111 protein-coding genes and 2 tRNA genes (1 of these 113 cut by a window edge) are annotated in these 111505 nt (G+C 69.6%); 66 read left to right on the plus strand and 47 right to left on the minus strand.

The window, feature by feature from the left end; all coding sequences use genetic code 11:
* A partial coding sequence (locus C475_RS03965) for a DEAD/DEAH box helicase (RefSeq protein ID WP_006882479.1) occupies window positions 1-675 on the minus strand: 675 nt, incomplete at its 3' end.
* Window positions 676-741: 66 nt separating this feature from the next.
* Window positions 742-1704, minus strand: a complete 963-nt coding sequence (locus C475_RS03970; protein WP_006882480.1) for a cation diffusion facilitator family transporter — start codon at window positions 1702-1704, stop codon at window positions 742-744.
* 96 nt (window positions 1705-1800) lie between these two features.
* On the opposite strand from C475_RS03970, the gene C475_RS03975 reads away from it, so the two are divergent.
* Window positions 1801-2346 (plus strand): metallophosphoesterase, encoded by a 546-nt coding sequence (locus C475_RS03975; protein ID WP_006882481.1) that lies wholly within the window; start codon window positions 1801-1803, stop codon window positions 2344-2346.
* 119 nt (window positions 2347-2465) lie between these two features.
* On the opposite strand, the gene C475_RS03980 is transcribed toward C475_RS03975, so the two are convergent.
* Window positions 2466-3098: an ArsR/SmtB family transcription factor gene (locus C475_RS03980; protein WP_006882482.1), complete on the minus strand. Its 633-nt coding sequence runs from the start codon at window positions 3096-3098 to the stop codon at window positions 2466-2468.
* Between the two features lie 137 nt (window positions 3099-3235).
* Here C475_RS03980 and C475_RS24210 point away from each other — a divergent pair, with 137 nt between their 5' ends.
* Window positions 3236-3388, plus strand: a complete 153-nt coding sequence (locus C475_RS24210; protein ID WP_193366292.1) for a DUF7859 family protein — start codon at window positions 3236-3238, stop codon at window positions 3386-3388.
* A 13-nt stretch (window positions 3389-3401) separates the two neighbouring features.
* Here the strand turns inward: C475_RS24210 and C475_RS03985 are convergent, their stop codons facing one another.
* Together C475_RS03985 and C475_RS03990 are read right to left on the minus strand one after the other, a co-directional pair.
* Entirely contained in the window at window positions 3402-4412 is a 1011-nt protein-coding gene (locus tag C475_RS03985) for a threonine aldolase family protein (protein ID WP_006882483.1), read from the minus strand.
* Window positions 4413-4473: 61 nt separating this feature from the next.
* Entirely contained in the window at window positions 4474-5721 is a 1248-nt protein-coding gene (locus tag C475_RS03990; protein ID WP_006882484.1) for a hypothetical protein, read from the minus strand.
* Between the two features lie 179 nt (window positions 5722-5900).
* Between C475_RS03990 and C475_RS03995 the strand changes: the two genes are divergently transcribed.
* Window positions 5901-6974 carry a nucleotidyl transferase family protein gene (locus C475_RS03995; RefSeq protein WP_006882485.1) on the plus strand — a complete coding sequence of 358 codons (1074 nt, stop codon included), beginning with the start codon at window positions 5901-5903 and terminating at the stop codon, window positions 6972-6974.
* A gap of 10 nt (window positions 6975-6984) precedes the next feature.
* On the opposite strand, the gene C475_RS04000 is transcribed toward C475_RS03995, so the two are convergent.
* Window positions 6985-7950 carry a hypothetical protein gene (locus tag C475_RS04000; protein ID WP_006882486.1) on the minus strand — a complete coding sequence of 322 codons (966 nt, stop codon included), beginning with the start codon at window positions 7948-7950 and terminating at the stop codon, window positions 6985-6987.
* An 89-nt stretch (window positions 7951-8039) separates the two neighbouring features.
* On the opposite strand from C475_RS04000, the gene C475_RS04005 reads away from it, so the two are divergent.
* Window positions 8040-9134, plus strand: coding sequence for an aminopeptidase (locus C475_RS04005; RefSeq protein ID WP_006882487.1), 1095 nt, complete (start codon window positions 8040-8042; stop codon window positions 9132-9134).
* 11 nt (window positions 9135-9145) lie between these two features.
* Here the strand turns inward: C475_RS04005 and C475_RS04010 are convergent, their stop codons facing one another.
* Window positions 9146-9805, minus strand: a complete 660-nt coding sequence (locus C475_RS04010) for a helix-turn-helix domain-containing protein (RefSeq protein WP_006882488.1) — start codon at window positions 9803-9805, stop codon at window positions 9146-9148.
* Window positions 9806-9878: 73 nt separating this feature from the next.
* Window positions 9879-10088 carry a hypothetical protein gene (locus C475_RS04015; RefSeq protein WP_006882489.1) on the minus strand — a complete coding sequence of 70 codons (210 nt, stop codon included), beginning with the start codon at window positions 10086-10088 and terminating at the stop codon, window positions 9879-9881.
* Between the two features lie 86 nt (window positions 10089-10174).
* Between C475_RS04015 and C475_RS04020 the strand changes: the two genes are divergently transcribed.
* The 3 genes from C475_RS04020 to serA all read left to right on the plus strand — a co-directional run bounded on the left by C475_RS04020 (window position 10175) and on the right by serA (window position 13032).
* Window positions 10175-10852 (plus strand): MBL fold metallo-hydrolase, encoded by a 678-nt coding sequence (locus C475_RS04020; protein ID WP_006882490.1) that lies wholly within the window; start codon window positions 10175-10177, stop codon window positions 10850-10852.
* A gap of 178 nt (window positions 10853-11030) precedes the next feature.
* Complete coding sequence (locus C475_RS24215; protein ID WP_193366293.1) at window positions 11031-11198, plus strand: DUF7556 family protein; 168 nt, start codon at window positions 11031-11033, stop codon at window positions 11196-11198.
* Window positions 11199-11442: 244 nt separating this feature from the next.
* Window positions 11443-13032, plus strand: coding sequence for a phosphoglycerate dehydrogenase (gene serA, locus C475_RS04025; protein ID WP_006882492.1), 1590 nt, complete (start codon window positions 11443-11445; stop codon window positions 13030-13032).
* A gap of 75 nt (window positions 13033-13107) precedes the next feature.
* On the opposite strand, the gene C475_RS04030 is transcribed toward serA, so the two are convergent.
* Window positions 13108-13578 carry a hypothetical protein gene (locus C475_RS04030; protein WP_006882493.1) on the minus strand — a complete coding sequence of 157 codons (471 nt, stop codon included), beginning with the start codon at window positions 13576-13578 and terminating at the stop codon, window positions 13108-13110.
* A 247-nt stretch (window positions 13579-13825) separates the two neighbouring features.
* Here C475_RS04030 and C475_RS04035 point away from each other — a divergent pair, with 247 nt between their 5' ends.
* Both C475_RS04035 and C475_RS04040 read left to right on the plus strand, forming a co-directional pair.
* Entirely contained in the window at window positions 13826-15145 is a 1320-nt protein-coding gene (locus tag C475_RS04035; protein WP_006882494.1) for a phosphoribosylglycinamide synthetase C domain-containing protein, read from the plus strand.
* 114 nt (window positions 15146-15259) lie between these two features.
* On the plus strand, window positions 15260-16537 hold the full coding sequence (locus C475_RS04040) for an adenosylhomocysteinase (RefSeq protein WP_006882495.1): 1278 nt from the start codon (window positions 15260-15262) through the stop codon (window positions 16535-16537).
* Window positions 16538-16805: 268 nt separating this feature from the next.
* Here the strand turns inward: C475_RS04040 and C475_RS04045 are convergent, their stop codons facing one another.
* The 3 genes from C475_RS04045 to C475_RS04050 form a co-directional block, all read right to left on the minus strand.
* Window positions 16806-17576, minus strand: coding sequence for a response regulator (locus C475_RS04045; RefSeq protein ID WP_161625163.1), 771 nt, complete (start codon window positions 17574-17576; stop codon window positions 16806-16808).
* 109 nt (window positions 17577-17685) lie between these two features.
* A complete protein-coding gene (locus C475_RS24220) occupies window positions 17686-17841 on the minus strand; it encodes a hypothetical protein (RefSeq protein ID WP_006882497.1) in 156 nt (51 codons plus the stop codon).
* A gap of 1 nt (window position 17842) precedes the next feature.
* Window positions 17843-18082 carry a HalOD1 output domain-containing protein gene (locus C475_RS04050; RefSeq protein WP_204366142.1) on the minus strand — a complete coding sequence of 80 codons (240 nt, stop codon included), beginning with the start codon at window positions 18080-18082 and terminating at the stop codon, window positions 17843-17845.
* 321 nt (window positions 18083-18403) lie between these two features.
* Here C475_RS04050 and C475_RS04055 point away from each other — a divergent pair, with 321 nt between their 5' ends.
* The 5 genes from C475_RS04055 to C475_RS04075 all read left to right on the plus strand — a co-directional run bounded on the left by C475_RS04055 (window position 18404) and on the right by C475_RS04075 (window position 27602).
* A complete protein-coding gene (locus C475_RS04055; RefSeq protein WP_152436323.1) occupies window positions 18404-23905 on the plus strand; it encodes a PAS domain S-box protein in 5502 nt (1833 codons plus the stop codon).
* Between the two features lie 132 nt (window positions 23906-24037).
* Window positions 24038-24835, plus strand: a complete 798-nt coding sequence (locus tag C475_RS04060) for a class I SAM-dependent methyltransferase (protein WP_006882500.1) — start codon at window positions 24038-24040, stop codon at window positions 24833-24835.
* Window positions 24836-25021: 186 nt separating this feature from the next.
* Complete coding sequence (locus tag C475_RS04065) at window positions 25022-25408, plus strand: VOC family protein (RefSeq protein ID WP_006882501.1); 387 nt, start codon at window positions 25022-25024, stop codon at window positions 25406-25408.
* A 58-nt stretch (window positions 25409-25466) separates the two neighbouring features.
* Window positions 25467-26030 (plus strand): type IV pilin, encoded by a 564-nt coding sequence (locus C475_RS04070; protein ID WP_006882502.1) that lies wholly within the window; start codon window positions 25467-25469, stop codon window positions 26028-26030.
* Between the two features lie 147 nt (window positions 26031-26177).
* Entirely contained in the window at window positions 26178-27602 is a 1425-nt protein-coding gene (locus C475_RS04075; RefSeq protein ID WP_394295276.1) for a hemolysin family protein, read from the plus strand.
* 195 nt (window positions 27603-27797) lie between these two features.
* Here the strand turns inward: C475_RS04075 and C475_RS04080 are convergent, their stop codons facing one another.
* The 5 genes from C475_RS04080 to C475_RS04100 form a co-directional block, all read right to left on the minus strand.
* Window positions 27798-28403 carry an IMPACT family protein gene (locus C475_RS04080; RefSeq protein WP_006882504.1) on the minus strand — a complete coding sequence of 202 codons (606 nt, stop codon included), beginning with the start codon at window positions 28401-28403 and terminating at the stop codon, window positions 27798-27800.
* A gap of 37 nt (window positions 28404-28440) precedes the next feature.
* Window positions 28441-28830, minus strand: a complete 390-nt coding sequence (locus tag C475_RS04085; protein ID WP_006882505.1) for a 2Fe-2S iron-sulfur cluster-binding protein — start codon at window positions 28828-28830, stop codon at window positions 28441-28443.
* Complete coding sequence (locus C475_RS04090) at window positions 28827-29315, minus strand: amino acid-binding protein (RefSeq protein ID WP_049930076.1); 489 nt, start codon at window positions 29313-29315, stop codon at window positions 28827-28829. Before C475_RS04090 ends, C475_RS04085 begins: the two co-directional genes overlap by 4 nt.
* 81 nt (window positions 29316-29396) lie before the next feature.
* On the minus strand, window positions 29397-29984 hold the full coding sequence (gene hisB, locus C475_RS04095; protein WP_006882507.1) for an imidazoleglycerol-phosphate dehydratase HisB: 588 nt from the start codon (window positions 29982-29984) through the stop codon (window positions 29397-29399).
* Window positions 29985-30085: 101 nt separating this feature from the next.
* Entirely contained in the window at window positions 30086-30403 is a 318-nt protein-coding gene (locus C475_RS04100; RefSeq protein WP_006882508.1) for a hypothetical protein, read from the minus strand.
* A gap of 172 nt (window positions 30404-30575) precedes the next feature.
* Here C475_RS04100 and C475_RS23740 point away from each other — a divergent pair, with 172 nt between their 5' ends.
* Window positions 30576-30746 (plus strand): hypothetical protein, encoded by a 171-nt coding sequence (locus tag C475_RS23740; protein WP_161625164.1) that lies wholly within the window; start codon window positions 30576-30578, stop codon window positions 30744-30746.
* Between the two features lie 7 nt (window positions 30747-30753).
* Here C475_RS23740 and C475_RS04105 read toward each other — a convergent pair whose 3' ends face one another.
* Complete coding sequence (locus tag C475_RS04105; RefSeq protein ID WP_006882509.1) at window positions 30754-31992, minus strand: MFS transporter; 1239 nt, start codon at window positions 31990-31992, stop codon at window positions 30754-30756.
* Window positions 31993-32118: 126 nt separating this feature from the next.
* On the opposite strand from C475_RS04105, the gene C475_RS04110 reads away from it, so the two are divergent.
* Window positions 32119-33192, plus strand: coding sequence for a TrmB family transcriptional regulator (locus C475_RS04110; protein ID WP_006882510.1), 1074 nt, complete (start codon window positions 32119-32121; stop codon window positions 33190-33192).
* On the opposite strand, the gene C475_RS04115 is transcribed toward C475_RS04110, so the two are convergent.
* Window positions 33173-33502 (minus strand): hypothetical protein, encoded by a 330-nt coding sequence (locus C475_RS04115; protein ID WP_006882511.1) that lies wholly within the window; start codon window positions 33500-33502, stop codon window positions 33173-33175. The genes C475_RS04110 and C475_RS04115 overlap by 20 nt on opposite strands.
* 180 nt (window positions 33503-33682) lie before the next feature.
* Window positions 33683-34402: a 1-(5-phosphoribosyl)-5-[(5-phosphoribosylamino)methylideneamino]imidazole-4-carboxamide isomerase gene (gene hisA / locus C475_RS04120; protein WP_006882512.1), complete on the minus strand. Its 720-nt coding sequence runs from the start codon at window positions 34400-34402 to the stop codon at window positions 33683-33685.
* A gap of 179 nt (window positions 34403-34581) precedes the next feature.
* Between hisA and C475_RS04125 the strand changes: the two genes are divergently transcribed.
* From C475_RS04125 to fer, 4 genes are all read left to right on the plus strand, one after another.
* A complete protein-coding gene (locus C475_RS04125; protein ID WP_006882513.1) occupies window positions 34582-36240 on the plus strand; it encodes a globin-coupled sensor protein in 1659 nt (552 codons plus the stop codon).
* Window positions 36241-36316: 76 nt separating this feature from the next.
* Entirely contained in the window at window positions 36317-37480 is a 1164-nt protein-coding gene (locus C475_RS04130; RefSeq protein WP_006882514.1) for an inorganic phosphate transporter, read from the plus strand.
* 90 nt (window positions 37481-37570) lie between these two features.
* The gene (locus tag C475_RS04135; protein WP_006882515.1) at window positions 37571-38770 is read left to right on the plus strand and encodes an inorganic phosphate transporter; all 1200 of its coding nucleotides are present in this window, start codon (window positions 37571-37573) and stop codon (window positions 38768-38770) included.
* 126 nt (window positions 38771-38896) lie between these two features.
* Window positions 38897-39283 (plus strand): ferredoxin Fer, encoded by a 387-nt coding sequence (gene fer / locus C475_RS04140; protein WP_006882516.1) that lies wholly within the window; start codon window positions 38897-38899, stop codon window positions 39281-39283.
* A 475-nt stretch (window positions 39284-39758) separates the two neighbouring features.
* Here fer and C475_RS04145 read toward each other — a convergent pair whose 3' ends face one another.
* Window positions 39759-42107 carry an urea ABC transporter substrate-binding protein gene (locus tag C475_RS04145; RefSeq protein ID WP_006882517.1) on the minus strand — a complete coding sequence of 783 codons (2349 nt, stop codon included), beginning with the start codon at window positions 42105-42107 and terminating at the stop codon, window positions 39759-39761.
* A 322-nt stretch (window positions 42108-42429) separates the two neighbouring features.
* Here C475_RS04145 and C475_RS04150 point away from each other — a divergent pair, with 322 nt between their 5' ends.
* On the plus strand, window positions 42430-43509 hold the full coding sequence (locus tag C475_RS04150; protein ID WP_006882518.1) for an A24 family peptidase: 1080 nt from the start codon (window positions 42430-42432) through the stop codon (window positions 43507-43509).
* Between the two features lie 51 nt (window positions 43510-43560).
* On the opposite strand, the gene C475_RS04155 is transcribed toward C475_RS04150, so the two are convergent.
* Window positions 43561-43818, minus strand: a complete 258-nt coding sequence (locus C475_RS04155) for a hypothetical protein (RefSeq protein WP_006882519.1) — start codon at window positions 43816-43818, stop codon at window positions 43561-43563.
* Between the two features lie 158 nt (window positions 43819-43976).
* Here C475_RS04155 and hisI point away from each other — a divergent pair, with 158 nt between their 5' ends.
* Complete coding sequence (hisI, locus tag C475_RS04160; protein ID WP_006882520.1) at window positions 43977-44342, plus strand: phosphoribosyl-AMP cyclohydrolase; 366 nt, start codon at window positions 43977-43979, stop codon at window positions 44340-44342.
* Window positions 44343-44346: 4 nt separating this feature from the next.
* Window positions 44347-45522 (plus strand): DUF7118 family protein, encoded by a 1176-nt coding sequence (locus C475_RS04165; RefSeq protein WP_006882521.1) that lies wholly within the window; start codon window positions 44347-44349, stop codon window positions 45520-45522.
* Window positions 45523-45910: 388 nt separating this feature from the next.
* On the opposite strand, the gene C475_RS04170 is transcribed toward C475_RS04165, so the two are convergent.
* Window positions 45911-46156, minus strand: a complete 246-nt coding sequence (locus tag C475_RS04170; RefSeq protein ID WP_006882522.1) for a BolA family protein — start codon at window positions 46154-46156, stop codon at window positions 45911-45913.
* Between the two features lie 228 nt (window positions 46157-46384).
* Complete coding sequence (gene ilvA, locus C475_RS04175) at window positions 46385-47596, minus strand: threonine ammonia-lyase (RefSeq protein ID WP_006882523.1); 1212 nt, start codon at window positions 47594-47596, stop codon at window positions 46385-46387.
* Between the two features lie 249 nt (window positions 47597-47845).
* Between ilvA and C475_RS04180 the strand changes: the two genes are divergently transcribed.
* Both C475_RS04180 and C475_RS04185 read left to right on the plus strand, forming a co-directional pair.
* Complete coding sequence (locus tag C475_RS04180; RefSeq protein WP_006882524.1) at window positions 47846-49258, plus strand: MATE family efflux transporter; 1413 nt, start codon at window positions 47846-47848, stop codon at window positions 49256-49258.
* A 24-nt stretch (window positions 49259-49282) separates the two neighbouring features.
* The gene (locus C475_RS04185) at window positions 49283-49771 is read left to right on the plus strand and encodes a dihydrofolate reductase (RefSeq protein WP_006882525.1); all 489 of its coding nucleotides are present in this window, start codon (window positions 49283-49285) and stop codon (window positions 49769-49771) included.
* A gap of 406 nt (window positions 49772-50177) precedes the next feature.
* Here the strand turns inward: C475_RS04185 and C475_RS24830 are convergent, their stop codons facing one another.
* Window positions 50178-50669, minus strand: coding sequence for a M48 family metalloprotease (locus C475_RS24830; protein WP_006882527.1), 492 nt, complete (start codon window positions 50667-50669; stop codon window positions 50178-50180).
* Window positions 50670-50697: 28 nt separating this feature from the next.
* Between C475_RS24830 and C475_RS04200 the strand changes: the two genes are divergently transcribed.
* Together C475_RS04200 and C475_RS04205 are read left to right on the plus strand one after the other, a co-directional pair.
* Window positions 50698-51051, plus strand: coding sequence for an AbrB/MazE/SpoVT family DNA-binding domain-containing protein (locus tag C475_RS04200; protein WP_235728433.1), 354 nt, complete (start codon window positions 50698-50700; stop codon window positions 51049-51051).
* 82 nt (window positions 51052-51133) lie between these two features.
* Window positions 51134-51478 (plus strand): PIN domain-containing protein, encoded by a 345-nt coding sequence (locus tag C475_RS04205; RefSeq protein WP_006882529.1) that lies wholly within the window; start codon window positions 51134-51136, stop codon window positions 51476-51478.
* Between the two features lie 15 nt (window positions 51479-51493).
* Here the strand turns inward: C475_RS04205 and C475_RS04210 are convergent, their stop codons facing one another.
* A complete protein-coding gene (locus C475_RS04210) occupies window positions 51494-52450 on the minus strand; it encodes a succinylglutamate desuccinylase/aspartoacylase family protein (protein ID WP_006882530.1) in 957 nt (318 codons plus the stop codon).
* Between the two features lie 135 nt (window positions 52451-52585).
* Here C475_RS04210 and C475_RS24835 point away from each other — a divergent pair, with 135 nt between their 5' ends.
* The 6 genes from C475_RS24835 (at window position 52586) to C475_RS04240 (ending at window position 57368) form a co-directional block, all read left to right on the plus strand.
* Complete coding sequence (locus C475_RS24835) at window positions 52586-52879, plus strand: DUF7536 family protein (protein WP_006882531.1); 294 nt, start codon at window positions 52586-52588, stop codon at window positions 52877-52879.
* A 365-nt stretch (window positions 52880-53244) separates the two neighbouring features.
* Entirely contained in the window at window positions 53245-54381 is a 1137-nt protein-coding gene (citZ, locus tag C475_RS04220) for a citrate synthase (protein ID WP_006882532.1), read from the plus strand.
* Between the two features lie 577 nt (window positions 54382-54958).
* Window positions 54959-56038, plus strand: coding sequence for a threonine synthase (locus C475_RS04225; protein ID WP_006882533.1), 1080 nt, complete (start codon window positions 54959-54961; stop codon window positions 56036-56038).
* Between the two features lie 42 nt (window positions 56039-56080).
* Window positions 56081-56377: an antitoxin VapB family protein gene (locus tag C475_RS04230; RefSeq protein ID WP_006882534.1), complete on the plus strand. Its 297-nt coding sequence runs from the start codon at window positions 56081-56083 to the stop codon at window positions 56375-56377.
* Complete coding sequence (locus C475_RS04235; protein WP_006882535.1) at window positions 56374-56775, plus strand: type II toxin-antitoxin system VapC family toxin; 402 nt, start codon at window positions 56374-56376, stop codon at window positions 56773-56775. Before C475_RS04230 ends, C475_RS04235 begins: the two co-directional genes overlap by 4 nt.
* Window positions 56775-57368, plus strand: a complete 594-nt coding sequence (locus C475_RS04240) for an NUDIX hydrolase (protein WP_006882536.1) — start codon at window positions 56775-56777, stop codon at window positions 57366-57368. Before C475_RS04235 ends, C475_RS04240 begins: the two co-directional genes overlap by 1 nt.
* A 1-nt stretch (window position 57369) precedes the next feature.
* Here the strand turns inward: C475_RS04240 and C475_RS04245 are convergent, their stop codons facing one another.
* A complete protein-coding gene (locus tag C475_RS04245; protein WP_006882537.1) occupies window positions 57370-57594 on the minus strand; it encodes a hypothetical protein in 225 nt (74 codons plus the stop codon).
* A gap of 181 nt (window positions 57595-57775) precedes the next feature.
* On the opposite strand from C475_RS04245, the gene C475_RS04250 reads away from it, so the two are divergent.
* From C475_RS04250 to C475_RS04270, 5 genes are all read left to right on the plus strand, one after another.
* Window positions 57776-58192 carry a VOC family protein gene (locus tag C475_RS04250; RefSeq protein WP_006882538.1) on the plus strand — a complete coding sequence of 139 codons (417 nt, stop codon included), beginning with the start codon at window positions 57776-57778 and terminating at the stop codon, window positions 58190-58192.
* Window positions 58193-58275: 83 nt separating this feature from the next.
* On the plus strand, window positions 58276-58617 hold the full coding sequence (locus C475_RS04255; protein WP_006882539.1) for a glutaredoxin family protein: 342 nt from the start codon (window positions 58276-58278) through the stop codon (window positions 58615-58617).
* A gap of 63 nt (window positions 58618-58680) precedes the next feature.
* Window positions 58681-59058 (plus strand): Rid family detoxifying hydrolase, encoded by a 378-nt coding sequence (locus tag C475_RS04260; RefSeq protein ID WP_006882540.1) that lies wholly within the window; start codon window positions 58681-58683, stop codon window positions 59056-59058.
* Window positions 59058-59348 (plus strand): hypothetical protein, encoded by a 291-nt coding sequence (locus C475_RS04265; protein WP_006882541.1) that lies wholly within the window; start codon window positions 59058-59060, stop codon window positions 59346-59348. Before C475_RS04260 ends, C475_RS04265 begins: the two co-directional genes overlap by 1 nt.
* A gap of 27 nt (window positions 59349-59375) precedes the next feature.
* Window positions 59376-59456: transfer RNA gene (locus C475_RS04270), tRNA-Ser, on the plus strand.
* 219 nt (window positions 59457-59675) lie between these two features.
* On the opposite strand, the gene C475_RS04275 is transcribed toward C475_RS04270, so the two are convergent.
* The 3 genes from C475_RS04275 to C475_RS04285 form a co-directional block, all read right to left on the minus strand.
* On the minus strand, window positions 59676-60866 hold the full coding sequence (locus C475_RS04275) for an MFS transporter (protein WP_006882542.1): 1191 nt from the start codon (window positions 60864-60866) through the stop codon (window positions 59676-59678).
* 89 nt (window positions 60867-60955) lie between these two features.
* A complete protein-coding gene (locus C475_RS04280) occupies window positions 60956-61606 on the minus strand; it encodes a hypothetical protein (RefSeq protein ID WP_006882543.1) in 651 nt (216 codons plus the stop codon).
* 75 nt (window positions 61607-61681) lie between these two features.
* Window positions 61682-61921 (minus strand): DUF2249 domain-containing protein, encoded by a 240-nt coding sequence (locus tag C475_RS04285; RefSeq protein WP_006882544.1) that lies wholly within the window; start codon window positions 61919-61921, stop codon window positions 61682-61684.
* 189 nt (window positions 61922-62110) lie between these two features.
* Between C475_RS04285 and C475_RS04290 the strand changes: the two genes are divergently transcribed.
* Window positions 62111-62521 carry an SRPBCC family protein gene (locus C475_RS04290; RefSeq protein WP_049930085.1) on the plus strand — a complete coding sequence of 137 codons (411 nt, stop codon included), beginning with the start codon at window positions 62111-62113 and terminating at the stop codon, window positions 62519-62521.
* 26 nt (window positions 62522-62547) lie between these two features.
* On the opposite strand, the gene C475_RS04295 is transcribed toward C475_RS04290, so the two are convergent.
* A complete protein-coding gene (locus C475_RS04295) occupies window positions 62548-63819 on the minus strand; it encodes a tRNA(Ile)(2)-agmatinylcytidine synthase (RefSeq protein WP_006882546.1) in 1272 nt (423 codons plus the stop codon).
* A 142-nt stretch (window positions 63820-63961) separates the two neighbouring features.
* Between C475_RS04295 and C475_RS04300 the strand changes: the two genes are divergently transcribed.
* The 16 genes from C475_RS04300 to C475_RS04375 all read left to right on the plus strand — a co-directional run bounded on the left by C475_RS04300 (window position 63962) and on the right by C475_RS04375 (window position 80219).
* Window positions 63962-64930, plus strand: a complete 969-nt coding sequence (locus C475_RS04300) for a transcriptional regulator (protein WP_006882547.1) — start codon at window positions 63962-63964, stop codon at window positions 64928-64930.
* 102 nt (window positions 64931-65032) lie between these two features.
* Window positions 65033-65857, plus strand: a complete 825-nt coding sequence (locus C475_RS04305) for an MBL fold metallo-hydrolase (protein ID WP_006882548.1) — start codon at window positions 65033-65035, stop codon at window positions 65855-65857.
* A gap of 79 nt (window positions 65858-65936) precedes the next feature.
* A complete protein-coding gene (locus C475_RS04310) occupies window positions 65937-66287 on the plus strand; it encodes a hypothetical protein (RefSeq protein ID WP_006882549.1) in 351 nt (116 codons plus the stop codon).
* A gap of 91 nt (window positions 66288-66378) precedes the next feature.
* Window positions 66379-68430 carry a DEAD/DEAH box helicase gene (locus C475_RS04315; RefSeq protein WP_006882550.1) on the plus strand — a complete coding sequence of 684 codons (2052 nt, stop codon included), beginning with the start codon at window positions 66379-66381 and terminating at the stop codon, window positions 68428-68430.
* Between the two features lie 110 nt (window positions 68431-68540).
* Window positions 68541-69410: a CehA/McbA family metallohydrolase gene (locus tag C475_RS04320; protein WP_006882551.1), complete on the plus strand. Its 870-nt coding sequence runs from the start codon at window positions 68541-68543 to the stop codon at window positions 69408-69410.
* Window positions 69411-69485: 75 nt separating this feature from the next.
* Window positions 69486-71360, plus strand: coding sequence for an SLC13 family permease (locus C475_RS04325; protein ID WP_006882552.1), 1875 nt, complete (start codon window positions 69486-69488; stop codon window positions 71358-71360).
* Window positions 71361-71436: 76 nt separating this feature from the next.
* Window positions 71437-71507: transfer RNA gene (locus C475_RS04330), tRNA-Pro, on the plus strand.
* Window positions 71508-71792: 285 nt separating this feature from the next.
* Window positions 71793-73073 (plus strand): RNA-guided endonuclease InsQ/TnpB family protein, encoded by a 1281-nt coding sequence (locus C475_RS04335; protein WP_082223241.1) that lies wholly within the window; start codon window positions 71793-71795, stop codon window positions 73071-73073.
* Between the two features lie 483 nt (window positions 73074-73556).
* The gene (locus tag C475_RS04340) at window positions 73557-74102 is read left to right on the plus strand and encodes a hypothetical protein (protein ID WP_006882555.1); all 546 of its coding nucleotides are present in this window, start codon (window positions 73557-73559) and stop codon (window positions 74100-74102) included.
* A 174-nt stretch (window positions 74103-74276) separates the two neighbouring features.
* A complete protein-coding gene (locus C475_RS04345; protein WP_006882556.1) occupies window positions 74277-76373 on the plus strand; it encodes a minichromosome maintenance protein MCM in 2097 nt (698 codons plus the stop codon).
* 5 nt (window positions 76374-76378) lie between these two features.
* Entirely contained in the window at window positions 76379-76684 is a 306-nt protein-coding gene (locus C475_RS04350; RefSeq protein ID WP_006882557.1) for a DUF7854 family protein, read from the plus strand.
* Window positions 76685-76772: 88 nt separating this feature from the next.
* Window positions 76773-77354 carry a DUF7504 family protein gene (locus C475_RS04355; protein WP_006882558.1) on the plus strand — a complete coding sequence of 194 codons (582 nt, stop codon included), beginning with the start codon at window positions 76773-76775 and terminating at the stop codon, window positions 77352-77354.
* Between the two features lie 67 nt (window positions 77355-77421).
* The gene (locus C475_RS04360) at window positions 77422-77760 is read left to right on the plus strand and encodes a DUF7855 family protein (RefSeq protein ID WP_049930050.1); all 339 of its coding nucleotides are present in this window, start codon (window positions 77422-77424) and stop codon (window positions 77758-77760) included.
* Window positions 77757-78632: a DUF7856 family protein gene (locus tag C475_RS04365; RefSeq protein ID WP_006882560.1), complete on the plus strand. Its 876-nt coding sequence runs from the start codon at window positions 77757-77759 to the stop codon at window positions 78630-78632. Before C475_RS04360 ends, C475_RS04365 begins: the two co-directional genes overlap by 4 nt.
* Window positions 78633-78723: 91 nt before the next feature.
* A complete protein-coding gene (locus tag C475_RS04370; protein ID WP_006882561.1) occupies window positions 78724-79542 on the plus strand; it encodes a DUF7857 domain-containing protein in 819 nt (272 codons plus the stop codon).
* The gene (locus C475_RS04375) at window positions 79539-80219 is read left to right on the plus strand and encodes a nucleotide-binding protein (protein ID WP_006882562.1); all 681 of its coding nucleotides are present in this window, start codon (window positions 79539-79541) and stop codon (window positions 80217-80219) included. Before C475_RS04370 ends, C475_RS04375 begins: the two co-directional genes overlap by 4 nt.
* Before the next feature lie 140 nt (window positions 80220-80359).
* On the opposite strand, the gene C475_RS04380 is transcribed toward C475_RS04375, so the two are convergent.
* The 3 genes from C475_RS04380 to C475_RS04390 form a co-directional block, all read right to left on the minus strand.
* On the minus strand, window positions 80360-81226 hold the full coding sequence (locus tag C475_RS04380) for a transcription initiation factor IIB (protein ID WP_006882563.1): 867 nt from the start codon (window positions 81224-81226) through the stop codon (window positions 80360-80362).
* Between the two features lie 141 nt (window positions 81227-81367).
* On the minus strand, window positions 81368-81769 hold the full coding sequence (locus tag C475_RS04385) for a hypothetical protein (protein WP_006882564.1): 402 nt from the start codon (window positions 81767-81769) through the stop codon (window positions 81368-81370).
* A gap of 156 nt (window positions 81770-81925) precedes the next feature.
* Window positions 81926-82966 carry a Gfo/Idh/MocA family protein gene (locus tag C475_RS04390; RefSeq protein WP_006882565.1) on the minus strand — a complete coding sequence of 347 codons (1041 nt, stop codon included), beginning with the start codon at window positions 82964-82966 and terminating at the stop codon, window positions 81926-81928.
* Window positions 82967-83100: 134 nt separating this feature from the next.
* Between C475_RS04390 and C475_RS04395 the strand changes: the two genes are divergently transcribed.
* On the plus strand, window positions 83101-83607 hold the full coding sequence (locus C475_RS04395) for a DUF7858 family protein (RefSeq protein WP_006882566.1): 507 nt from the start codon (window positions 83101-83103) through the stop codon (window positions 83605-83607).
* A 112-nt stretch (window positions 83608-83719) separates the two neighbouring features.
* Here the strand turns inward: C475_RS04395 and glmM are convergent, their stop codons facing one another.
* Entirely contained in the window at window positions 83720-85096 is a 1377-nt protein-coding gene (gene glmM, locus C475_RS04400; RefSeq protein WP_006882567.1) for a phosphoglucosamine mutase, read from the minus strand.
* A gap of 171 nt (window positions 85097-85267) precedes the next feature.
* On the opposite strand from glmM, the gene pyrE reads away from it, so the two are divergent.
* The gene (pyrE, locus tag C475_RS04405; protein ID WP_006882568.1) at window positions 85268-85825 is read left to right on the plus strand and encodes an orotate phosphoribosyltransferase; all 558 of its coding nucleotides are present in this window, start codon (window positions 85268-85270) and stop codon (window positions 85823-85825) included.
* Window positions 85826-85837: 12 nt separating this feature from the next.
* Here the strand turns inward: pyrE and C475_RS04410 are convergent, their stop codons facing one another.
* Both C475_RS04410 and C475_RS04415 read right to left on the minus strand, forming a co-directional pair.
* Entirely contained in the window at window positions 85838-86878 is a 1041-nt protein-coding gene (locus C475_RS04410; RefSeq protein WP_006882569.1) for a phosphotransferase family protein, read from the minus strand.
* Window positions 86875-87540, minus strand: coding sequence for an HAD family hydrolase (locus C475_RS04415; protein ID WP_006882570.1), 666 nt, complete (start codon window positions 87538-87540; stop codon window positions 86875-86877). Before C475_RS04415 ends, C475_RS04410 begins: the two co-directional genes overlap by 4 nt.
* Before the next feature lie 79 nt (window positions 87541-87619).
* Here C475_RS04415 and C475_RS04420 point away from each other — a divergent pair, with 79 nt between their 5' ends.
* The 4 genes from C475_RS04420 (at window position 87620) to C475_RS04435 (ending at window position 92522) form a co-directional block, all read left to right on the plus strand.
* Entirely contained in the window at window positions 87620-88057 is a 438-nt protein-coding gene (locus C475_RS04420) for a hypothetical protein (RefSeq protein WP_006882571.1), read from the plus strand.
* Between the two features lie 66 nt (window positions 88058-88123).
* On the plus strand, window positions 88124-88741 hold the full coding sequence (locus C475_RS04425) for a methyltransferase domain-containing protein (protein ID WP_006882572.1): 618 nt from the start codon (window positions 88124-88126) through the stop codon (window positions 88739-88741).
* A gap of 303 nt (window positions 88742-89044) precedes the next feature.
* A complete protein-coding gene (gene thrS / locus C475_RS04430; RefSeq protein WP_049930058.1) occupies window positions 89045-91036 on the plus strand; it encodes a threonine--tRNA ligase in 1992 nt (663 codons plus the stop codon).
* A 205-nt stretch (window positions 91037-91241) separates the two neighbouring features.
* Complete coding sequence (locus C475_RS04435) at window positions 91242-92522, plus strand: S8 family serine peptidase (RefSeq protein WP_006882574.1); 1281 nt, start codon at window positions 91242-91244, stop codon at window positions 92520-92522.
* Window positions 92523-92541: 19 nt separating this feature from the next.
* On the opposite strand, the gene C475_RS04440 is transcribed toward C475_RS04435, so the two are convergent.
* A complete protein-coding gene (locus C475_RS04440) occupies window positions 92542-93210 on the minus strand; it encodes a DUF7344 domain-containing protein (protein WP_006882575.1) in 669 nt (222 codons plus the stop codon).
* A gap of 135 nt (window positions 93211-93345) precedes the next feature.
* Window positions 93346-94686, minus strand: coding sequence for a glutamate-1-semialdehyde 2,1-aminomutase (hemL, locus tag C475_RS04445; protein ID WP_006882576.1), 1341 nt, complete (start codon window positions 94684-94686; stop codon window positions 93346-93348).
* Between the two features lie 173 nt (window positions 94687-94859).
* On the opposite strand from hemL, the gene C475_RS04450 reads away from it, so the two are divergent.
* Entirely contained in the window at window positions 94860-95891 is a 1032-nt protein-coding gene (locus C475_RS04450; protein WP_006882577.1) for a Gfo/Idh/MocA family protein, read from the plus strand.
* A gap of 630 nt (window positions 95892-96521) precedes the next feature.
* On the opposite strand, the gene C475_RS04455 is transcribed toward C475_RS04450, so the two are convergent.
* Window positions 96522-97904, minus strand: a complete 1383-nt coding sequence (locus C475_RS04455) for a hypothetical protein (protein WP_049930094.1) — start codon at window positions 97902-97904, stop codon at window positions 96522-96524.
* Between the two features lie 161 nt (window positions 97905-98065).
* Here C475_RS04455 and C475_RS04460 point away from each other — a divergent pair, with 161 nt between their 5' ends.
* Window positions 98066-98455, plus strand: a complete 390-nt coding sequence (locus tag C475_RS04460; RefSeq protein WP_006882580.1) for a DUF7383 domain-containing protein — start codon at window positions 98066-98068, stop codon at window positions 98453-98455.
* 241 nt (window positions 98456-98696) lie between these two features.
* Complete coding sequence (gene thsB, locus C475_RS04465; RefSeq protein ID WP_049930060.1) at window positions 98697-100352, plus strand: thermosome subunit beta; 1656 nt, start codon at window positions 98697-98699, stop codon at window positions 100350-100352.
* A 308-nt stretch (window positions 100353-100660) separates the two neighbouring features.
* Here thsB and C475_RS04470 read toward each other — a convergent pair whose 3' ends face one another.
* A complete protein-coding gene (locus C475_RS04470; RefSeq protein ID WP_006882582.1) occupies window positions 100661-101209 on the minus strand; it encodes a universal stress protein in 549 nt (182 codons plus the stop codon).
* A gap of 783 nt (window positions 101210-101992) precedes the next feature.
* Between C475_RS04470 and C475_RS04475 the strand changes: the two genes are divergently transcribed.
* Window positions 101993-102982: an alanine dehydrogenase gene (locus C475_RS04475; RefSeq protein WP_006882583.1), complete on the plus strand. Its 990-nt coding sequence runs from the start codon at window positions 101993-101995 to the stop codon at window positions 102980-102982.
* A gap of 34 nt (window positions 102983-103016) precedes the next feature.
* On the opposite strand, the gene C475_RS04480 is transcribed toward C475_RS04475, so the two are convergent.
* The 3 genes from C475_RS04480 to gatD form a co-directional block, all read right to left on the minus strand.
* Window positions 103017-103607 (minus strand): nucleotidyltransferase family protein, encoded by a 591-nt coding sequence (locus C475_RS04480; protein WP_006882584.1) that lies wholly within the window; start codon window positions 103605-103607, stop codon window positions 103017-103019.
* 112 nt (window positions 103608-103719) lie between these two features.
* Window positions 103720-104667, minus strand: coding sequence for a GNAT family N-acetyltransferase (locus tag C475_RS04485; protein WP_006882585.1), 948 nt, complete (start codon window positions 104665-104667; stop codon window positions 103720-103722).
* A 13-nt stretch (window positions 104668-104680) separates the two neighbouring features.
* Window positions 104681-105934 (minus strand): Glu-tRNA(Gln) amidotransferase subunit GatD, encoded by a 1254-nt coding sequence (gene gatD / locus C475_RS04490; protein ID WP_006882586.1) that lies wholly within the window; start codon window positions 105932-105934, stop codon window positions 104681-104683.
* A gap of 168 nt (window positions 105935-106102) precedes the next feature.
* Here gatD and C475_RS04495 point away from each other — a divergent pair, with 168 nt between their 5' ends.
* The gene (locus C475_RS04495) at window positions 106103-107968 is read left to right on the plus strand and encodes an ATP-binding protein (protein ID WP_006882587.1); all 1866 of its coding nucleotides are present in this window, start codon (window positions 106103-106105) and stop codon (window positions 107966-107968) included.
* Window positions 107969-107999: 31 nt separating this feature from the next.
* Here C475_RS04495 and C475_RS04500 read toward each other — a convergent pair whose 3' ends face one another.
* The 3 genes from C475_RS04500 to C475_RS04510 all read right to left on the minus strand — a co-directional run.
* Complete coding sequence (locus C475_RS04500) at window positions 108000-109946, minus strand: ATP-binding protein (protein ID WP_006882588.1); 1947 nt, start codon at window positions 109944-109946, stop codon at window positions 108000-108002.
* Entirely contained in the window at window positions 109943-111007 is a 1065-nt protein-coding gene (locus tag C475_RS04505; protein WP_006882589.1) for a metallophosphoesterase family protein, read from the minus strand. Before C475_RS04505 ends, C475_RS04500 begins: the two co-directional genes overlap by 4 nt.
* A gap of 91 nt (window positions 111008-111098) precedes the next feature.
* On the minus strand, window positions 111099-111505 hold the 3' portion of the coding sequence (locus tag C475_RS04510; RefSeq protein ID WP_006882590.1) for a TrmB family transcriptional regulator. It continues 397 nt past the right edge of the window; 407 of the gene's 804 nt are visible here — the last part of the coding sequence; the start codon falls outside the window, past its right edge; it ends in the stop codon at window positions 111099-111101.

Below are 111505 nucleotides of genomic sequence, written 5' to 3' on the forward strand. Positions count from 1 at the left end.
CTTGAGGAGTTCGTAGCCGCACATGCCCTCCCGTTCGGCGTAGCCGTACACGTCCTCGGGCGTGCGCACGTCGTCGTAGAGCCACCCGTAGAAGGCGTCGGTGTCGGCCGTGAGGTTCCGGTAGTAGTGGTCGCAGACGGTGCGGTCTTCGCGGAGCTGTTCGATCTCGTCCTCGACGGCGTCGAGTTCGTCCATCACGGCGCCGCGGGCGTCCGCGGCCTCGGCGCTGCCGTCGCGGCTCTCCTCCAGCAGCGCGCGCTGCTGGTCCTCCAGCTCCGCACGGTTCTCTTCTGCGTCGACGAGCTCCCGGGTCGTGTCCCGTAGCGCCTGACACTCCTCGTAGCCCACGTCGATGTGACACATCGAGGCCTTGCCCTGGAAGACGACGGCGCGGATCGGCTCCTGGTCGGTGATCGCCGCGGCCTCGCGGACGAACTGGCGCATCTGCTGGTGGACGTTCGTCGTGATGACGACGGTCTTGCCCGTCTCGCGGGCGTACTCCAGGGCGGGCGCGAGCGCCGAGAGGGTCTTGCCGGTCCCCGTCGCCCCCTCGAAGAGGACGTTCCGCCGCTCGTCGAGCGCGTCGTAGATAGTGCCCATCGCCTCGGTCTGGTGGTCGTAGGGCTCCTCGTACGGGAAAAAGCGTAGATAGTCGGGGTCTGACGCGCTCGCCACTATGGCCATCTGTTTGCGCGCCCGGGTAAAAGCCCTAGCCCAACCGCGGCGGAAGTGGTCCGCCGCTCACACCTCGGGTTCGAGGTAGACGGTGCGAACGCTCGCGTTCGCCGACTTCATCTCCTCTTCGATCTCGGTGATGATCGCGTCGAGGTCGCCCCCCTGGAAGCCGGGCGCGAACTCCACGTCCGCCGAGACGACGATGCGCTCGGGACCGAAGTAGACGGTGCGGAAGTCGACGATGCGGTCGACTTCCTCGCGCCCCTCGACGATGGTTCGGAGCGTCTGCTCCTCGTCGGCCGGGAGGCTCTCGCCGAGGATGAGCCGCTTGTTCTCCCAGGCGAGCGCGAGCGCGAAGCCCATCAGCATGATCCCGATGAGCAGCGCGGCGACGGCGTCGTAGACGGCGTTGCCGGTCTGCTGTTCGAGGAAGATCCCCGCCAGCGCGAGCACGAGTCCGACCAGCGCGATGGTGTCCTCGGTCAGCGCTGTGAGGGTGGTCACGTCGCTGGTCTTGCGGAACGCCTCGCGCATGCCCGACCAGTCGTTCTCCTCGATCTGGGTCTTCATGCCGGCGTAGGCCTTCTTGAACGCCCAGCCCTCGAAGACGATGGCGGCCAGCAGGACTCCGTAGTTGACGAGGATCGGGTCGAACCCGGGCGGCTGGAAGGAGAAGAAGAGGAACTCGACGGTCTCGCCGGTGCTGTGACCGCCGCCGTGGCCCATCAGGGCGTTGAAGCCGTGCTTGGCGGACTCCCAGCCGGCGATGCCGAACAGGAACACGGAGACGAGGAAGGCGTAGAAGAACTGCGCCTTGCCGTAGCCGAAGGGGTGGCGGCGGTCGGCCTCGCGGCCGCCGTAGCGGAGGCCGATGAGGAGAAACACCTGGTTGCCGGTGTCGGAGATGGAGTGGTAGGTCTCCGAGAGCATCGCGGCGCTCCCCGTCAGCAGGAACCCGACGAACTTCAGTATCGCGATGGCGCCGTTGGCGATCAGCGCCGCCATCACGACCGACTTGCTCTCTGCCATTGTCCGAGCCACTCCCGGACCCGTCAAAATCCTTGGGTCTTCGCGACCGCGGCCGGAGCCGAGCAGGCCTTTGCCCGTGGGGGCGAACTCGACGCCATGATAACGGTCGTCTCGGACACGCACGGCACCGACGGGCATCGACTGGCGGGACGAACGCTGGCGGCGGTTCGCGAGGCCGACCTCGTGATCCACGCCGGCGACTTCACGACTGCGGCGGTGCTGGACGCGTTCGAGGCGGAAGCGGGTGCGGAACGCGACGGCGGGGACGGCGAGTTCGTCGCGGTGTACGGAAACAACGACGACCCGGCGGTCCGGGGGCGGCTGACGGCGGAGCGAACCGTCGAGCACGACGGACTCCGGTTCGTCGTTGTTCACGGCCACGAACACGACGACACGTCGCTGTCGCTGCTGGGGCGCCAGGAGCGGGCGGACGTCGTCGTGGTCGGGCACTCCCACGAGCCAGGACGGCGACGGGTAGGGGCGGTCACGGTCCTGAACCCGGGGAGTCACGCCGACCCGCGGTGGCACCGTCCGGGCCACGCTGAACTGGACGCGACCGGGGAGGGGGCGACCGGCCGGCTGGTGGCGCCCGACGGGGAGGTCTTCGACGAGTTCGACCTCGCCGCCACGGGGCGGGAGTGACGGCGGGCCGAAGCGGGGTCGAAGCGGGGCAGGGCGGGGCGGCGTGCATCCGCTACTTCGAGGGGGGCGGAAACGTAGCTGGCGGAAACTCAAACGACTGTTTCACCGTCCGACGGCGCTCAGCCCCGGACGTACCAGACGGCGAAGGCGCCGACGAGCACGGCGGCCCCGCCGAGGAAGAAGAAGGCGCCCGGGCCCAACCCTTCGACGACGCCGGTCGAGGCGGCGGGGACGCCGGCGGGCGTCGGGGTGTGGGCGGCGGCAGCGGCGCCTTCGCCGGCCGCGTCGGACCCGGCGCCCAGCGAGGGCAGGGCGTCGCCGCCGGAAAGCGCCGAGACGACGAGGCTGACGACGGCGAGCAGGCCGACGGCGCCGAGCAGCCGCGAGAGGGCCGTCCTGATGCTGGTCGACTCCTCCTGGTCGCCCGCGAAGATGACCAGCGGCTGGTCTGCCGGGGCGTAGACGTCCATCTCGCGCCCCTTCTGGGAGTAGGCCGTGTCGACGACTTCGACGGCGCCGGCCTCTTCGAGGTTCTCCAGGTGGTACTGTGCGTTCTGCAGCGAGGTGTCGACGCGTTCGGCGAGCTCCGCCGGGGGTGCGGGGGCCTCGTGGAGCTCGCCGAGGAGGCGACGGGCGGTCTCCGAGGAGAGAGCAGAGAGGAGGTCGTCGGCGTCGTCGCTCTCGACGCCGACTACCCGCGGCTCCGCGTCCTCGGCCGCGGTTGTGTCGGGTTTGGAGGGCAGCAGCGACATCTCACGTCGCGATTTGTACCCCTGCAGTATCAGTCTTATCACCTGACAGACGAGCAAGGCGTCGATCGTCGGGAATCGCGGTGAGTGGCTGGCGCGGTGCCGAAACCTCTTTGCCCGGTGGCGCGGTAGGCCGGCACATGCAGATCGGTGATCTGGTCTCGTGGTTCTTCGAGGACCCCGTCCTCCTGGCCATCGTCGCGATCCTCCTCGGGTTCGTCTTCTTGCTCTACCTGTTCCTCCGCCGGACTGCGAAAGGATTCAAGGAAGGCATGAACCAGGGCAGACAGTGACCGCGGCGCCGTTCTAACTCAGCGCCCGCTCGACGCCCGACAGCGCCGCGTCGATATCCTCGTCGTCGATATCCCAGTGGGTACAGAAGCGCACGCGATACTCCCCGAAGGCCACGCAGCCGACGCCCTCGCGCTCGCAGGCCGCCACTACCTCGTCGGCGGGGTCGTCGGTCTCGGCGACGACGATGTTCGTCTCGGGTTCGGGCGCCGAGAGGCCGGGAGCGGCGTCGAGGCCCGCAGCGAGCCGGCGAGCGCGCTCGTGGTCCGCGGCGAGGCGGTCGCGGTTCTCCAGCGCTCGGAGGCCCGGCGCGGCGAGGATACCCGCCTGGCGCATCCCGCCGCCCATGAGCTTGCGGTGGCGGCGGGCGCGCTCGACGAACCCCTCCGAGCCGGCCAGCACGGAGCCGACGGGCGCGCCCAGCCCCTTCGAGAGACAGACCATCGCCGAGTCGGCCTCTCGGGCGAGTCGCTCGGCCGGGGTGTCCAGCGCCGCGGCGGCGTTGAACAGCCGCGCACCGTCGAGGTGGACCGGCACGTCTCGCTCGTGGGCGACTCCGGCCGCGGCGTCGATAGCGTCGGGCGCGATGGCGGTGCCGCCCTTGCTGTTGTGGGTGTTTTCCAGCGCGAGGAGGCCGGTCCCAGCCCGGTGACCGTCCGCTTCGACGAACGCCTCGCGGACTCGTCCGGGAGCGACGACGCCGCGGTCGTCACCGTCGACGGGCCGGGCCTGGACGCCCGAGTGCTGGGCGACGCCGCCGAGTTCCCACTTGTAGACGTGGCTCTCGCGTTCGACGATCGCCTCCTGGCCCCGGTCGGTGTGCGTGCGGACGGCGACCTGATTGCCCATCGTCCCCGAGGGGACCAGCAGGGCGTCGTCGAAGCCCAGCACGTCCGCGACGCGGGTCTCCAGCTCGTTGACGGTCGGGTCCTCGCCGTACACGTCGTCGCCGACCTCGGCGTCGCGGGCGGCCGTCCGCATCGCCTCGTCCGGTTTCGTGACGGTGTCGCTGCGAAGGTCGATCATGGTGGCAGGTACGGAGTCGGCAGGGAAATAGCTGGTCGAGCGCCACGGGCCGAACGGCCCGTCAGTGTCTTGAAACCAGTTCCTCGGGCGTGCGTTCGTGGCCGTTGTAGTCGATACGGACGGCCGCGTCGCCGCCGGTCCGGGTGAAGTCGGTCACGTCGCCGGTGACGGCGTAGGTGTCGCCGTAGCCGGCGTTGCCGGTGAAGCCGCTGACGGTGACGGTGGCGTCGCCGTTGTCGGTGACTTCGTCGTTGCCGGCGGCCGACCGCTTCGGCCCGACGTTGCCGATCGGGCGGACGGTCCCGTCGACGGTGAACTCGTAGGCGACCTCGCCCTGCTCGGTCGCGACGACCGCGAGCAGATCGGTCGCGGGCGCGGTGTCCTCGACGACCCGCCACTCGGCCTCCCGGCGGACGTAGTCGCCGTCCCCGCCGGTCTGGGCGAAGTCGGTGATCGGGCCGCCGACGGCGTACACGTCGCTGTAGCCCGGATTCCCGGTCGAGCCGGAGACGGTCGTCGCGTCGCCGCTCGTCGAGACGGCGTCGTTGCCGCCGGGCGAGGCGCCGCGGCCGTCCGAGAGGGTCACGGCGCGGACCGGGCCCTCGACGGTGAACTCGTAGTCGACGGCGCCCTCCGTCGCGCCCATCACCTCGATGAGTCGCTCCTGGCAGGTGTCTTTCCCGAGCAGGTACTGCTCGGCGGCCGGGTTTCGGACGTAGTGGGTCACGTAGTCGAGGTCGTGGAAGATCTCGATGGCCTCGACGACCTTCCCCGCGTACTCGCCCGTCCCTCGGTAGACGCCGGTGATCCCGTCGGGCGACTGTGGGCCGTCGAGGTGGACTTTCTCCTGGCTCGTCCCGTCGACGAAGTGCAGGTCGACCTGCGAGATCAGTTTCCCGGGATAGCCGTCCATCTCCTGGAACTGCCCCGGCCGGACGGTCGCCCGCGAGTCGGTGAACGTGACCGACTTCTCGCCGGGGTCGCAGTCGGTCGCGTCGTTCGTCGTCGTCCACTCGGTGCCGTCGAAGTCCGCGAACGTGACCGACTCGATCACGCGCCCGGACGCGCCGAAGGTCTCGGGCGTTCCGTCTCCGACGTCGACGAAACTCCCGTCTTCGAACACCGCCCGCGCGCTGCGGGCGCTCCCCCAGTCGTCGACGCTGACGGTCGAACAGTCGACCGTCGCCGTCGGCGCGACAGTTTCGTCCGTTGCGGCCGCCGTTGCGCCAGTTGTAGCCGCCGAGAGCGCCTCCAGCGCGCTCGATGCGAGGAACGTCCGCCTCGTGTTCCGCAGTGGTCGATCGGACATAGCTCGCTCCCCGGTAGGGGGAACCCCCTATTTCGTTATACCCCTCCAACTGCCGGTAAGCGCGGGTTATCGACCAGCGTCCCGTGACCGAGTCGCCGGTGGCGGGTCGTCGACGCCGAGCATGTTATTCGGTACCCCGTCACAAATTAACACTTTAGTGTCGCGGTCGATCTCCGACCGTGACGAAACTCCATGCCCACTACGGGACCGTCCGCGGGCGCAACGGCTACGAACCGGTCGACGGGGCCGTCGGTCCGATACCGGCCGCCGAGCGACGGCGGTTCGTCGCCGTCGACGACCGGGGCGTCCTCACTCGGTCCGGCGAGCGCCGGACGCTGGTCGCGACCGGCGTCGGGATGACCGGTCCACCCCCCCTCGGCACGGTCGGCCAGTTCTCGACCGCGGTCGCGCTGCAGGAGACGGGCCTGGACGTACAGCTCGTGATCGCAGACCTGGAGCCGTACCACGGCGGCGCGCCGCTGGATCGCGTGCGGTCGCTCGCCGAGCGCTACCGCGCGTTCGCGCTCGACCTGGGATTCGACCCCGAGCGCGGCCGACTCCGCACCCAGAGCGAAGCGACCGACGTGATGCGGACGGCGCAGTTGCTGGCGCCGTACTACGACCCCGACACGTGGGAGAGCGACGACGGCGAGGGGGCGACCGACGAGCGTCCACCGACCGAGTGGGAGCGGGCCGTGCGCGAGGCGTACGAAGCCGGCGAGGGCGACCGCGGACCGGGGACCGCCGCTGTCGCCCACTCGGGACCGACTTCCGAGGCGGCGGATATCCACAGTGCCGTCCTCCACGGCGTCGATTTCCTCCACCCGCTGTACGCTGGCGACTACGAACAGGTGGTCCTCCAGTTCGGGATCGACGAGCGCCACCTGACCCGGATGGCGCGGCGATTCCGCGACGCCGCGCCCGTCGAGGGCGGCGTGGCGGGGCTGTACACCCGGATGCTCCCCGGGTTCGACGGGGCGCCGAAGATGGCCAAGTCGATCCCGGGGTCGGGCGTCTCGCTCGCGATGGACGAAGCGACGATCCGCGAGCGGATCGCCGGCGACCCGGGCGGCGACCCCGCCCGGTCGCCGGTCTTTCAGGCGATGTGTCTGGCTTCGCGGTACGGCGCCGAGCGGCTGGACCGGCTGGAATCGGCCTGCGAGGCGGGCGCGGAGGACTGGGAGCGAGCGAGGGCGGAGTACGCCGACTTCGTCGTCGACCTGGCCGAGCGGTGGCGGGCGACCGGTGACTGAGCCGGGCCGGTCAGCCCACGAAGATAGCGTGGAATGCGGCCGACTGGACGACGAGGCTCACAAGCGCGTAGGAGCCGTACACCATCGCCGGGGCGAGCAGTGACTCGGTGTCGGCGTAGACGCACGCGGCGACACCGACGAGGGCGATCCGGGTGGCCGCCGTCAGGGCTTCCCACGGCAGGTCGACCCCCTGCCAGAACGAGACGGTCGCGAGCGCGACCGCCGCCACGACGGGGACGGTCGCCGCCGCGCGGACGCGCCGGTCGTCGACGCGCTCGGCGGCGTAGACGGCGACGGCCAGCGTGAGGACGACCAGCACCGCGAGGCCGGCCCGGGTGGCGGACACGTCCAGCCACGGGCCGCCGCGGACGGCGCCGGCCGACGGGCCGAACCGCGGCGTCGCGAAGTACGCGCTCAGCAGCGTCGTCGCCGCGACCGCCCGCTCGGTCCCGACGGCTCGTCGGAGCAGTCCCTGGACGACCCCGTGATACAGCACGGCCATCCCGGCGACGAACACCGCGAGGAAGACCAGCGTCCGGCCGGTCAGTTGTCCGGGGAGTCCCGCGACCGCCGCCGTGATGTCCCCGACCGCGAGCCCGCCGGTGACGAGGACCGGGAGGAGCTGGAGTCCCGCGAGGACGGCCGCCCCCGACATCGCGACCCCGACCAGGCCTGCGGCGTCCCGTTCGGGGAGCGACAGCGGAAACCGGAGGTCGCGCTCGGACACGGCGACGGCGGCGAGGACACCTAGTCCGCCCAGCACGAGCAGGCTTTGGACGACCGCGCGGGCCAGGTGTGGGTCGATACCGGTCGACGCGCCGACGGCGTCCTCGACCGGCCTGACCACGGCGTCGGTCAGGTTCACGTACGCTTCGAGCGCGACGAGCGTCGCGACGACGACGGCCAACTCGACGACGAGCGAACGCGGGTCGGCGGCGCGGAGGGTGCGAACGGCGGGCGTCCGACTGCGACTCATGGACAGAAATGTAACCCAGACTGTGATAAAACGCACCCCGGCCGCCGGACGACGAAACCGGTTTCACGCCACCGCCCGACGACACTCGCATGGACGCGCGCGTTCGCGAACACGCCGAGATCATCTGTGACCACTCCGTCGACCTGCAGGCGGGCGACCAGGTCGTCATCGACGCCCACCCCGAGGCCGAAGACCTCGTGGCCGCGCTACACGAGATCGTCGCCGACCGCGGCGCTCACCCGCTCGTGATCCAGGACCGCATGGGCAAGCGCTTCCGGCGGGCGTTCCTGCGCAACCACGACGGGGACTTCGAGCTGCCCGACCACCAGATGGCGCTGTACGAGGAGATGGACGTGTACATCGTCATTCGGGGGAGCGACAACGTCACCCAGACCAGCGACGTGGACCCGGAGGTCTCGACCGCCTACGAGGCTGCCGTCCAGCCGCTGCTGGCCGAGCGCCTGTCGAAGCGCTGGTGTCTCACCCAGTACCCCGCCCCTGCCAACGCCCAGCTCGCCCAGAAGAGCACGGAGGGCTTCGAGAACTTCGTCTGGGACGCCATCCTCCGCGACTGGGACGAACAGCGGGAGTTCCAGTCCCAGATGGTCGAGATCATGGACGACGCCGAGGAGGTGCGCATCGTCTCCGGCGACTCGACGGACGTGACGATGAGCGTCGCCGGCAACCCCACGCTCAACGACTACGGCGAGCGCAACCTCCCCGGCGGCGAGGTGTTCACCGCGCCCGTCCCCGACTCCGTCGAGGGCGAGGTCTACTTCGACAAGCCGCTGTATCACCAGGGCCGCGAGGTCACGGACGTGTACTGCAAGTTCGAAAACGGCGAGGTCGTCGAGCACTCCGCCGGGAAGAACGAGGACGTGCTGACGAACGTGCTGGAGACCGACGAGGGGTCGAATCGCCTCGGCGAACTCGGCATCGGGATGAACCGCGCCATCGACGAGTTCACCTACAACATGCTGTTCGACGAGAAGATGGGCGACACCGTCCACATGGCGGTCGGCCGCGCCTACGACGACACCGTCGGCGAGGGCAACGAGCAGAACGATTCGGCCGTCCACGTCGACATGATCGTCGACATGAGCGAGGACTCCTACATCGAGGTCGACGGCGAGGTCGTCCAGCGCAACGGCACCTTCCGATTCGAGAACGGGTTCGACGGCTGATCGGGGCCGCGCTATCCGACCAGCGCGCCGAAGACGGCCCGCTCGACCTTCTGGAGGTGTTCGCCGGCGGTGGCGGGCGAGCAGCCGACGGCTTCGGCCACGTCCTCGTGGGTCGCCTCGCGGGGCGCCTCGTAGTAGCCGACGGCGACCGCCGCTTCGAGCACTTCGCGCTGGCGGCTCGTCAGCGCGTCGAGCAGGCGACCGCCCTCGGGGTGGTACTCGCCGGTCTTCTCGACCGTGATCTCGTAGCCCGGCGGCTCGTCGAACTCGGCGGCGCGGGCGAACGCCGCGTCGGTGCCGATCAGCGTCACCCGCTGGCCGCCCCGGTCGGTGAGTTCGATCGGCATGTCCCGGACGAGCTCCAGCTCGCGGCCCCGTGCGAGCATGTACTCGACCAGATCGTTCGTCTCGATGCGGGAGTAGGCCCACCCGTGGCCCTCGTCGTCGACGGCGACGGTGAACTCGCGGACCTCGGGCGTGTCGGTCATGATCGCCCGGTAACGGTCGACGTCGCCCGATAGCTCGGTCAGCAGCGTCACCGTCCCGTCGCCCAGGTCGTTCATCCGGTGGATCGCCTCGCCCGTCACGTCGGGGTCGCGGGCGATCCGCCCGCCGACGGGGTGAAAGCCCTGCCCCTCGCTCGGACTCACCAGCAGCGTTACGTACCGCATGGGCAGTCGTACGGGTGGCTCGGCAAAGATTCGTCGGTCGTAACCGGGGCGCCGCTGAGAGCGGGAGCCGGCGTCACGTTCCGACCGCGTCACGTCGCCGTCTGCGACTGACGACGACGTACGCGACGCCGAGGAGCGCGAGCGCGGTCGCGACAACGGTCGTGATCCAGTACCCGAACAGCTCGGCGGCGGCGACGAGATACAGCACGACCACTAACGCGAGGAGGAGGTTCTGTCGGCGCTCGATACCGCGGAGCCGCGCCTGGAGGGCGTCGTCGTCCATGCGGAGTCGATATGATGTCGAACCATCAAAATTCCACCGGCTACCGCGGCCCGACGTACTTTGTGACTCGCTCCCGAGATCCGAGTATGGAGGAACTTACCGACGGTGTCTACGCGTTCACCGAGACGATCGAGACCGAAGAGGGCGAGCGAGCCTTCCACCCGGCGGCCGTCGAGACCGAGCGCGGCCTGCTGTTGCTGGACGCGGGGCTCCCGGGACAGGCCGAAGCGCTCGGCGCGGAGATCGAGGCGGCAGGCTTCGGATGGGGCGACGTGTGGGCGGTGCTGATAACGCACCAGGACGGTGACCACGCGGGCGCGCTCGCGACCGTGCGTGAGAAGACCGATGCGGTCGTGTTCGCCCACGAGGCCTGTGCGCCGTACGTCGACGGCCGGGACGAGCCGATCAAGGGCGACGGCGAGCGCTATCCCCCGACTCCGGTCGACGTGGAACTCGTCGGCGAGGAGACCTTCGGGACGACCGCGGGACCGATGCGGGTGGTCTACACGCCGGGGCACGCGCCGGGTCATGTCTCGCTGTACCTGCCCGAGGAGCGACTACTGCTGGCCGCGGACGCGCTGACGGCCGCCGACGGGGAGCTGCAGGGTCCCAGCGAACAGTTCTCCCTGGACATGGCCGAAGCGGGTCAGTCGGTCGCGCGGCTCGCGAGCCTGGCCGTCGAGGGCGTCCTCTGCTACCACGGCGGGTTCTCCCGGGCGGACGACGACCGGATCGCCGCGATCGGCGAGTCGATCGAGAGCTGATCCGCCGGCGCCGTCCGCCGACCCACGCGGCCTGCTCACGCTCGCTCAAAAACTGCGGCAGTTTCTGCGAACCCGATACCGCCCTCGTTCGACCGTCTGACGGGCGTCTGACACCGGGTTTTCAATGCGTGAGAATCGTTCCGACAGGTATATAGGTGGTTGCTACATGTTGTCATGCATGGCGCCGGATATGGTCGCTGAAGCCGAGGTGGAAACGAACGCCGAAGTCATGGCCTCCGTCGAGGAGGGTCCCACCGAGACGCTCGTAATCGCCGATATCAACTGTGACGACGCCTACCTTACAGCGCCGCTCGCCGACGCCGCCCCCCTCCCGGAGTGGCGGTGACGACCACCTAGTTCCGATCCGTCTCCACGTGCCCACTGCCGAGTCTGGACGACTCGTGCCGTCGACCGGTCCGATTCTCAGTATCCGTGACTGCGGTCGCTCGTCTCGCCGCCGTGACTGCGGCCGTTCTCCCCCAGCGAGGCGCCCGTCCCGGTCGCTCCGACTGTGTCGACAGTGTCGATAGTGTCCTCGTCGCTGTCCGGAGAAAACAAGCGTTATACCCCGGCGAGCGGATCCCACCCGCATGAAGGTACTCGTCACGGACCCGATCGCCGACGCGGGTCTGGACCGGCTGCGCGAGGCGGGCCACGAAGTCGAGACAGCCTACGACGTGGAAGGAGACGCTCTCCTGAACGCCGTCGCGGACGCCGACGCCATGGTCGTCCGCTCGGGCACGGAGGTCTCCGCCGAGGTGTTCGCCGCCGCGCCCGACCTCCAGATCGTCGGCCGCGCCGGTATCGGCGTCGACAACATCGACATCGAGGCCGCCACCGACCACGGCGTCATCGTCGCCAACGCGCCCCAGGGCAACGTCCGCGCCGCCGCCGAACACTCCGTCGCGATGGCCTTTGCCACCGCCCGTTCCATCCCGCAGGCCCACAACCGCCTCCGGGACGGCGAGTGGGCCAAAGGCGAGTTCCTCGGCACGGAACTCAACGAGAAGACGCTGGGCGTCGTCGGCTTCGGCCGCGTGGGTCAGGAGGTCGCCAAGCGCCTCGACGCGCTGGGCATGGATCTCGTCACCTACGACCCTTACATCAGCCAGGAGCGCGCCGAGCGCTTCGGCGCCGAACTCGTCGACTCCCTCGACGAGTGTCTCGCCCGCGCGGACTTCATCACCATCCACACGCCGCTGACCGACGAGACCGAGAACATGATCGGCGAGGAACAACTCGCCCAGCTCGAAGGCGGCTACGTCGTCAACTGCGCCCGCGGCGGCATCATCGACGAGCCGGCTCTCGCCGAAGCCGTCGAGGACGGCCTGCTCAAGGGCGCCGCCATCGACGTCTTCGCCGACGAGCCGATCAGCCCGGACAACCCGCTGCTCGACGTGGACGACGTGGTCGTCACGCCCCACCTCGGCGCCTCAACCGAGGCCGCCCAGGAGCACGTCGCCACTTCGACGGCCGACCAGATCGTCGCCGCGTTCAACGGCGAGCCCGTCCTCAACGCGCTGAACGCCCCCTCGATGGATGAGAGCGCGTTCCCCGCCGTCGAGCCGTACCTCGAACTCGCCGACACCGCCGGGACGATCGCCGTCCAGCTGTTCGACGGCGGCGTCTCCGACGTGGAGGTCACCTACGCCGGCGACATCGCCGAACACGACACGGAAATCGTGACCGCTACCGCGCTGAAGGGCGTCTTCGAGGACGTCGTCGAGACGCAGGTCAACGCGGTCAACGCCGAGCGCATCGCGGAGGAGCGCGGCATCGACGTGACCGAGTCCAAGACCAGCTCCGCCGAGGACTTCCAGAGCCTCATCACCGTCACCGTCTCCGACGGTGAGGAGTCCATCAGCGTCTCCGGGACGCAGTTCGCCGGCGACGACGCTCGTATCGTCCGCATCGACGGCTACCGCGTCGACGCCGTCCCCCACGGCCACATGCTCGTCGCCCGCAACGAGGACCTCCCAGGGGTCATCGGCTTCATCGGCACCGTCCTCGGCGAGGCCGACGTGAACATCGCCGGCATGTTCAACGGCCGCGAGACCATCGGCGGCGAGGCCCTGACCGTCTACAACCTCGACGACCCCGTCCCCGACGACACCGTCGCGAAGCTGCTCGACGACGAGCGCGTCATCGACATCACGCAGATCTCCCTGAACGGGCAGTAACGCGGCGTTCGCGCCGCTTTCGGTCGTTTCCCGGCGGTTCTGAAAACGAAGTTCCTCCCCACGCGACGGCCGCGACTAGCCCAGCAGTCCCCGGAGCCGGTCGAGCGGGCCGGTCGAGCGGTCGCCGTCGCGCTCGGCGGTGCGGTCGTCTCCGGTCGTCCGGTCGTCTCCGGCGGTGCGGTCGGCGTCCGCGGGACCGCTGGCTTCGATGTCGAACTCGTCTGTGACGAGTGGTTCGTCGCGGCAGGCGTCGCGTCCCTGGAGGACGCGTTCGTAGCGGTCGACGACGTGCTGGCGGTCGGCCTCGCTCGATTCGAGGCGTCGTTCGAGCGTCGAGACTCGCGCTTCCAGCAGCGCGATCTTCGTCAGGTAGAGCGTCTCGGCCGTGTGGTCTACCGTGAGGCCGGCCCGGCCGGCGACTCCGCCGTCGGGCCCGCCGGTCGCTCCGGCATCGGTCGTCGAGTGGCCGCACGACTCGCCCGCCGACTGGCGGTCGGTGCATGGGTGGAGTTCCCCCTGTTCTGGTGGGTCGGCGTTCGCGGCCATGCCTCCGGACCGAGGTGTCGCTCGTGCAAAAAGACGGGGCAGACGCACACCCGACGCGCGTCTGACGAAACCGGTCGGTGCGTCTCGACGCGAACGTCGGCTCGCCGAAACGCGTCGATACCGTCCGTCAGATCCGGCAGTTCGAACCGGACCATCGGATCGCGGCGAACACTCCCGGGGTCTATTTTACGACTCACCGGGATGTACTGACACGCAAACCGCAACTACCGCTGCGTACACCACACCGATGGAATCCAAACACTTCCTGTTCGTCTCCGCCGACGCCGCACTGATCACCGACCTCGCGTGGCAGGTCCACCGGGAAGGACACGACGTGAAATACTACATCGAAGCCGAGAGCGACCGGGAGATCGGCGACGGCTTCGTCCCGAAAACGGACGACTGGCGCGCGGAGGTCGACTGGGCCGACGTCGTCGTCTTCGACGACATCTGGGTCGGCTCGGACGTCGGGACGGGCGAACTCGCGCAGGAACTCCGCGAGCGAGGGACGGCCGTCGTCGGTGGCACGCCCAACACCGACCGCCTCGAAGAAGACCGCGGCTACGCGATGGAGATCCTCGAAGATCACGGTGTCGACACCATCGACCACCACGTCTTCGAGGACTTCGACGCTGGTATTCGACACGTTCGGGAGAACCCTGCCCCGTACGTCGTCAAACCGCTCGGTGAAGTTCAGAACGTCAAACGCCTCCTCTACGTCGGCAACGAAGACGACGGGAGTGACGTGGTGGACGTGTTGGGGGCGTACAAGAAGGCGTGGGGCCACCGGATGAAGGGCTTCCAGCTCCAGCGGAAAGTCGAGGGCGTGGAGATCGCCATCTGCGGGTTCTTCAACGGCGAGCGGTTCGTCGACCAAGTCAACTTCAATTTCGAGCACAAGAAGCTGTTCCCGGGAAACATCGGGCCATCGACGGGTGAGATGGGCACGTCGATGTTCTGGGGCGGGCGGAACGAGCTATTCGAGGAGACGTTCGGCAAACTCGAAGGTTGGCTCGGCGAGGAGGGCTACGTGGGGAGTATCGACATCAACTGCATCGTCAACGAGAACGGGATCTATCCGCTGGAGTTTACCCCGCGGTTCGGATACCCGACGATCGCCTTACAGGAGGAGTCGATCGAGTCCTCGACGGGCGAGTTCTTCTACGACCTCGCTCACGGCAACGACCCCGAACTGGCGGTACACGGCGGATACCAGGTCGGGGTCCGGGTCGTCCTCCCGCCCTTCCCCTTCGACGACGAGAAGACGTACGACGAGAACTCACGGAACGGCGCCGTCGTGTTCCAGACCGAGAGTCGGGCCGGGATCCACCTCGAAGACACCAAAAACGTCGACGGACAGTGGCGCGTCGCCGGAGAGAGCGGGATGCCCGTCGTCGTGACCGGGAAAGGCGAGACGATGCGAGCGGCGCGCGAGCAAGCGTACGACCGGATCGACGACATCGCGATGCCGAACATGTACTACCGTGACGACATCGGGGAGCGCTGGATCGACGGCGACGGCGACCGATTGCTCGCCTGGGGATACCTCGGGCCGGGCGGCGAGTAGAGACCGCGCCGGCGACCGGTCCGCCACAGCGACTCTCGGCGGGAGACGTTCGAGTTCGATAGCCCTAGCCAGCGATCCGGTGGGGTTTTCCCGGCGCTGGCCGTGTCTCCGGGCATGACCGATCCGATCACCGAGCGCGTCGACGAGCCGGAAGCGGCCCGCGAGTCCGGCCGCCGGAAGATGGAGTGGGCGCGCCAGCACATGCCGATCTGCGAGTCGCTACGCGAAGAGTTCGAGGCCGACCAGCCCTTCGCGGGCGAAGTCGTCGGCATGGCGATGCACGTCGAGGCCAAGACCGCGATCCTCGCCGAACTGCTGGCCGTCGGCGGCGCGGAGGTCGCCATCACCGGCTGTAATCCGCTGTCGACCCACGACGACGTGAGCGTCGCGCTCGACGCCGTCGAGGGGGTCACCTCCTACGCCGAGCGCGGGGTCGACGACGAGGAGTACTACGCCGCCATCGAGGCGGTCATCGAGCACGAACCCACCATCACTGTCGACGACGGGATGGACTTGGTGGCGGCGATCCACGAGGACTACCCCGAGCTCATCGACACCATCGTCGGCGGCTGCGAGGAGACGACGACCGGGGTCCACCGCCTGCGCGCGATGGACGACGACGGCGAACTCGCCTACCCGATGTTCGCGGTCAACGACACGCCGATGAAGCGCCTGTTCGACAACGTCCACGGCACCGGCGAGTCCTCGCTGGCGTCGATCGCGATGACCACTAACCTCTCGTGGGCCGGCAAGACGGTCGTGGTCGCGGGTTACGGCCACTGCGGCAAGGGCGTCGCGAAGAAGGCCAGCGGCCAGAACGCCGACGTGGTCGTCACCGAGGTCGAACCTCGCCGCGCGCTGGAGGCCCACATGGAGGGCTACGACGTGTTGCCCATGGACGAGGCCGCCGCGGAGGGCGACGTGTTCATCACGACCACCGGCAACCGCGACGTGATCGTCTCCGAGCACTTCGAGGCGATGGACGACGGCGTCCTGCTGGCCAACGCGGGGCACTTCGACGTCGAGATCGACCTCGACGCGCTCTCGGAGATGGCCGTCGACAGCTACGAGGCCCGCGACGGCGTGCAGGCCTACGAGATGGAAGACGGGCGTCGGCTGAACGTGCTGGCGGAGGGGCGACTCGTCAACCTCGCGACGCCGATCGCGCTGGGCCACCCCGTCGAGGTGATGGACCAGAGCTTCGGCGTCCAGGCCGTCTGCGTGCGCGAACTGGTCGAGTCGGGCGAGGAGTACGAGGCCGGCGTCCACGACGTGCCCGACCGGCTGGACAGGGAGGTCGCGGAGATCAAGCTGGCGGCGGAGGGCGTCGAGTTCGACGCGCTGACCGAGACCCAGTCGGAGTATATGGGCTCCTGGCAGCACGGGACGTAGCGAGACCGACCGTAGGGAGGCCTCGAACCGGAGCGGCGAACGGCAGTGCGCGGCGGAGGACGGAGGGCGGTCGCTCACTTCGTTCGCGACCGCGGAAATACGAACGGCGAGCAACGCGAGCCGTGAGCGAAGCGACCCGGGGAGGAGTAGGGAGATCCGAGCGAGCGGAGCGGGCGAGGATCTCCGAAGTGCGAGCGGCGAACGTCAGTGAGCAACGAGAAACAGCGAGGTGCGACCCGAGAGCGTCTCGGCCGGTCGAGCGGAACGACTACTCCTCGCCGGGGCCCGTGAGGCAGAAGACGAGCGAGCCGTCGTCGAGGCCGGCGACGCGGGTCTGCGTGGTGAAGGTGTCGCCGCCGTCGGTCTCGCAGACGGTGCCGCCGGTCCACTGCCAGTCGTCGCGGACGGTCTCCAGCGCGGTGGATTCGAGGCGCTCGACTTCCTCGTCGGGGAAACACTCGCGCCAGGGGCTCCCGATCAGGTCGTTTGGTTCGGCGCCGAACCGGCTGGCGAACACGTGGTTGACGAAGGAGAACGTCCCGTCGGGGGCGACGACGGCGATGGCGTCGGCGGTGGCCTCGATGGCGGTCAGGCCCCGCTCGGCGGTCCGCATCGTGCGGTGGTGGTGGACGAGTCGTCGGATCCGCCCGGCGAGGATCGACATGGTCACCGTGGGGCTGTTCTTCCGGAGAAACTCGGTCCACGTCGACTCGGGGAACCCCTCGGCGATGTCGGCGCGTTCGGACCCGGTGAAGAGGACGAACGGCAGCGTGGGCGCCCGTTCGCGCACGTCCGAGAGGAACTCGAGGCCGTTCGTGCCGGGCATGTCGTAGTCGCTGACGACGCAGTCGACGGCGTCGACGTGGTCGAGCGCGTCGGCGGGCGCGGTCTCCGTCCGGACCGACAGGTCGTCGTGTTCGGAGAGGTGCGCCGCTATCAGGTCGAGGTAGTCGCGGTCGTCGTCGACGCAGATCACGTCGATGGACTCGTCGCTGCTCGCAGGTGCGTTCGCGGTCGCCGCAGCGATGTCTTCTATCACGGCTGTCATCCTCGGTCGTCTCGGTGCGCCGCCGTCGCGTCCCGCGGCGCGTCGGTCGTCCGTTCGGTCCGTTCGGTCGTCGCTCCGTTACCCGCACCCCCCGAACCCCTCATTGCTCGATCTGCTCGGTCACGTCCGACTGGATCCAGGCGTGTTCGTTCTCCGGGTCGGCGATCATCGCCAGGCGAGTGTCACCCACGTCGTACTCCTCGTAGGTCTCGCGGATCGCGCCCTCCGCGTCCTCGGTCGAGCCCGTCGACGACATCTCAGGCCCCTCCCGCGCCGTCCACGGTGACCGTCCCGTCGCCGTCGACGACGACGCTGTGGCCGTTGTACTCGAATTCCACGGTCGCGGTCGCCCCGCTCTCGTAGAGCGCGTCCAGCGCGTCCGTGTCCACGACCTCGTACAGCGGCGGCTCCATCGTCAGCGGGTCGGTCCCCGTCGCGTCGGCTATCGTCTCGATCACGTCGATGCTTATCTGCTCGCTGGGCTCTTGTACTGCCATACCGTCCATTCTATCTTCTCATAGGGCGACAACTGGTATCGAACTGTCCGCTACGTGCATACCGCGACCGCCGAAGCGGGGGCAATATGTATAGCGTCGCTCGCGAGCGACGGAGCGTTCGAGCGTCGCCAGGCGGTCGAGTATCCCCGAGAGCGAACCCGCCGTCCGCGATCGTGGACCGCCGTCCGGCCCAGCGGAACGAGCGTCTCGGATCGCGGGTCGGCGTCCCGAACCCGGAGTCGGGCGCCAGCGGGTCCGGCCCGTGGACCTGTCGGCAGACGGAAACCAACCGTTAATTGCGCGCCCTATCAATACCCACTAATGGACGCTGGCTCGCTCCGCGACGCCCCAGCTTGCGACGGGGTCGCGGACAGGGGGAGTACCACCGCCCGGCGAGGGCCCGGACGCGTTCCGGGTCGGCCGTCGGGCGTCGGTGCCGTGCTCGTCGTGGTCGCAGTCGTCACACTCGCGGCGGTCACGGGACTCATTGCCGTCGACGAACTCCCGTCGGTGCGGTCGATCGATTCGCTCGCGGGCCTCCTGGGGACGGGTCTGCTCGGGCTCGCGGTGTCGGGCGACCGCGACGACGGGGTCGCCGAACTGGTCGCGGACGTCGAGCGGGCCCGCGAGGGCGAGGACGTGACCTTCGAGACCGACCGGGAGGACGGGCTGGGTGAACTCGCCGAAGCCGTCGAGGGGCTCGTCGAAGACCTCCGAGAGTGCGAGCGCGAGCGGTCGCTGCAGGAGCGAGTCATCGAGTCTGCGCCGGTCGGAATCACGGTCGCCGACGTGACCGAACCGGACGAGCCGCTCGTCTCCGTCAACGACCGCTTCGAGGCGTTGACCGGCTACGAGGAGTCGGAGTGTCTGGGTCGCAACTGTCGGTTCCTCCAGGGCGAGGACACCGACGAGGAAGCGGTCGCGCGACTGCGGCGGGCCGTCGACGACGAGGCCGAGACGACGGTCGAACTGCGCAACTACCGGGCCGACGGGACGGAGTTCTGGAACCGCGTCCGGGTGGCCCCGGTGGAGAACGACGAGGGCGAGGTGACCCACTACGTCGGCTTTCAGGAGGACGTGACCGAGCGGGTCGAGCGCCAGGCGGAACTCGACCGCGAGCGGTCGCTACTGGACTCGATCTTCGAGCAGGTGCCGATCCACCTCTACGTCAAGGACCGCGAGGGACGCTACGAGCGGGTCAGCAGCGCCTACCTCGAGGAGGCCTACGGCTGGGACGCCGAGCGAGTCGTCGGCGCGACCGACCCCGAACTGTTCGACGACGAGCTGGCTGAAGCGAGTCACGCGGACGACCTGCGGGTCGTCGAGACGGGCGAGCCGATCGTCGGCAAGGAGGAGTACGTGCCGGACGTCGGCGAGTGGAACCTCACGACGAAGGTGCCCTGGCGCGGTCCCGACGGAGCGGTCCGGGGGCTGTTCGGCGTCTCCCAGAAGATCACCGAGCGCAAGAAACGCGAGCAGGAGCTCGCGGCTTACCGCGAGTTCACCGACGGGGTCATCGACGCGATCGACGACGTGTTCTACGTTCTCGACGCGGACGGCGAGGTGTTGCGGTGGAACGAGACGCTCGCCGAGGTGAGCGGCTACGACGACGACGAGATCGAGACGATGGAGGCGACCGACTTCTTCGCCGAGGGTGACAGGGAGGCGGTCCGCGACGGGATCGAGAACATCGAGGCCGCGGCCGGGGTCCCGCTGGAGGCGCGGTTCGAGACGAAAGACGGCGATCGAATCCCCTACGAGATCGTTGCCAGTCCGCTCGAATCGCCCGACGGCGAGCGTGTTATTGCGGGAATCGCGCGGGACATCTCCGAGCGCAGGGAGCGCGAGCGCCAGCTCGAGGCCATCGTCGAGAACACCGATGACCCGATCTACATCAAGGACCCCGACGGGCGCTACCGGTTCGTCAACGAGGCGGCCGCCGCGAACCTCGGTGAACCGCCGGAAGCGATCGTCGGCAAGACCGACGACGAGTTCTTCGACGAGGAGACGGTCGCCGACATCGTGTCGGACGACAGTCGGGTCGTCGAGACGGGCGAACCGCTCTCGCGGGAGGTGTCCCGACCGATCGACGGCGACGAGCGGATCTATCTCGACTACAAATACCCCTACCGGGACGAGGACGGCGAGATACTCGGGGTGATGGGTATCAGTCGCAACATCACCGAGCGCAAGGCCGCCGAAGAGAAGCTCCGAGAGCGCGAGCGACATCTCCAGGAGTACCGCGAGTACACCGAGGACGTCCTCGACGCGATCGACGACGTGTTCTACGTGTTCGACGAGACCGGTGCGATCCAGCGCTGGAACGACACCGTCACCGAGGTGACCGGCTACGACGACGCGGAGATCGCCGAGATGCACGGGACGGACTTCTTCCCGGAACACGCTCACGGACGGGTCGTCGAGGCGATCGCGACTGTCTTCGACGGCGGCGAGGAGCGCGTCGACGCGCCGGTCCTGACCAGCGACGGCGAGGAGATCCCCTACGAGTTCGTCGCCTCGCGACTGGAGACCCCGGACGGCGACGCCGTCCTCGTCGGCGTCGGCCGGGACATCTCCGTACGCAAGGCCCGCGAGCGGGAGTTGCGCGAGACGAACGAGCGGCTCAACGCGATCATCGAGGCGTCGCCGGCGGCGCTGATCGCGCTGGACCTCGAGGGGAGGGTGACGCTGTGGAACGCCGCGGCCGAGCGGATCTTCGGGTGGGAGGAGGCGGAGGTGCTCGGCGAGCGGTACCCGGCCGTCCCGGCCGACTGCGAGGACGAACACGAGCGGATAAACGAGCAGGTCCAGTCGGGGGAGACGGTCACCGCGGTGGAGACGAAGCGCCTCCGGAATGACGGGTCGCCCGTGGACGTGTCGCTGTCGGTCGCGCCGCTGCGCGACGAGGGCGGCGAGAGAGTCGGCCAGATGGGTGCGCTCGCCGACATCACCGACCGCAAGGCGGCCGAGCGGGAACTGCGCGCGACCAAGGAGCGAATGCAGAAGTTCGTCGAGACCTCGCCGGTGGGCGTCGTCGCGACCGACCCCGATGGGAGGGTGACGCTGTGGAACGACGCGATGGAAGAGATCTTCGGCTGGTCGGCCGAGGCGGTGCTGGGCGAACCGTACCCCGCGGTGCCGGCCGACCGCGAGGGCGACGACGAGATCCGTCAGCGCGTCCTCGAGGGCGAGTCGTTCACCCAGATCGAGCGCGAGCGGGTGCGCAAGGACGGCGAGCGCATCGACATCTCACTGTCGACGACACCGATCCGCGACGACGAGGGCGCGGTGACCGAGGTCGTCGGCTACATCGAGGACATCACCGAGCGCAAGGAGCGCGAGCGAGAGCTCGCGGCGCGGTCGGCCGCCATGGAGCAGTCGATCGACGGGATGGCGATCCTCGACGAGGACGGCGTCTACGAGTTCGTCAACCAGGCTCACGCCGACATCTACGGCTACGACGGTCCCGAGGCGCTCCTCGGGGAGCCGTGGGAGCTGTGTTACACCGACCGGGAGGCCGAACGCATCGAACGCGAGGTGTACCCGGTGCTGGCCGAGCGGGGCGAGTGGCGCGGCGAGTCGGTCGGCAGCCGCGCGGACGGGTCGACGTTCCCCCAGGAGCTATCCTTGACCTTCCTCGACGACGGCCGCCAGGTCTGCGTCGTCCGCGACATCACCGAGCGCAAAGCCCGCGAGCGCGAGCTCGAGCGGACGAAGGACCTGCTCCAGCAGGCCGGCCGCATCGCCGCTATCGGCGGCTGGGAACTGGACCTGACCGGCTCCGAGTCCGAGATGACCTGGTCGGACGAGCTCTACCGGCTCCACGGGGTCGCCCCCGACACGGACATCGACCTCGAAACCGCGGTCGAATTCTACCACCCCGACGACCGCGAGCGGATCCGCGACTACTTCCGGCGGGCGGTCGAGGTCGGCGAGAGCTACGACATGGAGGTGCGCCTGGAGACCGACGAGTCGCTCCGCTGGGTGCGCGCCATCGGCGAGCCCGTCCGCGACGCCGACGGCGATATCGTCCGCGTCCGCGGTTCCATCCAGGACATCACCGAGCAGAAGGAGCGCGAACTCGCCCTGGAGTCGCTCCACGAGGCGACGCGGGGCCTGCTCGGCGTCGAGACCGACACCGAGGCGGCCGAACTCGTCGTCGACACCGCCCGGTCCGTGCTGGACGTGGCCGGCGTCGCCGTCTACCTGCTCGACGACAGCGCCAACCACCTCGACGCCGTCGCCTGCTCGGAGGGGTTCGATCGGCTCTGCGACGCCGCACCGGTCGGCGCCGGCGCCGCCGACTCGCTGCTGTGGAACACGTACGTCACCGGGACGCCGACGGTGTTCGACGACACGGGAACCGTCGCGGAGTCGCAGGTGTTCGGGGCCGAGGTCAGCGGCGGGCTGCTCGTCCCGGTCGGCGACCACGGCGTGTTCGTCGTCGCCACCGAGGACCGGGCGGTCGACCAGTCGACCCGCCAGCTCGCGGAGACGCTCGTCGCGACGACCGAAGCGGCGTTCGACCGGCTGGCCAGCGAGCGGACGCTCCGCGAGCGCGACGCCGAGCTCGCCGAGCAGAACGCCCGGCTGCGCCGCCAGATCGGCATCACCGACCTCATCCGGCGGATCGACCAGTCGCTGATACAGGCCGAGTCCCGCGAGGCCATCGAGGCGGCGGTCGCGGACCGCCTCGTCGAGAGCGACGACATCGCCTTCGCGTGGATCGGCGGGCTCGACGCCGCGGGCGAGCGCGTCGAGCCCAGCGCCTGGGCCGGCGACAGCGCCGAGTACCTCGACGCGGTCGACCTCGCGCTCGGCGGCGACGAGCCCGCCACTGGGACGGCCGCGGCCGAGACACCGACGGTGGTCGGCAACGTCGTCGACGACCTCCAGCGTGAGGACTGGCGCAAGGCCGCCCTCGCCCGCGAGTTCCACTCCGTCGTGAGCGTCCCGCTGGCCTTCGAGGAGTATTTCTACGGCGTGCTCACCGTGTACGCGTCGGAACCGAACGACTTCGGCGACCTCGAGCGGGAGGTGTTCGCGGAGCTCGGCGAGAACATCGCCCACTCGATCAACGCCGTCGAGACCCAGCGGGCGCTGCACGCCGACCAGCGGGTCGAACTATCCCTGTCGTTCGACGCCGACGACGACGTGCTTGGCCGGCTGGCCAGCGCGGCCGACTGCAGCGTCGCCTTCGAGGGTCTGGCCACCCACTCCGAGTCGGAGACCGGCCTGTTCCTCACGACCGGGGGCGCGCCGGTCGAGGCGGTGACCGACGCGCTGGACGCGCTCGTCTCCGTCCGGAACTACCGACTGGTCGGCGAGCCCGGGGCGGACGGCGAGGACGGAGGGGCCAACGCCGAGGCGGGCGCGCTGTTCGAGGTGACCGTCGACGGCGACTCGCTCGCCGCGGGGCTCGTCCGCCACGGGGCCGACCCGCGGTCGATCCGGGCCGACCCCGAGGGGATCGAGGCGGTCGTCGACGTGTCGGCGGCGACGGACGTGCGCGCGTTCGTCGAGATGCTCGGCGAGACCCACCCCAGCGTCGAGCTGACGACCCGGCGGACCGTCGACCGCTCCGACGACCGCGAGCGCCGCTCGGGCTCGGCGTTCGAGGCGCTGACCGACCGCCAGCTGGAGGTGTTGCGGACGGCCTACTACGCCGGCTTCTTCGAGTGGCCCCGCACCTCCACGGGCGAGGACGTGGCCGAGATGCTCGACGTGAGCCAGCCGACCGTCAACCGTCACCTCCGCGTCGGCCAACAGCGCCTGCTCGACCGCCTCTTCGCGGACCACACCGTGGCCGTCGACGCCGACTGACTACGAGGTCGGTTCGGAGCCAGACCAACGTCGGTGGCCCCCGAGTTCGGCCCGAGACCCTTCGTTGCGCCACGCTGTCGAGCCGTCTCACGCCGCCGGAAGCTTCAGGCGACGACGGCTCTCACTCCGGGTATGTCCGACGACTCCACCGAGGACGCCCGCAACGACTGGGACCCCGAGGCCTACGACGACGACACGGGCTTCGTCCACGAGTACGGCGGCTCCGTCGTCGATCTGCTCGATCCACAGCCGGGTGAACGCGTCCTCGATCTGGGCTGCGGGACCGGCCACCTCACCGCCGACATCGCCGAGCGCGTCGGCGAGTCGGGGGTCGCGGTCGGCGTCGACGCCTCGGTCGAGATGGTCGAGCGGGCTCGCGAGCGGTACCCCGACCTCCGATTCGCCCTCGCCGACGCCCGCGAGTACGCGCCCGACCGGTCGTTCGACGCCGTCTTCTCCAACGCCGCGTTGCACTGGATCCCCCGCGACGACCAGCCCGCCGTCGCCGAGCGCGTCGCGGATCTGCTACCCCCGGGCGGCCGGTTCGTCGCCGAACTCGGCGGGACGGGGAACGTGGCCGCCATCGTCGACGCGGCCGTCGCCGAACTGCGCGCTCGCGGGTACGAGGCCGCTAACCCGTGGTACTTCCCGACGGTCGGCGACCACGCCGCCGCCCTGGAGGCGGCGGGGTTCGAGGTGCGACTCGCGCGGCTGTTCGACCGCCCGACCGAGCTGGAGGGGGGCCGCGAGGGGCTGGCGAACTGGCTCGACGTGTTCGGCGACTCGCTCTTTGCGGATCTGGACGACGCCGAGACGGACGCGGCCGTCTCGGCCGTCGAGGAGCGCCTCCGGAACGACCTGTTCGACGCCGACACCGGAACGTGGACCGCCGACTACCGCCGGCTGCGGTTCGTCGCCGTCCGCGAGTAGCTCGCGGCCCGCGGTCGGAACCGCGGGTCGACCGGGCGGGGCGCGAAGGGCATCGTTTCGGGTGGAACGAGCCCGGAACCGACGCCGAGACAGTGTGACGCGTCCCGACTGGGGCGCGGCCCCGAACCAGCTACCACTTCCGCACCGCGGCGGGCCGTTATACGTGGGGCGGTTCCATCCCCGATAATGTCGACCGAAGGCCAGGACTCGGAACCGGCGATGGAGCTGACCACCGTCTACGTCGGTGTCGAGGACATGGACCGGGCGCTGGAGTTCTACGAAGCACTGTTCGGGACGGCGCCCGCCCAAGCCGACGACCGGTTCTCGACGTTCGCGTTCGACGGCGTCGACTTCGGGCTCTACGACGCGAGCGCCGACGGCGGGTCCGTCGAGTTCGGCGACAACTGCGTTCCGAACTTCGAGGTCGAAGACGTGGACGCCGAATTCGAGCGGGTCTCGGAGCTAGCGCCCGAAGTCGTCCACGGGATCGTCGATATCGACGGCTACCGCTGTTTCCACGTCCGCGACACCGAGGGCAACACGGTCGAGATCTTCGGCGTCGACTCGGCGTGACGGCGCCCGGTGGGCCCGGTCCGTGGGTTTAAGTCCGAACGGGCGACCAGCCCGGCGCGTGACCGACGACGCTCCCGCACCGACTCGACCGCCTCCCGCCAGCGACCGCGCCGCGACGCCCGTCGTCGGGGTCGTCCTGCTGGTGGGGGTGACGGTCCTGCTCGCGTCGGTCGTGGCGGCGATGGTCGGGTTCGACCGGGCTCGTCCGGAACCGGCCCCGCAGGCCCGCCTGGACGCAGACCTGTCGGCGACCGACGGCTGGCCGGACGGCCAGCGACTCCGCCTCGTCCACGAGGGCGGGGAGACGCTGGCGGTCGCGGACCTGGCGGTCGTCGTCGAATTCGAGCGGACGGGCGCTCACGCGCGGCTCTCTGGGTTCCCGACGCGGCGGCTGGTCGGGGAGCACGTTCGGGGGGCGGACCTGTTCGACCGGACGTACGCGGGCGTCGACGGGGAACTGGACGCCGCCCACACCGACGAGCGGTGGACGGCGGGGGAAGCGGCCTCGATCCGGATCGCACAGCACGAACTCGACGTGCGACCCGGCGACCGCGCGGCGGTCCGGGTGATCCACCGGCCGTCCGGCGCGCAGCTCGCTCGCGTCGAGGTGCGAGCGTCGTGAGGGGGTCGAGCCGACGGTCCCCGGCGCTGGCTGGACGATCACGGGACCGGAGCCGCGTTCCCACCCGAAACCGGCAGGAAGCGCGCGCGTTTCTCGACCATGTGAAGGTCCGGTATGACAAGCCTTAATTTCGCCGCCCGATAATTCATGGCGTCGATGGGTATACCCGCAGCGGCGTGGTCGCAAGTGATCCCCGCCGCACAGCAGACGATCGACGTGTTCGGGCTTCAGCTGCAGGAGAGCGCCATCATCATCGGAGGCTCGCTCACGATCGTCGTCCTGATCGGGCTGTCGGCGTTTTTCTCCTCGTCGGAGATCGCGATGTTCTCGCTGCCGGCCCACCGGATCGAGGCGCTCGTGGAGGACGGGCGTCGCGGTTCGAGAACGCTCAAGGGGCTCAAGGACGACCCCCACCGCCTGCTGATCACTATCCTCGTCGGGAACAATCTGGTCAACATCGCGATGTCGTCGATCGCGACGGGGATACTCGCGCTGGCGACCGGCAGCCAGGGCCAGGCGGTCCTGCTGTCGACGTTCGGGATCACGGCTATCGTCCTGCTGTTCGGCGAGAGCGCGCCCAAGTCCTACGCCGTCGAGAACAGCGAGTCGTGGTCGCTGCGGATCGCCCGTCCGCTGAAGATGGCCGAGTACGTCCTGATGCCGCTGATCGTCCTGTTCGACTACCTCACGCGGGTCGTCAACAAGGTGACCGGCGGTCGCTCGGCCATCGAGGAGTCCTACGTCACTCGCGAGGAGATCCGCGAGATGATCGAGACCGGCGAGCGCGAGGGCGTCCTAGACGAGGAGGAACGGGAGATGCTCCAGCGCACGCTCCGGTTCAACAACACGATCGCCAAGGAGGTCATGACGCCCCGACTGGACATGGACGCCATCTCGACCGACGCCTCCGTCGACGAGGCCATCGAGCAGTGCATCCACAGCGGCCACGCTCGCATCCCCGTCTACGAGGGGAGCCTCGACAACGTCATCGGCGTCGTCAACATCCGCGACCTGGTCCGCGACATGAACTACGGCGAGGCGGGAGACGGGGAGCTCGAACTCGAGGACCTCATTCAGCCGACGCTCCACGTCCCCGAATCGAAGAACGTCGACGACCTGCTGACGGAGATGCGCAAGGAACGGCTGCACATGGTCATCGTCATCGACGAGTTCGGGACCACCGAGGGGCTCGTGACGATGGAGGACCTCACGGAGGAGATCGTCGGCGAGATCCTCGAAGGCGGCGAGGAGGAGCCGATCGAGTACGAGGGCGACGACACCGTCGTCGTCAAAGGCGAGGTCAACATCGAGGAGGTCAACGAGGCGCTGGACATCGACATCCCCGAGGGCGAGGAGTTCGAGACCATCGCCGGGTTCATCTTCAACCTCGCCGGCCGCCTCGTCGAGGAGGGCGAGGTGATCGACTACGACGGCGTCGAGATATCCGTCGAAGCGGTCGAGAACACCCGTATCATGAAGGCACGCGTGATCCGGACCGACGCCTACGACCCCGACGACACGCCCGACGAGGAGGAAGCCGAAGCCGACGCGGACGAGGCCCAGCCCGAGTGACCGCCGGACCCGAGCGCCCGGCGCTCGACTCGGCTTCGACCACCCGACTCCGGCCCCGTTCTCCCCGCCGCGTGACTCGTTCCCGAACGCCTTCGTTTCAGCTGGAGATGCGCACGAAAGCAACTGCTTCGGGGCGCTCGCGGCGGTTCGCGTTCCACGTCGGCGAGGGTGCGGTCTCGGCGGACCCACGTCCGGTCAACGGTCGATCTCGGCCCGGCCGCTGGTGGCGCTGCGGATCCGGTCGCGCAGGGCGGCCCCCTCCTCGACGGGGACGCGCACGTCGAAGGCGACCCGTTCGGCGTAGTCGGCGTCGAACTCGACGCCCTCGCTCTCGAGGATCCCCCGGACAGTGCCCGAATCGTCGTAGTCGACGGCGACCGAGAAGGTCTCGTGGGGGCGCTCGGTGGTCGTGCCGGCGGCGTCGAGGCCGTCCTTGACCGCGCGCGAATAGGAGCGGGCGAGGCCGCCGACCCCGAGGTTCGTCCCCCCGTAGTAGCGGGTGACGACGGCGACGACGTTCTCGATGCCTTCCTGCTGGAGAACGTTCAGCGCGGGGTCGCCGGCCGACCCCGAGGGCTCGCCGTCGTCGCTGGCCCACTCCCGGAAGGGGTCCGCTCGGACCCGGTAGGCCGGCACGTTGTGGGTCGCGTCGGGGTACGCCTCGCGGATCTCGTCGACGAAGTCCTCGGCGGCGTCGACGGTTCGGGCCGGGGCGAGGTGGCCGATGAACTCGGATCCCCGGACTTCGAACCGCGACTCGCCGCGGCCGGCGACGGTCCGGTATGGCTCGCGCTGGCTCACGCTCACCGGTTTCCGCGGGAGTCGAAAAGCGTTTGCGTTACTCGGGGTCGTCGTCCGCCGGCGGCGACGCCGCGGCGTCGTCGTCGCTGGCGCGAGTGCCCCACACCCGCTTGTCGAGCAGTCGCAGCGCCATCCCGTCGCGGACGCGGAGCTGGCAGGAGAGTCTGGGATAGCCAAAGCGGTCGGCCAGGTCGTCGTGCCAGTGGTCGGGGTCGGGCGGTTCGGCGAGCCGGACGCCACAGGTCGCACAGAGGCCGCGCCCGCCGCAGTTGACCCGCCGGGCGTAGCGGCCGTGGGGCGACAGGCCCGCTTCGAGCAGTACGTCCCGGAGGACGGCGCCCTCGTTGGCGGTCAGTTCGCGGCGCTCCCCGTCGGGCGTCTCGACCGTTATCCGCGCGTCGCCGTCCGCGTCGGGGTTTCGGGTCACCGCAACTCGATGCTGTGGACGAACGCCATGTCGCGGATCTCCGTCAGGAGGTCACCCGGGATCGACCCGTCGGTGATGACGTAGAGCTTCGGCTGGTCGGTGAACTCGGGGTCCTCGCTGATGGTCTGGCGGATGGAGATGTCCCGATCGGCGATGGCGCCGGTGACGGTCGCGACGATGCCCGACTCCTCGGCGTCCCGCACCGTGATCGCCAGCGCCGACAGGTCGAGGACGGGCGCGAGATCCATCAGGCTCGGGATGGCCGAGATGTTCTGGAAGATCCGGCGCAACTGGTCGTCGTCGAGGATCGCGTCGGTGGTGGCGTCGACGACCCGCCGGTCCACGTCCACCTCGCGGGCGATGCCGGTGTTGGGGATCTCGATGCCGCCAGAGACCACTCGGCCCTCGTCGTTGACGGAGAAGCCCCGTTCGAGCAGCAGTCGGATGACCGCCTGCTGGCTGGGCGAGTCGGCGAACTTCTCCATGATCGCGTCGAAGGTGGCCTCCGTGGAGTCGGTCCCGCCGTCGGTCCGGACGGCGGGCGGGGCGCGCTCGTCGTCGGTCATCTATAGCTCGCCTTTCGTGCTGGCCACGTCGGTCCGTCGCTCGTCGATCCGCGTTGCGTCGTCGAGCGAGCGGGCCAACCCCTTGAACAGCGCCTCGACCTCGTGGTGAGCGTTCTCGCCGTCGACGCCGGCGTGCAGCGTCAGCCCGGCGTTGGTGGCGAGCGAGCGACAGAAGTGCTGGGCCATGTGGCTGGTCATCCCGCCCACCTCGCCCTGGGAGAACTCCCCGTCGAAGTCGAAGTAGGGGCGCCCGCTCACGTCGACGACGACGCTCGCGACGGCCTCGTCGAGGGGGACTTTCCGGTCGGCGAAGCGGACGATCCCGCGCTTGTCGCCCAGCGCCTCCGTGAAGGCCTCGCCGAGGGTGATCGCCACGTCCTCGACGGTGTGGTGGTCGTCGATCTCCAGGTCGCCGTCGCAGTTGACGGTGAGATCGAACAGCCCGTGGGTGGCGAACGATTCGAGCATGTGGTCGAAAAAGCCGATCCCCGTGTCGACGGTCGCGTCGCCGTCGCCGTCCACGTCCAGGGTCACCTCGATCGCCGTCTCGGCGGTCTCTCGCGTTACCGCCGCCGTCCGCTCGGTCATGTCTCGACCAAGCACAGCCGTCTATTTGGCCGTTGTGTTCGGCCCGATCCGCGGTCGGTCGCATCGGCCCGGCGACGCCGGTCCGTCGGCGACCGGACTCACTATACGGTGGGCTGTTCGTGTCCCTCGACGTGACGCGCGTGGCACTGCCGGAACAGTCGCGCGAGTTCGGCGATCTCATCGAGGGTGTCGACCTCGGGCTCGGTCTCGACGAGGCTCGCCTCCCACTCGCCGCGCCGTCGGCGGTCCTCGATGAACGCCTCCAGTCGGTTCCCGATCCGGTAACAGTCCGCTCCGGTCAGCTCTCCCCCCGGGTCGATCCCCGTCCGCTCCCTGAGAAACGACCGATACCGCTGGGGGTCGAACTGCCAGGCCCCGTCCGCGAGTTCGATACCGTCGAGCGACGGTCTGGAACGCATGGAATCTTTCGGTACGGATATCATATCGGACTAGATGTCTACTTACTGCTATGTATTCTCGAACGCATAAGGGTGTCCGTCTTCCCGGCGGCCGCCCGGCCCCGACGCGTCGGCCGCGCGTCAGACGCGCGTCTGCTCGGCCTTTATATCTGGTTGGTGCGATGACAGGAGTGTGGACCGACACTGGACCAATCTGCTGGTATCGCTGTCGGGGGTCCTCGCCGGTGTCGTCATCTTCACGTTCGGCGACGCGACGTCGCTGGCCGCCGGTGTGACCGCTGTCGGCGCCGCCGCCCTCCTCCTCCCGGAACTGGCGTCCAGCCGTCGGACCAGTCCCCGCTGACGCTCTCTCAGTCGTCGACGGTCGCCGAGCTGCTCGCGGCCCGCGCGTCGCGGCGGCCCTGTGCGACCCTCGCGAGCGCGATCACGCCCAGCGCGCCCACCAGCGGCGCGACGAGCAGCCGCATCGCCGCGGCGGCGTCCGCACCGCCGACGACGACGCCCATGACCGCGGGCACGCCGCCGATCGAGACCGACGACACCGCCGACGCCAGCGCGTTGACCGGCCCGCTGTGTTCGGGAACGGCGTCGGTGGCGTAGGCCATCATCGTCGGGAACACGCCCGAGATCAGCAGGCCAATGGCGACGACGCCCCCGAGTACGGCGAGGCCGTCGGCGACGAAGAAGGTGAACCCGAACGCGGGCACGAGCAGTCCGAGCACGCCCAGCAGGAGCGTCAGCGGCCCCAGGCGGTCGGTCAGCGCCCCGCAGGCGAACCGCCCGGGGATGTACGCGGCCAGCATAACCGTCAGCGTCAGCTCCGCCCACCCGGCGGGCAGTTCCGCGCGCGCGTAGTAGGGCAGCCAGGTGAACAGCCCGCCCTCGACGCCGGTCACGAAAAACAGGGCGGCCAGCAGGGCGATCACCTCCGGGCGGCGGATCAGCTCGGCCAGGTCCGAACGGGTGAGCGGCTCCTCGTCCGATTCGACGGCGGGCGAGCGGAGCGACCGGAAGGCGACCGCGAGCGCGAGCACGGCCACCCCGACCGCGCCGTAGACGAGCCGCCACGACCCCGCCCGTAGCGCGAGGACGACCGCCAGCGGGCCGAGCGCGGCGCCGATCGCCCAGGTCGCGTCGTAGCGGTTGTACACGCGCCCGCGCTGGCTCGGGTAGAAGTGGCTGAGCAGCGGTCGGTCGAGCGCGCGGAACACGCCGACGGCCGCCCCCTGGACGACGAGCGCGGCGAGGAAGACGGGAAAGGAAGGGGACAGTCCCATCGCCAGCAGCGCGCCCGCCGTCAGGAACGCGCCGCCGGCGATGAACCGCCGCGCGTCGATCCGCCCCGCGCTCGACCCGACGGCGAGGATGACCAGCAGGTAGCCGACGGTCCCTGCGGGCGCGACCAGCCCGAGCTGCCACTCGGGAACCGTGAAATACCCCTCCAGCGTCGGCAGCACGGCCCCGCGGACCTGCATCACCGCGCCCGTACACGCCATCGTCAGGAAGATCACGACCGTCCACAGGCGCCGGTTCCGAGCGTCCGCGGCGGTCGTATCGCTCCCCGTGCCGTCCGCCGCCGGCCCGCTCACCGGGCGTCCTCCCGCGGTCGTCGGGTCCGCCGACGCGCCGCGTGCCACTCGCTCGTCGGTTGCATACTCCCCCCTCTCGGTTCGATCCGGAAAACGTTTTTGTAGATAGTCAAAGAACGCTCTCCAATGAGCGAGTCGCGGATCAGGGAGCATCTGGGGGCGTTCGGGCTGTCGACAACGGAGGTGGCGACGTACCTGGCGATACTCCGGCGCGGGGAGGCGACGACGGGGGACGTGGCGGCCGCGGCGGACGTGTCGCAAGGGTACGTCTACGACGTGGCCGAGACGCTGGTCGACCGCGGACTGGTCACCGTCGACGAGAGCGCGAACCCGACCGTGCTGCGGGCGCGTTCGGCCACGGAGGCCGTCGCGGAGCTGTCGACGCGGGTCTCGGACCTCCAGTCGGCGATCGGGGACGTGTACAGCGAGCCGACGACGGCCGACGTGGGCTTCGAGGTGATCCGCTCGCGTCGGACCGTCGAGCGCCGCGCCGAGCGGTTCCTCGACGACGCGACCCACGAGGCGTTCGTCGTCGTCCCCGCCACGGCCTTCGGGACGCTCAAGGAAGCGATGGCCGACGCGGTCGAGCGGGGGGTGTTCGTTTACTGCGTGCTGCTGGCGCCCGACACCGAGGTCGTCGCCGACGCGGTCGCGGACTTCGACCGGTACGCCCACGTCGCCCGGACGTGGGAGGCCCGGCCCCAGGTGTTCGTCCTCCGGGACGCCCGCGCGGGCCTCGTCGGCTCCCACGGCGTCCTGACGGGGCGCCACGGCGACGAGTACGCCGTCGCCTTCGGCCAGCCGGAGGTCGCCAACGGCTTCTACGGCAACATGGTCAGCAACGTCTGGCCGATGGGCGAGCCCCGCCACGTCGCCGACCCGCCCGAGCTGCCGGGGACCTTCGAGTACTTCCGCAATGGCGTCACGACCGCCGCCCAGCACCTCGACGCCGGCCGCGATATCGTCGCGGACGTGACCGTCGCCGACACGGGCACCGACCACCAGATGGACTTCGAGAGCGTCCCCGTCCGCGAGGCAAACCAGACGCTCGTCCCGCCGGTCACGAGTTCGTTCCCCGTCGAGAGCGCCCTGGTCGTCGAGACCGACGGCGGCCCCGTCAGCGTCGGCGGCGACTCCCCCGGCTTCGACCCCTACTTCGAGGAGTTCGCCGCCCGGGAGATCACCCTTCGCGAGGCGTGACCGCGGCGTCGACGGTCGGACCGCCGTCGTCCGTCGGACCGCCGTCGTCGCCGTCGCCGGCCTCGCTCCCCTCGTCTCCCTCCGCCGTGCGGTTGGCGATCCGGTCGAGCCCCAGCGTCGCCAGGAAGCAGACGGCTCCCACGTACAGCAGCGAACTCGGCTCGGTCACCAGTCGGCTCACGACGCTGTTGCCGTAGCCCAGGACCGTCCCGAGAAAGCCCAGCGTCGAGGTGGTCCAGCCCAGGCCGGCGAGGCCCGCGAGCTGTTCGGCGAGGTCGGTGTCGAGCGAGACGGTCGGCTTCCGGATCATTGCCGGCCCACTCCGCGCTCCGAGTATAACGGTTCACCTTTCGTGACCACTCGGTCAGCAAGAATCGGGGACGGGCGCGCGTCCGATCAGTATCCGTGGGCAACGCGAAGCGAACCGGCGACCGTCGCGGACGGAGCGCGACCGGATCCGATACGGACCCGGCTGGCGCCCGTTCGCCCGCTACACCGCGTCGATCGCCTCGTCGAGCGTGAACGCCCCCTCGTAGAGGGCGCTCCCGACGACGACGGCCGCGGCGCCCGCGTCCTTCAGCGCGCGCACGTCGTCCAGGGTCGCCACGCCGCCGCTGGCGACGACCGGGATGTCGACCGCCTCCACGACCCGCCGGACCGGCTCCGTCCGGACGCCTTCCAGTTGCCCCTCCACGTCCACGTCGGTGAAGAGGATCCCGCCGGCACCCAGTTCCTCGTAGCGCGCGGCAGCCTCGGCCGGGTCCAGACCCGTCCCCTCGGTCCATCCGGAGACGACGACCTCCCCGTCCTTCGCGTCGAGGCTCACCAGCACGCTCCCGGGGTGGTCCTCGCTGATCTCGGCGACGATGTCGGGGTCCTCGACGGCGGCGGTGCCGAGGATCACCCGGTCGATCCCGGCGTCCAGTAGGCCGACGGCGTCGTCGACGGTGCGGATACCGCCGCCGAGTTGCGTCTCGACGTCGACGGCGTCGACCACGGACTGGATGGCCGCGGCGTTCGCGCGCTCGCCCTCGAAGGCCCCGTCGAGGTCGACGAGGTGGAGGGTGCGCGCGCCCTGTTCGACCCACCCTTCGGCGGCCTCGACGGGGTCGCCGTACGCCTTGCCCGTGCCGCGCTCGCCACCGACCAACTGGACGACCTGCCCGTCCTGCACGTCGACGGCGGGCACGACCTCGAACTCCGGAAACATGCTCGCCAGTGGGCGAGCGCGGGGCGAAAGGGTGTCGGTCGCCGGACGCCGTTCGCCCCGTTCGGCGGTCGACGGCCACCCGTCGAATCGCCCGACGGCAGTATCACGCGCGAGAACTCGGCGGGTAGCGTTAAGACCACCAGCGGGGAACGGTGGCCTACATCTTCGGTCACTCGCTTATGACAGACTACGCTGACGAATTCGGCCGTGGGGGACTGAACTCCGAAGTCGACCCGGACGCGCTGCTGACCGACATCGGGCTCGACGCCGAGGAGATCGACCGGCGCAAGGAGTTCGTCGGCTTCGACGGGGACGACGCCGAGCGACTCGCGGCGCTGGAGCCGCTGTTCGCGGACCACGCCGACCAGATCGCCGACGACTTCTACGACAACCTCACGGCCTACGACGAGACGACCGCCGTGATGGACCGGTCGCCCAAGACCGTCGAGCAGCTCAAGCGCACGCAGTCGGCGTACTTCGCGACGCTCGCCGGCGGCGAGTACGGTGAGGGCTACTTCACCAACCGCGCGCGGATCGGCAAGATCCACGACGTGCTGGAGATGCCGATGAAACACTACATCGGCCAGTACGGCGTCTACTACGACCTGATCCTCGACCTCTTGCGTGAACGACTGCAGGAGAACCTCGTCGACGCGCTCCGGACGGAACTGGTCGGCGCCGCGACCGACGGGGGCGTCGCCGGCGACACCGCACCGGACGCCGCGATCGAACCGACCGACGACCCGCCGTCGGCGTCGTCATCGGCCGACCCGTCGGTCGACCTGGAGGCGATCGAGAGGGTCGTCGAGTCTGAGGTCGACGCCGGCATGGACGAGGTGCTGTCGGTGCTGCGGGTGATCAACCTCGACATGCAGGTCGTGGCGGACACCTACATCCACTCGTACAACGAGCGCCTGCAGGACGAGATCGAGCGCCGCGAGCGGGCCTCGGCCGAGCGCGAGCGCCTCCAGGAGCAGGTCAGGGCGGACATCGAGCGGCCGGTCGACCAGTTGCTCGACGCCTCGGAGGACATCGCCGACAGCGCCCGCGCGATGTCCGAGCTGACCGACGACCAGACCGACCGGGTCGACGAGATCGCGGGCGAGGTCTCCCGGATGAGCGCGACGGTCGAGGAGGTCGCGGCGACCGCCGACGAGGTCGAGACGACCAGCGAGCGCGCCCGCTCGCTGGCGACGGAGGGCCGCGACGAGGCCGACGGCGCGGTCGGGGTGATGGACACTGTCGGCGAGGCGGTCGACGACGTGGCCGACGACGTCGACGCCCTGCAGACGCGCATCGGCGAGATCGACGAGGTCGTCGAGGTGATCAACGACATCGCCGACCAGACGAACATCCTCGCGCTGAACGCCTCGATCGAGGCGGCCAGGGCGGGCGAGGCGGGGTCGGGCTTCGCCGTCGTCGCCGACGAGGTGAAGTCGCTGGCGACGGAGTCCCAGGAGCGCGCCGGCGAGATCGAGCGGATGGTCACGGAGATCCAGACCGACGCCGACGAGACGGTCGAGAACCTCGCGACGACGACCGTGCGGGTCGAGGAGGGGATCGACCGGGTCGAGACGGCGATGGGGAACCTCGACGACATCGTCGAGGCCGTCACCGAGGCCGCCCGCGGGATCGCCGAGGTCGCCGACGCGACCGACGACCAGGCCGCCAGCGCCGAGGAAGTCGCGAGCATGCTCGACGATCTGGTCGACCGCACCGAAGCCGTCTCGACCGAGATCGCCGACGTGGCGGCCGCCAGCGAGCAACAGGCCGAGATGGTCCGCGAGATCGACCGCACCGTCGACCGCCTCGACGTGGCCGGCGACGACGCCGCGTAGGCGGCCCACTCCCGCGGGGTCACCGGCCGTCGGCGACTCCGCCAGCCTTTATCTCCCGCCGGTCGACCGCCCGGACATGGTTTCGCTGTTGCTCGTGGCGGGGGTGGCCGTCGCGGCGTTCGTCGGGTTCAACATCGGGGGCTCCTCGACGGGGGTCGCGTTCGGCCCGGCCGTCGGGAGCGACTCCGTGTCGAAGACCGGCGCCGCGGCGCTGATGACCGGGTTCGCCCTGCTCGGCGGCGCCACCGTCGGCCGGAACGTCATCGAGACGATGGGGGGTCGGATCGTCCCGAGCGACCAGTTCACGCTTGCCGCCAGCGTCGCCGTCCTCTTTTTCGTCGGCCTCGCCCTGCTGGTCTCCAATCTCTTCGGCGTCCCCGCCTCCACCTCGATGACCGCCGTCGGCGCCATCGCCGGGCTCGGCGTCGCCACCGGGAGCATCGACTGGGAGGTCATGGGTCAGATCGTCACCTGGTGGCTCGTCGCGCCGATCACCGCCTTCTGGATCTGCGCCGTCATCGGGCGGTATCTCTTTCCGCACCTCGAAGCGCGGTTCACCCTGGAGTCGCCGGGCGAGGAGACCACCCTGCGCGAGCGGATCGGCGCCGCGCTGGTCGTCGCGATCGGCTGTTACATGGCCTACGCCGCGGGGGCGAGCAACGTCGCCAACGCCGTCGGGCCGCTGTACGGCGGCCGCGTGCTCGGCGACGCGTTCCTGCCGTACGTCGGGCTGGCCGGCGTCGCCATCGGTGTCGGCGCCTTCACGATCGCCCGGCGAACGCTCGACACCGTCGGCAACGACCTGACGGACCTGCCGATCCTCGCCGCGCTCATCGTCGAGGTGGTGAGCGCGAGCATCATCACCGGCCTCTCGGAGATCGGGATCCCCGCCAGCCTCGCCGTCTCCGCGACGATGTGCATCGTCGGCCTGGGCTGGGGTCGGGCGACCCGGACGACGAAGCTCGCCGACGCCGCCGCCGAGGCCGTCGCCGGCCCGCCCAAAGGGAGCGAGGGCGGCGACGGGGGCGTCACGGTCGACGCGATCGCCGACGGTGACGGAGCCGGGGCCCCGGAGCCGGACGCGGTCGCGAAGATCGGCGACGAGGACCCCGAGGAGATCACCGCCGCGGATCTCTTCGACCCCGCGGCGACCGGTCGGGTCGTCATGCTCTGGATACTCACGCCGTCGATCTCGGCGCTCGCCTCCTATCTCGTCTTCCGATACCTCCCGATCGTCTGAGTCCGAGCGCTCCCGGTGGTCCGGCCGCGTCGAGGCTCGGCCGGCGACCGCTGTCGGTAGATTTTACCTGTCAGTGGTCGAGGGACCGATATGGTCGAGGCCCTCCTGCTGGTCGGACTCGTCGTCGCCGTCTTCGTCGGCTTCAACATCGGGGGCTCCTCGACGGGCGTGGCGTTCGGGCCGGCGGTCGGCAGCGACACCGTCTCGAAGACGGTCGCGGCGGCGCTGATGACCGCCTTCGCGCTGCTCGGTGGCGCCACCGTCGGCCGCGAGGTGATCGAGACCCTCGGGAGCGACATCGTCACCACGCCGTTCACCCTCCAGATCAGCATCGGCGTCCTCTTTTTCGTCGGGCTCGCCCTCTTCCTCTCGAACGTCGCGGGCGTTCCGGCCTCGACGTCGATGACCGCCGTCGGCGCGATGGCCGGGCTGGGGCTCGCCCGCGGCACGCTCAACTGGGGAGAGATGGGCCGGATCGTCACCTGGTGGCTCGTCTCGCCGGTGATCGCCTTCTGGGTGAGCGCGGTCATCGGTCGCTACTACTACCCCCGGCTGGTCGAGTGGTTCGCCGTCACGCAGACCGAGGGGTCGCTGGTCGTCTTCGACCGCTCGGGCGCCCTGCCGCGGCCGGAACTCGGCCCCAACACCACGCCTCGCGAACTCGTCGGGACGCTCCTGGTCGTCGGGATCGGCTGTTACATGGCCTTCTCGGCGGGGGCGAGCAACGTCGCCAACGCCGTCGCGCCGCTGTACGGTAGCGGCGACCTGGAGATGACCCAGGCGATCCTGCTGGGCGGCGGCGCCATCGGCCTGGGCGCCTTTACGATCGCCCGCCGGACGATGGACACCGTCGGAAACGACCTGACGGACCTGCCGCTGCTGGCGGCGCTGGTCGTCGCGACGGTCAGCTCGACCATCGTCACCGGCCTGTCGGCGCTGGGGATCCCGGCGAGTTTCGTCATCATCGCGACGATGAGCATCGTCGGCCTGGGCTGGGGCCGGGCGACCCGGACGGTCACCATCGCCGACGCCAGGGGGGGCGACCCGCCGGCGGTGTCAGTCGGCGCGCTGGCCGCCGAGGCCGACGAGGCGCCGACCGTCGGCGGCGACGGCGGGACGCCGGACGCGGCCGACGCCCCGCCCATCGGCAGCGAGGACCGCGAGTCGATCCCCGACGCCGAGGACCTGTTCGAACCGGCGACGACCGCCCGGGTTATCTTCCTCCAGAACGTGGTGCCCGGGATAGCGACGGTCGCCTCGTTCCTGCTCTTCCGGTTTGTTCCGCTGTAAGCCGCGATAGAATGGGATGCACGTCCACCTGCGAGCCGTCGCGGCCGGCAGATATTGCGCTCGCGGGCGCGAAACGGTAGCACGAACAGCAAGGTCTAACAGTCAGGGGGTCGAATCCTACAAGTGATGCCCACCGTAGAGTACCTGAATTACGAAGTACTGGACGATCAGGGTTGGGACATGGACGCATCGGCTTTCGACGAGGCCGCCGACGCCGGCCTCGACGACGAGGACCACGGCACGCTCGAGGTCAACGAAGGCGAGTACATCCTCGAGGCCGCCGAGGCCCAGGGCTTCGACTGGCCGTTCTCGTGCCGCGCCGGCGCGTGTGCGAACTGCGCCGCCATCGCGGTCGAGGGCGACATCGACATGGACATGCAGCAGATCCTCTCCGACGAAGAGGTCGAGGAGAAGAACGTCCGCCTGACCTGCATCGGTAGCGCGGCCACCGACGAGGTCAAGATCGTCTACAACGCCAAGCACCTCGACTACCTGCAGAACCGCGTCATATAAACAGCAGCGTACCCGCTTCTCGAGCGAGTGCTTTCCCGGAAGCGAACATCCTTCGCTCCGGGACTTTCTCCCCGCCGAGAAGCGTTACTGTCGGTCTCTCGCTGACAACCAGACTCGGAAGCGATCGGCTTCCACGCACGCCGGTCCACTGTTCGCACACGTCGGTACGCAGGGTGATGTGGTCGTGGTCGCGACGTCTGCGGTTTGCGGTGGTCGTGTCTCGGCAGGACGTTCGGGTCGACTGAGCGTTCGGGGCGGCTCCTCGCAGTGTCTCAGCGACGTGGGTCCGCGGACGATATCGGGGCCGGTCGCGGCTGGACACCGGTGTCGGCGGTAACCGTGTGCCCTCGAACCCACTGTGCGGTGTATACCGATTCAACTGGCTTCCACTTCGGTCGGGAGAGAGCGAATCGACCGTTCACTGCGAGTGCGAACCGACTGAAGGACCGATGCCGATCGCGATGCTCTCAGGCGGTCACTCCCTGTTCACGTTGAACGTGTCGAGGCGGTTCTGGAGTTGGTTCGCCTGGGTGGCGAGCGACTCGACGTTCGAAGTCACCTGACTCATCGAAGCGGCCTGTTCCTCCGCTGCGGCCGACGCGTCCTCCGCGGCACTGGCGGTGTTCTCCCCGAGTTCAGACACTTCGGTGATCGTCGATAGAACCTCCTCGGTACTGGCGGCCTGGTCGTCGACGGCGCGGGTTATCTCCTGTACGCCTTCGTCAGTCTCCTCGACGTTGCCGACCACGTCGACGAACGCGTCCACGGCGTTCTCGACGGACTCCGTGGTCTCCTCGATCTCACGTTCGGTACTCCGGATCCGTTCGACAGTCGTCGACGTGTGTCCCTGCACGTCCTCGATGAGATCGGAGATATCGCTGGCCGACTCCTGGGTCTCCTCGGCCAGTTGTTTGACTTCGTCCGCGACGACGGCGAACCCGTCGCCGGCGTCCGTCCCGTCGGTCCCTCCGACCCGGGCCGCTTCGATGTTCGCGTTGAGCGCCAGGATATTCGTCTGGTCGGCGATATCGGAGATCAGTTCCACGATCTCGTCGATCCGAGCCATCTGCTCGTCGAGTTGCTCGACGGACTCGACGACCGACGACATCTCGGCCCGGATCCGCTCCATCTCCGCGCTCGCCTGTTCTGCGGTCGACTCGCCGCCGCGCCCGACTTCGGCAGTGTCCTCGGAGAGCTGAGCGACAGTCCGCGCCGTCGACGCGACCTCTTCGACGGTCGCGGAGAGGTTGTTCATCTCGCTGGACACTCGGTCGAGACGCTCGCGCTGTTGGTCGGCCCGTCTCGTGACCCCCTCGATCGACTCGCCGACCTCCTCGCTGGCCCGTTTCACCTTCTGGGCCCCCGAACTGGCCTGTTGACTCGCCGCCGCAACGTCGTGCGAGAACTCCTGAAGCTGTCGTATCGTCGCTTCAATTTCGTCGAGCATCGCGTTGAACGCCGTCGCGATCTCACCCATCGCGTCGTTTTCGGCGTCCGTCGGCAATCGGGCGGTCAGATCCCCGTCGGCACAGTCGCTCATCGTCTCGCTGTACGCTTCTGCGCGCGCTTCGACCTGTTCGCGCAGTTCCCGTGACTCGTACGCCGTCTGAACCCGGTCTTGCAGCGAGTCGTGCATACTGTCGAACGTCCCCTCCTGGTGGAACAATGCGGGTCTGTACTGCGTCGTCTCGGCGACCTCCCGGAGGTCACACCCGACCGTCTCGGAGAGAAACGTCTCCTCCGCTTTCTCCGCCCCGAAGAACTCGATGTCGTGGTTCTCGTCGGCCCGTGCGATCCGCATGTTGTGGCTGATATGATGGGTCGCGCCGTCGAGGGTCACGGTGCCTTCCGGTGCGTCGAACGTTAGCCCGCTCCGGAGCTGTTCTATCACCGCCTCCTGGTCGGTCGTTCCCGCGGCTTCGACAGCCTTCGCGTAGAGGTGTATCGAAACGTAGCTGTTCTGTGCCTCCTGGTTGATGTACTGCGCGTCCGGGAACTTCTCGTAGAAGCGCTCGACGAACGCCTTGTTCTCCGACGTCGAGAGCTCCTCCATGTAGTTGACTCCGACGTGGACACCCGCGAACGCGGGCGGCTCGTACCGTTTGTGTTCGAACGCCTGAGCCATCGATGTGGAGGTTCCGACGGGCACCGCGAGCCCTCGATCGGCTTTCTCTCGGAAGAACTCCGCGTGGTTGTCCCCGACGAGCATCGACATGACGAAGTCGGGATCGGCGTTCTCGATCCGGGTTACCAACGACTCGAACGACGTCTGTGAGAGCGGCGCGAACGCCTTGCCGATCACCTCGGCGTCGTGTTCCGCCGCGAGGATATCTACCCAGTCAGCGGACAGGTGTCCGAAGTTGTAGTCGGCCGCGACCGTGAAGATCTCCGGCCCGTATTCCGAGACGAGGTACGGGAGGACGGTCCCGAGTTGCTGGCGAGCGGTCGCTCCCATCGGGAAGGTGTATCGGTCGCAGACGCCGCCCTCGTACTGGGTCGTGTAGAAGTACAGCTGTCTATGAGCGTCTATCAAGGGACGGACGACCTCCCGCTCGGACGAAGCATAGCCGGCCCAGATCGCGTCAGGGTCTTGCTCGTTCAGAATGTCGGTGACCAGCTGTCGGTATCTGTTCACGTCCGACTTCGGATCCGGATCGACTACCTCGATCTCACGACCGAGAATCCCCCCGTTCCGGTTCAGTTCTTCGACCGCGAGGAGACTCGCCTGCCACTTCGAAGTGCCGAGCTCGGCGAATTTACCGGACCGATTCTCGAGAACCGCTATCGTGATGGGATCATCTGACTCGTCTGCCCTACCAATCATTCTTGATACTACAGCCTTGGTTTAACATCTTCCGTCATATGCATTTTGATAGCCCTAATATACCCACTCGCGCGAAAATCGCTGAAAATATTATCAGTAATGGTGTTCAGAACTGTCGAAATCTGAAACTAACTAGTCGGGGTGGCTCGGCTGGGGGCGGGTCCGGGTCGGTCGTGACCGACTGAACGCAGATGTTACTTCCAGCACGACGGCTCCCGTCGGTCGACGACTCCGGACGAGCGCACCGCTCGCACACTGGGACACCCACAGCGGCCGCGCCGCCGTCGAAACCACTAATGCCCGCCAGCGCGCTGGTTCGGTCGTGATCGACTGGCTGGGTACCGTCCTGACCGAGAGCCCGCGGCCGGACCTGCTGCGGCTGGTGGCCGTCCCCGTCTTCGCCTGGGCCGCCTACCGGGATATCCGCACCCGGCGGGTGCCAAACGCCACGTGGCTCCCGCTGGCCCTGCTGGGGATCGCGCTGCTGGCCTGGGACATCTCGCGAGTGTCGGCAGGTGACCTCCCCGGCGGGCTGGTCGCCCGCGAACGGTTCTACCTCCGCGTCGCACTCTCGCTCGGGATGGTCGGGTCCATCGGCTACCTGTTCTACTACTTGGGCGGCTTCGGCGGCGCCGACGCGAAGGCGCTGATCGTCCTCGCGGTCCTCTTCCCGACCTTTCCGACCTATATCTTCCCAGCGGAGGCGCTGCCGCTGACCCGGACGACCGTCGGCGTGTTCTCGCTGACGGTCCTCTCGAACACCGTCCTCGTCGGCGCGGCATATCCCCTCGCCGTCACGCTGCGCAACGCCGTCACCGGCCATCTCGCACCGATCATGTTCATCGGCAAGCCGATACGCGCCGGCGACGCGATCAGCGAGTACGGCTCCCTGCTCCAGACGCCCGAGGGGTTCACTCGGGGCGGGCTCGACCTGGACGCCCTGCGGATGTACCTGCGCTGGCGCGGGACGACGCTGGCCGCGGTCCGCGACGACCCCGAACACCACCGCGACCCCGCGAGCCTCCCCGACGACCCCCGCCCGCCGGGCGACGGCTCGATCCCCGACAGCGGCGGGGTCGCGGCCGGAACCGACGGCGAAACCGCTACTGACGGCGGGAAACGGGCCAGTGCGGACGACACCGACGGCGACGGGGTCTCGAACCGCGACGGCGGTTCGAACTACGACGACCCCTGGGGCGCCCAGGCCTTCCTCGACGACATCGAGGGGTCGGCCTACGGGACGACCGCCGACGGACTGGCCGACGGGCTGGACGTGCTCGCCGAGGAGGACGTGGTCTGGATCTCCCCCGGGATGCCCTTCATCGTCCCAATGTTCGTCGCGCTCGTGATCAGCCTCGTCTACGGCGATCTGTTCTTCCAACTCGTCTCGATACTGGTGTGAGGCCGACGCTCGCGTCGGCGTGTCAGAGGGGGCGCCCGCGTCCCGCGAGCGCTACTCCTCGGGGACGACCCGGTCGTACAGCGGTCCGATAGTGAAAATCGAGACGAGCCACAGGGCAGCGACGGTGATGTAGGCGATCAGGACGGTGCGCTGGAAGCCGGGCGCGTTGGTCACGACCAGCAGGGCGAACGCGCCGACGAGCAGGCCGACGGCGCCGACGGTGTTGCCCGCGTTCCAGAGCAGGAACGCCCGGGTCCGGGCGTCCTCCTCGGCCATCGCCCCGAGGAACCGCCGGACGGATCCGATCATCGCCCGTGGGTTGTTCTCGGTCCGGCATAAGTGTGGGCGTCGAGGCCGTTTCGCTCGCGGTTCCCTGCGGTCACCGCTCGCCTCGGGCCCTCCCTTCGGTCGGCCCCGCGCTCGCCGGCGACAAAAGACCTATTCGGCGGTCGGTCCCAGTTGCGGGTATGAGCGACATCGATCTGGCGTTCGACGAGCAGGAACGCCTCCCCGCGGTCGCCCAGGACGCCGACTCGGGGGAGGTGCTCATGCTCGCGTACGTCACGAGCGAAGCCGTCGAGCGCACCCGCGAGACCGGCTTCGCCCACTACTACTCGCGCAGCCGCGAGGAACTGTGGAAGAAGGGCGGCTCCAGCGGCCACGTCCAGGAGATCGCAGAGATCCGCGTCGACTGCGACGGCGACGCGCTCCTGTATCTCGTCGACCAGACGGGCGGCGCCTGCCACACCGGCTACGAGTCGTGTTTCCACCGCACCGTCGACGGCGAGACCGTCGGCGAGCGAGTCTTCGACCCCGACGAGGTCTACGAGTAGCCGGATGAGCGACGCCGCCTTCGACCCCGCGACCGACGACCCCCGCACCGTCGCCGAGGACCTCGTCGCCGAACTGCGCGAGGCCCGCGACGCCCTCCAGCGCGCCCGCGACCGCGTCGACGAGGTCGGCGAGTCCGAGCTTCGGGCCGTCGCCGACGCCGACGACGACCTCACGACGCTGTTCGACCGCTACGAGGAGGAGGTCACCGGCGACGGCGACTTCAAGACGTTCATCGAGTTCCAGAGCCAGATCGCCGCGATCACCGAGGAGCTCTCCGAGGACGTGCGCCACCGCGAGGTCTTCGAGGAGGTCGACGACCTGCTCCAGCAGCGCCGGCTCACCGAGTCGGACTGGGAGAAGGTCCGCTCGGCGCTCGAACCCGTCCGCGCGGACGTGTCCCGCCTCGACGACCGCGACGAGGCGCGCGACCGCTACGAGGACGCCCGCTTTTCCGCCGAGCGCCGCATCGACGACCTCGCCGACCGCATCGCGGACCTGGAGGACCTGCAGCGGCTGGGCGACGCCGACCTGGACGCCCCGACCGAGCGCCTGCGCGACCCCATCGAGGCGTACAACGACCGCGTCGCCGACGCGTTCGCCGACTTTCGCTCGTCGGCGAGCGCCCGCGACCTGCTGGCGTTCGTCGCGAAGGCCGACGCCTACCCGCTCGTGCCCTTCGAGTCGCCGCCGGCGGACCTCCGGGAGTACGTCGACACCTACCCCGCCGGCGCGGAGACGGTCGGGCAACTGCTGGAGTACGCCGAGTACTCGAAGTCGAAGCTCGACCACTACGTCGACGACCCCGACGCTCTCAAGCGCAACGTCTCGACCCGGCGGACGTATCTCCGGCGGCTGGACGAAGAACCGTTGACCGTCGACTGGCCGCCGGTCGAGGCCGAGACGCTCCGCTTTCGCGCCCGGGAGCTGACCAGCGTCGTCGCTCGGTTCGCCGACCACGCCGACGAGGGCGAGACGGCGCTCGTCGCGCTGCGGGAGGTGCGCGCGTTGCCCCGCGAGACCGACTACGAGCGACTCCGCGACAGCGCGCAGGCCCGCGCACAGCTCGGCCCCGAGGAGCGCGACCGGCTGGCGAGCGGAGACGTGGCCGACGAACTGGCGGCGTGTCGCGACGCGAGAGAACGGCTCGAAGACGCGCTCGACGAGTATCCTGGCCTGTGAGTTCGGGACCAATTGACCGCTGCCGGCACCGCGACCGCTTCGACCGGAGATACCGCCGCAAACAGCGTGAAAGCCCCGACCGTCTCGACTCGCGCGGGTCGCTGCGCTCCTCGCTCGCTCTGCTCGCTGTGGTGCTTGCTTCCCCGTGCTTCGTCGAGACGGCCACCCCTTTCATTCCCACCCGCACAGACTGGCCGGCCAGCCGACGCTGGTGGGAATGAAAGGGGCCGCGTGTTCCGGGAAGCACGACGACGTAAGCACTGCAACGAGCGGAGCGAGTGAAGCGCGCAGCGAGGCGCGCAACCGGAACACGCGGGGGCTTTCACGCTGTTTTGCGGTGCGGTCGAGCGGGTCGTTGCGGTAACTCCCCTCGCAGTTCGTTCAGCGGCTACTCCTCGCGTTCCTCGGGCGTGTAGGTCTCGACTTCCAGGGCGTGGATGTCGGTGGTCATGCGGTCGCCGAGCGCGTCGTACACCATCTGGTGGCGGTCGACGAGCGACTCGTCGGCGAAGGCGGGGGAGACGACGGTGGCGGCGAGGTGGTCGTCGTCGTCGGCGCCGCGGGCGCGGGCGACGGTGGCCTCGGCGTCGGGGATCGACTCCTCGATGAGCGCCTCGATGTCGGACAGATCCATGCAGGGAGCGAGGCGGGCGAGCGGAAAAACGCTTGCCACTGTCCCCTCGGGGTCGCCTGCGGCGGTCCCGTTCGGGAGATTCATACGCCCGCACCGTCTCCGTTCGACCGGCGGCGATGACGAATGGTTACCCCTCCGAGCCCCTTGTGACGACACGGGACTCCGAGCCGCCTCGATTCTGACCACGGGAGCGACGGCGCCGGTCGCGCCCGATCCACTCCACCGGCCTCACACCAGCACGTCGACCTCGTACTCCTCTTCGCGCAGCGCCGCCAGCAGCGCCTCGGCGTGCTCGGCCCCTTTCGTCTCCAGGTCCAGCTCCACCTCGGCGGCGTTCATGGCCACGTCCTTGCCGGCGCGGTCGTGTTCGATGGCGTGGATGTTCGCCCGGGCGTCGCTGATGATCTGGACCAGCCGTTCGAGCTCGCCGGGGCGGTCCTTGAGGATCGTCCGGATCCGGAGGTAGCGGCCGGTCTCGACGAGTCCGCGCATGATGACGGTGGTCAGGACGTTCAGGTCGATGTTGCCGCCGCAGAGACAGGGGACGATCACCTCGTCGTCGTCGTAGTCGAAGCGCCCCTCCAGCAGGGCCGCCAGCGGCACCGCGCCGGCGCCCTCGACGAGGGTCTTGCCGCGTTCGAGCAGCGTCGTCAGCGCGACCGCGGTCTCGGCGTCGGAGACGGTGACGACCTCGTCGACGCGCTCGCGGATGACCTCGAAGGTCTCCGTGCCGACCTTCCGAGTGGCGATCCCGTCGGCGATGGTGTCGACCTGCTCGCGCTCGACGACCTCGCCCTTCCGGAGGGAATCGGCGACGCTGGACGCGCCTTCGGCCTGGACGCCGACGATGCGGGTGTCGGGATTCTTGGCCTTGACCGCGGTGGCGATGCCGCTGATGAGACCGCCGCCGCCGATGGGAACGAGCAGGGTGTCGACCTCGGGAAGTTCCTCGAGGATTTCGAGGCCGATGGTGCCCTGGCCGGCCATCACCATCGGGTCGTCGAAGGCGTGGACGTAGACCCGGTCCTCCGCGCGCTCGATCTCGTGGGCCTTCTCGGCGGCCTCGTCGTAGTCGGCGCCGTGGAGGACGACCTCCGCGCCGTAGTTGCGGGTGGCCTTGACCTTCGAGACCGGGGCGTGTTCGGGCATGACGATCTTCGAGTCGACGCCGATCCGCGTCGCGGCGAGCGCGACGCCCTGGGCGTGATTGCCCGCGGAGGCGGTGACGACGCCGGCCTCTTGCTCCTCGTCGGAGAGGGTCGCGATCTTGTTGGTGGCGCCGCGGATCTTGAACGACCCCGTCCGCTGGAACGTCTCCAGTTTCAGATGGATGTCCGCGCCGGTCATCGACGAGAAGGTGTGGGAGTAATCGAGCGGTGTGTGCCGGGCGGTCGCGGCCACCCGCTCGCGCGCGTCGAGTACGTCCGCGAGTTCGATCATACTACCGCTACCGCTCGACGGGAGTTAGATGTACGGGGAACGGCGTGTGAAACCGGCGACTACCGCGAGCCCGTGCTTGAAATCGAGCCACGCGGAGTGAACGTGAAACCGCGGGACCCGAGCGCGCAGTTCGACGGTGGCCGCCGGGAGAGGAACGGGTCGACGCGGACGCCCTCGACGGTGCGGTCGATCGATGGTGGCCCGCCAGCCATCGACAGCTTGAATCGGGACCGGTCCCGAGCACGGCCAATGTCGGCGGCGAGCGTGCGCGAGCGCGGACTCGGTGTCTGGCGGCGAGTCCTCTCGCTGTCGTGGCCGATCATGATCCAGCACGTCTTCCGCACGCTCATGCGGACGACCGACGTGGTCGTCACCGGCCTTTTTTCGCCGGCAGCGGTCGCGGCGGTCGGGCTGGCGGACCTCTACGCCCGCTTTCCACTGCGGATCGGTCTCGGCCTCGGCAGCGGCGCCATCGCGCTGTCCAGCCAGGACACCGGGGGCGCGGCGGTCGAGAACCGCGACCAGGCGGTCACGCAGGCCGTACTACTGGGTCTGCTGTCGGGGATCCCCTTCGTCGCGTTCGGCGTTCTGTTCGGCGAGGCGGCGATCTCCCTGCTCGGCGCGCCCGCGGACGTGGCCGAGATGGGCGGCACCTACCTCGCCATCGTCTTCGCGAGCGCGCCCGCTCGCCACGTCGCGCTGGTCGCCGCCCGCGCGCTGCAGGGCACCGGCGACACCCGGACGCCGATGTACGTCGACGTGACGTCCTCGCTGCTCAACATCGTCGGCTCGCTCGTCCTCGGCCTCGGCCTGTTCGGCGCGCCCCGACTCGCCATCGTCGGCGTCGGGATCGCGACCGCGGTCGGCAACACCGTCACCGCCGGCGCGCTCTCCGTCGCCATCTGGAGCTCGCGGACCGAGGCGTCGTTCGCCCGCCCGCGGGACCTCGTCATCGCGAAACAGCTGCTGGCGGTGAGCGCCCCCCGGATCGGCGAGGGGCTGGTGACGACGCTGGCGGAGTTCCCGTTCAACGCCCTGTTGCTCACGTTCGGGACGGACGTCAACGCCGCCTACCAGATCGGCCGGCGGATGTACCAGCAGGTCACCTCGCCGCTGGGGCGGGCTTACCACACCGCCGCCAGCGTCGTCGTCGGGCAGTCGCTGGGCGACGGCGACGTGGCCGCCGCCCGCTTCCAGGGGTGGGCGACGACCGCCCTCGCCGTCCTGACGATGGGGGCCATCGCCGTCGCGCTCTTTTTCGGCGCCGACTGGTTCGTCTCGCTGTTCACCGGCGACCCCGCGACCGCGGGCTACGCGGTCGGCTTCTGTCGCGCCTACGCCGTGGCCGCCCCCGCCATCGGCGCGTATCTCGCCATCTCGGGGTCGCTGCAGGGCGGTAGCGACACGCGGACCCCCTTCGTCGCGCGGACGACGGGCATGTTCGGCTTCCTGCTCGGCTTCGGCTACCTGACGAGCGTGCTCCTCGGCTGGGGCGTGATCGGTATCTACGCCGCCATCGCCCTCCAGCAGTTCTGGGCGCTCGCCGTCGTCGGCTGGGGGTTCGCCTACGGCGGCTGGGCCGAGAAGGCCGCGGCGATGATGGACGAACGCGGGAGCGCGAGCGGCGGCGCCCCCGCCGAGGACGCGGAAGCGGGCGATTAAGCCGCTCGCACCCCAAGCGGGGGTATGAAGCTGATCTCCGTCGCCGCGGTCGCCGACAACGGCGTCATCGGCGACGACGACGAGGTGCCCTGGCACCTCCCCGAGGACAAGAAGCAGTACCGCGAGCGCGTCGCCGGCTCCCCCACTATCTTCGGGCGGCGCACCTACGAGATGTTCGACGAGCCGCCGGGCTCGGCCTACGTCGTCCTCAGCCGCAGCGAACGGGAGTACGACGACGAGAACGCCCATCACGCCTCGTCCGTCGACGAGGCCGCCGACATCGTCGAGTCGCTGGGCGCCGACCGCGCCTACGTTCTGGGCGGTGCCGGCATCTACGCGCTCTTCCAGCCCCACCTCGACGGGATGGTCCTGACGCGGGTTCCCGGCGAGTACGAGGGCGACACCCACTATCCGGAGTGGGACGAGGACGACTGGCGACTCGTCGAGACCGAGGAGTACGCGAACTTCACCGTCGAGACGTGGGAGCGACGCGAGGGCGACGGGACCGCCTGACCGCTCGTCGCCTCGGATCGGTGCCTGGGGCGGAATCAGGCGCTCTCGTACCGATCGACGAGGCGCCGCAGGCGTTCGACCCGCGCGTCCGTGTCGGGATGGGTCGCCGTCGGTCCGAGCCGGTCGCGCGAGCGGTCGAGCGGGAGGATCGAGAGCGCGTCGGTCGCTACCCTCCGCTCGCGGCGGTCGCGGTCGGGCGGGTCGGCCAGTTCGTCATCGAGCGTCCGCAGCGCCGCGGCCAGCGCCGCCGGGTCGCCGGTGAGCCGCGCCGCGGCGGCGTCGGCGGCGAACTCCCGGCCGCGCGCCAGGGCGCCGACGCCGACGGTCCCCCACAGGACGAGGTAGTCGCCGACCCAGTCGACGGCCCGTGCGATCGGGTCGTGGGCTGCGGGCTCCCCCTCGGACNTCAGAGATGTGTATAAGAGACAGGCACCGCGCGACGCCCGCGCTCGTCGAGGGCGTCGAGGAGACCGGTCGAGACCACGACCACCGGCCCCTCGTCGCTCTCGACCGTGTAACAGCGCGGTGCCGCCCGGTCGACGGTCCGCACGGCCGGCGGTGAGACCCCGGCCTGGTGGGCCAGCCGCGCGGCCTGCTCGGCGAGCGCCCGTGTGGTGGCGTCGTCCGGCGTCGGGTCCGCCAGGAGTTCCTCGCGGCGGCGGTCGAACCGTTTCTCGACTTCCGTCGCTAGCCCGCCCAGGAACATGACCCCCGCGACCGTCACCAGCCACGGCGCGTCGGCGCGGAACCCCATCCCCGGCACCACTAGCGAGGCGACCGCGACACCGACGGCCAGCCAGCAGACGACGACCGCACCGACGGCGACGACCAGCGTCGACTGGATACAGAGCGCCGCGACGGCCCGGGCGAAGAGTCCGAGGGCGGTCCGTCTGCGCATCGTCCCGACGTTGAACGAGCGAGAAGTAATGCCCTCTGACTGGGGCGGTGTCGGCACATCCTGTCCGCGACCCGGGATTGCGTTCCCGCGCAGTCAGGCAATTTCCCGGGTAATTGTTTTCAAGACGGAAGCGGTACGTATCGGCATGGCCGCGGACGACGAGACGACAGTCAACCGGAGCTACGCTGTCACGATCCCCGCCACTGTCCGGGAGGACCTCGACCTGGAACCCGGCGATCACCTCAAGTGGAACGTAGACGAGGAGGGACGACTGGTCGCCGAGATCGTTCGCGAGCGATACGGCGTCACCGACGACGTTCAACCGGTCGATATGGGTGAAACCGACGCCGTCGAAGTGACAGAAAGCTACGACTGGTCCTGATGGCCGACGTGATCGCCGATTCGAACGTCGTGTTGGCGTATCGGAACAGCCGTGACCAGTACCACGACCGGCGACGCCGATCGTGGAAGCGATCGACCACGGCGACCTTCCCCGCGGCGTCGTGACGAACTACTCGGTTCCGGAGATCCTGAATCCGATCGCGAAGCTCGCCGGTCACGACCGCGCCGTCGAGACGATGGACATCCTGACCGAGAGTCGCGGATTCCAGATCCGACAGACAGCACAGGAAGACTTCGAGCGCGGACGGGCCCTGTTTCACCGAAAAGCAGGGCTGGAGATCACGGACGCGATCCTGGTAGCGCACATGCGGCGGACCGACACCGAACACATCTACAGTTTCGACGACGACTTCGACAGGTTCGACGGGGTGACGAGACTCACGACGGCGGATAATCCGTTCGAGTGACCGTCTGACGCCCGCTCAGTAACTGTCTACGTCGGTTCCGACCGAACAGACGTACTCGCCGGTGGCGACCTGCGGGAGCCGGCGGGTGCGCCAGAAGACGCCCGAGGAGTCGGCGGTGACGGTCTTCTTGACGCCGCCGAAGGGGTCGGTGACCTCGAAGAGCGTCTCGCCGCGGGCGACGCGCTGGCCGAGGTCGGGTTTCAGCGAGACGAGGCCGCCGGCGGGCGCGCCGTACTGCTCGAAGCCGCTGGCGCGGGTCTGGGGAGCGGTGTCGACCGTGCCGTCGGCGAACCCGTAGTACGAGAGGACGTTGAACACGCCCTCGACGCCGGCCCGGATCGAGTCCTCGTCCCAGCCCACGCATCCCCCTAACTCGGGGTCGATGGTGGGGATGCCCTCGTCGGGGGCGGCGCGAGCGAGCTGACCGTCGGGCCCCTTCTGGTCGAGGACGTAGCCACAGCCGAAGACCTTCGCGAGTTCGAGGCAGGCGTCGTGGAGGCGGTGGCGTTTGCCACAGCGGACGCGACACTCGTCGATCATCCGGGAGGTCGACCCCTGGTGTAGGTCGAGGATCAGGTCGGCGCGGCGAGCCGCGCCGAAGGTCGCGGCGGCGATGCGTTCGGTGGAGGTGCCCGTCTCGTCGCCGGGATAGGCGCGGTTGGTCTTGGTGTCGTCGATGGGGTTTCGATGCTCGGCCACCTGGAAGGCGTGGTAGTTCACGATGCCGACGACGAGGATCGTCCCCGACAGCTCGGCGGGATCGAGCTGCGGGACGACCCGCTGGAGGACGCCGACGCCGTTGAGTTCGTCGCCGTCGCTGGCCGCCTGCATGTAGAGGGTGTCGCCGTCGTCGGCGCCGTTGATGACCGCGACCGGGAGGCCCGCTTCGGACCCGTCGCGCGTCTCGCCGACCGACAGACGCCCCGTGTCCATCTCGCCGGGGGCCGCCTGGGCCGTACCGAGCGTCGTCATTACCAACACTGCGGGACCGCCCGTTCTTTAGCGGTTCGGTGTCTCCCGGCCGTCGGGACCCACAACCCCCGCTCCCGCGGCGCGGCTCCGTTCACGGATCGACGCGACTTTGCCGGTCGTGGCCCAAGCGCGGGCATGGCCAGCGAGCGACCGGACGGCGACTCCGTCCCGCCCGAAGCGGCCGACGCCGAGAGCGGCAGAGCCGCTTTCGTCGCCGCGCTCCGCGTCCGCCGCAACGCCACGGTGGGACTCGCCGCCGGGCTCGTCCTCGCGCTCGGGGCGTTCGTCCTCTTCGTCCTCCTCCCAGGGTCCCAGCGCTCGCCCGCGCTGTACGTCGGTCTCGCCTTCGTCCTCGCGATGTCGACCGCCGGCCTCGTCGCCTTCCTCCTGACGCTGGGCCGCGCCGTCCGACTCTCCCGGCGCCTGTGACTGCACCGTTCGACTCTCCCGGCGAGCCCCGCCGTTCGCGCCCGCTATAACCCGAACAGCCGCTCCGCGACCAGGCTTCGAACCGGGTCGGGCTACCCAGCCGAACGCTCCGTCCGACGCGAAACGGCACCGTTCGCGAGAATGGAACATCGTCGGAGTCCGTCTACACGGATACGACGATCGACGAAATACGTATCGACGGCTTGATCGGCGATACGTCGGGGTGTGCGGTGCGGAGGGCGGCGATCCCGAGCGGTTCCGTCGCCGGGTGGATAGACGTTCGTCCAGAAAGGTGTTCGGTGATTCCGTACGCGTCCACCGATGAACGGTAACCCTTTTGCCCGGTCCAGTCGAACGACTGGGGTATGACCGACGAGCTACGGAAGGGCCTCGAGGGCGTGCTCGTCGCCGAGTCCGATCTCAGTCAGATCGACGGCGACGAGGGGCGGCTCATCTACCGCGGCTACGCGATCGAGGACCTCGCCAGACACGCGAGCTACGAGGAAGTCATCCACCTGCTCTGGCACGGCGAGTTGCCCGACGCCGACCGGCTCGACGCCTTCACCGACTCGATGGTCGCCGAGCGGTCGATCGACGAGGACGTACTCGAAACCGTCGGCCAGTTGGCCGCCGCCGACGAGAACCCAATGGCCGCGCTCCGAACGGCGGTCTCGATGCTCTCGGCGTACGACCCCGACGCCGGCGAGCCCGCCACCGACCGCGAGGCGACTTTCCGCAAGGGTCGGCGCATCACCGCGAAGATCCCCACCATCCTCGCGGCGTTCACGCGGATGCGCGACGGCGACGACCCGGTCGAGCCCCGCGAGGACCTGGGCCACGCCGCGAACTTCCTCTACATGCTCAACGGCGAGGAACCGGACGACGTGCTCGCCGAGACGTTCGACATGGCGCTCGTCCTCCACGCCGACCACGGGTTCAACGCCTCGACGTTCTCCGCCATCACCACCGCTTCGACGCTGTCGGACCTGCACAGCTCCGTCACGTCGGCTATCGGCACGCTGAAGGGGCCGCTCCACGGCGGCGCCAATCAGGACGTCATGGAGATGCTCAAGGAGGTCGACGAGAGCGACCGCGACCCCGTCGGCTGGGCGGAGAACGCGCTGGCCGAGGGGCGGCGGGTCTCCGGGTTCGGCCACCGCGTCTACAACGTCAAGGACCCCCGCGCGAAGATCCTCGGCGAGCGCTCCCAGGAACTCGGCGAGGCCGCCGGCACCCCCAAGTGGTACGAGTACTCCACGAAGATCGAGCAGTTCATGGCCGACGAGAAGGGGCTGGCGCCCAACGTCGACTTCTACTCCGCGTCGACGTACTACCAGATGGGCATCCCGATCGACATCTACACCCCCATCTTCGCCATGAGCCGCGCCGCCGGCTGGATCGCCCACGCCGCCGAGTACGTCGAGGACAACCGTCTCATCCGGCCCCGTGCGCGGTACACCGGTCCCGAGGACCTGACGTACTCCGACCTCGACGAGCGGTAGACCGTCCGTTTCGACCACGCGGCCGACTTCGTTCTCTCCACTCCTGTGCGATCAGCTGTGGCGTGCGCTGTCGCGGCTCTCGCGCCGCGACAGCACCGCGCGAGGGACGAGTGAGCCGGAGGCGAACGAGTCGGCTGGGGAGGTACGTGGCTGTCTGCGGTGCTGTGCGGTCGGGTGGGAATGAAAGGGGCGGCCGTCTGCGCGAACCCCGGCGACGAAAGTGACGCGAGACCTCCGGTCCCGCTAAGCTGAGGCCGTGTCCCTCAGACACCGCAGGGAGTCGAACGACCGAGGAGCGTGGTTCGAGAGAGCGACGCTCTCTCGTCACTGAGCGGATCGGAGATTCGCGATGTCTGCGAGAGCTGTGCTCTCGCCCGATCCCGGAAATCTCCGATTTCCGGAGACAGCGAGCCGCGGGAGTGCAGACGGCCGGGGCTTTCGACCCCCGTTCGCCGGTACGTCCGTCTGTACGCCACGGACTGTCCGGGAACCAGACACCCTCTCACACGCCACTGCCGTTCACCCTCGCCGACTAGCGACCACTACCTACAGGGACGAGGGGCACGATACCCGATCCATGCTCACCTGCGGCGACTGCGGCCGCGAGTACACCGACGACGCGGCCGCCTGGCGCTGTGACTGTGGCCACGCGCTCGACTACGCCCACACGCCACTCCCCGCCACGGACCACCCGCCCGAATCGCTCGACCGCGACCGCGGCCTCCGGGCGTTCGAACCGTTTCTCGATGCCGAACCCGCGGTCACGCTGGGCGAAGGCTGGACCCCGGTGGTCGACGCGCCCGAGTGGGACGCGCGGTTCAAACTCGAATCGATATTCCCGACGGGGAGTTTCAAGGACCGCGGCGCCGCGCTCACGATATCGCGAGCGGTCGAACGCGGCGTCGAGCGCGTCCTCGAAGACTCCTCGGGCAACGCCGGCCTCGCGATCGCTACCTACGCCGCCCGCGCGGGTATCGACGCCGAGATCTACGTCCCCGCCGACGCCAAACCCGGCAAACTCCGGGCTATCGAGCGGACGGGCGCCGACGTGGTTCGCGTCGAGGGCACCCGAGGCGACGTGACCGACGCCTGCGTCGCGGCGGTCGAGCGCGGCGAAGGCTGGTACGCGAGCCACGCCTGGAATCCCGCCTTCTTCCGCGGGACGGCGACGTTCGCGTTCGAACTCGCCGCCCAGCGCGACTGGACGGTTCCCGACGCCGTCCTCGCGCCGCTGGGCCACGGGACCCTCTTCCTCGGCGCGTATCGCGGCTTCCGGGCGCTCCGTGACGCCGGCTGGACCGACGAGGTCCCGAAACTGCTCGGGGCCCAGGCCACCGGCGCCGCGCCGATCGCGGACGAACTCCACGGGGAAACCGCAAGCCGACCCTCGAATGCGGCCGCGGACGGCATCCAGATCCGCGACCCCGCCCGACTCGACCAGATCCTCGACGCGGTCGACGAAACCGACGGCGACGCGGTCGCGGTCGGTCCCGACGCGACCGAGCGCGAACGCGACCGCCTCGCGCGGGCGGGGTTTCACGTCGAGCCGACCTGCGCGACCGCGACCGCGGCGCTCGCCGAGTATCGCGACCGCGGCGTCCTCGGCCCGGATGACGACGTGGTCGTCGCGCTCACCGGGACGGGGTTGAAAGGGTGAGCCGACGGAACGATTTTGTGTCTGTGCACACAAACACAATTCATGGGCACGAAGACGATCGGGCTCGACGACGAGGCCTACGAGCGACTCAGCGCGGAGAAACGCGAAGGGGAGAGTTTCAGCGACGTGGTCAAGCGAGTGACCGAAACGGTCCGGACAGACTGGCGGCGCGGATTCGGAACGTACGACGACACGGACGGCGAACGGCTGGAGCGGGCGGCCCGGACGAGTCGGGAACGCCGCGGAGCGGGGCTCGAAAACAGGCAGGCGGACGTGCTCGACGCGCTGGCCGGTGACGGCGACGACGGCCCGGGACAGGGCGACGAGGGCGACGCGTGAAGCTCCTCGACACGACGTTTCTAGCCCACTACTACCGCGGCGACGAACGCGTCGAGTCGTTCCTCGAAACCCACGACGATGGCGAGGAGGATCTGGTCACCTCGACGATCAACGTCGAGGAGATCGCCGTCGGCGTTCACACCGTCGAGGACGACCCGTCGCTGGAGTCACTGCTCGCCGACCTGGGCTGGCTCACCGTCCTCCCGTTCGAACCCGAAGACGCGTTCTCGGCCGCCGGGATCGAGGCGGCCCTCCACGGGGACGATACCGTCGCGCAGGATCACGCGTTGGCGGGCGACGTGTTGATCGCCGGCGTTGCCGAGAACCGCGGCGCGACCGTCGTCACCGAGAACGTCGCCGACTTCGAGACGCTGGGCGTCCCCGTCGAGTCCTACTGATGACCAAGCGCCGAGCCGACTACTGCCCGTACTGCGGGACCGCGCTGGAGACGGCGGTCTTCGAGGACCGGGACCGCCGCTACTGCCCCGACTGCGGCGATATCGTCTTCCAGAACCCGTTTCCCGGCGCGCACGTCGTCGTCCTCGACACCGGGGGAGAGAGTCCCCCTGACAGTGCGGCGAAGCCCCAGGACGGCGAGTCCGTCCTCCTGATCGAACGGGCCATCGAGCCCGACCTGGGCGCGTGGGCGGTCCCCGGCGGCATCCTCGAAGTCGACGAGCCCGCGCGGGTCGGCGCCGCCCGCGAACTCGAAGAGGAGGCCGGCCTCGCGGTCGACCCCGACGCGCTCGCACTCGTCCGCACCGGCTTCGACGTCGACGACCCCGACGACGGCGCCTATCTCTCGGTCTGTTTCGCCGTCGAGCGCGCCGATACGACGGGGTCGATCGACCCCGGTCCGGAGTGCGCCGACGCCCGCTGGTGGCCGCTCACGGAGGTGTCGGCGACGGACGCCTGGATTCGCCCGATCGATCGGCGCCGGATCGAGGCGGCCGTCGACCGACTGCGGGACCGGGACGCGCGTTTCGACTGAGTTACCGCCACAGCTCCCGTTCGACGACCGCGTCGGTGTCGACCGACAGCCGCGTCTCGGCGACACCGTCGTACTCCGGGGCGGCGGAGTAGCAGATGTACCGCTCGCTGTCGTCGCTGCGCGTCCGCACAACCGCCGGGAGCACGTCGTCCGGTGCGGCGGTCGGCGGCGGCGGCGGTCCGACGACGACCCGCCCGTCGGGCGGGTCCGACTGTTCCTCTCGCATGGCTCGGCCTACGCCGTCACCGATCATTGTTACGGGTCAGTTACCCGCGATCAAGCCGGTATACCGGTCCATTCGGCGGTCCTTACTGGCCGCGCGCGCCGCGCCGTCTCACCGGAGACGACTCGCCGCCCGTCCGTCTCGGACCGACACCGTTTCGACCCTGGCCCGCGCCCACTCGCCCATGTCCGGAAGCGTCCACCACACCGGGACGACCGTCGCCGACCTGGATCGCGCCGTCGAGTTCTACACCGAGGTCTTCGACCTGGAGATCCTCGCCGAGTTCGAATCCTCCGGCGAGAACTTCTCCCGGGGCGTCGGCGTCGACGAGGCCACCGGCCGCTTCGCTCACCTCGACGGCGACGGCACCCGCGTCGAACTCGTCGAGTACGAGCCCGAGGGCGACGACGCCGCCGCCGAGTCCGTCAACGACCGCGGCGCCAAGCACCTCGGTTTCGGCGTCGACGACGTGGAAGCCTTCTACGAGGCCCTCCCCGACGACGTGGAGACGGTCAGCGAACCCCAGACCTCCAGCACCGGTACGACCATCCTCTTCCTCCGTGACCCCGAGGGCAACCTGATCGAAGTCCTCGACGCCTGACCGTCGGCCTCGCGCTCGGCCGACAGGGCGAGACGGCTCCCGCCGTCGCAAGAGGTATCCACGAGGGGACCCAGACCACGGGTATGACGTTCGAACCCAACGAGAGCCTTCCGCAGGAGGAGGTCGACGAGCGCGTCGACGAGGCCATCGAGGACAACCAGGTCGTGCTGTTCATGAAAGGAACCGAACTGATGCCCCAGTGTGGCTACTCCGACCGCGCGCTGACGCTGCTCACACAGTACCGCGACGACGTCGAGGTCGTCGACACGCTGGAGTCGCTCGACGAGTTCCGCGCCGCCCTCGACCGCCACAGCGGCCGCGAGACCATCCCCCAGACCTTCGTCGACGGCGAGTTCGTCGGCGGCAGCGACATCCTCAAACAGCTCGACGAACGGGGCGACCTCGAACCGAAGCTGACCGCGTGAGCTCGGTTCGATCCGTGTCCGGCCGTCACGGAGTTTAAGCCCGTCGCGGCCGCCCACTCGGGTATGAAGCGCATCGTCAGCACCGACGCGGCACCGAAGGCAGTGGGCGCGTACAGCCAGGCGACCGAGACGGACGATCTCGTGTTCACCGCGGGCCAGATCCCGCTGACACCCGACGGCGAACTCCTCGACGACGCCGCGATCGACGTCCAGACCCAGCAGGCCCTGGAGAACGTCGCCGCGGTCCTCACGGCGGCCGACGCCGGCATGGAGGACGTGCTGAAAGTCACGGTCTACCTCGACGACATCGACGACTTCGACGCGATGAACGACACCTACGAGACGTTCTTCGACGACGAACCGCCCGCCCGCAGCGCCGTCGGGGTCGACGAACTCCCCAAGGGCGTCGGCGTCGAGGTCGAGGCCATCGCGACGAAGTGATGGCCGACTCCACCGGTTCCGCCGGCGACCGCGCGTCAGGCGACGACCCCGACCCGGACGGGACGGCCCCGCGGGAGCCGCTGCTCGCCCCCGCGACCAAATCCAGCCTGCTGTGGGGTCTCGTCGGCGGGCTGGCCTTCCTCGTGCTCGCCCAGGGCTACGAACTGCTCGGCAACCTCGGGGTCGGCTTCGGGGCGAAAGTCGCCGTGGCGCTGGTCGTCGCCGTCGGCGCGGCCGTCGCGACGCATCTGACCCGGGGTCGACTGCCGACCGAGAACGAAAGCCATTAACCACCCGACCGCAGTATTTCCACCTGAGCCAGAATGGCCGAACGGTAAGGCGCACGCCTGGAAAGCGTGTTCCCTTTGGGATTCTGGGTTCAAATCCCAGTTCTGGCGTACCACCTTTTTCCGACCCGGGTTTCCTCGCGCCGCGGAGCGGCGCTGCGGGGAACCCGGGCCGCAAAAAGATGGGGCAAAAAGCCGGTCGCTCCCGATGGTCGCGACCGGTGAAACCGCCCTCGCTCCGCTCGCGCGGTACGTTCGTCCGCTCTGCCACCGCACGGAAACAGGGACTGCACCGCCCCCACGCCGCCCCACCCCACACTACTCCTCGGTTCACTCCGCGAACGTCGCGGTCCGGCCGACGTTCAGCCGCAGGAAGACGGGCAGCGTCGCGGCGGCGACGACGATCTCCAGGCCGCCGGCGACGAGGAACGCCTCGGGGTAGCCGTAGGCGCTCGCGACGCCGCCGCCGACGATGACGCCCGCCAGAAAGCCCAGGCTGCCGAAGATATTGAAGCCGGCCATGGCGACGCCGCGCTCGCGTTCGCCGGCGAGATCGGTCACCAGCGCCATCGTCGCGGGCGACATCAGCGCGCCGAGAACACCGACAGCGAGCATCCCCGCGCCGGCGAGCGCGACCGTCGGCGCCTGGCCGACGCCGATCACGACCAGGCCGTAACACGCCGACCCGGCGACGATTGGGGCGGTGCGGCCCACTCTGTCCGAGAGGATGCCCATCGGGTACTGCAGGAGGGCGAACGGCGCGAAGAACAGGGCGAGCATCAGCCCGGTGGCGCCGGGGCCGAGTTCGAACGCCGACCGGAAGTACAGCGTGCCGACGAGCGCGAAGAAGCCGGCGGTGAGGCGGTCGAGGAAGCCGAAGGCGTAGGGCACGGCGAGCGTCGGCGTCCCGCGGAGGTTCGCGACGGCGCGGGCGAGCGAGTCGCGGTCGCCGGCGGGCGCGCGGTCCTCGACGAACAGCGCGAGGACTCCGATCGCCGCGAGGAGTGCGCTCGCGAGGTAGAGGGGAACGAACGGGCCGACCTCGTAGAGCTGGCCGCCCAGCGGAGCGCCCAGCGCGGTCCCGCCGCCGATGGCGGCGCCCGCGGCGGCCATGTTGCGGCCGTGACCCCCGTCGAGATCCATCAGCATCGTCATCGCGAGCGAGAAGGCGCCGATCGTGGCGGCGCCCTGGGCCGCGCGGACGGCGAGGACGCCCGCGAAGGAGAGGTCGGTGAACCCGGGCACGACCGCGAGCGCGAGATACCCGACGCTCCCGCCGAGCGCGCCGGCGGCGATAAAGGGCGTCCGGCGGCCGGCGCGGTCGCTGGCAGCGCCCCAGAGGCCGGCGAAGGCGACGAACGCCGCGAACTCCGCCGCGAGGAACCACATGCTCGCGTCCAGGTCCGTCGTCGCGCCGAGGGCGCCGACCAGTCGGTCGACGCCCGGATACAGCAGCACCTGCGCGAGCAGGACGGCGAACACCATCGCCGCCAGCCGCGCGCGGTCCCGCGAGTCGGTCATCTAGCGGCCCTAAGGGCCCAGTGGGATATCCGACTGTCGGAAGCGACACGACGGAGCGCGGACGAGGCCGCCGGGCGCTCGTGAGCCGGCTAGAAGGGCGCTCGCGAGCCGTCGCGACCTGCGGACTCCGGGACCGCGTCGCCGTCGAAGCCGTCTCGGGGCGTCGCGGCGTTGCCGTCCTCGGGTTCGGGCAACTCACCGGTCTCGACCAGCGTCGCCTCCGCCTCGCGGAGCGCGGCGTTGATCCCGGTCGCGCGCTGGTGCATAGGCGCCACGCGAACGCGCACGAGTTCGAACTCGTGGCGCTCGGCCAGCCCGTTCCACGCGCGCAGCGACCCCCTGGTGAGCGTGTCGCTCTGCGGGCAGAAGGCCGTCGTCGGCGTGAACTCGGCGCGCAGGACGCGCGCTTCGTCGTCCTGGACCTCGCGGTCGGCACCGTCCGGCGTCGGGAGGTCGTCGTCGACCGCGCCGGGTCGTTCGACGGCGTAGCGATAGCCCGCGTCGGGGTGGCGCCGGTCGTTGTTGAGCCGCGCGAGGTTGTAGCCGAAGGTCATGTCGTACACCGCCCGCTCCTCGAACAGTTCCCGCGCCAGCCGATGCACCGCGAGGTGCTCGCGGCCGTCGAGCACGTCGTGCCCGTCGAGGAAGTCGCCGGGCGCCGGCGCGTGTCCGGGCACGAACTCGTCGTAGGTGTCGAAGGTGTCGTCGCTCCCGCCGAACGGCGACGGAACGTTGACCATACCTCGGCTTGGGTCGCCGTCCCGCTATGGTTCGCCCCGAACCCGTTCGGGTGCGCTCGGCGGCCCCGAGCGCCGTCACTCGGCGCGACTGATGTAGACGCGGAACTCGTCGTCCGCGACGCGTTCGGTCTCGTGGGCGAACCCGCGGTCGTCGAGCACGCCGTACAGCGGCTCCGGTTCGAAGCTGTTGACGAGTTCGAGGGTCCCTTCCGCCGGGAGGTCCTCCAGCGCGGCCACAATGGCGCCGAACGGTTCGCCCTCGATCTCCCTGGCGTCGAGCGTCCGCGTCGGGTCGGTCGATCCGTCGCTGACCATACCCGTACTTGCGGGTCCGCGGGCGAGCGCGTTGTGCCGAAGACGTTCGGGTGGCTCGTCGGCACGCGGGAGCCGGTAGCCGGGGCGGTCGGCGTCGGCGTCGGTCGCTATCGCCGGCGCCCGCCCCCGTCGACCGTGCCGAACCGGTGCGGCGTGACACTCACGGGTCTAGAGCGTGTCGGTGGCGGTATGCAGACGGTCACGGTCTCGCGACGGGTCGACGCTCCGCCCGAGCAAGTGCGCGCCGCGATGGACGACCTGGAGGCGTTCATGCTCGCGGCGGGGTTCACCGAGGTGACGGTCGAGGGCGAGGCGATGCACCTGGAGAACCAGGTCGGGCTCGCGACGGTGACGCTCGACCTCCGACTCGTCGAGCGGGAGGCCGACCTGGCCTACGAGCAGGCCGACGGGTTCTTCGAGACCATGGACACCGAGTACCGCGTCGAGCCCGTCGACGGCGGCTCGGAGATCACGGCGACCACCGATTTCGAACTCGACGTGGCGCTCGTCGGACAGGTACTCGACGCCACGGTTATCAAGCGACAGCGACGGCACGAACTCGAATCGCAGTTCGACTGGCTGGAAGACCGGTTCGCGTAGCCCCGGCCGCCGACCGGGCGTCGGAACTACCGCTCGGGGTGGACGGGCGCGTCGAACCCACCGCGGACGAGCGGCTTGGCGACGTGCCGGCGAGCACACGGCGGCACCTCGTACCAGCCAAGCTCGATGTCCCGCTCGATCGGCACCTCGACTTTCCCGTCGGCGCTCGTCCCGCAGTCCCGACAGCGGTAGCCCTGGTCGGCGCCGGCCGACCCCATCGAGCGGCCGCAGTCGGGACACTTGGGGTTGGCCGGCTCCGTCCGCACGAGCTCCCGGACCGCGAACTTCTCCAGTTTCAGCGTCCCGTCGCTCACCTCGCCGCAGACGGTCAGGCGGTCGCCGGGCCGCAGCGCCCGCACGCGGTCGCGGAACCGCTTGGTCGGCTCGAAGGCGGCGATCTCGGTGGTCTCGCCGTCGACACTCCGCAGAGTAGCGAACACGTGGCCACCCTCGCGCGTCTCAGGCGCCTCGACGACCTCGCCGTCGACGCGATACGCCCGGCCCTCGGCGGCGGCGTCGAACCCGTCGATCCGGCGGAAGTGGGCGTCGGTCCCCTGGTTAGTGACGAACAGCGCGCGGCTCGCGACCGGCTCGCCGTCGACGGCGTCGGCGACCGAGCGCACAGTGCTGGAGTCGTCGCCGCGGATCCCGTGGAGGATCGGACAGGGGGTGCGGGGAACGCAGACGGGGTACCCCTCCTCGCGGTCCACGGTGTCCCAGGCGTCGGGATAGGCCCCGTCGGCGGCGGCGAAGACGCTCTCGCGGTCCACCGCCCGGTCGGTGCCCCAGCGGTCCTCCTCGCGGTAGGAGATGCACTCGTAGGTCCAGTCGTCGAAGGCCGCCCAGGCGCCGACAGCGGCCAGCGCGCCGATGCGGCCGCGGCCGTTGCCTGCGTGGGCCGTCTCGTAGCCCGCCCGATCGGCCAGCGCGACGGCGTCGCCGACCTCGTGATAGTCCCGGACGGCCGCGCGGGCGAACGCGGCCACGTCCTCCGGGACCCGATCGGGATCGCCGGGCGCGACGACAGCGCCGGGGTTGGTTCGCGGGTCTCCGGTCTCGGCCAGGTCGAGGTGTTCCCGGGCGAGTTCGAGCGCGCTGTCGGGGTCGAGGTCGGTGTGGACTGCGAGCGCGGCGTTGCCGCGGGTCTTGTGCTCGACGCCGGGGTTGAGCCGCACGAGGACGCGCCGGTCGACGCTCGCCCCCACCGCCTCGATGCGCTCGGCGAGCGTGGCGGCGACGTAGGTGGTACACATCCCCCGCTCGCGGGAATCGGTGTCGTCGAGGCCGATGACGGTCACAGCGGCCATTGCGCGACCGCGGGCAAACGGGTTTCGACCGCGAAATTGTATATCAATCTATCGGTCGGCGTGAAAAAACGCGGCGCACGCGGATTCTACCGGGGCACAACGCATATATGCGAAGGCCTACTTACCTCTCGGTATGTCACGGTCGGCACTGGTCGGCAACGTCACCGCGATGTTGGAGGACGCGGGCTTCGTGGTGAGCGAGCGCTGTGCCATCCGGCCGAAGAGCTTCGACATCGCGGCCCGCCGCGGGGAGGAGGTCCTCCTCGTGAAGATCCTCGGCAACATCGACGCCTTCGACGGTCACACCGGCGCGGAGATGCGTCGGCTCGGCACGTATCTGGGTGCCACGCCGATGGTCATCGGCCTCCGCACCCGGGACGAGGAACTCAAGCCGGGCGTCACCTACTTCCGCCACGGCGTCCCGGTGCTCTCGCCCGACACCGCCATGGACCTGTTCGTTGAGGAGGTCCCGCCGCTCATCTACGCGGCGCCGGGCGGCCTCTACGTCAACATCGACAGCGAGGTCCTCGCCGACGCCCGCGAGGACCGCGACTGGTCGCTCGGACGACTGGCCAACGAACTCGGCGTCTCCAGACGGACGGTCTCGAAGTACGAGGACGGCATGGACGCCTCCGTCGAAGTCGCCAGCCAACTCCAGGAGCTGTTCAACGAACCGCTCACCTCGCCCGTCGAAGTTCTCGAGGGCGCCGACGAAGTACGGGAAGACGAGGAGACGCCCGAGGACCCCGAGGTCGACCCCGAGGACGAGCCCATCGTCGCCGTCCTCACCCGGGTCGGCTTCGACGTCCACCCCACCGACCGCGCGCCGTTCAAGACCGTCAGCGAGAACGAACGCCGCGAGGAGGAGATGCTGACCGGCCACTCCGAACTCACGAAGACCGCGGAGAAGCGCGCCCGCATCATGTCCTCGGTGGGCCGGGTCACCCGGACCCGGTCGGTGTACGTCGTCGAGCGCGCGACCAGGAAATCCGTCGAGGGCACCGCCATCGTCGAGGAAAGCGAGATGGAGAACATCCAGGAGGCCGACGAGTTGCGGGACATCATCCGCGAGCGGGCCGATCTGGAAGGCAGTTCCGCGTAGGACGGTCGAGCGTCCCCGCCCGGCCGCCGACCCGGCTGACGCGGCCGTCGCGTTCGACGCCGACCGCGTCTTTTAGGCGGGGCCGGCCCCTCCGGTCGACCGATGGACGTCACCCTCCTCGGGACGGGCGACACGACGGGGACGCCCACGCCGGGCTGCGACTGCGAGACCTGTGAACGGGCCGTCGAGCGCGGCGTCGAGCGCTCGCGGTTCTCGGTCCACGTCCGCAACGAGCGCACCGGCGAGTCGCTGCTCGTCGACACCAGCCCCGACTTCCGCCACCAGTTCCTCGGTCACGACGTTGCCCTGCCCGACGCGGCCGTGATCACCCACATCCACTTCGACCACCTCGACGGACTGGGCCACGCCTACCGCCTGCTCGACCACCTGCCCGTCCACGCCGCCGACGAGCGCGACCCCGAGACCGGCGAGAGCGTCGCCGAGACCGTCCGCCGACGCTACGACTACCTCGACCAGGTCGAGGTTCTCGCCGAGACCCCCTTCGAACCCTTCGAGACCTGCGGGTTCGAGGTGACGCTGGTCCCCGTCGACCCCCCGCCGCTCGTCTGCTACGGCCTCGCGATCGAGGACCCCGAGACCGGGGCGAAGCTGTCGATTTCGGGAGATACGACCTACGGGATCGACGCGGAGTCGCGGGCGGTCCTGGCGGACCCGGACCTGCTGCTGGCCGACGGCATCGTGACGGCCGATCTGTGCGAACACCACCCAGCGGGCGGGACCCATTTCGACGACGACGGCGTTCCCCGAACGTTCGGCACGAAGCACATGACCGTCGAGGGCGCGGTCGCGCTGGGCGATGATCTGGGCGCCGAGGAGACGCGAGTGGTTCACGTCTCGCACTTCCTCGACGCCGACCGGGCGTTCGAGGCGCCGCTGGCCGTCGACGGCGAACGCTACGAACTTTGAACGGGCCGTGGAGATACCCTGAGCGACCGCGACGCACGTCCCCGGAAGCCCCATACCGCTCGCGCTCGAACCGTGACATATGAGCAGCCAGGAACAGGCGGACGGGGCGGCCGAACCGCTCGCGACGCGGGTCGTGCTCTCCTTCCCGGCGGACATCGGCGAACACGGTCGGGGACGGATCCGCTCGGACTACTACAAAAAGTACCTCACCAAGGTCCACGACGCGGCCGCCGAGGGCGACGAGTGGGACGAGTTCACCGACGTGGGCTGCTGTGGCAGTCAGATGGACGTGCCGCTGGTCGTCGAGCGCGTGGAGGGCGGGTCGCGGATCGACCTGGACACGGAGATCGAGTACGTCGAGCGCGAGGCCTGTGGGATCAACCAGGGCTGGTCGGTCCAGCACGACGAGCCCGAGGCGCTGGACGACTGAGACCGTCGTCGGGAGACGTTCGCTTGCTGTTCGGTATCACGGCCCAGGATAGTCCGAATCGCTGATATACTTCGATCACGGAGAGAGGGATGTGTCACAGCAGGTCGGCGAGGTCGGGACGCTGTTCCTCCACGAGTACGGCGACGACGTGCGGGTCGCCGTGGTCAAAGAGGGCGAGCGGCGTCTCCACGCGATACTGGAACTCAAGGAGACCGACGCCGGGCCGCGGCCCGCTCGGCTCCGCGTGAAACAGGGCGCCAGCGAGGAGCCCCGCCCGCCCGACCTGTTCGTCGAACTCGCCCGCTCGGCCTCGCGCATCCGCATCTCCGAGCAGACTTCCCGAGCGACGCGCCACCGCCTCCAGGAACTGCTCGACGCCTACCAGCTGGAGGCCAAGGCCGTCCGGACCTGTCGCTACTGCGCCTCGGAGGGCCAATACTCCCCCGTCACGTCGGAGACGGCCATCGAGGCAGACGACGAGTACATCTGCCCCGACTGCGCGAAGGCCGAACTCGACCGCGAACTCGCCTACAAGGGCGAGATCACCAGCGGCGCCCGCGACCGACTGTACGACCTCCTCACGGAAGTGCAGGATCTGGAACGCGTTGCCAACCTCCTGAAAGGCGACCTCGACCCGGACCTCACCAAGTTCGACGAGATCTCGGCGACCGTCGACGAGGTCGATCCTGTCCCTGTGGACTCCCTCGATCTGCACCCCGGCATGCAGAACCACTTGGAGGGCCGGTTCGACACGCTCCTGCCGGTCCAGAGCCTCGCCGTCGAGAACGGCGCGACCGAGGGCCAGGACCAGCTGGTCGTGTCCGCGACGGCGACCGGGAAGACGCTCATCGGTGAGATGGCCGGGATCGACCGCGTTCTGAACGGCAAGGGCAAGATGCTGTTTCTCGTCCCGCTGGTCGCGCTCGCCAACCAGAAACACGAGTCCTTCGAGGAGCGCTACGGCGACATGGTCGACGTGTCGCTCCGGGTGGGGGCCAGCCGCATCAACGACGGCGGCGGCCGCTTCGACCCCGGCGCCGACGTGATCGTCGGCACCTACGAGGGCATCGACCACGCGTTGCGGACCGGAAAGGACCTCGGAAACATCGGGACGGTCGTCATCGACGAGGTCCACACTCTCGGCGAGGACGAGCGCGGCCACCGCCTCGACGGTCTGATCTCCCGGCTGAAGTACTACTGCGGGGAGCTGTCGGACAACAAGAGCACCGACGGCACCCAGTGGATCTACCTGTCGGCGACCGTCGGCAACCCCGGGGACCTCGCGCAGAAGCTGCGCGCCCAGCTCATCGAGTTCGAGGAGCGGCCCGTCCCCATCGAGCGCCACGTCACGTTCGCCGACGGCCGCGAGAAGATGCAAATCGAGAACAAGCTCGTCAGGCGCGCCTTCGACACGAAGTCGTCGAAGGGGTATCGCGGCCAGACGATCATCTTCACCAACTCGCGGCGGCGCTGTCACGAGATCTCCCGGAAGCTGGAGTACGACTCCGCGCCCTACCACGCGGGGCTGGACCACCGCCGCCGGAAGAAGGTCGAGCGGATGTTCGCCGACCAGGATCTGGCCGCTGTAGTCACGACCGCGGCGCTGGCCGCGGGGGTCGACTTCCCGGCCTCGCAGGTCGTCTTCGACTCGCTAGCGATGGGTATCGAGTGGCTCACCGTCCAGGAGTTCCACCAGATGCTCGGCCGCGCCGGCCGGCCGGACTATCACGACAAGGGGACTGTCTACGTCCTCGTCGAGCCCGACGGCAATTACCACAACAGCCAGGAGATGAGCGAGGACGAGGTGGCGTTCAAACTTCTCAAGGGCGAGATGGACCCCGTCATCACGCGCTACGACGAGGGAGCGGCCGTCGAGGAGACGCTCGCGAACGTCACCGTCGGCGGGAAACACGCCAAGCGGCTCAACGAGCGGATGATCGGCGAGGTTCCGACGACCCACGCCGTCGGCAAACTGCTGGAGTACGAGTTCATCGACGGGCTAGCGCCGACGCCGATGGGGCGAGCGGTCACCTCCCATTTCCTCTCGCCCGACGACGCGTTCCTCCTGCTCGACGGGATCCGGAAGGGCGACGACCCCTACGACATCGTCGGGACGATGGAACTGCGCGACGACGAGCGGTGACGAGCGCTGGCGGAGCCGCCGACCGGTCGCGGTAGGGCGACCGTACCGACTGCCAGCCCGTCGCACGCGAGCGCCCAAGACTTATCCCGGTCGGTAGCCTGGAATAGGCAATGACTGCCGGAACCGGGCCGGACCCGGCCCGAACTATCACCCTCGACGCGCACGTCCACACGGACGCGTCCTACGACTGCGCGACGCCCCCGGAGCGCGTCGTCGAGGCGGCGCTCTCGGCCGGCCTCGACGCGGTCGCGGTCACCGACCACGACGTCGTCGACGGCGCGCGCCGGGCGGTCGCCGCCGCCGCGGGGACGGATCTGCTCGTGGTCCCGGGCGTCGAGGTTTCGACCGGCGACGGGCACCTGCTCGCGCTCGGCGTCGACTGGGCGCCCGAACCGGGTCGCCCGTTCGCCGAGACCGTCGAGGCGGTCCGACAGGCCGGCGGTGTCGCGGTCGTTCCCCACCCCTTCCAGATCAGCCGCCACGGCGTCCGCCGGGCGGTGCTGACCGGCTGTGAGGTCGACGGTATCGAGACGCGAAACGCCGTCGCGGTCACCGGCTACCAGAACCGTCGCGCCCGTCAGTTCGCCGCCGCCGAAGGACACCCGGCGGTCGGCGGCAGCGACGCCCACCGACCGACCCTGATCGGACGGGCGTTCACGAGCGTCACGCTCCCCGCCGGGGTCGACTGGACGACGATGACGGTCGCGGACGTGCTGTCGGGGATCCGTGGAGGCGCTGCGACCGCGCAGGGGACCGTCACGACCCCCGTCGAGTTCGGGAAGACCTACGCCTGGCACGCTCGCGATACGGCCGCGACGGCGCTCGACTCGGCGGGGACCGCCGCCGCGAACGGTCGAACGGCCGCCGGCGCTCACCCCGCACTCGGCGTCGGTGCGGTGCTCGGATCCGCGCTGCTGTTCGGCTCGCGAGGCGGCCGGATGGGTCGCGTTCCCCGTCGGATCGCCGGCCGCGTCCGGTAACGCGACGGTGACGTTCCGCTCGCGCCGCGCGGGTGATGAGTGGCCTTTTTCCCGCATCACTGCAACAGTGCGGACGTGCCATTCGGGATCTCCGCCGGCGCGGCGTTCGTTTTCCTCGTCATCCTCGCCGCGCTGATCCTCTTCGCCACCGAACCCGTCCCCGTCGACATCACCGCTCTCGGCGTCCTCGTCGCCCTCCTGCTCGTCGAGCCGCTGTCGGCGACCGCCGCCGACCTGGGCCTGCTCGCCGAGCCGCTGGTCGTGCTGAGCGACCCCGCCGAGGGGCTGTCGGTCACCGACAACGGTCTCTCCGGGTTCGCGAGTTCGGCGACGCTGACGGTGCTGGCGATGTTCATCCTCTCGGAGGGCGTCCAGCGGACCGGCGTCGTCCAGATCCTCGGATCGAAGATCGCCTCGTTTACCCGCGACAGCGAGTCCCGACAGCTCGGCGCTATCATCGGCGTCGTCAGCCCCATCTCGGGCTTTATCAACAACACCGCCGCCGTCGCCATCCTCCTGCCGATGGTCACCGACCTGGCCCACGAGGGCAAGACCTCCCCGTCGAAGCTCCTCCTCCCGCTGTCGTACGCCTCGATGTTCGGCGGCATGCTCACGCTGATCGGGACCTCGACGAACATCCTCGCCTCCGAGCTCTCCGGTCGGCTCATCGGCCGGACGTTCACGATGTTCGAGTTCACGCAGCTGGGCGTCGTCGTTTCGATCGTCGGCACGATATACCTGCTGACGGTCGGCCGCTGGTTGACTCCCGAGCGCATCCCGGTCGCCGAGGACCTGACCGAGGAGTTCGAGCTGGGGGAGTACCTCACCGAGGTGGTCGTCCGCGAGGACTCGCCGATGGTCGGCGAGACCGTCCGCGGCGCGCTCGCCGACACCGAGTTCGACGTGGATCTGGTCCAGCTGATCCGCGGCGACCGGACGTTCACCGAACCGCTCGACCCGAAGACGATACGGGCCGGCGACGTGTTCGCGGTGCGGACCGACCGCGACACGCTCGTCGCGCTTTCGGACGCCGAGGGCCTCGATCTGCTCCCCGAGGTCGACGTCGACGAGGCCGAACTCGAACAGGCCAACGAGCGCGAGAACCTCGTCGAGGTGGTGATCGCCCCCGGGTCGAGTCTCGTCGGCGAGTCGCTCGCCTCGGCGAACTTCCGCCAGCGCTACGACGCGACGGTGCTGGCACTGCGGCGCGGCCAGGAGCTGTTCCGCCAGCGGATGGACGACGTACGCCTGCGCGTCGGCGACACCCTCCTGATCCAGGGTCCCCCCGATAGTATCGAACGGCTCAACGCCAACCGGGACTTCATCGTCGCCCAAGAGATCGACCGCCCCGACTACCGCCGCTCGAAGATCCCCGTCGCTATCGCCATCGTCGGCGCCGTCGTCGGCGCCGCTGCCGTCGGCGTGCTCCCCATCGTCGTCGCCGCGCTGACCGGCGCGCTCCTGATGGTCCTCACCGGCTGTCTCAAGTCGACGGAGGTCTACGACGCCGTCCAGTGGGACGTGATCTTCCTGCTCGCCGGCGTCATCCCGCTGGGCATCGCCCTGGAGAACACCGGCGGCGCCGACCTGATCGCCGACCTGGTTGTCGGGTCGGCCACGTTCCTCCCGCCGCTCGGTGTGCTCGCGCTGATGTATCTCGTCACCGCCCTGCTGACCAACATCATCAGCAACAACGCCAGCGTCGTCCTCATGATCCCCGTCGCCGTCGAGGCCGCCCGCCAGCTCGGCGTCGACACCTTCTCCTTTATCCTCGCCGTCACCTTCGCCGCCTCGACGGCCTTCATGACCCCCGTCGGCTACCAGACCAACCTCTTCGTCTACGGCCCCGGCGGCTACCGCTTTTCGGACTACCTCCGTGTTGGGACGCCGCTGCAACTGATCTTCGCCGCCGTCACGACGCTGGGTATCTACGCGTTCTGGGGGCTGTGAGGTGTATCTGGGAACAACTACCGCGGCAGGTACGCAACGAAACGCTTTCATCGGCTGCTCCGCAAATAGGAGTCACGGGACCGTGGGGTAGCGGTATCCTTTCGGCCTTGGGTGCCGATAACCCCGGTTCGAATCCGGGCGGTCCCACTCCTCTCACGTTCGATCTCACGGGTAGCAGCGATGACGTACACCGGCCCGAATGGGAGATCGCACACCTCCCCGAGATAGACATTAGCGTACTCCAACTCGCGGGAGCGTAGAGTATCCCCACTATTCTAACGAAGGAAGTGAGGAGGTCGGCCACGGTTGTCGTGATTTTCTACCCAACACTAGAACGCGAATCGATCTGAGGGCACTGCATCGGTAGACGGAGAGATCAAACCCATCGACAGCACACAAAATATTAAATAACTATCATTCATCGTTGTCTTTGTGGCGAGCGGCGACTACGTGAGACGTACCGCGATCACGCGCCTGGCTGTGTCTTCAGAGCAAGCAGAACGGCTTGAAGCAACTATCGATGAATATCGAATCGGGGCGAATATCGCCACGGATATCGGCTGGAGACACCGTGTATCCGAAAAGCACGAGCTCCAGTCTCTGGCCTACGACGAAATCCGTAACCGGACTCCCCTCGGGAGCCAACACGCTATTCTCGCCTGTTTCCAAGCCGCTCAAGCTATCAAAGGCGTCGATGAGCGAGATAGTCAGGGCCGCGCATATTCGAAACCCGAGTTCACTGCGCCAACAGTGAGGTACGACGCCAACACGATGACCTTGTTTGATGACGATACGGTATCACTCGCCACTACAGATGATCGGGTGAGGTGTGAGCTGGTACTACCCGATGACGAAGAAGGATACCAGTACCAGTATCTCGAAAGCGATGAATGGGAACTGGCCGAATCTACACTCACTGCACGTGACAACGACTATTTTCTCCACCTCGGATTCCGAAAACCGAAGCCCGATACCGAGAGGTCTCCCGCTGAGGACAGGATAGTTCTCGGGGTTGACCTCGGTATCGAAAATCTTGCCGTCACTAGCACCGCTCATTTCGAGGGAGGTCAAGAACTTATACACGAACACCGTGAGTTCGAGCGTATACGCGGCAATCTTCAGCAAACAGGTACCGAGTCTGCACATCGAACGATCCTCCAGCGGGGTAACCGCGAAGAACGACATAGTCGAGATGTCATTCATAGAGTGTCCAACCGGTTGCTTGCGCAAGCCGTTGCCTACGGTTGCACTCATATCGCTTTCGAGGATTTGACCCACATCCGAGACTCGATGCCGAGCAAGCGGAAGTTCCACCAGTGGATGCATGCGAAACTGGTCCAGTATGTCGAGTACAAAGCCGCTGAGATCGGTATCGAGGTCGAATACGTCGACCCGCGCAATACCTCCAAGCGGTGCTGTGAGTGCGGGCACACGAGTGACTCGAATCGCACAGAGCGCGCCTTCTTCGAGTGCGAGAAATGCGGGACGACGGCAAATGCGGATTACAATGCAGCGAAGAATATCGGTTTGCGGCTTGTCCGTCGCGAGCTACACGATTCGCGGCGGACGGGTGACAGTCAGCTCGCCCTCAAGTCGGGGACGGTGAAACCGAACCGAGGATTTGTCTCGTACTCTGAGCAAGAGGTCGAGGTAGAGTCCACCGACAAGCACCACCTGAACCGAAGTGAGCGAGCGTCAGCTTCGTGCAAGTAAGGTGGCGCAGCTGATATCTGGGCGATCCTCTTTCTGATGTCATGAGTGATGGATCACGGGTCCGTCGAAATTTCAGACCCTGTCGTTGCGCGAGTAGCCCCAGTTGACGCAGTAGTACTTCTTCGGTCCGTTCTGGACGAGTTCGACCGAACAGTCCGGACACGTCTCCTCGCCCGTGGATTGCACTTGACCGGACACCGTCTCGATATCGTAGATTTACGCGCGAAAGCGCGACGGGGTGTTATCACGGCCTGAAGCGACCGCGGGTCGGCCCGACGGACGACCAATCCCCCCGATGTTGAGGAACGCGATTGATACGGTACCAGGCGAAATCTGAAGACGGCCGAGAGACACTCGGCCACGGGGCGGACAGCGAGGGCGACCGTACCCCTAGTATCTCTCTTTTCGGGATCGGCAGGCGGTCGGCACGCTCCTAACTGGTTTGGCCGTGTGCATTTTACCTGGGAAAGCTTCCGTAGAAGTATGAGTGTCCCACGGGGCGATCGACCCGTCACGGAGATCGAGGTGACCGGGGAGTGGGTCCGGGCGGTCGCCGCCGGCGTGGAGAAGTTCTCGGCCGACTCGCGGGAGTCGGCGCTGATCGTGCTCGAAGAGGCCGACCTCGCCGGCGCCGAGCCCGGGGAGTGGTACTCGCTCGCGGGCTACGTCGACGCCGTGGCGGCTATCCACGATCTCGTCGGCGACCAGGCGGTCCACGCGCTCGGCCAGCGCATCGCCCGAGCGGTGCCGTTCCCGGACGACATCGAGGGCGTGCCCGACGCGCTGGTCGCGCTCGACGAGGTGTATCGCGCGGGCCACCGCGGCGGTGACGTCGGTGGGTACGACTTCCGCCAGATCGGCGAGGACGACGGCCGGGTCGAGTGCCGGACGCCGTACCCCTGTGCGTTCGACCGCGGCATCGTCGAGGGCGCGGCCGTCGCCCACGCCGACGGCTTCGTCTGCGTCTGCGAGATCGGCGCCTGTCGGACCGACGGCGCCGACCGGTGTACCTACGAAGTGAGCTGGTAAGCGCCCGCGACCCCCCGTCGCTCGCAGGCCCTTCACCGCGGACCCTGACCGAACCCACCCCCTCGTTTCGGGGTCGAACCGCCCGACCCCGGGACTCCCGCCGGCCGGACCGTTCACTTCCACTCCGGTTTGCGAACCTTCTTACCCGAGGGAAGGGTAAGCTGGGTTCACCCAATGGCGCGCGCCGAAAACACCGAGCTGATAGACTCCTTCGAGGAGCTCTATCGGGACTACTACCGCAACGAGATCGGCGAGCTCGCCCAGAAGTACCCGACCGAGCAGAAGTCGCTGTATCTGGACTGGGGCGACATCTACCGGTTCGACCCCGACCTGGCCGACGACGTGCGCTCCCATCCCGAGGAGCTGCGCGACTACGCCGAGGAGGCGCTGCGACTCTACGACCTCCCCGTCGACGTGAAACTCGGGCAGGCCCACGTCCGCGTCCGTGACCTCCCCGAGACGACCGACATCCGGGATATCCGCGCCGACCACCGCGGTCAGCTCATCTCCGTCCAGGGCATCGTCCGCAAGGCCACCGACGTCAAGCCCAAGATCACCCAGGCGGCCTTCGAGTGCCAGCGCTGCGGGACGCTCACCCGGATCCCCCAGGAGTCCGGGGACTTCCAGGAACCCCACGAGTGCCAGGGCTGTGAGCGACAGGGACCGTTCCGCATCAACTTCGACCAGTCGGAGTTCATCGACGCCCAGAAGATCCGCGTCCAGGAGTCCCCCGAGGGGCTGCGCGGCGGCGAGACGCCCCAGAGCATCGACGTGAACATCGAGGACGACATCACCGGCGAGGTGACGGCCGGGGACCACGTCCGCGTCTCGGGCGTCCTCAAGCTCGACCAGCAGGGCAGCGACCAGGACCAGTCGCCCATGTTCGACGTGTATATGGAGGGGTTCTCGGTGCAGATCGAGGACGAGCAGTTCGAGGAGATGGACATCACCGACGAGGACAAACAGGAGATCATCGAGCTCTCCAGCCGCTGTCTCTTATACACATCNGAGATGTGTATAAGAGACAGCTCCATCTACGGCTACGAGCAGGAGAAGCTCTCGATGATCCTCCAGCTCTTTTCGGGGGTCACCAAGCACCTTCCTGACGAATCTCGCATACGTGGAGACCTCCATATGTTGCTGATAGGAGACCCTGGAACGGGGAAATCTCAAATGTTGTCCTATATACAAAATATCGCACCCCGATCCGTCTACACGTCAGGGAAGGGGTCGTCCTCCGCCGGGCTCACCGCCGCAGCGGTCCGGGACGACTTCGGCGACGGCCAGCAGTGGACGCTCGAAGCGGGTGCGCTCGTCCTCGCAGATCAGGGTATCGCGGCGGTCGACGAACTGGACAAGATGGCCGCCGACGACCGGTCGGCGATGCACCAGGCGCTCGAACAGCAGGAGATCAGCGTCTCGAAGGCGGGGATCAACGCGACGCTGAAATCGCGGTGTTCGCTGCTCGGCGCGGCCAACCCGAAGTACGGTCGCTTCGACCAGTACGAGCCGATCAGCGAGCAGATCGACCTCGAACCCGCGCTCATCTCGCGGTTCGACCTGATCTTCACGGTCACGGACCAGCCCAACGAGGCCGAGGACCGCAACCTCGCGGACCACATCCTGCGGACCAACTACGCGGGGGAACTGCACACTCACCGGGTGGAGTCGGCGAAGTCGAACTTCAGCGACGAGGAGGTCGAGAACGTCACCGACGACGTGGCGCCGACGATCGAGCCCGAACTCCTGCGCAAGTACATCGCCTACGCAAAGCGCAACTGCTACCCGACGATGACCGAGGAGGCGCGCCAGGAGATCGAGGACTTCTACGTCGACTTGCGGACCAAAGGGGCCGACGAGGACGCCGCCGTCCCGGTGACCGCCCGGAAACTGGAGGCGATCGTCCGACTGGCCGAGGCGTCGGCGCGGGTTCGGCTGTCCGATACGGTGACCGCCGGGGACGCCGAGCGCGTCATCAAGATCGTCCGCTCGTGCATGGAAGACGTCGGCGTCGACCCCGAGACGGGCGAACTCGACGCCGACATGATCGAAGCCGGCACCTCCAAGAGCCAGCGCGACCGCATCAAGAACATCAAGGGGCTGATCAACGACCTCGAAGAGGAGTACGACGAGGGCGCGCCGGTCGACGTGGTCATCGACCGCGCCGAGGAGGTCGGCATGGACGAGACGAAGGCGGAACACGAGATCGAGAAGCTCAAACAGAAGGGCGAGGTGTACGAGCCCCAGACGGACTACCTCCGGACGACCTGAAACGGATGGACCGCATCTCCGCCCTGCGCAACGTCGAGGACGCGCTCCGCCGGTTCGAGGACGGCGAGGTGGCCCTCTCGGAGTTGGAGCGTGAAGTCCGCGGGACGCTGCGGACGTACGCGACGGAGTTCGAAGGTGACCTGGCGGCCTACCGTGCGGAGAGTACCGACGGGGCGGGGGGCGAAAGCGGGAACTCGGCGGTCGACGGGACGGTCGTGCTGGCGGGGTCGAAACAGGGGGCTCGCGAGCGAGTCCGGGCGCTCGTCGACCGGCCGGGTCCGTTCGCGGTCGAGCGATTCGAGCGAGACTAGCGGTCGAGGCCGCCACGATCGACCCGGACGTGCCGGAACGGAAGGATTTTGACCGCGCCGCGGCTACGTCGGGTGAACAGACACTGGGATGACTGACCTCCACTCAGAACTGGCCGACGCCCGGAACGTCCTGCTGTGTGCGCCGTCGATGAGCGGCGGCGAGGCCGAGGCCTGTACGGACCTGTTGATCCCGTCGAGCCCGGCGGACGCGACCCCGCTGTGGGTGACCTTTCGGAGCGACGCGACCGGCTGCGTCGACCAGTGGGTCGGCGAGACCGACGAACGACCGGCGAACGGGGCGGTCGTCGTCGTCGGCGAGTCGCCGGGGAACCAGCCCGACGGCGTCACCGTCGAGCACGTCTCCTCGCCGAGCGACCTGACTGGGCTGGGGATCACCATCGGTGAGTTGCTCTCGGGCTGGGAGACGCCGCCGGTCGTCTGCTTCGACTCGCTGACGGCGATGCTGCAGTACGTCGACGTGGAGACCGCCTACGAGTTCCTCCACGCGATCACCGGCCAGCTGTACGCCGCCGACGCGCGGGCGCACTTCCACATCGACCCGACCGCCCACGACCGCACGACCGTCGACAGCATCGCCTCGCTGTTCGACGCCGTCGTCGAATTCGGCGAGGACGGCCCCGAGACCCGCAAACGACACCTCCTCCAGTAGAGTACTGACACGCGGTCGTGCTTTTGGTCCGATACGTTTATGTCGGGTGGCGGTACAATCGCCGCTCGTGTTGCTGGTGGTGGCCTATTCGACGGCCGCGCGGGGGACGCTCCGGAACATCTGCCGGACCCACGAGGAGGTCGTTGTCCGGCGGTTCGGGCGGGTAGCGCTGCTGGCCGAGACGGAGTTCGCGGCGTTCCAGGCGCTGCGGCTCAGGGAGAAACACGGGGGCGACGTGCAGGTCGAGCGGACGCGGCCGTTCAACGAGTACGAGGCCGTCGGCGAGTCGATCAGGCAGGCCGCGGCGGCTTACGAGGACCGCGAGCGGCCGGCGCTGCCCTACGCGACGTTCGCGGCGGGGAGCGACTATCCCGACCCGGGATCGATGCGCGATACCGACCTATGAGCGGAGACGGTGGTCGCGCGGTGCGAGTGGACGCCGAGACTGCGAGCGGACGAGCCGTGGACCTGCGCGACGGAGGGCTCGACCCGGAGCGGGTCGCCGCCGCGGTCCGCGAGGAGCCTCCGCCGGGGGGCTTCGCGGGAAGCGACGGGGACCGCGGACCGGTCGTCGACTGTCCGCGGCCGCGGCCCGTTCACGACCACGTCGGGCTCGTGCGCCCGTCGATGTGCGTTCGGGTGCGGACGGCGCTGGCGGCGGCGGCGCGGTCGCGCGGCGGGGAGGCGCCACAGGACGAGGCGCTCGCCGACGTGCGCGACGAGCTAGCCGACCTGACCGTCCCGGCGCCGCCGGACCTCGACACCCCCAGAGAGCGGCTGGCGGGGACCGACGACGCCGTCGACCGGATCCGCGAGCGGGTGGCGGCCCTTCGCGGACGCGTCCAGGCCGGCCGCGAGGCGGGTCGAGAAGTCGGCGACCTGGAGGACGAACTGGCCGAGGCGACCCGCGAACTCAGCGAGCGCGAGACCGAGCGGACCGCCGCGCGGGAGGCCGTCGAGCGCGCCGAACGGCTCGCTCGCGAGAGCCGCGACGCTCGCGAGCGACGCCGTCGCCTCGAAGACCGGCGGGCGAACCTCGAACGGCGCGCCCGTGCGCATCTGGTCGAGCGGGCCCGCCGGGAGTACGAGGACGCCCTCGCGGCGGTGGCGGGCGGCCCCGAGACTGTCGACGACCCGTTCGCGGTCGACGGGGTCACCGCGGCGCTGGCGGTGGGCCGGGTCGCCGCGTTCCGGGCGCCGGTCGTGCTCGCCTGTGACCGGTTCGAGAGCCCCGACGCGGCCGCCGACTGGCTCGACGCCACCGTGATCCGGGTCTGAGTACCGTCGGTCGCGAGCGGTGCCCGGGATCGGCCCCGGTGGCGCCCGAGCGTCCGTGAGTTTATATCGGAGTGGGCGACCAGCGCCCGCCATGGTCACGCTCGAGTGGAGTTGCGAACGGAGCGACGGGGTGACGCTCGTCTCGCTCGTCGTCGCGGCCGACCGTCCCTGTCGGGTGCGCGTGGAGAACCGCCTCGACGGCCCGGTGTGGCCGCCGCGGCGGCGCGGGCAACCGGCGGCCGGCTGGGACGGCGACGCCTTCGCGGGGCGGGTCCCCGCCGACGGTCAACTGACCGTCGGCTACGCGACGCCCGCCCGGCCGGCCGATCCGCCCGCGGAAGTCGTCTCGACGGAGCCCGCGGCGGAATCCGGGAACGCGGCCGACGGCCCCGCGTCGGGACCGGCCCCCGCGGTCGAGGCGACGCCCGCCGGCGTCGTCCGCGATCTGGGCGACCCAGTCGTCCCGCGGGATAGCGTCCCGGTTCCCGAACCGAACGCCGCGGCAGCGTCGAGGTCGGACGAGGCCGCGCGAACGGGCGACGACGCGTCGGTGAGCGACGGCGTCCAGTCGGCGGACGAACTGCAGTCGACCGACCGGGCACCGGGTCCGGAGCGACTCGTCGTCCCGGGTGCGGTCCGATCCTGGCTCCGCGATGTCGACGAACGGCTCGACGCGGCCGCCGTCCGAACGGCGGGGACGAGCGACGGCGCGACCGCCGAGGGGGGACTCGGAGCGGCCGTCGCGGCGGACCGGCGAGCGCTACGACGGGTTCGCAGTCGGATCGACGGGCTGCTTGCCCGCGCGGCCGAGGGGGACCGTGACGGCCGGACCGCAGGGCGAATCGGCGAACGAGCCGGCGGGGACGAACCGGCCGCTCGCGGGACGCGGGTCGACGGTGGGGGGCCATGATCCTCGCGGTCGTCGGCGGGAAGGGCGGGGTCGGCAAGTCGACGGTGGCGTACAACCTCGGGTCGGAACTGGATGCGGTCGTCGTCGATGCGGACCTGGCGATGGCGGACCTGCCGACTGACCGGGGGCCGGACCTGCACGACGTGCTCGCCGGCCGTGCCGACGCGGTCGAAGCCGTCAGCGAGGGCGGGCCGGTCGCAGTGTTGCCCTGCGGGCGCTCGCTGACCGGTGCGCGGGCCTGCGATCCGACGGCGCTGGTGGCGGCGGTCGAGGCCGTCCGCGACGAGTACGGTCGCGTCGTCGTCGACTGTCCGGCCGGGATGTGCGGCGACGTGGGGCTGGGCCTGCTCGTCGCCGAGGCCTGCGTCCTCGTGACTCAGCCCGCGCCGCCGGCACTGGGCGACGCGCTCCGGGCCCGCGCGCTCGCTCGCGAACTCGACGCGGGGCTGGCCGCGATTGTCCTCAACCGCGCGAGCGAGGCGTCGCCGACGGAGCTGGTGGCCCGGGAACTCGGCGGGGCCGTCGCGACGGTGCCCGAGTCGGCCGCGCTCGCAGACGCACAGGCCGCCGGCGTCCCTGTGGCGGTCCACCGGCCGGACTCGCCGGCAGCCGAGGCGCTGGCCGATCTGGCCGATACCGTCGAGCGGGCCTGTCGAACCCGGAAAACGGTCAGCTGAAAGTCGTCCCCTCGTGTTCACACATATCGTCGCACAGTTCACGAGCGGGTTTTGACAGCTCGGCGGCGTGAGACAGCGTTCCGGTCAGTGGGGCGGCCGCGTTTGGCGAAACAGTCCCGTGACAGCGGAGGCGGTGACGGTCAGTCGCCGTCGGTCAGCGCCTGGTAGGTGGCCCGGAGGGTGACGGGCGTCACGTCGGCGGCGTCGGCGGCCTCGGCCTGGGTGAGCGGATACGACCGTTCGTCGGCGGCGGTGTAGAGACAGCCGGCGGCGACGCCAGCGGGGTTGCGGCCGTCGACGTGGTTCAGTTCGCGAGTCCGCTCGACCAGTTCGCGGGCGCGACCTTCCAGGCCCTGCGGGAGGTCGAGGTCGCTCGCGAACCGCGCGAGGTACTCCGCGGGGTCGATCGGTCCGGTCGGGAGACCGAGGTCGCGATTGAGGGCGTCGTAGGCCGCCGAGAGTTCGGCCTTCGACGCGCGGGCGTCGGCGACGACCTCGTCGATGGTGCGGGAGACTTCGGCGGTGCGGCAGGTAGCGTACACCGTCGCGGCGGCGAACCCCTCCAGCGACCGCCCGCGCAGCAGGTCCTCGTCCTGGGCCGACTCGAAGAGGACGCACGCGCGGTCGCGGATGTGGTCCGATAGCCCGAGCGCACTGACGAGCCGTCGGATCTCCGTGAAGCCGTACACCTGGTTGCGCTCGGCCTTCGAGCCGATCTTCGTCCGGTTGTGCTGGCGACGCATGCGGGCCATCCGCCGGCGCTTGCGACCCTTGAGGCGGGTGGAGCGGCCGATCTCCGTGGAGAGCCCCCGGTCGTGGCGCGAGCGGGTCAGCGGCGCGCCCGTGCGCTCGCGGTTCGTCTCGTCGTCCTCGAACGACCGCCACTCCGGGCCGTGGTCGATGTTGTCTTCGGCGACGACCAGGCCGCAACTGGCACAGACCGTCTCGCTGTCGTCGCTTCGCAGCGGTCCCTCGCACTCGGGGCACGCGGTCACTGTCGTGCTCATACACGACGCTTCGCCCGCGAGGGGGTTAATAAACGGTGCGGTGACCCCCGGTTTCGACCCCTCTCGCGGCCGATCCACCGACCGGTTACCGGTAGGTGATGCGTGCGGCGGGGCCAGCCCGACCGCGACGGTGAGTCGCGTCTACTGCTCGTCGATCCACTCTCTCGCTTCGCCCATGTCACCGGCCATCACGTAGGTAAAGGGCAGGTCCTGGGTCTGGTCGACGAACTCCTCCATCTCCATCTCGGAGATGACGCTGTCGGAGGTGACGGTGACGCTGTGCTCGATACCGGCCTCGATCTCCTTGGGGATCCACTCCTCCTGGAGCCACTCCTTGTCCGCCTCGTCGTGGGCCTGGATCCCGCTCGTGTCGATGATCATCTTCGATTTGTCGTTGCGTCGGACCACGTCGAGCAACTCGTTGCAGCCGTCCCGGAACTCCTGACCGGCGGCGAACTCGTCCCACGTGTGGACGATCGCGTCGATGTCCTCGTCGATCTCGATCGTGTACTTCTCCGTATCCGCTGCGACCTGGCGCGGCATACTCCAAAGACTCGGATTCCCGGTATTCAATCCATCCCTCGCAGTATCAGAATCGATAAAAAACCACGTTTCAGCCGCTGATGTGGCTGATGTGAGCGGACGCGCGAAAATGATGTTTCGAATTGTAATTTCTATACGAGGTCGGCGCGAACGCGGTCAGTCGCCTCGGACCGCGTCGAGGGTGACGCGCTCACCGGTCTCCGCGGAGCGGTAGGCGGCCAGTACGATGTCGACGGCGACGCGGGCCTCGCGGGCGGGGGCTTCGGGTTCGCGACCCTCGCGGACCGCGTCGACGAAATCCCGGACGACGCCCTCGTGGCCGGCGCCGGCCGGGTGTGGCGCGCTCCCGAGTGCCGGCGCTCGCGATTCGGTCTCGGCGCTCCACAGCGTCTCCTCGCCGGTGCCGACGCGGACCTCGATCCCGTCGTCGGCGAGTGCGAGGGACCCCTCCGTGCCGTTGATCTCGGTGCGGTCCGTGCCGCCCTTGGTCGCCATCGTGACGGCGACGGTTCCGATAGCGCCCTTCTCGAAGCGCAGTACCATCGCCCCGGTGTCCTCGCACTCCAGCTCGCGGGCGAGCGTCCCCGTTTCGGCCCGCACGGACTCGACGCCGCCCATAACCCACTGCAGGGCGTCCAGCGAGTGGATCCCCTGGTTCATGAACGCGCCGCCGTCCATCTCGCGGGTGCCGCGCCACCCCGCCGAATCGTAGTACGCCTGGGGCCGGAACCACTTGAGGTGGGTGTCGGCAAGCACCGGCCGCCCGATCTCGCCCTCCTCGACCGCCCGCTTGGCGCGGCGGACCGCCGGGTCGAACCGCCGCTGGAAGACGCCCGCCAGCGTCACGCCCGCCGCCTCGCAGGCCGCGACCATCCGGTCGACGCGCTCGGCGGTGACGTCCAGCGGTTTCTCGCAGAGCACGTGCGCGCCCGCCTCGGCGAGGTCGCTCGTCACGTCGGCGTGGGTCCCGCTCGGCGTGCAGACGCTCGCGGCGTCGACGTCGGCCTTGTCGACCATCGCCGCCGGGTCCGCGAAGGTGTGGGCCACGTCGTGGTCGTCGGCGAACGCCGCCGCCGCGTCGGGGTCGAGATCCGCGCAGGCGACGAGATCGGCGCCGTCGACCGCGGCGACGGCTTCGGCGTGCGTGTTGCCGATACCCGCGCAGCCGACGATCCCGTATCGCAGTGGGTCAGCCATGCACTCCCTGGGCGCGGCCACCCGTAAGTATCCGCCGCCGCCGGAGAGTCGTGCTTCAGCTTCGGTCGACCGTCCGGACGAGTGTCGTGTTCGTTCCCCAACTATTAAACGGGGGACGGGCGAAGCCGCTGGCAATGGGGCTGTCGGACATCGCCGCGGGGATCGAGGTGGTCGACGAGCAGCGCGACGGCGGCGTCGCGACCGTCGACCGCACCGACGACCCGCTGGCCGACCGCCTGACGCCCTTCGCCGAGGAACTGCCCTGTTCGCCCGCCGAAGCGGCGACGCTCGTCGACGCCTACGCCGCCGGCAAGCGCGTCGGCGCCGCCGCCCGCGTCGCCGGCATCCCGCCGACCGACGGCGCGAAAGCGCTCCATCTGTTCGGCGAGCACGTCTCGCCCGTCGGCCCGATGGGTCGGGAGATCGTCGCCGACTGGCTCGCCGGCGAACTCCCGCGCACCGAGGCCGTCGAACTCGCCGGCGTGTCGGACCAGGAGTTCGCCCTCGCCGCCTTCGTCGAGACCCACGACCCCATCGACGGCGCGATGGCGGCCGTCGAAGGGGCGCTGTCGGTCGACGACGTGGACAAGCGCGAGGCCCTCGGCGAGACGATGGACGGCCCCGGCGAGATGGATTTCTGAGTCGCGGCTTCGGGTCGCTCCGACCGCGCTTCGCACCACACAGACAGCACAGGCCCCCGCCAGACACGGCTGCGTCTCGCCGTTCGACACGAAACAGGGGGGTACCCCGCAATCAATCGACGCGGATACCGGAGACGGCGTCGTGGAGGCGGTCGGCGAGGTCGGCGGCGCGGTCGGCCGAGCGGGCCTCGGCGTAGACGCGGACGACGGGCTCGGTGCCAGAGGGGCGGGCGAGCGCCCAGCCGTCGCCGTAGTCGAGGCGGTAGCCGTCGGTGGTGTCGAGTTCGGCGGCTGATTCCTCGGCGGCGCGTTCGATGGCCTCGAGCATGGCCTCGCGCTGGCGCTCGCTGTCGTAGGCCACGTCGCGGCGGACGTTCACGTAGTCGTCGTAGCGCGCGGCGAGGGCGCTGGCGGACTCGCCGCGACGAGCCAGCAGTTCGAGGAAGCGCGCGGCGGTGTAGGCGCCGTCGCGGGCGATCCGGTAGTCGGGAAAGAGGATGCCGCCGTTGCCCTCGCCGGCGACCGGAACCGACTCGCCGGTCGCCAGCAGGTCGCGGATGCGCGAGACGATGTACGTCGACCCGATGGGCGTCAGGGAGAGATCCGCGCCGGCCGCCGTGACCACGTCGACGAGGCGCTGGGAGGCGTTGACCGCGGAGACGACGGTGTCGCCCTCGCCCAGGGCGTCGGCGGCGAGCGCGGCGAGGGCGGCGCCGCCCTCGACGTGGTCGCCCCGTTCGTCGACGAAGATGGCGCGGTCGGCATCGCCGTCGTGAGCGACGCCCAGGTCCGCGTCGGTGGCCCGGACGAACCGCCGCAGGTCGCCGAGGTTCCCCTCGACGGGCTCGGGGTCGCGACCGGGGAAGTGGCCGTCGGGCTGGGCGTGAATCGTCTTGACGCGACAGCCCAGCTGCCGGAAGAAGCCGGGACTGGTGACCGCGCCGGCGCCGTGGCCGGGGTCGACGACGACGGTCAGGTCGGCGTCGGCGACGGCCTCGCGGTCGACGGCGGCGAGCAGTTCGTCCACGTAGGCGCGGCCGGCGCCGTCGACGCGTCGGCTGGTCCCGGTCCGGTCCCAGCCGACGCGGTGGGGCGTCTCGTCGAGCAGCCGTGACTCGATGGCTTCGAGGCGCTCGCGCGGGAGTTCGACGCCGTCGGCCCCGACGAGCTTGATCCCGTTGTACTCGGGCGGGTTGTGCGAGGCGGTGACCATCAGACCGGGGGCGGCCTCCCGTTCGGCGTAGGCCTGGAGGCCGGGCGTGGGGACGACGCCGAGGCGGTCGACGGAGACGCCGACGCTGGCGAGGCCGCTGGCGACGGAGTCGACGAGCATCGGGCCGGTTCGGCGGGTGTCTCGCCCGACGGCCACGCGGTCGACGCCCCCCGCCGCCCAGACGGTCCCCGCCGCGGCCGCGACGTCCGTGGCGTCGCCCGGCGTGAGGTCGTCGTTGACCACGCCGCGCACGCCGCTGGACCCGAAGACCCTCATTGGGCACTAGTCGGCGGTCCGGCCGCATAGTGGTTCCGGAGCGCGACGACCGACGCCGGGTACCGTTGCCCGGGCGCGACTCGTCGTCGCGACCCAGCGAGAGCGCGGGCCCGACCCCCACTGCCGGCGCGTATCGAACCGGATAAACGCCGGGCCGCCGACCGTGGGGGTATGGACACCCAGGGACTCATCGACGCGCTCCGTGCGGCCGACGCGGTGAAGTTCGGCGAGTTCGAGCTCTCCCACGGCGGCACCTCGAGCTACTACGTCGACAAGTACCTCTTCGAGACCGACCCCGACTGCCTCGAACGCATCGGCGAGGCGTTCGCCGACCACCTCGCGCGCACGACCGACGGCGACACCAAGCTCGCCGGCGTCGCGCTGGGCGCTGTCCCGCTGGTCGCGGTCACCAGCGTCGCGTCGGGCACTCCCTACGTCATCGTCCGCAAGCAGCAAAAGGAGTACGGCACGGCGAACCTCGTGGAGGGTGACCTCGCAGAGGGCGAAGAGGTCGTCGTCCTCGAAGATATCGCGACGACCGGCCAGAGCGCTATCGACGCCGCCGAGGCGCTGCGAGAGGCCGGCGCCGTCGTGGATCGCGTGGTCGTCGTCGTCGACCGCGAGGAGGGCGCCGCCGAGAACCTCGCCGAACACGACCTTCAACTGGAGTCGCTCGTGACGGCCTCGGACCTGCTCGACGACGCCCCCGAGGATATCGACGCCGCCTGACCCTGTCGCGGTTCACTCGACGGCCGACCCGGCCAGGGCGCGTTCGAGCGCACGCCGGTGGAACGACACCGACTGTTCCCGACCGAGCTCCGGGTAGCCGGGGTTGGTCACGACGCCGTTCGAATCGACTGCGGTCCGACAGATAGCGGCCGCTCGATGGACCGGCTCGACCGCCGGACGCTGGCGGACCGAGTCGTAGCCCGCCCGGAACGCGTCTCGGAGGGCGTCTGGATCTTCGACGTACCAGTCGGCGACGAGGTACTCGGCCTTCGCGAGCGACAGCGCCGGCGCCGCGGCGAGCGGCGACTCCCAGTCGAGGACCGCGGCCAGTTCGCCGTCGGCGACCAGTGCGTTCCCCGGGCGGAAGTCCCACGGAAACAGCCGCGCCGGCGGTGCGAACTCGATATCCGGATCGTCGAACAGTGCCGCCAGGTCCCCGCGCAGGTCGTCGAACGCCGCCGGGAGCCGCGCGAGGCCCGTCCGCCCGTACGCGCCGAGCCACGCACCCCAGTCGGTGCCGTCGGTTTCGGGCAGGTCGTCGCCGCCGCCCGCCCTCGCGGCGAGTTCGAGGGCCGACTCCGCCGGGCCGGCGTCCGACCCCTCCGCCGCGGCGACGGACCCGTACCGTTCGAACCGGAACGCCCCGTGCAGCTCGGCGAGCGAGCGGCCGAACGCGCGAGCGAGGGCGCGCTGGGTCGACCGGTCGAGACCGGCGAACCGCTCGTGGAGGTCACGACCGTCGACGTGTTCGGTCACCAGCGCCGCCGCGTCGCCGACCCGCTCGGCCCCCAGGGCGGTCGGGACCGGAACCGACGTGCGCTCGCCGACGGCGTCGAGGAGCGCCCGTTCGGAGCGGACGGCCGCCGGGTCGGCGGCCGCCTGGACGACGACGCGGTCGCCGTCGGCGAGGGTCACCAGCGCCGTCTCCTTGCGGTTGCCCCGCCCGAGCGGCCGCCAGTCGGTGGGCGTCGCGTGAGGGCGGGCGGCGGCCAGCGCCGCGCGAGCGGCGTCGCGAGTCGCCGTCGAGCCGAAGGCGCCGCCGAGCGCGGTCACGCCAGCACCTCCGGGAGGTCGGCCAGCGAGCCGAGGACGAACTCGGGGTCGTAGGGGGCGGGGTCGGCGCCGTCGGGGGCGAGCCACGCGGCGGCCAGCCCGGCGGTGTGGGCGCCGGCCACGTCGTAGGTCAGCGAGTCGCCGACGTACAGCGCCCGGTCGGCGGGCACGTCGAGGGCCGCGAGCGTCCGCTCGAAGGGCGCGGCGTGTGGCTTGCGCCGGGGGTGGTCGCCGGCGTAGACGACCGCGTCCACGCGCTCGGCGAGGCCGAGCGCGGCGACTTTCGCCGCCTGGCGGTCGGCGGGACCGTTGGTCAGCAGCGCCGTCGCGCCGGCGGCGGCCGCGGCGTCGAGGGCTCGGTCGGCGCCCGGCGTCAGTTCGACCTGGGTGTCGTCCACGCCGTCGACGAACGCCTCGGCGAGCGCCAGCGGATCGGCGTCGCAGCCGTGCTGGGCGGCCAGGCGAGCGAACCCGGCGCCGAGATAGCCCACGCGGTCGTCGGGGTCCGGCGGGCCGTCCAGTGCCGCCCACAGCTCGTCGGGCTCACCGAACGGCGCCAGACCGGCGCGGTCGAACGCCGCCGCGAACACCGCGTCGGTGTCCTGGGTCCGCCGGCAGAGCGTCCCGTCGAGGTCGAACAGGACCGCGTCGAACCGTGTCACACCCGCGAGTTAGCCCCGACGGGGATAAACCCGCGGACCGACCGGCACGTTCGAGTCGGTCGGCGCCCGAGTCGGTGACATGACGACGGCCCCGCCCTCGCTGCTCGCGTACTTCGACGCGAGCGTCCACTACGGGCCGGACAACGCCACGCCCGTCTCTGCCGCGGTCGGCTTCCTCGTCGAGGACGGCGTCGAGACGTACGTCGAGCGGTCGCTGGCGGTCGACGCGTTCGTCTCCAGCGCGGCGCTGGAACACCGCGCGCTCGTCGAGACGGCCCGGGCCGTCGCCGACCGGTTCGACCGCGTGAGTTCGCTACACCTCCACGGCGACGCCGACGCCGCGCTCCGTGCGACCGACCCCGCCCACCCCGCCGAGCCGACCGACCCCGTGGGACGGCGCCGCGTCCGCGAGGTCCGCGACCTGCTGGCCGACGTGCCCGTCGTCACCTATCGGGCGGTCGACCGCTCGCGCAACGCCCGCGCCCACGACCTCGCGCGCCAGGGCCACCGGGAGTGACGGCGCCGGCGGCGACGCGACGGTGAGCGCCGAGCGGTTCTTTGCTCGTCGGTCCCGAGCCTGGACATGGAGTCGGTCCTCGACGACCGCGACCGCGCGAAACTCGACGACGGCGACGACGGCGCGTTCTACGACAGCCCGCGCCTGGTCACGCACGCGGACGACGCGTTTCTGGCGCGGCTGACCGAGCTGTACGCGTCGGTCCTCGAACCCGGCGACCGGGTGTTCGACGCGATGGGAAGCTGGGTGTCGCACCTGCCCGACGACGACTACGACCGCGTGATCGTCCACGGGCTCAACGCCGCGGAACTGGAGCGCAACGACCGCGCCGACGAGTCGTTCGTGCAAGACTTCAATCGCTCCCAGTCGCTCCCGCTGGCCGACGACGCGTTCGACGCCGTCTGCTGTGCGCTGTCGGCCCAGTACCTGCAGCACCCCGCGGCCGTCTTCCGGGAGTTCGCACGCGTCCTCGCCCCCGAGGGCGTCGTCGTGGTCTCGTTCACCAACCGGATGTTCCCGACGAAGGCGGTCCGGGCCTGGCGCGCCGCGACGATGGACGGGCGGGCCGACCTCGTCGCCGAGTACTGCCGGGCCGCCGGCCTGCGGGTCGTCGAGACGGTCCGCGACCGACCAGGCGAGGACCCGTTCTACGCGGTCGTGGCCGAACGCGCCGAGGGGCGATAGCGGACAGGGGTGCCGGACGAAGGAGCGCGGACGACCCACCGGCCGGGCGGTTTCGATTCCCGCGATATTCACCGAACCGTCGACGGCGGTATCGGGCCGCACCGTGCCTGTTAATAGCTCACACGGGAACCGGCGGCCGGCACACGTCACAACGCTTTTATCCGAAAGCGCGTTAGCGGAGAGCAAGATGGCAGGTGACTGCTTTACACGCGGGCCCCGCGCCCCATAACCAGTCACTGCCATGTTCTCGCGCTCGTCGCTCGCTGCCCGACAGCGGCGCGTGGCGCAGTGGAGGCAGATGACATGTCACAGCAGGAATCCTCAGTCACGGTGGAACTGCCCGATGGAAGCACGCTCGACGTTCCGTCGGGCGCCACAGTCGAAGACGTGGCCTACGAGATCGGTCCGGGGCTCGGCTCCGACACCGTCGCCGGCAAGCTCGACGGCGAACTCGTCGCCAAGGAGGAGCCGGTCTACGACGGCGCACGGATCGAGATCGTCACCCCCTCGGCCGACGAGTACCTGCAGGTGATGCGCCACTCCGCCGCCCACGTCCTCGCCCAGGCGATCCTCCGGGAGTTCCCCGACGCCAAGCTCGCCACCGGCCCGCCCACCGAGGAGGGCTTTTACTACGACTTCGACGGGATCGACGTCGACGAGGGCGACTTCGACGAGCTGGTCGCGGAGATGCAGTCCATCGTCGACGAGGACCTGCCCATCGAACGCGAGGAGGTCTCGATCGAGGAGGCCCGCGAACGCCTCGCCGGCGACACCTACAAGGAGGAGATCCTCGAGGACCTCGCCGCGGGCGACCGCGGCGCCGACGACGACATCGAGACCGTCTCCTTCTACAGCCAGGGCGACTTCTCGGACCTCTGTGCCGGCCCGCACGTCGCCTCGACGGGCGAGATCGGCGCTATCGACCTCCGTGAGATCGCCGCTACCAACTGGCGCGGCGACGAGGACGAGGCCCGGCTCACCCGCGTCTACGGCACCGCCTTCGGCTCCGAGTCCGACCTGGAGGACTACTGGGAGCGCAAGCAGGAGGCCGAGCGCCGGGACCACCGCCGCATCGGCCGCGAGATGAACCTCTTTTCCATCCCCGAACACTCGCCGGGCTGCGTCCACTTCCACCCCGACGGGATGGCGATCCGCCGCGAACTGGAGGACTACATCCGCGCGAAGAACGACGAACTCGGCTACGAGGAGGTGTGGACGCCCGAACTCAACAAGGTCGACCTCTGGAAGACCTCGGGCCACTACGAGCACTTCTGCGAGGAGGACGAGATGTTCCACTGGGACCAGGCCAGCGCCCGCACCGAGGGCGACGAGGCCGACGAGTACGGTCTCAAGCCCATGAACTGCGCCAACCACGTCCACCTCTACCAGCGCGAACGGCGCTCCTATCGCGAGCTGCCCAAACGCTACTGCGAGTTCGGCACCTGCTACCGCAACGAGCGCTCGGGCGAACTCTCGGGGATGCTCCGGGTGCGGGGGTTCACCCAGGACGACGGCCACGCCTTCGTCACCCGCGACCAGATCCAGGGCGAGGTCACCCGCACGCTCGAAGTCATCGACGAGGTGCTCGCCGACTTCGGCCTCGACGTGACGTTCAAGCTCGAGACCCAGCCCGACGACTCCTTCGGCGACGACGCCCTCTGGGAGCGCGCCGAGAGCGACCTGCGGAGTTCGCTCGACGCGCTGGGCGAGGGCTACGAGGTCGAAGCCGGCGAGGGCGCCTTCTACGGCCCGAAGATCGCCGCCGACGCCGAGGACGCCATCGGTCGCGAGTGGACCGTCGGCACCGTGCAACTGGACTTCGTCCAGCCCGACCGGTTCGACCTGGTCTACGTCGGCGAGGACAACGAGGAGCACACGCCGGTCATGATCCACCGCGCGCTGCTGGGCACGTTCGAGCGGTTCATGGCCGTCATGATCGAACACTTCGCCGGCCGCTTCCCGCTGTGGCTCGCGCCCGAGCAGGTCCGCGTCCTCCCGGTCAACGAGGACACCCTCGGCTACGCCCACCGCCTGCGCAACGACTTCGAGGAGAGCGGCTTCCGCGCGACGGTCGCCGACGGCGACGACACGCTCCAGCGGCGGATCCGCGCCGCCCACGACGAGAACGTCCCGTACATGCTCATCGTCGGCCCCGACGAGGAGGAGTCCGGCACCGTCTCCGTACGCGACCGCGCCGAGCGCGAGACCCGCGACGTCGACCCCGAGGACTTCCTCGCACACCTCCGGACCGAACGCGACGAGAAACGGCTCGAACCGGACTTCCTCGACGAGTAGCCCGGTCGACCGGGCCCCCCGGGTCGCCCGCACCGCACGCTTTTCTGTCGCTCCCAACACCTCGGAGGCGAGCGACCGGACCGCCCTCGCTGACCTGCTCGACGGCGAGTGACGAACCGCGAGGAGCGGTCGACAGCGACGGTGAGACGGCCGAACACCGGTATCGTTTTGATCGTGGCGCCACGATCGGTCGCTAGTCCCCCGCATGCCCTCCCGAATCCGCGCGCTGGGGGTCGTCGCCCTCGCCCTCTGCTGTGTGCTGGCCGCGATCGGCGCGCTCGCGCTGTCGGTCCCCGGCGCGCCCGCCGACGCCCAGCAGCCCGAGGCGACCGACGGCGGCCTCCAGCGCCTCCACGACGCCGGCGTCACCGGCGGGAATGTCACCGTCGGCGTCGTCGGCGTCACCGGCTTCGACACCGGTCACCCGGCGATCGCCGACCGCGTCGCCGAGAGCCGCGCGTTCGGTGACGGCGCGACCGTGGCGAACGGCGGCCGCAACCGCCACGGCACCGCGACCGCCGCCGTCGTCGCGCGGACCGCGCCCGACGCGGACCTGCGGCTCGCGACGTTCGACGACACGGAGGGCTTCCGCCGGGCGGTGACGTGGCTCGTCACCGCCGACGTGGACGTGATCGTCGCCCCGGTGTCATTCTACGGCCGTCCCGGCGACGGCACCTCGACGGTCGCCCGACTCGGCGAGTGGGCGCGCCGCGAGGGCGTCGTCTTCGTCGCGCCGACCGGCAACCTCGCCCGCGGCCACTGGGCCGGCCGCTACGACGACCCCGACGACGGCCGCCTGCGCTTCGGCGACGCGACGCGCAACTACCTCGCCGGCCGCGGCAGCGAGACGCGGATCTGGCTCGGCTGGGACGGCGCCCACGCCAACGAGACCTACGTCGCCGAACTCTACCGGATCGACGACGGGGAGCGCAGCCTGGTCGCCCGCTCGGAACCGTTCCCGGGCGACGGCGTCCCTAACGCCCGGATCAACGCCCGCCTCCGGGGCGGCACCTACTACGTCGTCGTCCGCGGGCCGGAGAACGCCACCGGCGCGCGGGTCCGCCTCTCCTCGCCCACCCACCGGTTCCAGCGCACCCGGCCCGAGGGGAGCGTCGCCGCGCCGGCGACCGGCCGCGGCGTGATCGGCGTCGGCGCCTACGACCCCGCGGCCGACCGCGTCGAACCGTTCAGCTCCAGGGGCCCCACCGCTGACGGCCGCCTCGGCGTCGACGTGGTCGCGCCCGCCCGCCACGAAGTCGGGGGCTACGACGAGCCGCTGGTCGGCTCCTCCGCCGCGACGCCCTACGTCGGCGGGCTCGCCGCCCTCGCCCTCGGCGCCGAGCCCGACCGGTCGCCCCGGCAAGTCGAGTTGCGCCTCGAACGGGCGGCGCTCGACGTGGGCCCGAACGGCACCGACGCCGTCGCCGGCAACGGACTGGTCGTCCCCGGACGCGCCGTCGACCTGCCCGCCAACGCGACGGGATGAGCGACCGACCGGTCGGCGTTCACTCGGGGACGGCCCACGAGGCCATGGGACTCGCGGCGACCCAGGGGTCCGACCGCCAGGGCATCGACGCGGCGGCGAGGGTTCCGTCCGGCTGACGGGTGAGGAAGCCGGCCTCGACCAGCGTCGGCAGGTGAGAGTGGACCAGGGAGAGTTCGACGATCTCGGCGACGGAGGCGGGCACCGCGGTCGGGTCGACGCCGCGCTCGCGAGCGGCCACGGCGGCGGCCAGGTCGCGGTCGCTGGCGGGCCCGTCGGCGATCAGTTCGTGGAGGACGACCTGCCGGCGCTCGCTGGCCAGCGCGGCGAGCGTCGCGTCGTAGGCCGCGTCGGGCTGGTCGGCGACGAGTCGGGCGGCCCACTCGCGGTCGAAGGGAGTGTCCGAGGGGGCCGCGACCAGTCCGGTCTCGGGGTCGAAGGTGATCCCACCCGCCTCCGCGAGGGTCGGCAAGTGGACGTGGTACAGGGCGGTTTGCAGGTCCGTTCGGTGGGCCGTCGCGTCGGGGCCCGCGGCCGCGGAGTCCGTGTTGGCCGGGCGTTCGGCGAGCGTCGCCGCCAGCTCTCCCACGGTCGCGGTCGCGCCGCTGTCGACCAGTTCGGCGAGTACCGCCCGCCTCGTCGCGTCGGCCAGCGCGTCCAGTACGGCCGGCGACGCCGTGGGGACGCCCATCGTGTAGCTCCCCGTCCGGCTCCCTGATAAACAGTTCCCAGGTCTTTCAACTGATGATACTACATCGCTCTGTTCAGTTGCGATCCTGCGATCCGATGGTTTCGTTCCGGTATCAAAACGCTGGGCGGCGTGGCGCTACAGCGCTTGCTTGTACGCTTCGAGCGTCTCCTCGACGTCGTCGTCGGTGTGGGCGTGGGTGACGAACTGGGACTCGTACTGGTTCTGCGCGAGGAACACGCCCTGCTCGCTCATCTCCTCCCAGAAGACGCGCCGCCAGCGGTCGGTCTGGCCCGCGGCCACGTCGGCGGCGTTTTTCGGACAGTGCTCGAAGCGCGGGCAGTCGGGGCGCTGGGAGCAGCCGCCCTCGCAGTGGCCCTCGAAGGTTTCGGGGGCGTCACGGGTGAACAGGACCTTGAAGATCCCTTCGGTGCCGGCGACGGTGTACTCGGGTGCCTGGTCCGCGACGATCTCCTGAAGACCGGTCCGGAGCCGCTCGCCCAGGTCGTTGATGTGGTCGTGAACGTCGTGTTCGGCGGCGTAGCGCAGCGATTCGAGGCCGGCGGCCATCGTGACGGGGTGGCCCGAGAAGGTGCCGGCCTGGAACACCTCGCCGGAGGGGGTGAACTGCTCGATCAGCTCCGAGCGGCCGCCGATGGCACCGACGGGGAAGCCGCCGCCGATGAGCTTGCCGAAGGTCGTGATGTCCGGGTCGATACCGAACTTCCCCTGGGCGCACTGGAGGCCGCCGATCCGGAAGCCCGTGATCACCTCGTCGAAGATCAGCAGGGCGCCGCTGTCCTCGGTGAGGTCGCGCAGCGTCTCGTGGTAGCCGTCGACCGGTGTGACGATGCCCATGTTGGCGAGGATGGGCTCGACCATGACGGCCGCGATGTCCTCGCCGTGGTCCTCGAAGACGCGGTGGGCCGCTTCCTCGTCGTTGAACGGCACCGCGAGCGTGTGCTCGGCGAAGCTCTCGGGGATGCCCGGACTGGAGGGTTCCACGTCGTCGTACTCCCCCTCGACGAGGGTGGTCTCCTGGGCGCCGTGGTAGCCGCCCTGCATGACGACGATCTTGTCGCGGCCGGTCGCGGCGCGGGCGAGCCGGCAGGCCGACACCGTCGCTTCGGTGCCGGAGTTGACGAACCGGATGGACTCGACGCTGGGGACGTGCCGCGTGACGAACTCCGCGTGTTCGACCTCGATCTCGGTCGGCGCGCCGAACATCGGGCCCTCGCTGACCCGCGACTGGATCGCCGACTCGACGGGCTGGGGGAGGTCGTGGCCGTAGAGGAGGGGGCCGAGGCCCATCACCCAGTCGATGTAGCGGTTGCCGTCGGCGTCGATCACGTGGCCGCCGTCGCCGCGTTCGACGAAGAACGGGTAGGGCTCGATTGCGGCCCGCACCGAGGAGTTGACGCCGCCGGGCATGACCGACAGCGCGCGATCGTAGAGGTCCCGTGACCGGTCGTGGTTCATACCCCCCGCTTCTCGCTCGTCGCCCAAAGGCGTACCGAGGTGCACCCACGCTTCCGGTTTGGGCTCCGTCCCGCGGCCGAATCCGTTCGTTCCGGTGGCCGACCGTCCCGCCGTAACCCGCCCGTGGTTCCGCGTCCGGTAGTTTCTTGGCTCAACACGCGGTGACACACCGCATGACCACGCGACTCGCGGCGATCGGCCTCGGCGACCTCGGACGGATGCAACTCGACGGCGTGACCGCCCACCCCAACGCCGGCGTGACGGTCGTCGCTGGCTCCGACGTGGCCGCCAACGCCCGCGAGGCCTTCGCCGCGGAGTACGACGCCCCCGTCTACGCCGACTACGAGGCGATGCTCGATTCCGAGGCGATCGACGCCGTCACCGTCGTCACGCCTCACACCCTCCACTACGAGCAGACCGTCGCCTGCCTGGAGCGCGGGCTCGACGTGCTGCTGGAGAAGCCGATGGTCACCGAAACGGGCCAGGCCGTCGACCTCGTGAACCGCGCCCGCCAGAGCGACGCGCTCCTCCAGATCGGCTATCAACGGCACCTCCACCCGGGCTACCGGGCCGTCCGCGAGACCGTCCTCGGGGGCGACATCGGCGACGTACACATGGCCGCCTGCTATCTCGCCCAGGACTGGATCTCCGGGACCCGAGGCACCTGGCGCGTCGATCCCGCGCTCTCGGGCGGCGGCCAGCTCAGCGACTCCGGCTCGCACCTGCTCGACGCGTTGCTGTGGACCACCGATTCGCGGGCCCGCGAGGTCGCCGCCGTGATGGACGACCGCGACCACGCCGTCGATATCAACACCGCGCTGTCGGCGACGCTCGACGGGCCCGGCGGCCCGATCACTGCGAGCGTCGGCGTCAGCGGCGACGGCACCGGCTTCGAGGAGTCGCTCGTGCTCTGGGGCACGGACGGCCACCTCCAGTTCGGCCACGCGGGGCTCACCGTCTTCGACGGCTCCGGCGGCGAACCCGACCACCGCGAGTTCGACGCCGGCACGTACGCCGAGCAGACCACGAAGAAAGTCGTCGCGTTCCTCGACGCCGTCGAAGGCCGGCGCGACAACCCCGTTCCGCCGGAGTTTGGGCTGCGAGTCACCGCGCTGACCGAGGCCGCCTACCGCGCCCGCGACTCCGGCGAGACCGTCGACGTGACCGAACTCGTCGCGAACGCGCGCGAGGAGTACGGGGGGTAACCCCATCGTACACGGCCGTCCGCCCCACTCATATGGCGCGTGCTGTCGAGCGTTGCGAGGCGCGACTTCGGAGCGCCTCGATGCGAACGGCTCTGCCGTGAGCGTGCCCGCCTCCTGGCGGGCCGCTCGAAATAGCCGCGCGAGGTCCTCGCGAACCGTGTGAGCGAGGGCTTGTCAGAGCTTGCTCTGACAGTGGATGAGCACCGCACGCCGCAGGCCCGCGGAGCGCAATCGGCTGGGGGGGTATGAGGCCGTCTGCGGTGCTGGGCGGTTGCTGTCCCTGGTGTCTGCGCGAACCATGTGAGCGCAGGCCCAGGAGAGCAAGCTCTCCTGGTGGACTGATAGGGCGAGACGCGCTCGCGCCTGTTTAGTCGCCTGAGCGGGCGACTATCCGAAGCGGCCGCAAGGCCGCGAGGATATCCCGCTCAGCGACCGCGAGTGCGAGGCGCGAGCGAAGCGAGCGCCTCGACATGCGAACGGGGAGTGCAACGACCCGTGAGCGAGCGCGTCGAGGGCTTTCACCGTTCACTGTCGAATGCGGTCGATCCAACTCCAAGCGAGCGCGCCGAGGGCTTTCATCGCCTGCGATCTCCTGCTGTCGACTGATCCCCGGTGTCTCTCGCACGGATCTCAGCGCACGGTGTCCTCGGCGGTACCGGGACCGTCACCTGCGGAGTCGCCAGTCGGCTCACCGCCGTCGCCCAGCCGTGAGACGAGGACGGCCCGGAGCGGCCGGGGGCTGTGTTCGCGGACGACCAAGAGCACGTTCGTCGCGAACAGCGCGAAGCCGACGGTCGCGAGCGCGCCGGAGACGGCCGTGACGGCGGTGGGGAGACCGAGGGCGCTCGCGAGGACGAGCCCGGTCGCGCCGAGGGTGACGCAGACGAAGTCCGCCGTCGCGACACGGTCGTCGTACAGGTCGTCGATCATCGGGACGGGCTCGTACCCCAGGCGGTCGCTGTAGCGGTGGACCCAGACGATGAACGGGACGACGTGGTACAGCGTCCCGAGGACGACGAAGCCGACGACGCCGAAGACGAGCAGGTGGGGCGGGCCGCCGCCGAGCAGGGCCGACCGGGCGAGCGGGTCGACCAACCAGGCCCGGCCGGTGAACAGCGCCCACGCGGCCATCGCGACGGCGGCGACGGCGTACCGCGAGAGCATCGGCGTCCGCTCGACGGCGGTCTCGACGAGCCTGCGCGCGAGGACGACCGCGAAGCCACCCAGGGCGACGGCGACGAGGAGGCCGCCGACACGTGCCAGCGGCGCCGACCCGAGCAGCCGCCCGGTCGCGAGCGCGACGACACCGACCGGATAGCCCGCTTCCTCGAATCGCCGGAGATGGACGTCGACGCCGTGCAGCTCCGTCTGGGTGAACATCGTGGCGAGCTGGTAGAGCGCGCCCAGGACCGTCGTGAGGACGGCGCCGAAGACGGCCAGCGTGGCGTGGGCGCCGACCAACCGGTACCGGGCGACCGGCGAGGCGGCGAGGAAGGGCATCGAGTAGTCCATCGCGAGGGCGAACCCCATCGCGGGGACGGCGGCGAAGCAGGCCAGCGCGAACGCGAAGTGCCGTTCGGTCACGCCCCACGGCCGGGCGTCGAGGAGGGTCCGGCCGACGTTGTAGACGAACGTCCAGAACCCCAGGAGAGCGAGGCCACCGAAGGCGTGGACCCAGCCGAGCGCGCCCGTCGCGAAGGCCGCGGCCATCCCGCCGACCCCGACCGCGACGAGCCATAGCTGGACGGTCGCCAGCCGTCGCGAGTGCAACGCGACGTTCGACCAGACGGGGACGAACTGGACCATCGCGCCCATGATCGTCACGCAGACCCACCCCGCCAGCAGCAGGTGGAGGTGCGCTAGCACCGACACGCCCGACAGCAGGCCGACGGCGTCGAGGACGCCCGCGACGCCGCCGGCGAGCAGCAGCGCCAGTCCCACGAGAAAGTGCCGGAGCGGCACCGTCATCGGGGGCTGGCGGTCGGTGTCGACCTCGCCCGGGATCGCGCTCATACCCGACCGTACGACCGCCGAACTCGTCGGGTTGTGGTCGAACACGTTCGCCTGTGGCCGCCGACGGTGGGCCGGGCACCTACCGACCGGCGGGTCGGTAGTCGGACCCGTCGCCGGTCGGCCGACCCGAAATATAACTTGATTGACGACCACTGTCCGGTATGGGAGACCGCCGCCCCAACTACGCGCTCGTTCCGTTCCAGCAACATCTCGGTCAGAACGAGGAGAGCCTCGCGGTGCCGTGGGCCGAGTTCGTCGGCGACGAGACCGACGAGTTGACCTTCGAGGCCCCGACCGACGAGGCCACCGACGCCTACCTCGAACTCCAGGCGTACGACGTCGAGGAGTACGGCCACGAGATCCGGGTCAACGGCACCGCGCTCTCCGGGTTCGACATCCCGCCACGGGACGGCTGGCAGCAGTGGATGGACACCCTCTCCGGCATCGACCTCGTCGAGGGCGAGAACACCATCAAATTCGAGCGCGATACCGACACCACTGACGCGTTCGTCGTCGGCGTCGTCGTCGTCCACTGGAAGGAACCGGTCTGAGGCGTCGCGGCGCGTTCGAGAGCGTCGTCGCGCCCCGGTCGAACCGGTTATGGTATAAACCCCAGTATTCTCGCTGTGCTGACGTTGGTAACGCCTGGCATACTCGAAACGGGTAGCGGGCGCCATATGGCGGTTATCCGGTGATACAGCGCGGCTACCCGAGGACCGCTGATAGTCCTCGAACACCCACATTTATATAGAAGCACATTCATACTCTCGGTTGAACATGAGTCAGCAGCGAATGCAGGGTCAGCCCATGATCATTCTGGGCGAGGACTCCCAGCGCATGAAGGATAAAGACGCGCAGAGCCACAACATCTCGGCGGCGCGCGCGGTCGCCGAGTCGGTCCGCTCCACACTCGGGCCGAAGGGGATGGACAAGATGCTCGTCGACTCGCTCGGCGACGTAACGGTCACGAACGACGGCGTGACCATCCTCACCGAGATGGACATCGACAACCCGACGGCCGAGATGATCGTCGAGGTCGCCGAGGCCCAGGAGGACGAGGCCGGTGACGGCACGACGACCGCGGTCGCCATCGCGGGCGAGCTCCTCAAGAACGCCGAGGACCTCCTCGAGCAGGACATCCACCCGACCTCGATCATCCGCGGGTTCAACATGGCCAGCAAGGAGGCCAAAAAGGAGATCGGGGAGATCGCCACCTCCGTCGACCCGAGCGACGAGGAGATCCTCGAGAGCGTCGCCGAGACCTCCATGACCGGCAAGGGCGCCGAGCTCAACAAGGACGTGCTCGTCGACCTGGTCGTCGAGGCCATCCAGGCGGTCACCGTCGAGGCCGAGGACGGCAGCCACGTCCCGGACCTGCAGTTCCTCAAGCTCCAGACCCAGACGGGTCGGTCCGTCTCCGAGTCGGATCTCTTGACCGGCGGCATCATCGACAAGGACGCCGTCCACAGCGACATGCCCAGCACCGTCGAGGACGCCAACGTTCTCCTGCTGGACACCCCCATCGAGGTCGAGGAGACCGAGACGGACGCCCAGCTCAACCTCGACAGCCCCGACCAGCTCCAGGACTTCATCGAGCAGGAGGAACAGCGCCTCCAGGAGATGGTCCAGACGATCAAGGATTCGGGCGCCAACGTCGTCTTCTGCCAGAAGGGCATCGACGACATGGCCCAGCACTACCTCGCCAAGGAGGGCATCCTCGCCGTCCGCCGCGTCAAGAAGTCGGACATCGAGTTCGTCTCCGAGATTCTCGAAGCGCGCATCGTCTCGGACATCGACTCCGTCTCCGCCGAGGACGTGACCGAGGGCAAAGTCACCCGCGACGAGGACGACGAGCTGTTCTACGTCGAGGGGAGCGGCCACGGCGCGACGCTGCTGCTGCGCGGCTCGACCAACCACGTCGTCGACGAGCTCGAGCGCGGCATCAACGACGCGCTCGACGTCGTCGCCTCCACCGTCGCCGACGGCCGCGTCCTCGCGGGCGGCGGCGCCACCGAGGTCGAACTCGCCGGCCGCGTCCGCGACTACGCCGACTCCGTTTCCGGCCGCGAGCAGCTCGCCGTCGAGGCCTTCGCCGACTCGCTCGAGCTCGTCCCGCGCGTGCTCGCCGAGAACGCCGGCCTGGACTCCATCGACACGCTGGTCGACCTGCGCGCCGCCCACGAGGACGGCGACGAGCACGCCGGCCTGAACGTCCACTCGGGCGACGTGGTCGACACCTTCGAGGCCGGCGTCGTCGAGCCGGCCCACGCCAAGGAGCAGGCCGTCTCCTCGGCCTCCGAGGCCGCGAACCTCGTCATGAAGATCGACGACATCATCGCCGCTGGCGACCTCTCGACCGAGGGCGGCGACGAGGGCGGCCCCGGCGGCCCCGGTGGCGCGCCCGGCGGCATGGGCGGCATGGGCGGCGGTATGGGCGGCATGATGTGAGAGCGGGCTCGAACGAAGTGAGAGACCGCTGAAAGCCGAGCAGGGAACGCGCCGCGCGAAGCGCCGCGAAGTCGAGGCGGCTCCGCCGCCTCGCAGGCAGTGACCCGCGAGGCAAGCCCACTTTTTGCTGAGGGGGGTTCCTCGCTCGCTCCGCTCGCTGCGGGACCCCTCTCAACAAAAACTTGGGGGAACAGCCGAACTCGCGCTCTGTGCGAGTTCGGTGAACCGCGCGCCTGCGGCGCGCGGATGCGTACCCGTCGACCGCTGGATCGCCCGTCGATTACCTTCTCTCGCTTTCGCCCGACCAGTCACGCCGTCGGCGCCGGCTCCTCCGACTGTTCGCCGACGCGTTCGACCTTCGTGCCGCCGCAGTTGCGACACGAGGGGATCTCGAGGTCGTCGTCGGTGTAGTACTCCTCGCCGCAGCTCTGACAGCGGTGGCTCGGGATGTGCTGTTGCTCGCGGTCGCCGGTGACGACCACCGGCCGCTCGGCGTCGAGCGTCACCTCCTGGCTGACGCTGCCGAACAGCACAGACCCGAGCGGCGACCGCTTGCGCCCGCCGAGCAGGATCATGTCGGCGTCGTAGTCGGCGGCCGCCTCCAGGATGCCCGACGCCGGGTCGCCGTATCGCGTGACCGGTTCGACCGAGAGGCCGGCTTCCTCCAGTCGTTCGTACGCGTGCTCGCCGGCTCTGAGCTGCAGCGGCGACGCCTCCTCGGCCCGGTCGGCCTCGCGGAACACGTGCAGGAGCTTCACGTCCACGTCCTCGTTCGCGTTCGGGAGCCCGATCGCCGTCTCTACCTGCGCCGTCGCTCGGGATTCGGCCATGTCGACCGGCAGCAGGACTGTGTACATGGGTGTGACACCAATGTTAACATACAGCAAGTAGCGTGAAAACTGTTGCGCACCATCTTTTTCCGCCGGGGGTTTCCTCGGTCGCCTGCGGCGACCTGCGGGAACCCCCGGACGCAAAAACATGGGTGAAAAAGCGGGACCTCACTGCGTTCGGTCCCGTGAACCGGCGCCTTCGGCGCCGGATGCTCAGTGAAGATGACGGATGTACAATCCACCGTGGCGCGCGCTGTCGCGGCTCTCGTGTTCCTCGTGAGTGAAGCGAACGAGGGTCAGCGAGAGCTTCGCTCTCGCCAGACGCGACAGCATCGTGCGAGGTCTGCGGGCGACCCGAGCGTCGCCCGCATAGCCCGAGGGACCTCCGGTCCCTCGCTGTCTTCGTGAAGGTGTGACCGAAGGCTTGTCAGAGCGTGCTCTGACAGTGGATGACTGAGCGACCACAACGAGCGAAGAAATCGGTTGGGGAGGCTTGTGGCCGTCTGCGGTCGCTGTGTGGGGCGGGTACGGTTCCTGGTGGACTGAAAGGGCGAGGCGTGCTCGCGTGCAGTTCAGTCGCCTGAGCGACCCCTATCCGCGTGAGCGGTGCGGAGAGCGCGGATATGTCGCTCAGCGACCGCGAGCGCGGCGAGGGCTTTCATCGCCTGCTGTCCCCGGTGAGTGCAGTCGCTGCCGTTCGACTTCATTCCGAGACTCATCACCCCGAAACTACCGATACACTCACACACGAACCGAATGCATCGTCCGTTTCGGTCGAACCTCTAAGTGTGCGGCCGGGGTATATCGGGTATGCAGACGCTACTGTTGGACCCCGACGCCGTCGAGGAAGCCGCGGAGATGTCGGCGGTGGTGTCGGCGGTCGAAGACGCCTTCGTCGCCGACGCTCGCGGCGACGCGCAGATGCCCGCCAAGTCCTACATCGACTTGCCGCAGTACAACGGCGACTTCCGGTCGATGCCCGCCTATCTCGACGCCGGCGAGTGGGACGCGGCGGCGGTCAAGTGGGTCAACGTCCACCCGGACAACCCCGAGGACCACGACCTGCCGACGGTGATGGGCACCGTCGTCTACTCCGACCCCGAGACGGCCTTCCCGCTGGCGCTGCTCGACGGGACGACGATCACCCGCAAACGCACCGGCGCCGCCGCGGCCGTCGCGACCAACCACCTCGCCGTCGAGCACGCCCGAACGATGGGGGTCGTCGGCGCCGGCGTCCAGTCGTACGCGCAACTCGAAGCGATCGCGACCGTCCGTCCCATCGAGGCGGTCGTCGTCGCCGACAACGACGAGGAGCGGGTCGCCGAGTTCGTCGAGGCGTTCGACGACCGCTTCGACGTGCGCGGCGGAACCATCGCAGAGGCTGCCCAGTGTGACGTCCTCTCGACGGTGACGCCGGTCGAGGAGCCGATCGTCCACGAAGTCGGCGACCACACCCATATCAACGCCATCGGCGCCGACGCCGCCGGCAAACACGAGATTGCCGACGAGGTCCTCCTCGACGCCACGCTCGTCATCGACGACTACGAGCAGTGTACCCACTCCGGCGAGATCAACGTCCCCTGGAGCGAGGGGGTCCTCTCCGACGACGACATCCACGGCGAACTCGGCGAAGTGATCGTCGGGGAGAAACCCGGGCGGACGCCCGAGACCGGCGTGACGGTGTTCGACTCGACCGGCCTGGCCGTCCAGGACGTGGCCGCCAGCCACGTCGTCTACGAGTACGCGACCGAGCACGGAGTGGGCGACCCCGTCTCACTGGTCGACACCGACGTGCTCTGAGCGGACGGCCCGTCGTTCGCACTGGCGGACCGGTTCAGCGCAGTCCGTCGAGGTCTCCCGGCGTGTCCACGTCGACTCGGACGCCCGGATCACCCGTCTCGACGACCGCGGCGTCGTCGGCGTTCTCGAAGACGGCGCGGCCGCCGGTGTCGCCTTCGACCGCCGCGAGCGCGTCGAAGTGCCGACCGTCGAAGAGGACGGGATTGCCGCGCCGGCCCTCGCATCCCGCCGCGAGCGCGGATCCGCGGCCGTCTCGGTAGGCTCCGACGAGCCGGTCCACGCTCTCGGGAGCGACCCGGGGCATGTCCCCGAGCGCGAAGACGACCGCGTCGGCCCGCTCGCGCGCCCACGCGACGCCGCGGCGGACCGAGGTCGCCTGGCCAGCGGTCGTGTCGGGGTTCTCGACGACCGCGATGTCGAGCCCGGCGAGCGCGTCGCCGACAGTCGGCGATTCTGGGTCGATGACAGCCGCGACCGGGCCGATCTCGGCGTCGGTAAGCGTTCGCGCCGCCCGTCGGACCAGCGGCTCGCCGTCGAGCGTGGCCAGCAGTTTGTTCCGCTCGCCGAAGCGGTCGCTGTCGCCCGCGGCCAGTAGCACGCCCGCGACGGTCGAGTCGGCGGTCACGCCGCCGTCTACGGTGGGGTTCGGCAAGTCTCTACCGCAGCGGAGGCGACGATACGCGCTCCGCCCGACTCCGAGCCAGTCGGTGCTAGACGTGTCGAGGTCCCCGTCCGGTTCAGTCCGTCCCGGTCAGGTCGGCGGCCATGACGAAGTCGGGGTTCTCCGAGACGGCGATACCGGCGTAGGCGGCGTCGGAGACGTGGCGCGGCGTCTCGGGGATCAGGACTCGCGTTCGGTCGGCGCCCAGATCGGCCGCGTCGCGGGCGAGGGCCGCAAAGAGCGTCTGGGCGGCGTGGACGTCGTCCCAGGCGCCGACGCCGTACTCGACCCACCGCTCGCTCGCTCCGTCCCCGTCGTCGCCCCCGCTCTCGCGTTCGTACTCCCGGGTCCGGACGGCGGCGCCGTGCGTGCCGTCGTTCCCCTGCACCGCGAACGCCCGTCGCTCGTCGGCGGCGGTGCGGAACCGCTCGCGGGTCGCTTCCGAGAGCGCCCACGATTCGGCGGGGTCGAGCGTCAGGCCGACGAGTTCTTCGGCCGCGTCGCTGCGCTGCCAGTAGCTCCAGGCCGCGTCCGGGTCGGAGATCGCCTCCAGCCCGCCCGCGCCGTTGGCGTCCGCACGGGCGTCCGCGTCCGGGTCGGGGTGGGCCCACCGGAACTCCGCGGCGGGGTCGTACCCCACCCCGCGGGCGGCGCCGAGCCCCGGCGCGTTCCACGAGAAGACCATGTTGCGACAGACCGTCGCGCCGCGGTCGCGCGCCCACGCGAAGCAGGCGTCGTTCATCGCCTCGGCGACCCCCTTCGCCCGGGCGTCGTCGGCCACGCGCATCCCCTGAGCCCACGTCTCGTGGGCCGACAACGCGACGACCTGACAGACACCGATAGCGCGGCCGTCCTCGGCCTCGGCGACGACCGTGTGCTGGTCCGGGCCGTCGGTCTCGACCCACTCCGGGAACACCTCGGGGATGTAGTCGCCGCGGTCGAAGCGGTCGCTCCACGTGTCGCTGGTAAAGGCGACGACGTCCTCGTGGTCCTCGGCACGAGCCTGTCGGACCTCCATCGTCATCGAGTCGTCCCCGTCAGATCCACGGGACCGACCGCTCCTGGATCTCGCCGGCCAGCGACGTTGACATGGCCTCCTCGACGCTCTCGACGTTCGCCAGCGCCCACATCAGCTTGACCTTCGCCGTGCCCGGCAGCGTGTCCTCGCCCTCGACGATGCCCGCCTCCAGCAGGTCCCGACCGGTGTCGTACACCCGGTCGCACACCCGGCCTTCGAGACACTGGCTCGTCATCACGACCGTCGTCCCGTCGTCGACCAACTGCTCGATGCGGGGGATCCAGTCGGTGTGGACGTGGCCCAGCCCCGTGCCCTCCAGTACGACGCCCGATTTACCTTCGAGGGCGTCGAGGAATGCGGGGTCGGTGCTGGGGGTGAACTTCAGCAGGTCCACGTCGGTTTCGAGGTCGGGGTCGATGTCCAGGTCGACCGCGTCGCGCTCGCGGTACTCGCGGCGGAACGAGACCGCCGTCTCCCCGTCGATATCGTAGTCGACGACCCCGAGCGGCTCCGCGCCGACGGTCTCGAAGGCGTCCCGGCGGGAGGTGTGGTTCTTCCGGGCGCGCACCCCGCGGTGGAGCGCACAGCGGTCGTCGGACTCGTTTTCGTGCATGCAGATCAGCACCTCGGCACAGTCGGATTTGGCCGCCTCGACGGCTGAGACGGCGTTCATGACGTTGTCCGAGGACGGCCGGTCCGCCGAGCGCTGGCTCCCGGTGAAGACGATGGGAACGGGCGTATCGAGCATGAAGGCCATCGCCGCGGCGGTGAACTGCATCGTGTCGGTGCCGTGCATGACGACGACGCCGTCGGCACCGGCCTCGATCTCCTCGTAGACCGCCTCGGCGAGGTCCCCCCACACCTCGGGCGTCATGTTCTCCGAGAGGATGTTCGCGACGACGCGCCCGCGGTAGTTGGCGCGACCGGCCAGGTCCGGGACCGCCCGCAGCACGTCCTCGGCGTCGAACTGCGCGGTGACGGCGCCCGTCCGGTAGTCGACGGTCGAGGCGATGGTCCCGCCGGTCGAGATGAGCGACACCGTCGGCAGGTCGTCGTCGAACTCGATGGTCGACCCATCGCTGTCGGCCTGGGCCGACTCCACGTCGTAGACGTCCGATTCGAGCACTTCCACGTCGGCCTCGCTCCGCTCGACGCCGACGTTGTACCCTCCGTCCAGTTTGACGACCAGGTGTTCGCCCGTCGTCGAGGGCAGGAGCACGCCCTCGTATGTCTCGTCCGCGCGGTCCACGCGGACGCGGTCTCCGGCGTTCATGGGAGTCGGTTCCGCCGCGGCGGACTTGAATCCACTCGTTCGACCGGACGGCTCGTCGCCGCGCCCCTCGCGGTGGCGTCCCCGCAAGCGCACGACATCGGGCGGAGGCCCGGCCGGGAACAAGCTGGTGGCGCAACACCCATGGCCCCGCAGTACGAGGTGGCGGGTATGTCCGATCTCGGGGATTTCACTGATTTCGACGGGAGCGACGACGGCGAGGGCGACGACGCGGCCGACGCGACGGCCGCGGAGGTCGACGCTGGCGCCGACGGCGACGGCTCGGCGTCCGACTCGACGGCGGTCGACACGTTCGACGCGGACGAGGCCGACGACGACTTCGAGGCGATGGACGTGACGCCCGCCGGGGAGGACCGGGGCGTCGGCGTCGTCTCGGCGACGGAGGGGCTCCGGATCAGCGAAGACGGCGAGGAGACGGAACTCCGGGCGTACGTCACCGTCGAGAACCGCTCGGACGTGCGCATCGGCAAGTACCTGCTCGTCCCCTATCAGGACGAGGAACGGCTGTTCTGTCGGATCACCGCCCTGGAGTACGCACAGGAGTTCCGCGCCGACGACGCCACCGAGATCCACGCCCGCCGCGCGATGCGCCGGGGCGACATCGACGAACAGGACTTCAAGTTCGTCGCGACGCTCGACCCCGTCGCGGTCCTCTATTCGGAGGGCGACGACCTCAAGCGGCGGATGACCGACCGCGTGCCGAAACCCGAGACGGTCGTCCGCGAGGCGACCGACAAGTCCGAGATCAAGACCGGCCTCAAGATCCCCGAGGACGGCGTCTTCCTCGGCCACCTCTCCGTCGGCGGCGAAAAGGTCGAGACCGCCGCCGAGCCGCCCCACATCGACTACCGGCTGAAAGACGACTACGAGGACGGCGACCCGCTCGTCTTTCGCCACACGCTCGTCGCCGGTGGGACGGGGTCGGGCAAGACCCACAGCGCCAAGAACGTCCTCCGGCAGTACCTCGCCGACGACCGGACCTACCCCGTCGAGGACGGCTCGCGGGACGTGTCACCCGGACTCGTCATGTTCGACCCCCAGGACGAGTACGCCCAGATGCACGACGACAACCCCGACCTCGACGACGCGTTCGCCCGCCGCCTGGAGCGGGAGGGCATCGCCTACGGGGGCGTCGACGACACCATCGCCTTCGTCCCGAAGGTCCAGGGGGCCACCTACGCCACCGGCGACCACCGCGCCGAGCAGGTCGAGTTCACCATCCCGTTCTCGATGGTCCAGGACAACCCCTGGCTCATCGCCGGCGCCAACCTCAACGGGAACCAGTACAACGCCCTCCAGCTCCTCCTCAACCGCTTCTCCCGCGATTACGGGGCCGACGGCACCTACCAGCAGTTCAAGACGTTCCTCGACGACCCGGCGCTGCGCGAGGAGCTCGACGAGACGGGCCGCGTCCACGAAGCCACCTTCAACGCGGTCAAGCGGCGCGCGCTGGGGTTCGACGGCATCTTCGACCAGGACGCCCGCCCGATCACCGAGCGCGTCCACGAGTTCGTCCGCGCGAGCGGGGTCTCCGTCGTCCCGACCTACCACATCAACAACTCCCGGACTACTGTTACTGTGGTCCTCGCCCTCGCCGCGCTGATCGTCGACCAGAAGCTCTCGAACGACCCCGAGCACGAGCGCATCAAGAACACGCCGCTCGTCCTCGGGCTCGACGAGGCCCACAACTTCCTCTCCGAAGTGGACAGCGTCCAGGGCGAGCAGATCATCGGCAAGTTCACGGAGGCAGCGAAACAGGGCCGCAAGGAGCGCCTCGGCCTCTTTCTCATCACCCAGGACCCACAGGACATCGCCGATCCCGTCTTCAAGCAGATCAACTCGACGGTCGTCCTCAATCTCGGTGACGACGACGCCATCTCCGCCGTCAACATCCCCGCGAATCTGGAGCAGAAGGTCCCCTACATGGAGAAGGGCCAGAAGGTCGTCTACTCGCCGGACAACTCCGAGCCGGTCGAGTTGATCGGCCTCTCGAAGTGCCTGACGAACCACGAGTGAGCGGCAGACTGCGCCTGCGCTCACCCCCCCGTCACAGCGACGACAGCTCCGTCACGTCTGCGCCGGCCCGCTCGGCCAGCGCGTCGCGGGCGTCCGGTTTGCAGGTCAGGTACACGACCTGCCAGCCCGACTCGACGAGGTCGCCCAGTACCTCGGCCTGCCGTTCGAGCCGGTCGGGGTCGGCCGACAGGAACGCGTCGTCGAGCAGGAAGAAGCCGTCGCGACCCTCCATGAGCCGGCGACCGAGCGCGACCCGGACGGCCAGATACAGCTGGTCGCGCGTCCCGCGGGAGAGCTCCGCGGGCGAGAACCGCTCGCCGCTCGCCAGCTCGACGGCCAGCCGCGAGTCGTCGGTCAGGCTCACGTCGACGTAGCGGTCGTCGGTCACCCGCCGGAACACGTCGGCGGCCTCGCCGTCGGCGAACAGCGTCGTCATCTTCTCGTTCTCCGATTCGGCCATCCGGTCGAGCACCGTCGCCGCGGCCCGCGAGACGTCGGCGTCGGTCTCGATCGCGTCGACGACCTCGCGCAGGCGGTCGGCCAGGTCCCCGAGCGCGCCGAGGTTGGCGACCGTGAGGTCGAGCGGCTCGCCGGTGAACGCCTCGAAGCGGACGCCGCCGGCGCGCTCGCCGAACCGCTCCAGCTGCCGGCGGTGCTCTCGGAACCGTTCCCGTCGGTACTCCTCCCGCTCGGCGGCTTCTTCGGCGCGCTCGCGGGCGTCTTCGAGCATCTCCTCGGTGAACTCGCGCTCGGCGCCGAAGTCGATCTCGGCTCGCCGGGCCTCCAGCGCGTCCTCGGCTTCGGCGACGACTTCGCGCGGCTCCGCGGCGTCGATGTCGAGCCACTGGCGCAGGACCTCGGTGTTGCCCTGGATGACTTCCGCGTGGTTGTCGTGTTCCTCCCGGTAGTCGGCGATGGCGCCGCGAACGGCCGGCGGGTCGTAGGCGTCGATGCCGACTTCGGAGGCCCGCTCGACGCTCGCCTGCCGGCCGCGTTCCAGCCGGACGACGGCGTTGCTGGCCGAGCGGTAGCCGGCGAGGCCGGCGAGCGCGACGACGCCGAACGCGGCGGGGCCGGCGGCGACCAGCGACGGCTCGCGGATCCCCAGCCCCAGCGGCACCGCGCCCGCGACGACGCCGGCGAGCAGCGCCGCGAGCGTCGCCCGGCCGTACCAGGTCTTGCGCCGCTGGAGCTCGTCTTCGCTCCCGGTCGGCAGGTCGTCGAGCCGCTCGGCCAGCTCGTCGAGTTCGCGCTCGTCGGGGAGCTGTGCGCGCTCGTCGAGGCTGCGCTCCAGCGACCCCTTCGTCTTGACCAGCTGCTCGTAGTCCTCGCGGGCCTTCGCGGCCTCCAGCGCCGCGACCTCGGCTTCGGCCTCGCGCCGCTCGCGGGCGGCCTCGTAGCAGGCCACCTCGGCGCGGTCGAGGCCCTCGGCGTCGGCGCGGTCGAGGTACGCCTCCACGTCGGCGAGCAGGGCCGTCGCCAGGTCGCGTTGCTGGGCGGCGTCGTCGTGGCTCGCCGAGAGGTCCCACCCCTCGGGCGTGAGGCGACCGCGTTCGAGGACTCGCTCGCGGACCGTCTCGATGTCGCCGGTCCAGATGCCGACGATCCGGTCGGTGACCCGGCGGTAGAAGGCCTGCTCGTCGAGCACGCGCAGGTCCCCGTCGCGGACGACGAACACGTTGCGGAACTCCGCGGGCGTCAGCTCGCAGTTGTATCGCTCGGCGTAGCGGTCGAGCAGCGTCTCGCCGTCCGCGAGTTCGTATCGCTCGCCCTCGCCGTCGAGGACGACGTGGCCCTCGGGGCGCTCGTCGATCCGCGAACCGGCGACGCGGCGGTCGCCCGTCAGCGACCGCAGCAGCGACTCGACGAGCAGCGTCTTCCCGGACTCGTTGGGACCGTAGACGACGTGAGCGTCGCCGAGCTGGAGCGTCTCCCGGAGCGGCCCGTAGCGGTCGACGTGGACCTCGCGCAGCTTCACGCGTGGGTCACCTCGCCGGCCGCGAGCAGTTCCGCCAGCGTCTCGACGAGCCGCTCCTCGACCGCCTCGGGGTCGCCGACGCGGTCGAACTCGTCGAGGTCGAAGTCGTCGAGGCGGTCGGCGAAGTCGGCGTAGATCGGGTGGTCGAGGACGGCCGCGACGCCGCGGGTCTCGTTGACCACGGTCGCCGGGCCCGCGGCGGCGTGCAGGCGCTCGTCGAAGGTCGATTCGTCGAGTTCGGTGAACCCGTCGACGCGGACTTCGAGTTCGCTGCGGTCGGTCTCCTGGCCGTCGACCCACCCCTCGACGCGGTCGATGGCGTCGTAAGCGTCGCCGGGCGCGACGGTCGTCGCGAAACGGTCGCGGTAGAAGGTGTCGAGCGCGACCGGCTGGACGTTGGCGTCGTCGGTGTCGACGACGACGGCGTGGCGCCGGCCGGTCTCGGCCCAGGAGTGGGAGACGGGGGACCCGGGATAGATAAAGAGGCCGCCGTTGGGGAGCTTCCGCTGGTAGAGCTCGCTGTGGACGTGGCCCGCGAGGACGAACTCGTAGCCGAGTTCGCCGAGCGTCTCCGTCTGGACGGGACAGTGCGTGGGCTCGGCCTCGTCGCCGGTCCCCCCGGTACCGAACCCGGCGTCGAGCGTGCAGTGCAACAGGAGGACGGCCTCGTCGTGGGCGCGTTCGCGCAGGTCGAAAAAGCGGTCCTCGCCGAGTCGTTCGCACGAAGGGACGGCGACGACCTCGCCGTCGCCGACGGTCGCCACCTCGACGGGATCGGTCGTGAGCGCCCGGAAGTCCGGACCGAACTCGACGTTGCCGTCGAAGACCGCGGCGTCGCGGTTGCCGGGGACGACCAGCACGTCGAAGCCGTTGTCGGTGAACCGCTCGCGCAGTTGCGGACGCAGGTCGTCGGCGGCGGTCGCGGCGTCGAAGCAGTCGCCGCCGACGGTCAGCGCGTCGACGTCCTCGCGCTCGGCCGCGGTCAGGAGGGCGTCGAGCGCGTCGAGCGACCGCCCGCCGCCGCGCCCGAGGTGGAGATCCGCGGTGTGCAGTAGCCGCATGTATCCCGTCTCGCGGCGGCGAGCGACTTAAGGATTGGTTACAGCCCCGACAGAAGCGGATCCGGCCGGTAGCCGACCGATACCACCCGATTCAGAGCCGCAACTCGCGAGCGTCCTCCCACCGGGGCGCGAACTCGGCGGCGATGTCGGCCGCGAACTCGGGGTCCTTGAGATCGATCACCGCGAGCGTCTCGTCCTCGGTGAGCGGATGGGGGACCTCGATGCAGACCTCGGTGTCGTCGACGATCTCGAAGGTGCCGGTGACGTTCGCGCTCGTCCGCGTCTCGAAGTGGTCGTGGGGCTGGAGCGACTCGCGGTAGCGCTCGCCGACCGCTCCCGGGAGCGTATCGACCATCTCCGGCGTGAGCAACACCGACACCGACACCCCTCGTTCCAGCGCGTCCTCCAGCGCGGCGGTGACGCGGGCGGCCACGTCGTCCATGTCGAACTGCTGGACCGGCGCCGACGCGACGACGACGATCCGTTCGTCGGCCGCGG

This window comes from Halosimplex carlsbadense 2-9-1, assembly GCF_000337455.1.
In the GTDB taxonomy this organism is placed as follows: domain Archaea; phylum Halobacteriota; class Halobacteria; order Halobacteriales; family Haloarculaceae; genus Halosimplex; species Halosimplex carlsbadense.

What these genes read in the sequence shown, in the direction of transcription:
- serA (WP_006882492.1), top strand. Translation starts at nt 11,443, where the DNA reads ATGAAGGTACTCGTCACGGACCCGATCGCCGACGCGGGTCTGGACCGG.
- C475_RS04495 (WP_006882587.1), top strand. Translation starts at nt 106,103, where the DNA reads ATGTCCGATCTCGGGGATTTCACTGATTTCGACGGGAGCGACGACGGC.
- C475_RS04020 (WP_006882490.1), top strand. Translation starts at nt 10,175, where the DNA reads ATGGAGGAACTTACCGACGGTGTCTACGCGTTCACCGAGACGATCGAG.
- C475_RS04355 (WP_006882558.1), top strand. Translation starts at nt 76,773, where the DNA reads ATGACTGACCTCCACTCAGAACTGGCCGACGCCCGGAACGTCCTGCTG.
- fer (WP_006882516.1), top strand. Translation starts at nt 38,897, where the DNA reads ATGCCCACCGTAGAGTACCTGAATTACGAAGTACTGGACGATCAGGGT.
- C475_RS04350 (WP_006882557.1), top strand. Translation starts at nt 76,379, where the DNA reads ATGGACCGCATCTCCGCCCTGCGCAACGTCGAGGACGCGCTCCGCCGG.
- C475_RS04110 (WP_006882510.1), top strand. Translation starts at nt 32,119, where the DNA reads ATGAGCGAGTCGCGGATCAGGGAGCATCTGGGGGCGTTCGGGCTGTCG.
- thsB (WP_049930060.1), top strand. Translation starts at nt 98,697, where the DNA reads ATGCAGGGTCAGCCCATGATCATTCTGGGCGAGGACTCCCAGCGCATG.
- C475_RS04035 (WP_006882494.1), top strand. Translation starts at nt 13,826, where the DNA reads ATGGAATCCAAACACTTCCTGTTCGTCTCCGCCGACGCCGCACTGATC.
- C475_RS04300 (WP_006882547.1), top strand. Translation starts at nt 63,962, where the DNA reads ATGTCACGGTCGGCACTGGTCGGCAACGTCACCGCGATGTTGGAGGAC.
- C475_RS04365 (WP_006882560.1), top strand. Translation starts at nt 77,757, where the DNA reads ATGAGCGGAGACGGTGGTCGCGCGGTGCGAGTGGACGCCGAGACTGCG.
- C475_RS04395 (WP_006882566.1), top strand. Translation starts at nt 83,101, where the DNA reads ATGGGGCTGTCGGACATCGCCGCGGGGATCGAGGTGGTCGACGAGCAG.
- C475_RS04015 (WP_006882489.1), bottom strand. Translation starts at nt 10,088, where the DNA reads ATGGACGACGACGCCCTCCAGGCGCGGCTCCGCGGTATCGAGCGCCGA.
- C475_RS04055 (WP_152436323.1), top strand. Translation starts at nt 18,404, where the DNA reads ATGGACGCTGGCTCGCTCCGCGACGCCCCAGCTTGCGACGGGGTCGCG.
- C475_RS04170 (WP_006882522.1), bottom strand. Translation starts at nt 46,156, where the DNA reads ATGGATCTGTCCGACATCGAGGCGCTCATCGAGGAGTCGATCCCCGAC.
- glmM (WP_006882567.1), bottom strand. Translation starts at nt 85,096, where the DNA reads ATGAGGGTCTTCGGGTCCAGCGGCGTGCGCGGCGTGGTCAACGACGAC.
- C475_RS04240 (WP_006882536.1), top strand. Translation starts at nt 56,775, where the DNA reads ATGACCAAGCGCCGAGCCGACTACTGCCCGTACTGCGGGACCGCGCTG.
- C475_RS03975 (WP_006882481.1), top strand. Translation starts at nt 1,801, where the DNA reads ATGATAACGGTCGTCTCGGACACGCACGGCACCGACGGGCATCGACTG.
- C475_RS04290 (WP_049930085.1), top strand. Translation starts at nt 62,111, where the DNA reads ATGCAGACGGTCACGGTCTCGCGACGGGTCGACGCTCCGCCCGAGCAA.
- C475_RS04370 (WP_006882561.1), top strand. Translation starts at nt 78,724, where the DNA reads ATGGTCACGCTCGAGTGGAGTTGCGAACGGAGCGACGGGGTGACGCTC.
- C475_RS24215 (WP_193366293.1), top strand. Translation starts at nt 11,031, where the DNA reads ATGGCGCCGGATATGGTCGCTGAAGCCGAGGTGGAAACGAACGCCGAA.
- C475_RS04390 (WP_006882565.1), bottom strand. Translation starts at nt 82,966, where the DNA reads ATGGCTGACCCACTGCGATACGGGATCGTCGGCTGCGCGGGTATCGGC.
- C475_RS04250 (WP_006882538.1), top strand. Translation starts at nt 57,776, where the DNA reads ATGTCCGGAAGCGTCCACCACACCGGGACGACCGTCGCCGACCTGGAT.
- C475_RS04310 (WP_006882549.1), top strand. Translation starts at nt 65,937, where the DNA reads ATGAGCAGCCAGGAACAGGCGGACGGGGCGGCCGAACCGCTCGCGACG.
- C475_RS04050 (WP_204366142.1), bottom strand. Translation starts at nt 18,082, where the DNA reads ATGGCAGTACAAGAGCCCAGCGAGCAGATAAGCATCGACGTGATCGAG.
- C475_RS04060 (WP_006882500.1), top strand. Translation starts at nt 24,038, where the DNA reads ATGTCCGACGACTCCACCGAGGACGCCCGCAACGACTGGGACCCCGAG.
- C475_RS04040 (WP_006882495.1), top strand. Translation starts at nt 15,260, where the DNA reads ATGACCGATCCGATCACCGAGCGCGTCGACGAGCCGGAAGCGGCCCGC.
- C475_RS04125 (WP_006882513.1), top strand. Translation starts at nt 34,582, where the DNA reads ATGACAGACTACGCTGACGAATTCGGCCGTGGGGGACTGAACTCCGAA.
- C475_RS04090 (WP_049930076.1), bottom strand. Translation starts at nt 29,315, where the DNA reads ATGGAGAAGTTCGCCGACTCGCCCAGCCAGCAGGCGGTCATCCGACTG.
- gatD (WP_006882586.1), bottom strand. Translation starts at nt 105,934, where the DNA reads ATGAACGCCGGAGACCGCGTCCGCGTGGACCGCGCGGACGAGACATAC.
- C475_RS04455 (WP_049930094.1), bottom strand. Translation starts at nt 97,904, where the DNA reads ATGAGCGCGATCCCGGGCGAGGTCGACACCGACCGCCAGCCCCCGATG.
- C475_RS03980 (WP_006882482.1), bottom strand. Translation starts at nt 3,098, where the DNA reads ATGTCGCTGCTGCCCTCCAAACCCGACACAACCGCGGCCGAGGACGCG.
- C475_RS04135 (WP_006882515.1), top strand. Translation starts at nt 37,571, where the DNA reads ATGGTCGAGGCCCTCCTGCTGGTCGGACTCGTCGTCGCCGTCTTCGTC.
- C475_RS04485 (WP_006882585.1), bottom strand. Translation starts at nt 104,667, where the DNA reads ATGACGATGGAGGTCCGACAGGCTCGTGCCGAGGACCACGAGGACGTC.
- C475_RS04470 (WP_006882582.1), bottom strand. Translation starts at nt 101,209, where the DNA reads ATGTACACAGTCCTGCTGCCGGTCGACATGGCCGAATCCCGAGCGACG.
- hisB (WP_006882507.1), bottom strand. Translation starts at nt 29,984, where the DNA reads ATGACCGAGCGGACGGCGGCGGTAACGCGAGAGACCGCCGAGACGGCG.
- C475_RS04225 (WP_006882533.1), top strand. Translation starts at nt 54,959, where the DNA reads ATGCTCACCTGCGGCGACTGCGGCCGCGAGTACACCGACGACGCGGCC.
- hisA (WP_006882512.1), bottom strand. Translation starts at nt 34,402, where the DNA reads ATGTTTCCGGAGTTCGAGGTCGTGCCCGCCGTCGACGTGCAGGACGGG.
- C475_RS04100 (WP_006882508.1), bottom strand. Translation starts at nt 30,403, where the DNA reads ATGCGTTCCAGACCGTCGCTCGACGGTATCGAACTCGCGGACGGGGCC.
- C475_RS04180 (WP_006882524.1), top strand. Translation starts at nt 47,846, where the DNA reads ATGTCGGCGGCGAGCGTGCGCGAGCGCGGACTCGGTGTCTGGCGGCGA.
- C475_RS04210 (WP_006882530.1), bottom strand. Translation starts at nt 52,450, where the DNA reads ATGACGACGCTCGGTACGGCCCAGGCGGCCCCCGGCGAGATGGACACG.
- C475_RS04450 (WP_006882577.1), top strand. Translation starts at nt 94,860, where the DNA reads ATGACCACGCGACTCGCGGCGATCGGCCTCGGCGACCTCGGACGGATG.
- C475_RS04165 (WP_006882521.1), top strand. Translation starts at nt 44,347, where the DNA reads ATGAGCGACGCCGCCTTCGACCCCGCGACCGACGACCCCCGCACCGTC.
- C475_RS04115 (WP_006882511.1), bottom strand. Translation starts at nt 33,502, where the DNA reads ATGATCCGGAAGCCGACCGTCTCGCTCGACACCGACCTCGCCGAACAG.
- C475_RS03985 (WP_006882483.1), bottom strand. Translation starts at nt 4,412, where the DNA reads ATGATCGACCTTCGCAGCGACACCGTCACGAAACCGGACGAGGCGATG.
- hemL (WP_006882576.1), bottom strand. Translation starts at nt 94,686, where the DNA reads ATGAACCACGACCGGTCACGGGACCTCTACGATCGCGCGCTGTCGGTC.
- C475_RS04075 (WP_394295276.1), top strand. Translation starts at nt 26,178, where the DNA reads ATGGCGTCGATGGGTATACCCGCAGCGGCGTGGTCGCAAGTGATCCCC.
- C475_RS04420 (WP_006882571.1), top strand. Translation starts at nt 87,620, where the DNA reads ATGACGACGGCCCCGCCCTCGCTGCTCGCGTACTTCGACGCGAGCGTC.
- C475_RS04275 (WP_006882542.1), bottom strand. Translation starts at nt 60,866, where the DNA reads ATGACCGACTCGCGGGACCGCGCGCGGCTGGCGGCGATGGTGTTCGCC.
- pyrE (WP_006882568.1), top strand. Translation starts at nt 85,268, where the DNA reads ATGGACACCCAGGGACTCATCGACGCGCTCCGTGCGGCCGACGCGGTG.
- C475_RS03970 (WP_006882480.1), bottom strand. Translation starts at nt 1,704, where the DNA reads ATGGCAGAGAGCAAGTCGGTCGTGATGGCGGCGCTGATCGCCAACGGC.
- C475_RS04320 (WP_006882551.1), top strand. Translation starts at nt 68,541, where the DNA reads ATGACTGCCGGAACCGGGCCGGACCCGGCCCGAACTATCACCCTCGAC.
- C475_RS04255 (WP_006882539.1), top strand. Translation starts at nt 58,276, where the DNA reads ATGACGTTCGAACCCAACGAGAGCCTTCCGCAGGAGGAGGTCGACGAG.
- citZ (WP_006882532.1), top strand. Translation starts at nt 53,245, where the DNA reads ATGACCGACGAGCTACGGAAGGGCCTCGAGGGCGTGCTCGTCGCCGAG.
- C475_RS04440 (WP_006882575.1), bottom strand. Translation starts at nt 93,210, where the DNA reads ATGGGCGTCCCCACGGCGTCGCCGGCCGTACTGGACGCGCTGGCCGAC.
- C475_RS04065 (WP_006882501.1), top strand. Translation starts at nt 25,022, where the DNA reads ATGTCGACCGAAGGCCAGGACTCGGAACCGGCGATGGAGCTGACCACC.
- C475_RS04505 (WP_006882589.1), bottom strand. Translation starts at nt 111,007, where the DNA reads ATGCGGCTACTGCACACCGCGGATCTCCACCTCGGGCGCGGCGGCGGG.
- thrS (WP_049930058.1), top strand. Translation starts at nt 89,045, where the DNA reads ATGTCACAGCAGGAATCCTCAGTCACGGTGGAACTGCCCGATGGAAGC.
- C475_RS04260 (WP_006882540.1), top strand. Translation starts at nt 58,681, where the DNA reads ATGAAGCGCATCGTCAGCACCGACGCGGCACCGAAGGCAGTGGGCGCG.
- ilvA (WP_006882523.1), bottom strand. Translation starts at nt 47,596, where the DNA reads ATGATCGAACTCGCGGACGTACTCGACGCGCGCGAGCGGGTGGCCGCG.
- C475_RS04340 (WP_006882555.1), top strand. Translation starts at nt 73,557, where the DNA reads ATGAGTGTCCCACGGGGCGATCGACCCGTCACGGAGATCGAGGTGACC.
- C475_RS04475 (WP_006882583.1), top strand. Translation starts at nt 101,993, where the DNA reads ATGCAGACGCTACTGTTGGACCCCGACGCCGTCGAGGAAGCCGCGGAG.
- C475_RS24220 (WP_006882497.1), bottom strand. Translation starts at nt 17,841, where the DNA reads ATGTCGTCGACGGGCTCGACCGAGGACGCGGAGGGCGCGATCCGCGAG.
- C475_RS04010 (WP_006882488.1), bottom strand. Translation starts at nt 9,805, where the DNA reads ATGCGGTACGTAACGCTGCTGGTGAGTCCGAGCGAGGGGCAGGGCTTT.
- C475_RS04200 (WP_235728433.1), top strand. Translation starts at nt 50,698, where the DNA reads ATGCCCTCTGACTGGGGCGGTGTCGGCACATCCTGTCCGCGACCCGGG.
- C475_RS04130 (WP_006882514.1), top strand. Translation starts at nt 36,317, where the DNA reads ATGGTTTCGCTGTTGCTCGTGGCGGGGGTGGCCGTCGCGGCGTTCGTC.
- C475_RS03990 (WP_006882484.1), bottom strand. Translation starts at nt 5,721, where the DNA reads ATGTCCGATCGACCACTGCGGAACACGAGGCGGACGTTCCTCGCATCG.
- C475_RS04155 (WP_006882519.1), bottom strand. Translation starts at nt 43,818, where the DNA reads ATGATCGGATCCGTCCGGCGGTTCCTCGGGGCGATGGCCGAGGAGGAC.
- hisI (WP_006882520.1), top strand. Translation starts at nt 43,977, where the DNA reads ATGAGCGACATCGATCTGGCGTTCGACGAGCAGGAACGCCTCCCCGCG.
- C475_RS04375 (WP_006882562.1), top strand. Translation starts at nt 79,539, where the DNA reads ATGATCCTCGCGGTCGTCGGCGGGAAGGGCGGGGTCGGCAAGTCGACG.
- C475_RS24830 (WP_006882527.1), bottom strand. Translation starts at nt 50,669, where the DNA reads ATGCGCAGACGGACCGCCCTCGGACTCTTCGCCCGGGCCGTCGCGGCG.
- C475_RS04145 (WP_006882517.1), bottom strand. Translation starts at nt 42,107, where the DNA reads ATGATTGGTAGGGCAGACGAGTCAGATGATCCCATCACGATAGCGGTT.
- C475_RS04185 (WP_006882525.1), top strand. Translation starts at nt 49,283, where the DNA reads ATGAAGCTGATCTCCGTCGCCGCGGTCGCCGACAACGGCGTCATCGGC.
- C475_RS04230 (WP_006882534.1), top strand. Translation starts at nt 56,081, where the DNA reads ATGGGCACGAAGACGATCGGGCTCGACGACGAGGCCTACGAGCGACTC.
- C475_RS04425 (WP_006882572.1), top strand. Translation starts at nt 88,124, where the DNA reads ATGGAGTCGGTCCTCGACGACCGCGACCGCGCGAAACTCGACGACGGC.
- C475_RS04005 (WP_006882487.1), top strand. Translation starts at nt 8,040, where the DNA reads ATGGACGCGCGCGTTCGCGAACACGCCGAGATCATCTGTGACCACTCC.
- C475_RS04000 (WP_006882486.1), bottom strand. Translation starts at nt 7,950, where the DNA reads ATGAGTCGCAGTCGGACGCCCGCCGTTCGCACCCTCCGCGCCGCCGAC.
- C475_RS04280 (WP_006882543.1), bottom strand. Translation starts at nt 61,606, where the DNA reads ATGGTCAACGTTCCGTCGCCGTTCGGCGGGAGCGACGACACCTTCGAC.
- C475_RS04460 (WP_006882580.1), top strand. Translation starts at nt 98,066, where the DNA reads ATGGGAGACCGCCGCCCCAACTACGCGCTCGTTCCGTTCCAGCAACAT.
- C475_RS24835 (WP_006882531.1), top strand. Translation starts at nt 52,586, where the DNA reads ATGGCCAGCGAGCGACCGGACGGCGACTCCGTCCCGCCCGAAGCGGCC.
- C475_RS04285 (WP_006882544.1), bottom strand. Translation starts at nt 61,921, where the DNA reads ATGGTCAGCGACGGATCGACCGACCCGACGCGGACGCTCGACGCCAGG.
- C475_RS24210 (WP_193366292.1), top strand. Translation starts at nt 3,236, where the DNA reads ATGCAGATCGGTGATCTGGTCTCGTGGTTCTTCGAGGACCCCGTCCTC.
- C475_RS04265 (WP_006882541.1), top strand. Translation starts at nt 59,058, where the DNA reads ATGGCCGACTCCACCGGTTCCGCCGGCGACCGCGCGTCAGGCGACGAC.
- C475_RS04245 (WP_006882537.1), bottom strand. Translation starts at nt 57,594, where the DNA reads ATGCGAGAGGAACAGTCGGACCCGCCCGACGGGCGGGTCGTCGTCGGA.
- C475_RS04380 (WP_006882563.1), bottom strand. Translation starts at nt 81,226, where the DNA reads ATGAGCACGACAGTGACCGCGTGCCCCGAGTGCGAGGGACCGCTGCGA.
- C475_RS04305 (WP_006882548.1), top strand. Translation starts at nt 65,033, where the DNA reads ATGGACGTCACCCTCCTCGGGACGGGCGACACGACGGGGACGCCCACG.
- C475_RS04435 (WP_006882574.1), top strand. Translation starts at nt 91,242, where the DNA reads ATGCCCTCCCGAATCCGCGCGCTGGGGGTCGTCGCCCTCGCCCTCTGC.
- C475_RS04030 (WP_006882493.1), bottom strand. Translation starts at nt 13,578, where the DNA reads ATGGCCGCGAACGCCGACCCACCAGAACAGGGGGAACTCCACCCATGC.
- C475_RS04385 (WP_006882564.1), bottom strand. Translation starts at nt 81,769, where the DNA reads ATGCCGCGCCAGGTCGCAGCGGATACGGAGAAGTACACGATCGAGATC.